This window comes from Lysinibacillus sp. GW823-FHT06C08, from assembly GCF_058795135.1.
Genome location: NZ_JBXAHN010000001.1, coordinates 576,715 through 692,057, shown reverse-complemented (window position 1 = coordinate 692,057; position 115,343 = coordinate 576,715). Strand labels below are relative to the sequence as shown.

The 115,343-nt window shown below is 37.5% G+C and carries 110 protein-coding genes, 1 pseudogene and 1 riboswitch (1 of these 112 running past the window's edge); of the genes and pseudogenes, 36 read left to right on the top strand and 75 right to left on the bottom strand.

What is annotated here, in order from left to right; translation table 11 throughout:
- Positions 1-33 precede the first annotated feature (33 nt).
- The 17 genes from AC1Q6O_RS03150 to AC1Q6O_RS03070 all read right to left on the bottom strand — a co-directional run bounded on the left by AC1Q6O_RS03150 (position 34) and on the right by AC1Q6O_RS03070 (position 16,951).
- Positions 34-759: a DUF881 domain-containing protein gene (locus tag AC1Q6O_RS03150; RefSeq protein WP_008173876.1), complete on the bottom strand. Its 726-nt coding sequence runs from the start codon at positions 757-759 to the stop codon at positions 34-36.
- On the bottom strand, positions 740-1,570 hold the full coding sequence (locus tag AC1Q6O_RS03145; RefSeq protein WP_492400911.1) for a cell division protein FtsQ/DivIB: 831 nt from the start codon (positions 1,568-1,570) through the stop codon (positions 740-742). Before AC1Q6O_RS03145 ends, AC1Q6O_RS03150 begins: the two co-directional genes overlap by 20 nt.
- Before the next feature lie 20 nt (positions 1,571-1,590).
- Positions 1,591-2,670 carry a putative lipid II flippase FtsW gene (gene ftsW, locus AC1Q6O_RS03140; RefSeq protein WP_008173880.1) on the bottom strand — a complete coding sequence of 360 codons (1,080 nt, stop codon included), beginning with the start codon at positions 2,668-2,670 and terminating at the stop codon, positions 1,591-1,593.
- Between the two features lie 40 nt (positions 2,671-2,710).
- Positions 2,711-4,060 (bottom strand): UDP-N-acetylmuramoyl-L-alanine--D-glutamate ligase, encoded by a 1,350-nt coding sequence (murD, locus tag AC1Q6O_RS03135; RefSeq protein WP_008173881.1) that lies wholly within the window; start codon positions 4,058-4,060, stop codon positions 2,711-2,713.
- Positions 4,060-5,031 carry a phospho-N-acetylmuramoyl-pentapeptide-transferase gene (gene mraY / locus AC1Q6O_RS03130; protein ID WP_036123778.1) on the bottom strand — a complete coding sequence of 324 codons (972 nt, stop codon included), beginning with the start codon at positions 5,029-5,031 and terminating at the stop codon, positions 4,060-4,062. The genes murD and mraY overlap by 1 nt, the downstream gene beginning before the upstream one ends.
- Positions 5,032-5,156: 125 nt before the next feature.
- Complete coding sequence (locus tag AC1Q6O_RS03125; protein WP_008173886.1) at positions 5,157-7,073, bottom strand: stage V sporulation protein D; 1,917 nt, start codon at positions 7,071-7,073, stop codon at positions 5,157-5,159.
- Positions 7,074-7,130: 57 nt separating this feature from the next.
- Entirely contained in the window at positions 7,131-9,359 is a 2,229-nt protein-coding gene (locus AC1Q6O_RS03120; protein WP_171365304.1) for a penicillin-binding protein, read from the bottom strand.
- On the bottom strand, positions 9,356-9,727 hold the full coding sequence (ftsL2, locus tag AC1Q6O_RS03115; RefSeq protein WP_008173890.1) for a cell division protein FtsL: 372 nt from the start codon (positions 9,725-9,727) through the stop codon (positions 9,356-9,358). The genes AC1Q6O_RS03120 and ftsL2 overlap by 4 nt, the downstream gene beginning before the upstream one ends.
- The gene (gene rsmH / locus AC1Q6O_RS03110; protein ID WP_036123772.1) at positions 9,728-10,678 is read right to left on the bottom strand and encodes a 16S rRNA (cytosine(1402)-N(4))-methyltransferase RsmH; all 951 of its coding nucleotides are present in this window, start codon (positions 10,676-10,678) and stop codon (positions 9,728-9,730) included.
- A gap of 62 nt (positions 10,679-10,740) precedes the next feature.
- The gene (mraZ, locus tag AC1Q6O_RS03105; protein ID WP_008173894.1) at positions 10,741-11,172 is read right to left on the bottom strand and encodes a division/cell wall cluster transcriptional repressor MraZ; all 432 of its coding nucleotides are present in this window, start codon (positions 11,170-11,172) and stop codon (positions 10,741-10,743) included.
- 254 nt (positions 11,173-11,426) lie between these two features.
- Positions 11,427-13,043 (bottom strand): bacillithiol biosynthesis cysteine-adding enzyme BshC, encoded by a 1,617-nt coding sequence (gene bshC, locus AC1Q6O_RS03100; protein WP_089985273.1) that lies wholly within the window; start codon positions 13,041-13,043, stop codon positions 11,427-11,429.
- A 274-nt stretch (positions 13,044-13,317) separates the two neighbouring features.
- The gene (locus tag AC1Q6O_RS03095; RefSeq protein ID WP_008173897.1) at positions 13,318-13,713 is read right to left on the bottom strand and encodes a DUF3397 domain-containing protein; all 396 of its coding nucleotides are present in this window, start codon (positions 13,711-13,713) and stop codon (positions 13,318-13,320) included.
- Positions 13,710-14,615 (bottom strand): ketopantoate reductase family protein, encoded by a 906-nt coding sequence (locus AC1Q6O_RS03090; protein WP_008173899.1) that lies wholly within the window; start codon positions 14,613-14,615, stop codon positions 13,710-13,712. The genes AC1Q6O_RS03095 and AC1Q6O_RS03090 overlap by 4 nt, the downstream gene beginning before the upstream one ends.
- A 185-nt stretch (positions 14,616-14,800) precedes the next feature.
- The gene (locus AC1Q6O_RS03085; protein WP_008173900.1) at positions 14,801-15,178 is read right to left on the bottom strand and encodes a transcriptional regulator; all 378 of its coding nucleotides are present in this window, start codon (positions 15,176-15,178) and stop codon (positions 14,801-14,803) included.
- Between the two features lie 110 nt (positions 15,179-15,288).
- Positions 15,289-16,056 carry an enoyl-CoA hydratase/isomerase family protein gene (locus AC1Q6O_RS03080; protein WP_089985271.1) on the bottom strand — a complete coding sequence of 256 codons (768 nt, stop codon included), beginning with the start codon at positions 16,054-16,056 and terminating at the stop codon, positions 15,289-15,291.
- A gap of 163 nt (positions 16,057-16,219) precedes the next feature.
- Positions 16,220-16,393, bottom strand: coding sequence for a 50S ribosomal protein L32 (gene rpmF / locus AC1Q6O_RS03075; protein ID WP_004224819.1), 174 nt, complete (start codon positions 16,391-16,393; stop codon positions 16,220-16,222).
- Between the two features lie 24 nt (positions 16,394-16,417).
- The gene (locus AC1Q6O_RS03070; RefSeq protein WP_008173911.1) at positions 16,418-16,951 is read right to left on the bottom strand and encodes a YceD family protein; all 534 of its coding nucleotides are present in this window, start codon (positions 16,949-16,951) and stop codon (positions 16,418-16,420) included.
- A gap of 166 nt (positions 16,952-17,117) precedes the next feature.
- Between AC1Q6O_RS03070 and AC1Q6O_RS03065 the strand changes: the two genes are divergently transcribed.
- Positions 17,118-18,329: a nucleotidyltransferase gene (locus AC1Q6O_RS03065; protein WP_090001948.1), complete on the top strand. Its 1,212-nt coding sequence runs from the start codon at positions 17,118-17,120 to the stop codon at positions 18,327-18,329.
- A 48-nt stretch (positions 18,330-18,377) separates the two neighbouring features.
- On the opposite strand, the gene AC1Q6O_RS03060 is transcribed toward AC1Q6O_RS03065, so the two are convergent.
- The gene (locus AC1Q6O_RS03060; protein ID WP_083796468.1) at positions 18,378-19,424 is read right to left on the bottom strand and encodes a SepM family pheromone-processing serine protease; all 1,047 of its coding nucleotides are present in this window, start codon (positions 19,422-19,424) and stop codon (positions 18,378-18,380) included.
- Positions 19,425-19,542: 118 nt separating this feature from the next.
- Between AC1Q6O_RS03060 and AC1Q6O_RS03055 the strand changes: the two genes are divergently transcribed.
- On the top strand, positions 19,543-20,442 hold the full coding sequence (locus AC1Q6O_RS03055; protein ID WP_237068726.1) for a hypothetical protein: 900 nt from the start codon (positions 19,543-19,545) through the stop codon (positions 20,440-20,442).
- Positions 20,443-20,503: 61 nt separating this feature from the next.
- Here AC1Q6O_RS03055 and coaD read toward each other — a convergent pair whose 3' ends face one another.
- The 3 genes from coaD to AC1Q6O_RS03040 form a co-directional block, all read right to left on the bottom strand.
- Entirely contained in the window at positions 20,504-20,995 is a 492-nt protein-coding gene (coaD, locus tag AC1Q6O_RS03050) for a pantetheine-phosphate adenylyltransferase (RefSeq protein ID WP_008173919.1), read from the bottom strand.
- Between the two features lies 1 nt (position 20,996).
- Positions 20,997-21,563 (bottom strand): 16S rRNA (guanine(966)-N(2))-methyltransferase RsmD, encoded by a 567-nt coding sequence (rsmD, locus tag AC1Q6O_RS03045; RefSeq protein WP_043989719.1) that lies wholly within the window; start codon positions 21,561-21,563, stop codon positions 20,997-20,999.
- A 71-nt stretch (positions 21,564-21,634) separates the two neighbouring features.
- Positions 21,635-23,056 (bottom strand): hypothetical protein, encoded by a 1,422-nt coding sequence (locus AC1Q6O_RS03040; protein ID WP_008173923.1) that lies wholly within the window; start codon positions 23,054-23,056, stop codon positions 21,635-21,637.
- A gap of 56 nt (positions 23,057-23,112) precedes the next feature.
- On the opposite strand from AC1Q6O_RS03040, the gene AC1Q6O_RS03035 reads away from it, so the two are divergent.
- Positions 23,113-23,502 carry a DUF7147 family protein gene (locus tag AC1Q6O_RS03035; RefSeq protein ID WP_008173925.1) on the top strand — a complete coding sequence of 130 codons (390 nt, stop codon included), beginning with the start codon at positions 23,113-23,115 and terminating at the stop codon, positions 23,500-23,502.
- A gap of 2 nt (positions 23,503-23,504) precedes the next feature.
- Here AC1Q6O_RS03035 and AC1Q6O_RS03030 read toward each other — a convergent pair whose 3' ends face one another.
- Positions 23,505-23,777 carry a YlbG family protein gene (locus AC1Q6O_RS03030; RefSeq protein ID WP_008173927.1) on the bottom strand — a complete coding sequence of 91 codons (273 nt, stop codon included), beginning with the start codon at positions 23,775-23,777 and terminating at the stop codon, positions 23,505-23,507.
- A gap of 362 nt (positions 23,778-24,139) precedes the next feature.
- On the opposite strand from AC1Q6O_RS03030, the gene AC1Q6O_RS03025 reads away from it, so the two are divergent.
- Positions 24,140-25,048, top strand: coding sequence for a glycerophosphodiester phosphodiesterase family protein (locus AC1Q6O_RS03025; RefSeq protein ID WP_008173929.1), 909 nt, complete (start codon positions 24,140-24,142; stop codon positions 25,046-25,048).
- Positions 25,049-25,154: 106 nt separating this feature from the next.
- Here AC1Q6O_RS03025 and AC1Q6O_RS03020 read toward each other — a convergent pair.
- The 3 genes and pseudogenes from AC1Q6O_RS03020 to AC1Q6O_RS03010 form a co-directional block, all read right to left on the bottom strand.
- A pseudogene (locus AC1Q6O_RS03020) lies at positions 25,155-25,301 on the bottom strand (IS3 family transposase); the annotation flags it as partial.
- 73 nt (positions 25,302-25,374) lie between these two features.
- Positions 25,375-26,439: a tartrate dehydrogenase gene (locus AC1Q6O_RS03015; RefSeq protein WP_090001950.1), complete on the bottom strand. Its 1,065-nt coding sequence runs from the start codon at positions 26,437-26,439 to the stop codon at positions 25,375-25,377.
- A 107-nt stretch (positions 26,440-26,546) separates the two neighbouring features.
- On the bottom strand, positions 26,547-26,993 hold the full coding sequence (locus AC1Q6O_RS03010) for a YlbF/YmcA family competence regulator (RefSeq protein ID WP_043989672.1): 447 nt from the start codon (positions 26,991-26,993) through the stop codon (positions 26,547-26,549).
- Between the two features lie 91 nt (positions 26,994-27,084).
- On the opposite strand from AC1Q6O_RS03010, the gene AC1Q6O_RS03005 reads away from it, so the two are divergent.
- On the top strand, positions 27,085-27,579 hold the full coding sequence (locus AC1Q6O_RS03005) for a PaaI family thioesterase (protein WP_008173935.1): 495 nt from the start codon (positions 27,085-27,087) through the stop codon (positions 27,577-27,579).
- Here AC1Q6O_RS03005 and AC1Q6O_RS03000 read toward each other — a convergent pair.
- Together AC1Q6O_RS03000 and AC1Q6O_RS02995 are read right to left on the bottom strand one after the other, a co-directional pair.
- Complete coding sequence (locus tag AC1Q6O_RS03000) at positions 27,563-29,032, bottom strand: UDP-N-acetylmuramoyl-L-alanyl-D-glutamate--2,6-diaminopimelate ligase (RefSeq protein WP_090001954.1); 1,470 nt, start codon at positions 29,030-29,032, stop codon at positions 27,563-27,565. The genes AC1Q6O_RS03005 and AC1Q6O_RS03000 overlap by 17 nt on opposite strands.
- A 149-nt stretch (positions 29,033-29,181) precedes the next feature.
- A complete protein-coding gene (locus AC1Q6O_RS02995; protein ID WP_008173938.1) occupies positions 29,182-30,321 on the bottom strand; it encodes a CAP domain-containing protein in 1,140 nt (379 codons plus the stop codon).
- Positions 30,322-30,467: 146 nt separating this feature from the next.
- Here AC1Q6O_RS02995 and AC1Q6O_RS02990 point away from each other — a divergent pair, with 146 nt between their 5' ends.
- Positions 30,468-30,869, top strand: a complete 402-nt coding sequence (locus tag AC1Q6O_RS02990) for a YugN family protein (RefSeq protein WP_042737480.1) — start codon at positions 30,468-30,470, stop codon at positions 30,867-30,869.
- 151 nt (positions 30,870-31,020) lie between these two features.
- Positions 31,021-32,079: a sporulation integral membrane protein YtvI gene (gene ytvI, locus AC1Q6O_RS02985; RefSeq protein WP_225316250.1), complete on the top strand. Its 1,059-nt coding sequence runs from the start codon at positions 31,021-31,023 to the stop codon at positions 32,077-32,079.
- A 15-nt stretch (positions 32,080-32,094) separates the two neighbouring features.
- Here the strand turns inward: ytvI and AC1Q6O_RS02980 are convergent, their stop codons facing one another.
- The 7 genes from AC1Q6O_RS02980 to cyoE form a co-directional block, all read right to left on the bottom strand.
- Positions 32,095-32,556, bottom strand: coding sequence for a DUF420 domain-containing protein (locus tag AC1Q6O_RS02980; RefSeq protein WP_008173945.1), 462 nt, complete (start codon positions 32,554-32,556; stop codon positions 32,095-32,097).
- 40 nt (positions 32,557-32,596) lie between these two features.
- Positions 32,597-33,520: a cytochrome c oxidase assembly factor CtaG gene (gene ctaG, locus AC1Q6O_RS02975; protein WP_008173948.1), complete on the bottom strand. Its 924-nt coding sequence runs from the start codon at positions 33,518-33,520 to the stop codon at positions 32,597-32,599.
- 182 nt (positions 33,521-33,702) lie between these two features.
- Positions 33,703-34,047: a cytochrome C oxidase subunit IV family protein gene (locus tag AC1Q6O_RS02970; RefSeq protein WP_008173949.1), complete on the bottom strand. Its 345-nt coding sequence runs from the start codon at positions 34,045-34,047 to the stop codon at positions 33,703-33,705.
- Positions 34,047-34,673 carry a cytochrome c oxidase subunit 3 gene (locus AC1Q6O_RS02965; RefSeq protein WP_008173951.1) on the bottom strand — a complete coding sequence of 209 codons (627 nt, stop codon included), beginning with the start codon at positions 34,671-34,673 and terminating at the stop codon, positions 34,047-34,049. Before AC1Q6O_RS02965 ends, AC1Q6O_RS02970 begins: the two co-directional genes overlap by 1 nt.
- Entirely contained in the window at positions 34,673-36,556 is a 1,884-nt protein-coding gene (gene ctaD, locus AC1Q6O_RS02960) for a cytochrome c oxidase subunit I (RefSeq protein ID WP_008173953.1), read from the bottom strand. The genes AC1Q6O_RS02965 and ctaD overlap by 1 nt, the downstream gene beginning before the upstream one ends.
- Before the next feature lie 42 nt (positions 36,557-36,598).
- A complete protein-coding gene (gene coxB, locus AC1Q6O_RS02955; protein ID WP_008173955.1) occupies positions 36,599-37,687 on the bottom strand; it encodes a cytochrome c oxidase subunit II in 1,089 nt (362 codons plus the stop codon).
- Between the two features lie 100 nt (positions 37,688-37,787).
- A complete protein-coding gene (gene cyoE / locus AC1Q6O_RS02950; protein ID WP_008173957.1) occupies positions 37,788-38,705 on the bottom strand; it encodes a heme o synthase in 918 nt (305 codons plus the stop codon).
- Between the two features lie 336 nt (positions 38,706-39,041).
- On the opposite strand from cyoE, the gene AC1Q6O_RS02945 reads away from it, so the two are divergent.
- Positions 39,042-39,965, top strand: a complete 924-nt coding sequence (locus tag AC1Q6O_RS02945; protein ID WP_043989675.1) for a COX15/CtaA family protein — start codon at positions 39,042-39,044, stop codon at positions 39,963-39,965.
- 48 nt (positions 39,966-40,013) lie between these two features.
- On the opposite strand, the gene AC1Q6O_RS02940 is transcribed toward AC1Q6O_RS02945, so the two are convergent.
- The 5 genes from AC1Q6O_RS02940 to AC1Q6O_RS02920 all read right to left on the bottom strand — a co-directional run bounded on the left by AC1Q6O_RS02940 (position 40,014) and on the right by AC1Q6O_RS02920 (position 45,919).
- Positions 40,014-40,202 carry a hypothetical protein gene (locus AC1Q6O_RS02940; RefSeq protein ID WP_008173961.1) on the bottom strand — a complete coding sequence of 63 codons (189 nt, stop codon included), beginning with the start codon at positions 40,200-40,202 and terminating at the stop codon, positions 40,014-40,016.
- A complete protein-coding gene (locus tag AC1Q6O_RS02935; protein WP_008173962.1) occupies positions 40,195-40,815 on the bottom strand; it encodes a TetR/AcrR family transcriptional regulator in 621 nt (206 codons plus the stop codon). The genes AC1Q6O_RS02940 and AC1Q6O_RS02935 overlap by 8 nt, the downstream gene beginning before the upstream one ends.
- 132 nt (positions 40,816-40,947) lie before the next feature.
- Positions 40,948-44,382, bottom strand: a complete 3,435-nt coding sequence (gene pyc / locus AC1Q6O_RS02930; protein WP_089985262.1) for a pyruvate carboxylase — start codon at positions 44,380-44,382, stop codon at positions 40,948-40,950.
- Positions 44,383-44,394: 12 nt separating this feature from the next.
- Complete coding sequence (locus AC1Q6O_RS02925) at positions 44,395-45,576, bottom strand: FtsW/RodA/SpoVE family cell cycle protein (protein ID WP_008173966.1); 1,182 nt, start codon at positions 45,574-45,576, stop codon at positions 44,395-44,397.
- 61 nt (positions 45,577-45,637) lie between these two features.
- Positions 45,638-45,919 carry an Fpa/YlaN family protein gene (locus AC1Q6O_RS02920; protein WP_004224778.1) on the bottom strand — a complete coding sequence of 94 codons (282 nt, stop codon included), beginning with the start codon at positions 45,917-45,919 and terminating at the stop codon, positions 45,638-45,640.
- A gap of 182 nt (positions 45,920-46,101) precedes the next feature.
- Here AC1Q6O_RS02920 and AC1Q6O_RS02915 point away from each other — a divergent pair, with 182 nt between their 5' ends.
- A complete protein-coding gene (locus AC1Q6O_RS02915; protein ID WP_008173970.1) occupies positions 46,102-46,602 on the top strand; it encodes a molybdopterin-binding protein in 501 nt (166 codons plus the stop codon).
- A gap of 11 nt (positions 46,603-46,613) precedes the next feature.
- The gene (locus AC1Q6O_RS02910; protein WP_008173973.1) at positions 46,614-46,817 is read left to right on the top strand and encodes a YlaI family protein; all 204 of its coding nucleotides are present in this window, start codon (positions 46,614-46,616) and stop codon (positions 46,815-46,817) included.
- A gap of 53 nt (positions 46,818-46,870) precedes the next feature.
- Here the strand turns inward: AC1Q6O_RS02910 and AC1Q6O_RS02905 are convergent, their stop codons facing one another.
- From AC1Q6O_RS02905 to typA, 5 genes are all read right to left on the bottom strand, one after another.
- Positions 46,871-47,665: an ABC transporter permease gene (locus AC1Q6O_RS02905; protein WP_036123716.1), complete on the bottom strand. Its 795-nt coding sequence runs from the start codon at positions 47,663-47,665 to the stop codon at positions 46,871-46,873.
- On the bottom strand, positions 47,658-48,425 hold the full coding sequence (locus tag AC1Q6O_RS02900; protein ID WP_342532156.1) for an ABC transporter ATP-binding protein: 768 nt from the start codon (positions 48,423-48,425) through the stop codon (positions 47,658-47,660). Before AC1Q6O_RS02900 ends, AC1Q6O_RS02905 begins: the two co-directional genes overlap by 8 nt.
- Position 48,426: 1 nt before the next feature.
- Positions 48,427-49,419, bottom strand: a complete 993-nt coding sequence (locus AC1Q6O_RS02895; RefSeq protein ID WP_043989678.1) for an ABC transporter substrate-binding protein — start codon at positions 49,417-49,419, stop codon at positions 48,427-48,429.
- A 233-nt stretch (positions 49,420-49,652) separates the two neighbouring features.
- The gene (locus AC1Q6O_RS02890; protein WP_492400910.1) at positions 49,653-50,051 is read right to left on the bottom strand and encodes a YlaH-like family protein; all 399 of its coding nucleotides are present in this window, start codon (positions 50,049-50,051) and stop codon (positions 49,653-49,655) included.
- Positions 50,052-50,080: 29 nt separating this feature from the next.
- On the bottom strand, positions 50,081-51,925 hold the full coding sequence (gene typA / locus AC1Q6O_RS02885) for a translational GTPase TypA (protein ID WP_008173982.1): 1,845 nt from the start codon (positions 51,923-51,925) through the stop codon (positions 50,081-50,083).
- Between the two features lie 138 nt (positions 51,926-52,063).
- Between typA and AC1Q6O_RS02880 the strand changes: the two genes are divergently transcribed.
- On the top strand, positions 52,064-52,249 hold the full coding sequence (locus tag AC1Q6O_RS02880) for a DUF5325 family protein (protein WP_008173985.1): 186 nt from the start codon (positions 52,064-52,066) through the stop codon (positions 52,247-52,249).
- A gap of 39 nt (positions 52,250-52,288) precedes the next feature.
- On the opposite strand, the gene AC1Q6O_RS02875 is transcribed toward AC1Q6O_RS02880, so the two are convergent.
- Positions 52,289-53,083, bottom strand: a complete 795-nt coding sequence (locus AC1Q6O_RS02875; protein WP_090001963.1) for an inositol monophosphatase family protein — start codon at positions 53,081-53,083, stop codon at positions 52,289-52,291.
- Positions 53,084-53,310: 227 nt separating this feature from the next.
- A complete protein-coding gene (locus AC1Q6O_RS02870) occupies positions 53,311-53,508 on the bottom strand; it encodes a YkzI domain-containing protein (RefSeq protein WP_008173987.1) in 198 nt (65 codons plus the stop codon).
- Between the two features lie 125 nt (positions 53,509-53,633).
- On the opposite strand from AC1Q6O_RS02870, the gene AC1Q6O_RS02865 reads away from it, so the two are divergent.
- A complete protein-coding gene (locus AC1Q6O_RS02865) occupies positions 53,634-54,269 on the top strand; it encodes a YktB family protein (RefSeq protein WP_090001966.1) in 636 nt (211 codons plus the stop codon).
- Between the two features lie 101 nt (positions 54,270-54,370).
- Here the strand turns inward: AC1Q6O_RS02865 and AC1Q6O_RS02860 are convergent, their stop codons facing one another.
- Positions 54,371-54,658 carry a UPF0223 family protein gene (locus AC1Q6O_RS02860; RefSeq protein ID WP_008173990.1) on the bottom strand — a complete coding sequence of 96 codons (288 nt, stop codon included), beginning with the start codon at positions 54,656-54,658 and terminating at the stop codon, positions 54,371-54,373.
- A 20-nt stretch (positions 54,659-54,678) separates the two neighbouring features.
- A complete protein-coding gene (locus AC1Q6O_RS02855; RefSeq protein ID WP_492400909.1) occupies positions 54,679-55,638 on the bottom strand; it encodes an NAD(P)H-dependent flavin oxidoreductase in 960 nt (319 codons plus the stop codon).
- Positions 55,639-55,782: 144 nt separating this feature from the next.
- Here AC1Q6O_RS02855 and AC1Q6O_RS02850 point away from each other — a divergent pair, with 144 nt between their 5' ends.
- Positions 55,783-57,252, top strand: coding sequence for an aminotransferase class I/II-fold pyridoxal phosphate-dependent enzyme (locus tag AC1Q6O_RS02850; RefSeq protein WP_036123694.1), 1,470 nt, complete (start codon positions 55,783-55,785; stop codon positions 57,250-57,252).
- Positions 57,253-57,689: 437 nt separating this feature from the next.
- Entirely contained in the window at positions 57,690-58,286 is a 597-nt protein-coding gene (locus AC1Q6O_RS02845) for a class I SAM-dependent methyltransferase (RefSeq protein WP_089985257.1), read from the top strand.
- Between the two features lie 46 nt (positions 58,287-58,332).
- Here the strand turns inward: AC1Q6O_RS02845 and AC1Q6O_RS02840 are convergent, their stop codons facing one another.
- Together AC1Q6O_RS02840 and AC1Q6O_RS02835 are read right to left on the bottom strand one after the other, a co-directional pair.
- A complete protein-coding gene (locus tag AC1Q6O_RS02840) occupies positions 58,333-59,010 on the bottom strand; it encodes an LrgB family protein (RefSeq protein WP_008173999.1) in 678 nt (225 codons plus the stop codon).
- Positions 59,003-59,449, bottom strand: coding sequence for a CidA/LrgA family protein (locus AC1Q6O_RS02835; protein ID WP_342550817.1), 447 nt, complete (start codon positions 59,447-59,449; stop codon positions 59,003-59,005). Before AC1Q6O_RS02835 ends, AC1Q6O_RS02840 begins: the two co-directional genes overlap by 8 nt.
- Before the next feature lie 337 nt (positions 59,450-59,786).
- Here AC1Q6O_RS02835 and AC1Q6O_RS02830 point away from each other — a divergent pair, with 337 nt between their 5' ends.
- The 5 genes from AC1Q6O_RS02830 (at position 59,787) to AC1Q6O_RS02810 (ending at position 65,350) form a co-directional block, all read left to right on the top strand.
- Positions 59,787-61,409 carry an ATP-binding protein gene (locus tag AC1Q6O_RS02830; protein ID WP_171366056.1) on the top strand — a complete coding sequence of 541 codons (1,623 nt, stop codon included), beginning with the start codon at positions 59,787-59,789 and terminating at the stop codon, positions 61,407-61,409.
- Positions 61,402-62,091, top strand: coding sequence for a response regulator (locus AC1Q6O_RS02825; protein WP_008174005.1), 690 nt, complete (start codon positions 61,402-61,404; stop codon positions 62,089-62,091). Before AC1Q6O_RS02830 ends, AC1Q6O_RS02825 begins: the two co-directional genes overlap by 8 nt.
- Positions 62,092-62,216: 125 nt before the next feature.
- Entirely contained in the window at positions 62,217-63,236 is a 1,020-nt protein-coding gene (locus tag AC1Q6O_RS02820) for a Bug family tripartite tricarboxylate transporter substrate binding protein (protein WP_089985253.1), read from the top strand.
- Positions 63,237-63,329: 93 nt separating this feature from the next.
- Positions 63,330-63,806 carry a tripartite tricarboxylate transporter TctB family protein gene (locus AC1Q6O_RS02815; RefSeq protein ID WP_089985251.1) on the top strand — a complete coding sequence of 159 codons (477 nt, stop codon included), beginning with the start codon at positions 63,330-63,332 and terminating at the stop codon, positions 63,804-63,806.
- A 17-nt stretch (positions 63,807-63,823) separates the two neighbouring features.
- Positions 63,824-65,350, top strand: a complete 1,527-nt coding sequence (locus AC1Q6O_RS02810) for a tripartite tricarboxylate transporter permease (protein ID WP_492400908.1) — start codon at positions 63,824-63,826, stop codon at positions 65,348-65,350.
- Positions 65,351-65,400: 50 nt separating this feature from the next.
- Here the strand turns inward: AC1Q6O_RS02810 and AC1Q6O_RS02805 are convergent, their stop codons facing one another.
- From AC1Q6O_RS02805 to pdhA, 5 genes are all read right to left on the bottom strand, one after another.
- Entirely contained in the window at positions 65,401-66,183 is a 783-nt protein-coding gene (locus AC1Q6O_RS02805) for an SDR family NAD(P)-dependent oxidoreductase (RefSeq protein WP_008174012.1), read from the bottom strand.
- A gap of 120 nt (positions 66,184-66,303) precedes the next feature.
- The gene (lpdA, locus tag AC1Q6O_RS02800; RefSeq protein ID WP_089985247.1) at positions 66,304-67,719 is read right to left on the bottom strand and encodes a dihydrolipoyl dehydrogenase; all 1,416 of its coding nucleotides are present in this window, start codon (positions 67,717-67,719) and stop codon (positions 66,304-66,306) included.
- Positions 67,720-67,724: 5 nt separating this feature from the next.
- Positions 67,725-69,062, bottom strand: a complete 1,338-nt coding sequence (locus AC1Q6O_RS02795; RefSeq protein WP_171366057.1) for a dihydrolipoamide acetyltransferase family protein — start codon at positions 69,060-69,062, stop codon at positions 67,725-67,727.
- Between the two features lie 47 nt (positions 69,063-69,109).
- Positions 69,110-70,087, bottom strand: a complete 978-nt coding sequence (locus AC1Q6O_RS02790) for an alpha-ketoacid dehydrogenase subunit beta (protein WP_008174017.1) — start codon at positions 70,085-70,087, stop codon at positions 69,110-69,112.
- A 3-nt stretch (positions 70,088-70,090) separates the two neighbouring features.
- Positions 70,091-71,206, bottom strand: a complete 1,116-nt coding sequence (gene pdhA / locus AC1Q6O_RS02785; RefSeq protein WP_008174019.1) for a pyruvate dehydrogenase (acetyl-transferring) E1 component subunit alpha — start codon at positions 71,204-71,206, stop codon at positions 70,091-70,093.
- A 394-nt stretch (positions 71,207-71,600) separates the two neighbouring features.
- Here pdhA and def point away from each other — a divergent pair, with 394 nt between their 5' ends.
- The gene (def, locus tag AC1Q6O_RS02780) at positions 71,601-72,158 is read left to right on the top strand and encodes a peptide deformylase (protein WP_008174021.1); all 558 of its coding nucleotides are present in this window, start codon (positions 71,601-71,603) and stop codon (positions 72,156-72,158) included.
- Positions 72,159-72,223: 65 nt separating this feature from the next.
- Here def and phnX read toward each other — a convergent pair whose 3' ends face one another.
- Genes phnX through AC1Q6O_RS02755 form a run of 5 tightly spaced genes read right to left on the bottom strand, consistent with a single transcriptional unit; the run spans position 72,224 to position 77,490 of the window.
- A complete protein-coding gene (gene phnX / locus AC1Q6O_RS02775; RefSeq protein WP_008174022.1) occupies positions 72,224-73,027 on the bottom strand; it encodes a phosphonoacetaldehyde hydrolase in 804 nt (267 codons plus the stop codon).
- A complete protein-coding gene (phnW, locus tag AC1Q6O_RS02770; protein ID WP_089985244.1) occupies positions 73,017-74,117 on the bottom strand; it encodes a 2-aminoethylphosphonate--pyruvate transaminase in 1,101 nt (366 codons plus the stop codon). Before phnW ends, phnX begins: the two co-directional genes overlap by 11 nt.
- Before the next feature lie 13 nt (positions 74,118-74,130).
- Positions 74,131-75,117 carry an extracellular solute-binding protein gene (locus tag AC1Q6O_RS02765; protein WP_008174027.1) on the bottom strand — a complete coding sequence of 329 codons (987 nt, stop codon included), beginning with the start codon at positions 75,115-75,117 and terminating at the stop codon, positions 74,131-74,133.
- The gene (locus AC1Q6O_RS02760) at positions 75,114-76,745 is read right to left on the bottom strand and encodes an ABC transporter permease subunit (RefSeq protein WP_089985243.1); all 1,632 of its coding nucleotides are present in this window, start codon (positions 76,743-76,745) and stop codon (positions 75,114-75,116) included. The genes AC1Q6O_RS02765 and AC1Q6O_RS02760 overlap by 4 nt, the downstream gene beginning before the upstream one ends.
- Positions 76,738-77,490 (bottom strand): ABC transporter ATP-binding protein, encoded by a 753-nt coding sequence (locus tag AC1Q6O_RS02755; protein ID WP_089985241.1) that lies wholly within the window; start codon positions 77,488-77,490, stop codon positions 76,738-76,740. The genes AC1Q6O_RS02760 and AC1Q6O_RS02755 overlap by 8 nt, the downstream gene beginning before the upstream one ends.
- 151 nt (positions 77,491-77,641) lie before the next feature.
- Between AC1Q6O_RS02755 and AC1Q6O_RS02750 the strand changes: the two genes are divergently transcribed.
- A complete protein-coding gene (locus tag AC1Q6O_RS02750) occupies positions 77,642-78,409 on the top strand; it encodes a DeoR/GlpR family DNA-binding transcription regulator (protein ID WP_090002024.1) in 768 nt (255 codons plus the stop codon).
- 52 nt (positions 78,410-78,461) lie between these two features.
- Here AC1Q6O_RS02750 and AC1Q6O_RS02745 read toward each other — a convergent pair whose 3' ends face one another.
- Positions 78,462-79,232, bottom strand: a complete 771-nt coding sequence (locus AC1Q6O_RS02745; RefSeq protein ID WP_008174033.1) for a Cof-type HAD-IIB family hydrolase — start codon at positions 79,230-79,232, stop codon at positions 78,462-78,464.
- Positions 79,233-79,665: 433 nt separating this feature from the next.
- Here AC1Q6O_RS02745 and AC1Q6O_RS02740 point away from each other — a divergent pair, with 433 nt between their 5' ends.
- The 3 genes from AC1Q6O_RS02740 to AC1Q6O_RS02730 all read left to right on the top strand — a co-directional run bounded on the left by AC1Q6O_RS02740 (position 79,666) and on the right by AC1Q6O_RS02730 (position 82,689).
- The gene (locus AC1Q6O_RS02740; RefSeq protein WP_008174035.1) at positions 79,666-79,875 is read left to right on the top strand and encodes a DNA-dependent RNA polymerase subunit epsilon; all 210 of its coding nucleotides are present in this window, start codon (positions 79,666-79,668) and stop codon (positions 79,873-79,875) included.
- A gap of 5 nt (positions 79,876-79,880) precedes the next feature.
- Complete coding sequence (gene rnjA / locus AC1Q6O_RS02735) at positions 79,881-81,548, top strand: ribonuclease J1 (protein WP_036123644.1); 1,668 nt, start codon at positions 79,881-79,883, stop codon at positions 81,546-81,548.
- Positions 81,549-81,885: 337 nt separating this feature from the next.
- Positions 81,886-82,689, top strand: coding sequence for a serine/threonine protein kinase (locus AC1Q6O_RS02730; RefSeq protein WP_089985238.1), 804 nt, complete (start codon positions 81,886-81,888; stop codon positions 82,687-82,689).
- A gap of 47 nt (positions 82,690-82,736) precedes the next feature.
- Here the strand turns inward: AC1Q6O_RS02730 and AC1Q6O_RS02725 are convergent, their stop codons facing one another.
- Positions 82,737-83,570: a TetR/AcrR family transcriptional regulator gene (locus AC1Q6O_RS02725; RefSeq protein ID WP_239354233.1), complete on the bottom strand. Its 834-nt coding sequence runs from the start codon at positions 83,568-83,570 to the stop codon at positions 82,737-82,739.
- Positions 83,571-83,669: 99 nt separating this feature from the next.
- On the opposite strand from AC1Q6O_RS02725, the gene AC1Q6O_RS02720 reads away from it, so the two are divergent.
- A complete protein-coding gene (locus tag AC1Q6O_RS02720; protein WP_492400907.1) occupies positions 83,670-86,759 on the top strand; it encodes an efflux RND transporter permease subunit in 3,090 nt (1,029 codons plus the stop codon).
- Positions 86,760-86,810: 51 nt separating this feature from the next.
- Here the strand turns inward: AC1Q6O_RS02720 and AC1Q6O_RS02715 are convergent, their stop codons facing one another.
- The gene (locus AC1Q6O_RS02715; protein ID WP_008174048.1) at positions 86,811-88,379 is read right to left on the bottom strand and encodes a glycoside hydrolase family 10-like protein; all 1,569 of its coding nucleotides are present in this window, start codon (positions 88,377-88,379) and stop codon (positions 86,811-86,813) included.
- 554 nt (positions 88,380-88,933) lie between these two features.
- Between AC1Q6O_RS02715 and AC1Q6O_RS02710 the strand changes: the two genes are divergently transcribed.
- Complete coding sequence (locus tag AC1Q6O_RS02710) at positions 88,934-90,187, top strand: MFS transporter (protein WP_008174050.1); 1,254 nt, start codon at positions 88,934-88,936, stop codon at positions 90,185-90,187.
- Between the two features lie 548 nt (positions 90,188-90,735).
- Here AC1Q6O_RS02710 and mprF read toward each other — a convergent pair.
- The 3 genes from mprF to AC1Q6O_RS02695 all read right to left on the bottom strand — a co-directional run bounded on the left by mprF (position 90,736) and on the right by AC1Q6O_RS02695 (position 95,887).
- Entirely contained in the window at positions 90,736-93,261 is a 2,526-nt protein-coding gene (gene mprF, locus AC1Q6O_RS02705) for a bifunctional lysylphosphatidylglycerol flippase/synthetase MprF (RefSeq protein WP_342532123.1), read from the bottom strand.
- 316 nt (positions 93,262-93,577) lie between these two features.
- Positions 93,578-94,285, bottom strand: a complete 708-nt coding sequence (locus AC1Q6O_RS02700; protein ID WP_008174055.1) for a response regulator — start codon at positions 94,283-94,285, stop codon at positions 93,578-93,580.
- A complete protein-coding gene (locus AC1Q6O_RS02695; protein WP_089985231.1) occupies positions 94,286-95,887 on the bottom strand; it encodes an ATP-binding protein in 1,602 nt (533 codons plus the stop codon).
- 400 nt (positions 95,888-96,287) lie between these two features.
- On the opposite strand from AC1Q6O_RS02695, the gene AC1Q6O_RS02690 reads away from it, so the two are divergent.
- The 3 genes from AC1Q6O_RS02690 to AC1Q6O_RS02680 all read left to right on the top strand — a co-directional run bounded on the left by AC1Q6O_RS02690 (position 96,288) and on the right by AC1Q6O_RS02680 (position 98,567).
- Positions 96,288-97,550 carry a dicarboxylate/amino acid:cation symporter gene (locus AC1Q6O_RS02690; RefSeq protein WP_036123616.1) on the top strand — a complete coding sequence of 421 codons (1,263 nt, stop codon included), beginning with the start codon at positions 96,288-96,290 and terminating at the stop codon, positions 97,548-97,550.
- Between the two features lie 134 nt (positions 97,551-97,684).
- Positions 97,685-97,888: a YczO family protein gene (locus AC1Q6O_RS02685; protein WP_012293071.1), complete on the top strand. Its 204-nt coding sequence runs from the start codon at positions 97,685-97,687 to the stop codon at positions 97,886-97,888.
- A 130-nt stretch (positions 97,889-98,018) separates the two neighbouring features.
- Positions 98,019-98,567, top strand: a complete 549-nt coding sequence (locus tag AC1Q6O_RS02680; protein WP_089985228.1) for a GNAT family N-acetyltransferase — start codon at positions 98,019-98,021, stop codon at positions 98,565-98,567.
- A 33-nt stretch (positions 98,568-98,600) separates the two neighbouring features.
- Here the strand turns inward: AC1Q6O_RS02680 and AC1Q6O_RS02675 are convergent, their stop codons facing one another.
- The 7 genes from AC1Q6O_RS02675 to AC1Q6O_RS02645 form a co-directional block, all read right to left on the bottom strand.
- Positions 98,601-99,572, bottom strand: a complete 972-nt coding sequence (locus AC1Q6O_RS02675) for a S66 family peptidase (RefSeq protein ID WP_089985226.1) — start codon at positions 99,570-99,572, stop codon at positions 98,601-98,603.
- A gap of 15 nt (positions 99,573-99,587) precedes the next feature.
- Positions 99,588-100,082, bottom strand: a complete 495-nt coding sequence (locus tag AC1Q6O_RS02670) for a GNAT family N-acetyltransferase (protein WP_107921540.1) — start codon at positions 100,080-100,082, stop codon at positions 99,588-99,590.
- 117 nt (positions 100,083-100,199) lie between these two features.
- Positions 100,200-101,303 (bottom strand): GNAT family N-acetyltransferase, encoded by a 1,104-nt coding sequence (locus AC1Q6O_RS02665; RefSeq protein WP_107921541.1) that lies wholly within the window; start codon positions 101,301-101,303, stop codon positions 100,200-100,202.
- 131 nt (positions 101,304-101,434) lie between these two features.
- Positions 101,435-101,914: a hypothetical protein gene (locus tag AC1Q6O_RS02660; RefSeq protein ID WP_043989686.1), complete on the bottom strand. Its 480-nt coding sequence runs from the start codon at positions 101,912-101,914 to the stop codon at positions 101,435-101,437.
- Between the two features lie 6 nt (positions 101,915-101,920).
- On the bottom strand, positions 101,921-102,583 hold the full coding sequence (locus AC1Q6O_RS02655) for a potassium channel family protein (RefSeq protein WP_004224679.1): 663 nt from the start codon (positions 102,581-102,583) through the stop codon (positions 101,921-101,923).
- 153 nt (positions 102,584-102,736) lie between these two features.
- A complete protein-coding gene (locus AC1Q6O_RS02650) occupies positions 102,737-103,192 on the bottom strand; it encodes a TlpA family protein disulfide reductase (protein WP_025113759.1) in 456 nt (151 codons plus the stop codon).
- 181 nt (positions 103,193-103,373) lie between these two features.
- Positions 103,374-103,916, bottom strand: a complete 543-nt coding sequence (locus tag AC1Q6O_RS02645; protein ID WP_008174083.1) for a peroxiredoxin — start codon at positions 103,914-103,916, stop codon at positions 103,374-103,376.
- A gap of 411 nt (positions 103,917-104,327) precedes the next feature.
- Between AC1Q6O_RS02645 and AC1Q6O_RS02640 the strand changes: the two genes are divergently transcribed.
- The 7 genes from AC1Q6O_RS02640 to thiW all read left to right on the top strand — a co-directional run bounded on the left by AC1Q6O_RS02640 (position 104,328) and on the right by thiW (position 111,101).
- Positions 104,328-104,870: a helix-turn-helix domain-containing protein gene (locus tag AC1Q6O_RS02640; RefSeq protein ID WP_008174085.1), complete on the top strand. Its 543-nt coding sequence runs from the start codon at positions 104,328-104,330 to the stop codon at positions 104,868-104,870.
- Between the two features lie 17 nt (positions 104,871-104,887).
- Positions 104,888-105,994 (top strand): ABC transporter ATP-binding protein, encoded by a 1,107-nt coding sequence (locus tag AC1Q6O_RS02635; protein ID WP_043989687.1) that lies wholly within the window; start codon positions 104,888-104,890, stop codon positions 105,992-105,994.
- Complete coding sequence (locus AC1Q6O_RS02630; protein WP_089985219.1) at positions 105,984-106,793, top strand: ABC transporter permease; 810 nt, start codon at positions 105,984-105,986, stop codon at positions 106,791-106,793. Before AC1Q6O_RS02635 ends, AC1Q6O_RS02630 begins: the two co-directional genes overlap by 11 nt.
- A complete protein-coding gene (locus tag AC1Q6O_RS02625; protein ID WP_008174089.1) occupies positions 106,790-107,587 on the top strand; it encodes an ABC transporter permease in 798 nt (265 codons plus the stop codon). The genes AC1Q6O_RS02630 and AC1Q6O_RS02625 overlap by 4 nt, the downstream gene beginning before the upstream one ends.
- A complete protein-coding gene (locus AC1Q6O_RS02620; protein ID WP_008174091.1) occupies positions 107,584-108,657 on the top strand; it encodes an ABC transporter substrate-binding protein in 1,074 nt (357 codons plus the stop codon). The genes AC1Q6O_RS02625 and AC1Q6O_RS02620 overlap by 4 nt, the downstream gene beginning before the upstream one ends.
- A gap of 490 nt (positions 108,658-109,147) precedes the next feature.
- Positions 109,148-110,344 (top strand): MFS transporter, encoded by a 1,197-nt coding sequence (locus tag AC1Q6O_RS02615; protein WP_043989688.1) that lies wholly within the window; start codon positions 109,148-109,150, stop codon positions 110,342-110,344.
- 51 nt (positions 110,345-110,395) lie between these two features.
- Positions 110,396-110,503: riboswitch (TPP riboswitch) on the top strand.
- A 94-nt stretch (positions 110,504-110,597) separates the two neighbouring features.
- Entirely contained in the window at positions 110,598-111,101 is a 504-nt protein-coding gene (gene thiW / locus AC1Q6O_RS02610; protein WP_043989689.1) for an energy coupling factor transporter S component ThiW, read from the top strand.
- Between the two features lie 90 nt (positions 111,102-111,191).
- Here the strand turns inward: thiW and AC1Q6O_RS02605 are convergent, their stop codons facing one another.
- Both AC1Q6O_RS02605 and AC1Q6O_RS02600 read right to left on the bottom strand, forming a co-directional pair.
- Complete coding sequence (locus AC1Q6O_RS02605; protein WP_342532106.1) at positions 111,192-113,789, bottom strand: VWA domain-containing protein; 2,598 nt, start codon at positions 113,787-113,789, stop codon at positions 111,192-111,194.
- Positions 113,773-115,343: the 3' portion of a vWA domain-containing protein gene (locus AC1Q6O_RS02600; RefSeq protein WP_008174099.1), read on the bottom strand. 175 nt of this gene lie beyond the right edge of the window; the window shows 1,571 of its 1,746 coding nt (coding positions 176-1,746); its start codon lies beyond the right edge, outside the window — the gene reads right to left on this strand; its stop codon occupies positions 113,773-113,775. Before AC1Q6O_RS02600 ends, AC1Q6O_RS02605 begins: the two co-directional genes overlap by 17 nt.

The following is a 115,343-nucleotide window of genomic DNA, read 5'->3' as shown; positions in this document are numbered from 1 at the left end:
AATTAGACTTTAAACATGAACTAGGACTTGTCCTTAACTTTCTACTTTTACTCTTGGCATTGTAAGTTTCTGATGTTCTTCTAAAGACACCACAATATTGTCATTTAATAATTGATCAACGACACCGCCATTTAAATTTAAAGAAGCCATTAAAGTATCGGAATCTCCTACAGCTTCTATTACAAAAGGAGCGGGATGCTGTGTACCATCAATAGTTATTACTGGACCATTACATCTGATATAGGAATTGGCCAAGACACGTTGCCCATTAATAGCAATTGCTTGAGCACCCGAAATTTTCAATTCATTCAACAATTTAAAAACATGGCTTTCATGAACGATATAATCATTCGGATTCAAAGATTTTGGATCATAATCACCATCTTGGAGAGTAATCCGTATTCCTTTTCCATCACTCTTCAACTCACCAAGTAAGAGCCGTAAATCCTCCGCTTGTTCAACAAGCTTCTTATAGTCTTTCTCATCAGAAGCAAATGATTTCTCATACTTCCGAATTTGTTCCTGTAGGCTATTTAACTCTTCCGTTAGCTCTTTATTGCGTTCTTGCTGAGTGATCAATTCCTCACGATAAGAATCTTCTTGCTCATAAAGCTCTGAATTAATTGTACCTGCTTCGCGGTTATCTTTTGCCTGATTATATGAATAGCCGATGATAAACCCTGTTGTCACACAAACAATCAATAGTTCAAATTGTTTTCTAGAAAAAAAACTCCCTTTGCTATTCTTCTTGTTGTTCATCTTCTGTCACTTCCTGGTCAACCATTTCCCCATCTTCATTAGCTTCCATGTCGATGCTTATTTTGTTGTACTCCTCGTTAAAAGGACGATAATAGGAACCGACCTCTAAATCAATTACACCTTTTTCTAAATTTGCAATTTGTGCAACAATGGAGGGGTAATAATTTAACTTATCTGCAAGCGTCTGAATAATAGCTCGTACCTCATAGCCATCATTCATATAAAGCTTTACCGCGTTCGGATTTGTATCATTACTATTCGTGTTAACCTGAGAAATTAAAGCTAATACTTCTGGTTTTAATTGTGCTAACTGTGCAACTAGTTTTTTAATTGTTTTTTCACCAGTAATTCCAATAAAAACAGGGGCATCAATTGGAGTATCATTCCCTTTTTGCTCAAAACGTTCACCATTTTCAAGCAACGGATAATAGGTGCCGTCCCCAGCCAAATACGCAACTTTTTTCCATTCCTTCACATCTATCGTTACGCATCGAAGCCAGTTACGTTTAACATGTGCTTCTTTTACCCATTTATCCTTTAACAGAAGATTCTCCACGTCTTCTATTTTGAACCCCCACATTGATTTACCTAGCGCAAGGGTACTTGTCTCCACATAATGTTCATTATCTACCAGCTTCGCACCATTGACTGTTATTTTATTGATGTTACTGTAAGGAGATTGAAAATAAAGGAGTACCGCTAACACAATAAAGAAAAGTAATATTAGCACGATAAATTTACGATTTGTACGCTTTTTTCGTCGCTTTTTTAGCGTAGGTATACGATCTTCTATATCAATTACTTTCTCCAAAAAGTACTCCTCCTTTATATTTATTTCGCTAATTGATAAATAATACCTATTATTAACCACATTGTGACTAAAGATGTTCCTCCATAGCTAATAAAAGGCAATGTAACACCGGTTACAGGTACTAAACCTATTACTACAGCTATATTAAGAAACGCTTGCACCATCAGCATTGTGACTAGCCCTATAATCGCATAATAGGATGTTCGATTTTTAGCCTGTACAGCAAATCTATAGCCCGCATAAATTGTCAGTACGAATAGTGCTAAAATAAAGAGACCACCAATCAAGCCGACTTCTTCCAAAATAATAGCGTAAATAAAGTCATTTTGTGGCTCAGGCAAATATAGAAACTTTTGTCGACTTTGTCCAAAACCATGACCAAAAATTCCGGCAGGACCAATCGCCATTAGTGATTGCACTGCTTGGAACCCACTTACCAAGGGATCAGCCCATGGATCGAGGAATGCTTCTATTCGCTTTAGTCGATATGGTGCAGTTGCAATTAATCCTACTAGTCCCGCTATACCAACCAACATAATCATGGCATATAGCTTTAACGGGTACCCAGCGACAAAAAACAATAAAAATACAGCCACAACAAGAATAAATACTGAACCGAAGTCAGGCTGCAACATAATCAAAGCAACAGGGATTAATAGGATTAAAGCATGGCGCCAATTAACAACTGGCGTCCCTGTTTTATGCTGCGCTAAAATATGACTCAGGTAAACAATGACAGTTATTTTCGTTAGCTCCGCTGGCTGGATTGTCAATGGACCAACCCCTATCCAGCTTTGCGAACCATTTCGCACTAGCCCAATACCAGGTATTAACACTAGAACAAGTAAAATTAACGAAAATATATAGGCCATTTTCCAAAAGGACTGCTCTCTCAAAATATTTAATCGAATTGTGATTAAAAATACAATTATGGCTACCACAAAGTATACGCTTTGCTTCATATAAAACGGCATTTTTCCACTATAATGAATGGCACTCCAATAAGTCCCCGCAGAATAGACGAAAATAATGCCGATTACTGATAGCATCAAAGTTGTGACGAGCAATAAGTAACTTTCTTTCCCTCTCAGTAATGCCATCCTTCCAAGTCAAGTATATTCTAAAATAGTTACAGGCTCATTACAGCTTCATTACAGCATCAATAAAAACATCTCCGCGTATTTCAAAGCTGTCATATTGATCCCAGCTTGCACATGCTGGAGATAATAAAATAATATCTCCCTCTGCTGACATCGGTGCTGCATAGTGTACAGCGTCCTCCACATTTTGAGCGATAACTGTTTGTTGGACACCACATGATTTTGCAAATTCAACAAAACGTAGTCCAGTTTCTCCGAATGCGACGACGCCTTTCACATGATTCATACTTGATCGAAGCTCCTCAAAAGAGTGTCCTCGATCTAAACCACCTGCTAGCAAAATAACCGGCGCTTGGAATGCGTCTAAAGCACTTTTTGTTGCTAAACAGTTTGTAGCTTTGGAGTCATTATAAATCTTCCGACCATTCCATTCGCGTACGAATTGAGTACGGTGTCTCACTCCGCCAAATGTTGCTAAAACCTCTTCCATCTTCCCTTTGTCACAGCCAACTAAAATACATGCTGCCACTGCTGCTAGGATGTTCTCTAAATTATGCTTACCAGGCAGCGCGATATTCGCCCGGTCCATATAAGGTTCCCCTTGCCAATATATCGTTGTCTCATCTGCACTGATTCCGTTGACAGTACGTCCATTTGAACTGAATGGAATTTTTTGCGCATTTGATTGCGCTGCATATCCAACTACAATTGGTTGATCAGCATTATAAATAAAGTAATCACTTTCATCTTGATTACGCGTCACAGCAAACTTCGCTTCAGCATAATTATCAAATGTTCCATGATAGTCAAGATGGGCATCATAAAGGTTTGTTAGAATAGAAATTTTAGGCTTAAATGTTTTAGTCCCCATCAATTGGAACGATGACAGCTCCGTTACAATAATGTCATCTTCATTAGCTTCTTTAGCGACGCCACAAGCAACTGTACCAATATTTCCTGCAATCAAAGGATTTTTACTTCCGTTGTTCAACATATCGAAGATTAAAGTAGTCGTCGTTGTTTTACCATTCGAGCCTGTAATACCTATAAATGGTGCATCACTTATTAAATAAGCAAGTTCAATCTCCGTCCACACAGGAATATCGCGATGTAGAGCATCCGCTACAATGCGATTACTATAAGGAATGCCTGGGTTTTTAACGACTAATTCAAAACCTTCATCCAGTAAATCCTCAGGATGGCGGCCACAAATCACGGTAATCCCCCTTTGTAATAGCCCCTGAGCATCAGGGCTTTCATCAAATGGTTTGGAATCATTGACTGTGACAAAGGCGCCGAGCTCATGTAAAATTTCTGCAGCTGCCACACCACTTTTTGCTAGGCCTAACACAAGTACTTTTTTATGTTGTAAATCTGTATAGTTTTTCATTAAAACGCCTCCGATAAGACTGCAATCAATGCTACTGCTAGGGCAGTTGACCAGAAGACAAGCACTACTTTCCACTCTGACCAACCTGATAATTCAAAATGGTGATGGATTGGACTCATCTTAAAAATACGCTTTTTACGCAGTTTAAAGCTTCCTACCTGTAAAATAACGGATAATGTTTCGATGACAAATACCAAGCCAACTAGTAATAGTAAAAACTCTTCTTTTACTAATACCGATACCATGGCTAACGCCCCACCTAATGCTAATGAACCCGTATCACCCATAAATACTTTTGCTGGATTCGCATTAAATAATAAAAACCCTAATAATGCTCCTGTAACAGCAAAGGCAAATAAAGCAATATCAGCTTGGCTTTGGAAAAGTGCAATAACACCAAATGCCGCAAAAGCAATCGATGCAGTTCCTGCCACTAGTCCATCTAAACCATCTGTTAAATTCACCGCATTGGAGAAACCTACTAACCAAAAAATTAAAAAGGCAACATAGAAGACACCAAGATCAACTGTCCAATTTGTAAATGGAATAGCAAGTGTTGTATCAAACGATCCAACATGCAGTAGAAAATATGCAAGGATGGCGATAACAATTTGACCAATTAATTTTTGAAGAGAGGTTAACCCTAAATTCCTTTTAAATACAACCTTCAAACCATCATCCAGTAAACCTATTAAGCCAAATCCTGCTAATACTAGTAAAAGTACTACGGTCTGTGTCGTTAATAAATCTAAAAAGCTTCCTACACCAACAGTTGTTAGGACGATAGAAATTAAGAAAATTATACCGCCCATTGTTGGTGTACCAGCTTTTTTCATATGTGATTTTGGTCCCTCTTCACGAATACTTTGCCCAAACTTTAGGCGTCGAAGAAGTGGAATACTAATTGGTGCCAGGATAACTGTTACTATAAAAGCAAGAGCTAAAATGGTAAGTGTTGTTGCGAGTTTCATTGAAAAATCTCCTTTAAATCTTGTTTCACTTTCTTCGTTAGGAAAAAAGCATAAACTTTCATTTATTTATTACTACCCTTCATAATAATAGTGGTTCTTTCCCATTTTTTAAAGGTAAAGTTATTTCAGTTCTCCAAATATAAATGAATGGTACCATCTTGTTTGATAACACTATCCACTTCAGGTAACTGGTTACCAATTTTAGTCCCTTCTCCATGCCATTCTATACGGAATGGATAAAACTGCTTGGCAATATCATCCTTTGTTTGCCCGATAAAATTCGGTACCTTCACAGTAATTGGATCCCCATAACGATAATCCTTTTCGAGCTGTTCCTTCGATTTTTCAATACCTATAAACGGTGCAACATCCTCAATAATTTGCCCAACAATAGGTGCTGCTACAACGCCACCAAACTGCGTCGTCTTTTTAGGGTTGTCGACTGCTACATAGACGACAATTTGCGGATTGTCGGCTGGCGCAAAGCCAATAAATGATACGATATATTCTCCACTTTTGTAACGGCCGTTTTCAACCTTTTGTGCTGTTCCTGTTTTACCGCCAATTCGTAAACCATCTCGGAAGGCTTGTCGACCTGAACCATTCGCTACAACAGACTCCAATGCGCCCCGAACCTTTGCAGAAGTCTCCTCACGAATTACCTGATTTTTGACAACAGGTTTAGTTTCCTGTATGACTTCGCCTGTATTAGGATTAAATACTTTTTTCACAACATAAGGCGTATAAAGCTTGCCTCCATTTATTGCTGCTGCTACCGCTTGAACTTGCTGAATTGGAGTTACCGCTACCCCTTGCCCAAATGAGGTTGTTGCCTGTTCAACAGGTCCGAAGGCTTCCTTAGAAAATAATATTCCTGAAGCTTCACCAGCAATATTGGAACCAGTCTTTTGACCAAAGCCAAAATCTTTAATATATTGCAATAGTCGCTCATTACCTAACCGCTGCCCTAATTCAATAAAGCCTGGGTTACAGGAATTCTCCACAACTTCTAAAAAGGTTTCATGTCCATGCCCTTCACGCTTCCAACAACGAAGTCTTGCTCCAGCAACCATCGTATACCCTGGATCATAAAAAGTATCATGCTCTAAATCCACTAAATTTTCTTCCAATGCAGCGCTAAGGGTAATAATTTTAAAAGTAGAACCTGGCTCATATGTCATCCACACTGGTAAATTTCGATTATAAATCGCAGGCTCGACTAATTGATATTCAGCCGGATTAAAGGTTGGATAGGAGGCTAACGCTAAGATTTCTCCATTATTTGGATTCATAGCAATAGCCAATGCTTGGTCCGCTTCATAGCGCTCCATAGCCTGTGACAATTCACGTTCAACGACCTGTTGGACATCGACATCGATCGTTAGCTCAATAGTTGCCCCATCCTCGCCAGCCTTCCAAGCACTCGCGACATTCGGTAAATTATTGCCCTTTGCATCGGTAAATAGGCGAATTGCAGATGAATTAGCCTGCAAAAACTTATCATATTCATATTCGATACCAGCTAAGCCTTGTGCATCATACCCTGTAAAACCTAAAAATCGAGATAAAAGTGTCCCATATGGATAGTCTCTTGAGTAGTCGACACCACTATATAATCCTTCAATTTGTAAGCCTTGTAATTCCACAGCTTTTTCATAGGGGATATTTTTCCCCTCAGGCGCTAGCTTTACTAAATAGGCTTTTTTCTTCATCTTCTCTAAAAGTTTCTCTTTGTCCACTTCTAGAACTTGTGCAATTTTTTCAGCTGCCCCTTCAATATCTTTACTCTGGGAAGGCATAAAATATAATGTTGGTGCTAGCTTATTGGTTACAATACTCTCACCATCTCGATCAGTAATATGCCCTCGTTCATTAGCAAATGGGATTTCTCGGTCCCAGTTCTCTTCTGCCTTCGTTGTCAGTTCCTTTTGATCCAACACTTGCAAAAAGAAAAGCCTAATCACTATCGCCACCGCCGCACACATAAACAACACATATAAAATACGTAAACGCTTTTTAGAATGGATAGAAATCCACTTCATTCGACATCACACCTTGTTTTTTACAACGTATGAAATAAAGTGGACTTCTATTCAGTATTATTCATCTTCTACTTGTTCAATTTCACCCTCAGAAGCTGCCTCGACATCTTGTACAAAGCTTTCAGCAGGTGTTTTGAGCTTAACAACAATCGGTGAATTATCCGTTATAGTAGTGCCTGGAGACACACTTTGACTCGCTACAAAGCCTTCACCGAAAATCTCCATCTCTACCCCTGTCATAGATTTGAAAACAAGTAAATTTCTCAATGACCAATTCGTAAAATCTGGCAATATGATATCTCCATCTGTCTTCAAAAATACATAACTACCTTTAACTAGTTGTTTTGTATCTTTCGGATATTGATCTATGATTTTACCCCCGCTTCCAACAATAACAGGCTGTAATCCATCATTCCCTAGCTCTACCTCAATCGCCTCAGCACTTTGACCTGTATAATCCTTAATATCTACCTTATCCACATACTGTACATCACCTGGATTAATATTAAGGTGCTTTAAGCTATTTAACATAACAGGATTAAACACTTTAGATACTGGGACTGATCCAAGCTCATTATTTAACTTAGGTTTTTTCACTGAGACATACATGATGAGCTGAGGATCATCGACAGGAGCCATTCCTAAAAATGAATAGAGGAATTGGTTAGCACCCCAAGCATACGTACCATCTGCTCTCGGAATTTGTGCTGTCCCTGTCTTCCCTGCAACCTCATAATCCTCTAGAATAAAATCCTTCGCAGTACCAAATTCTGATGTTAGTGTAGAGGCAAGGATTTCTCGTACTTGTTTGGCTGTATCTGCTTTGATTGGTTGTCCTTTTTCAACAGGTTCATGGTTTTGAATAACCTTCCCTGTTGATGAATCAACAATACGGTCAATCACATAAGGCTGCATCATCTTGCCATCATTCGCAATAGCAGTCATGGCTTGGATCATTTGGATAGGCGTTACGGTTGACCCTTGTCCATATGTTGTTGTCACTCGTTGGATCGGGTATTTAGATAATATTGTACCTGTCGCTTCGTTCGGTAAATCAATTCCTGTTTTGTGGCCGAAACCAAAACGGTCTAAATATTCCACAAAGACATCATCGCCAATCAACTTTAATAAATGGGCCATGGCCGTATTCGAAGATCGTTGGAATCCTTCTAAATAGGTGATAGGGCCCCAACCGACCTGATTATGATCTCGGATAGTACGATCAAGTATAGTATAAGAACCTGATTGGTAGAATGTGTTTGGTTCCCATGTATTTGTATCAATAGCTGAAGCTAGTGTAAATGTTTTCATCGTTGAACCAGGCTCAATTGTTTCTTCAATTACCTCGTTCAGCCACTTCATATTTTGACTATCACGTGTTTCTGGGTTAAATGTAGGACGCTGGGACATCGCTAATATTTTCCCAGTCTTCGGATCTGCTACAACAGCCGTCATGGACTCAGGATTATATTCCTGTTCAACCTTTGTCATTGCTTCTTCTAAAAAGCTTTGGATGGTTTTATCGAGCGTTAAATAAATGTCGTCCCCATCTTTAGCAGGTGTCACCATCTTCTCGCTGTTCGGTAATAAATAACTGAAAGCATCTGTTTCGTATTTCATTTTACCGTTAACACCTGTCAGTTCTTTGTCATACGTATATTCTAGGCCCATTTCGCCTTTTGTAGTAACAGTTCCATCCGCATTATCCTTTTTCAGTGCATAGCCAATTAAATGGGAGGCAAAGACACCATTTGGATAATAACGTTTTAAATCACTAACAAATAGAATTCCTGGTAATTTTTCTTCCTTTATTTTACTCATAACCTCGTGACTAATACCGCGTCCAGAACTCCCAAATTCCACTTGATATAATGGTTCACCATCGCTTCTATAACGGTTATTTAGTTTTTTCAGAACTTCATCTTCTTTTCCTTGCATTGCCGGAATATACTTCGCTAAAACTTGAGCCGTTTTTTCAGCATCTACAACATGCCTAGGTTTTTTTGGATCTGTTGTAGCAGCTTCACTCACGACTGCAACTAGACGATAGCTTAACGTATCTTCTGCAATCACTTGACCGTTTTGGTCATAAATTTTTCCTCGGTTTGCTGTGATAACACTTTCCTTACCATACTTAGCAGCTGCTCTTGCTGCAAGCTCCTGTCCTTCTACTTGCCCTGTCGCCTGAATGTTCACCATTCTTGTGAATAATAGAAAAAAGAGCCCTCCATAAAAAATCATTAATAGAAAGGCTCCCCATTGGAATCGAAATCTCTTTTTTTTCATTCTCCCGGCACTACCTTTACATTTTTCTCATTTTGAGTTAAACCGAGTTCTTTCGCTTTTTTCCATATGTTATCGTATGTAGAAAGTTCACTTACACGAACCGTTAAGTCAACATTCTGTTTTGCAATCTCATCTGCTTCTGATTCGATCTTTTGAATGTCCATGCTTGTCGTTTGAATAGCTGCTTGTTTATTTAATACTAGGACTCCTAATACAGCAATAATGCTAACTAAAACAATTAGCATTGTTTTCTCAAACTTCTGGTTCGTTTTTTTACGACGTATGATAGTGGGTTGTGGACTAGGTGGTGTTATCGGTTGTTGCACTTGTTGATGTTGGTGCTGTTGCCTTACACGTACGGCTGCCATTTACTCACGCCCTTTGTCGTTAATTTTCTCCACCACTCTAAGCTTTGCTGAACGAGCCCGATTATTCACTTCTAATTCTTCATCTGATGGAAGAATTGGCTTTCGTGAAATAAGCTTTAAAGTTGGCTTCATGTCATCTGGAATTACTGGTAAATTTGGTGGTAATTCCGGTAATGATGACGCTTCCTTAAAGATTGTCTTGCATAGGCGGTCCTCCAATGAATGGAACGTAATGACACTAATGCGTCCACCTACGTTTATCATATCAATCGCATCGACTAATGAATCCTCTGCCGCGCCTAACTCGTCATTGACAGCAATTCTTATTGCTTGGAAAATGCGCTTTGCTGGATGCCCACCTTTTCGGCGTGCCGCTGCTGGAATACCCTCTTTAATAAGCTCTACAAGTTGTCCAGTTGTTTCAATTGGTGCTGACTTACGCGCCTCTTCAATTTTACGAGCAACTTGCTTTGAAAACTTTTCTTCTCCATAACGGAAAAAAATACGTACTAAATCTTCATATGCCCATTGATTGACAACTTCAAAAGCTGTAAGTGTTGCCGTTTGATCCATGCGCATATCAAGTGGTGCATCATGGTGATAGCTAAAGCCTCGTTCAGGTGTATCTAACTGAGGTGAAGATACGCCTAAGTCATATAAAATACCATCCACTTGTTCAAAACCATGAGCTAATAATTCTTCTTTTAAATACCGGAAATTCGAATGTATAAACGTGACGCGCTCAATATAAGGCGCTAATCGAATTTTCGCATTTTCGATAGCCGTCATATCTTGATCGAAACAAATTAAACGGCCTTTATCAGATAATTGTTGAACTAAATATTCACTATGGCCTGCACCACCTAACGTACAGTCCACATATACACCATCAGGATCGATGTTCAACCCATCAACAGTTTCTTTTAATAACACGGTTGTATGATCGAACATACCACTCGCTCCTTTCAGGCCTTAACCTCATGTCATCTTTGAATGGACATGCTTATCAAAAGTTAAAAATCAAAGCCAATCATATTTTCTGCAATTTCATTAAAAGATTGTTCGGACTCGCTGAAGTAAGCTTCCCATGCATCTTTAGCCCAAATCTCAATTCGATTTGAAACCCCCAACACTACACATTCCTTTACAAGATGTGCATGTTGCATAAGAGTAGCTGGAATATTAATTCGCCCCTGCTTGTCTATTTCTACCTCTGTTGCGCCAGAAAAGAAAAACCTTGCAAATGCACGTGTATCCTTTTTGGTCATCGGTAAATCTTTTAACTTTTCTTCGAGTTTTCGCCATTCATTCATAGGATAGCCAAATAGACAGTTATCGAGACCTCTTGTGACAACAAACGCTTCGCCTAAAGCTTCACGAAATTTTGCCGGCACGATTAATCGCCCTTTCGCATCAACGGAGTGTTGATATTCTCCCATGAACATACTACTCACCCCACTTTATTAAATAATGTACCACATCCCCCCACTTTCCTCCACTTTTTTTAAAAAAAACTTGACATTTTATCTCTTAATGTGCAATTAGACCTTGATGGAAATTTTTGATATATGCTAAATGACACAAAGAAAGAGCTATCCTTAGGAGGATAGCTCTCTAAATACTATTTTTATAGACAAAATTCATCAAATCAATATTGTATCAAAAAATCATCTAGGTATAAAGAACCTGGCAGATAGGTTTATAAATAAAGTAAATAGTGGTGTTTGCCAATACTATAGTTTTGCTTTAACATTTCAGCAATCAACATAGGTCCAAACTCATTAAAATATTGATATGGATTATAAGTTCTTTCCTGGAAACCTTCGTTTGGATACAACTCATTTTGTAGCGTCGTAAATTTGCGGATAGTAGTTTCATGCTTGTCGAGTACAGTTTGCTCAATTTTTTGCTGCAGGTAGTCAAATTGTTTTGCATGATTTTCTTGATTTTTCACAAGGATTTTATCTAAAGTTAAATGCTGTTCCTCTAAATACGATGCAAGCTCACTGTACTTTTCTGCTAACAACTGCTCCATAGCCTGAATTTGGCGTTTAGCCTCACTATCCTGCACATCATCAATAAAACGCTCTTTCATTTCTAAAGCTTTGCCATTCCAAACATCCGTAACAGTCAATTGATGTTCACACAATAATTGCTCTACATGACGCGTCACAATCGTCATATGAAGGCGCGGGGCAAAAATAGGCATTTGTAGGTCTAGTACAGAAAATGCACTTTTTAATGTTGCCCAATAAGCTAATTCACCAGGGCCACCGACGAATGCCAGTACAGGGAACGTCATTTCCTGCATTAATGGACGGGACACCACGTTATTACTCAAGCGCTCTGGATATTTCTTGGCAATCTCTAGTAGCTCTTCACGAGTAAACTTAAGGTTTGCGGCTAAATTAATAAATAGATCATTTTTTCTTTCCAAAAGATGACGTTCTCCGTCCTCTACATAGAATAGATTAGCTGCATCTCTTGTCGCTAAAATAGGTTTACCGTAGCCCGTTTGCTCTAACAGCTCTTCCTTTTCTGTTACAACTCTAGCAATTTCTTCGCTATGCTGAATGATGTGTGCAAAATTGTCACTTTCATATTGACGGAAATTATAATCCGCTGCATCAATGAACAGTAACCCTTCATCTTTAAATAATTGGTTCATTAACCGCGCAAAGAAATCAGTAAATGTCTCACTTTCGTTTAGCACATCTACTAATTGTTTAATAAGGGCCTCTGTATACTCGGTTTCCCCAATGTCTCTAATAATGGTATTGATAAATTGTGTCATCGACTCTTTATTGAGCATTGTTGCCGATGCCATTGTTTTACGTCTAGAGCGCTCACTGTATGCTCGTTTTTTTAATAACTCTCCATGCACCGTATAAGTATGATTAATTTCTTCCAAATCATGATCTTCTCCAGCTATCCAAAAAACAGGTACGACAGATTTTTGAAGCTTCGCACTTTGTTCTTTTGCTAACACAATGACTGAAATCGCTTTATGAACGGAGTAAAGAGGGCCAGTTAAGATACCTGCTTGTTGGCCACCGATTATGACCATAGCTCCTTGTTCTAGTTGTTGTAAATGTTCATTCGCTTTTTGTGATAACCCTAGTGGCTCCATAAATTGACGGATGATGGCTGTCAGCTCTTTTTGATCTCTGGCATGTTGTGCTAAATGCTTCGCTCTTTCCTCAAAAGCCTGATCATTAAAATCGTATTCAAAAAACTGATGAATGGCAGTATTTGGCGACCAGTAATCGGCTAGCACATTATTTTTTATAGGTACTTGGATAGACTCCAGTTTCATTTAATATAAGCTCCTCTACTCACTCAATCATTATTTTACTTATAACGAGAAATTGATTCCTCACATATTATGCACTTGAGGCTGTAAATGTTTTTAGCCCATATTGCATTTCCCCCACCATGAACATAGCACTGTGCAATATTACTGAACTATTCTTTTAGCACTAGGCTTTATGACATTTAATCAGTTTCCCATCCATAAAGAATGATTTTTTATATCTACTTTATAATGCTATTATTTTAACCCTTATAGCTCCAACATGAAAAGAAAATGCTTAGGCAACCTGTAAATAGTCTACAAGGGACTGAATGACACCGATTATACAGATCACAACATACGCGGTGCTCAGTAATAAAAATAAAAAACGCCAAATTTTCTTTAATAACGGCTTCACTTCTATTTCTTTTTTGGTCCGCCATTCAATATATGTAAAAATCATAGCCATCATTATTGCAAGGATGACTAAAAGTCCCCCTACATTTACTTGCCACAGTACTCCAATGCCTAAGGGGACTGAAAAGAACAAGCAGAAGGTTGTCACATCAGACGCCGCACCAAATGCATGGGTACCACGTATTTTAACTTTCCGGCTAATTAGATAGACTATAATAAAAAGAACAATTGGGCAAAAAATAACGATACTAACAATAATATGTAAAAGGTCTTTCAACTTTGTTCACCGCTCTCCTCTATCGCAAGTACTTGGAGATATAAAGTACGCAAAGTAGGCAAATGATGACCATTTGTTAAAGCCTTATCCAAAATGGCACCAACAATTGTTTCAATCTCACTTTTTCTTCCCTGCATACGATCTGCAAGCATGGAAGATGTATTTTCGGCTGTTTGCCTACATAAGTCTACCACATCTCCAAAAGATATAGTGCGCTCAATATCTTCGAACGCAATCGTTAACTCCTGATAAATATTCTTCAAAAGGGCATACACTCGTGTATTAGTCACTAGTTCCCCGTTCTTTATTTGTAATACATAAGTTAATGGATTGATTAAGCTATTAAATATTGCTTTTTCAAATAGCATCTTCTCTGCATTATCGGCCATTTCAACAGGAAACAATGGATTTTGTAATTGTAATAACTTTAGAAAAACAGGTTGTTTCCCTCGTTCGATAGCTATTTTACAAGGACCAATCCCTCTATGTTGAACAGTTGTTTGATTCCGCAATTGTGCACCAAAAGAAACGGAGCAAAACGCGATATTTTTTTGAGGTAAACTTCGTGCCTCCTCAAAATGAGCCAAGCCATTTTGCATAAAGAGCAAAGGTATTTCATTTGATAGTGACGCTAATTGGTCATAGAGATTTTGTAAATGAACATATTTAACAGCAATCACAATTAAATCTTGAGGTGGTAATGCAGTTAAATTTGTTGTAGAAGCAATTTTTTGTACAGTTTTAGTTCCATCAATATTCATTCGCGTTAATTGATTGGTAGTTAGCTCTTCTACCTGCTTCTGTTTTCTTGTCACTAACGATACTGACATTCCCGACTCTGCTAAAAAGCTTGCTGTTAATTGACCAACCGCTCCAGCACCAATAACTGCTACCTTCATCATTTCATTTTACACCCTTTCCTCTCCACATTATGAAGCTATAAGAATAAGGTGCCTCAGAATAAATTCTAAGGCACCCCTAAGTAGGTTCTTCTATTATACAAGATTGGCTGTTTATTGACGATATACAGAAAGGGTTTTATCTCTAGGAAAGATAAATATTGTATGCTCTTCATAGTTACTGAAGTTTAATCTTTCATTAACGAATAACCTTGCTGCAGCCACTTCACTAATTTCTCATGTTCATTTTGCAACTCACGATGTCTCATTTCAAGGGTTTGATAAGCATCTGTTAATTCGTCAAAACTTGTCAATGCCAATTTCAAGTGACTTCGCATAGATTGTTGGGGTTGATTTCGTACAGCTAATAATGACTGACTATATTGACCACGTAATGTTTTATTCCAACGGAAGCCACACGCCTGCTTTGTACGGCCCAGTTCCATAGCCGCCATTTCAAAAGCCTCCAACTGCGTTTTGCCATTTTGCACATTATGCAAGACAATTTCTGCTAGTCTTTCATCGTCTTCCTTTGTCCATTGATCTTTTCTTTTTTTCAATTCCATAATCTATCACCCTCGCATTTTTTACTACTATATGCAGTAGCGAGCAAAATAGAATCATTGCATGAAAAAAGACAGTGATTATGTTTTTCTTTCATCACTGCCTTTATACATCAATTATTATTCTTCTTTGTTAAGAAATTATTAACAGCCAGATGATGCGCTTCACTTTCCCACAATTTTGCACACGTACGAACTTCCTCCATCACCCGCTCATACATATTTCGTTCTCGCCATTTACGAAGCTCGATTTCCTTATAAGCTTTATGAACAGAAGGATGAATTTTTCGCATATGTTCAATAAAATCATTTAACGCCTCATCCTTTGAGCCTTCAAAAACTCGCATTGCCCATCCAATTTCATATAGCAACTGCGCAGGATACGGCTTCGCATCCACAAGCATTTTTAATGCACGGTCATGACGTAAACCTCGTTCAAAAAGATATGTACCACCACCCCAACCACTCGTAATGGCTAAGGTTCCTTGAATAAAACCACATTTCGCATGGTTTGCCACTAAACGAAAATCACAAGCTGTGGCAATCTCACAACCTCCACCAACTGCGGTACCATTTATAAGCGCTATAGTGGGTACCGGGAGTGTTGCAAGGTCATATAATATTTTCCCCATCTTACTTAACATACCAAATGCCTCATCCTCCGTCTCCAGCGAATGAAACTCAGATAAATCCCCTCCAGAGCAAAATGATTTATCTCCAGCACCTGTCACTACTAAAAAACGCACATCCTCATGTTTTCGAATATACGTAATGACTTCCTGAAGACCATTCATAACCTCATCATTGACAGCATTACGCTTCTCTTCTCGATTAATCGTAAAAGTCATAACACCATCATGATTGTCGATTGTATAACTCACATTATTACCCCCTTTGTCTCCATGAATAAATTGTATCATACAATTATTTCACTATTATATTAAATTTCGCAATCAACGCAATATTCTGTTTTTAAGCCATCAAAAAAAGGCTAGTAAAGAGCCATGGTCTCTCTACTAGCCTTTTAAGTGAGCAAACACTGTATTATTTGCTTACTACTTCTTTACCTTTGTATTGTCCGCAAGCTTTGCAAACACGGTGTGATAATTTAGCCTCACCACAGTTAGGGCAAGTTACCATACCAGGTACAGATAATTTGAAATGCGTACGACGCTTTCTTTTTGCAGTTTTAGAAGTTCTTCTAAATGGTACAGCCATTGATGGCACCTCCTTACAGATCGTCTATTCGTCTGTTTGATCAAAATACTTAGCTAAAGCAGCTAGTCTTGGATCCACTTTTTGTTCGTCAGCTTTTTTGTGTAGCTCTACGTCTTCATCTGTTGCATAAGACCAGCTTTTACCACCTTGCACTTGTCCTTCGGTATTTTCCTTGAACACTTGCATAGGTACCTCGAGCAGCACTAGCTCCTCAAGAACTGGTTTCATGTCGATGACTTCACCGTCAATATAGTGAATGTCTCCGTCATCGTCTCCTCGTTGATCTTCGTCAATCCAGCTGAAAATTTCAACTGTCTCAACATCGATAGGAAACTCAACATCCTCCCACGTGCGAGCACATGGTAGCGTTAACGTCGCTGTCACAGTTAACTGACATGTCATTTGCGATGCACCAAAAGTACATAGCCCTTTTACATGAACGGGCGAAATTGCTCGAATATCCTGGTTTCGCTCCATCACTTCGTCCAGTTGGACAAAGGCATCGATTGGCATCCCGTTTTGGCGGTATTTAGATAATTGATGAATTGACCATTTCATTCGTTTAATCACCTCGAGACAACAATGTTGATTATATAATGTGTAAAAATAGATGTCAAGATAATTTCTTGTCACCTCTTTAAAACCTACCTATAATTATATACTATAAGAAGTATATTTGCTCTAAACAGCTTACCATAAAACATAAATGATCAGGAGGGAAAGCATGAAAGCAGTTGGAATTGTTGTTGAATATAATCCTTTTCACAACGGACATGCCTATCATTTAACACAGGCTAAAAAAGTAGCGAAAGCAGATATTGTCATCGCTGTTATGAGTGGAACATTTTTACAACGTGGTGAACCAGCTATGGTAGATAAATGGACACGTACAAAAATGGCACTCGCAGGTGGTGTAGACATTGTCATTGAGCTACCTTATGTCTATAGTACAGCCCCTGCTACTGATTTCGCCAAGGGTGCGATTTCATTATTAACTGATGTTGGCTGCGACTCGTTTGCTTTTGGTAGTGAAGATGGCTCTATCCAACCATTCTTGAACACGTTTGAGTTGATCGACAATAATCGTACAGAGTATGACGCACTTATTAAAGACAGCCTTAAAACAGGCGCTAGCTATCCTAAAAGCCTATATTACGCCTATGAACAGCTTACTCAGAAGTTCCCTGCTCCATACATCGATCTTGCACAACCCAATAATATTCTTGGCTTTCATTATCTAGAGGCGGCGAGAACGCTGAACAGTAACATCCAGCCACTTACCATCCCTCGTATTGCAGCAGGCTATCATGATGCACTTAAAGAGGACGCATCCATCGCAAGCGCTACGGGAATACGTAAAGCCCTAGCAACTACAAGTTCTTTACAGAGTGTTCAAAAGGTTGTTCCGGAGGCATCTTTTGATTATTTGGCAGACTGGCATAGACACTATAAAAAATTTGCTAGCTGGGAAGCATTTTGGCCACTTTTACAGTTCACGATTATGAGACACACGACTTCTGAGCTCACTCGTTATGCAGAAGTAACTGAGGGGATTGAGAATGCTATTATGAAAGCAGCCAAAAGCAGCTCATCCTTTAATAGCTTTATGGAAAAAATAAAATCGAAACGTTATACCTGGACCCGCCTTCAACGTATGATTACACATATTTATACAGGATTTACAAAGGAACAGCTACACAGCTTTGAAGCCCCATCATTTATCCGTTTACTAGGCATGAGCGAAACTGGCCAAGCTTATATAGGAAAGCGTAAAAAAGATATCGAATTACCTTTAATAAGCCGTGTTGCAGCTGCAAAAGATGCTATGCTGGCCATCGATATTCATGCTGCAGAGCTATACAATTTAAGTATAGAGCAAGGCGTTACAGCGCTAAGTCTTCCAAAAGATTATCAAACACCACCAATCCGTTATTAAAGTCATAAAAGGGATGCTAGATGGGTTCTAGCATCCCTTTATTGTCTTTTATTTTGGTTGTAGCTGCTTTAAATAATTGATGGCATCGTCCACGTTTTTCACAGGTACAATTTTCATCTTTGTCCCAATTTCCTTCGCTGTTTTTACAGCAGTCGTATAATTGGATTCTAACTCTGGATACTTCGCCTTCATTTCTGGAGAAATTTCATCATCAGGGGCAAAAAAGATTTCCATATCATCACGATCAGCTGCTATAATCTTATAGTCAATTCCGCCAATTCGGCCAACAGATCCATCAACTAGCATTTCTCCTGTACCTGCGATGGCATAACCTTTCGTTAAATCCTCATCCAGAAGTTGATCTAATATTTCAAGTGTAAACATCAATCCTGCAGAAGGACCACCAATATCCTCTGTCTTCATTGTCACCTGTGGATCGGTTTCTATCGATTTGCTTTCTGTATAAGAAATCCCTAAACCGGCTCTATGCTCCTGTGCATTTGGTATTTCTTTCAATGTAATTGTTGCCTTCTGCTGTTCTTCATTACGTATAAATTGAATCGATACTTGATCCCCGAGCTGTTTAGGCTGTAAAAGCTCAACAAGCATTTGCTGATTAGTTATTTTTTGTCCATCTACTTCAATTATTTCATCCCCAGCTTTTAAGATGCCATCTGAAGCGCCACCATCCAATACATTTAAGATAAAGACACCATTAAAATGAACTTTTGTCTCTAATCCAGCTCTTTGGAAAGCTACATATTTAGCATTAAATTGGGAATCCGACATTAATTTTAACTGTCGAACATTATATTCCTCATCATCCTCTAATGGATTTCGGACTTGTTCAATATCCATGAGCTTTTGATACTTTTGAGTTTTAGCCCATAAATATGAAAATGGTGTGGCTTGCTGCATGGCGACCGTCATCAAACTCATAGATCCTAAACTATCTGCCTCCTTGCTATCGACCGTAACAAATTTACTGACATCATAGGCACTACCAGGTTTCATAATATACGCGTCTAGTCGGTATAACATCATAGAACAAATCACGACTATTAACACCGCATAAATGCCAATTTTTCTCTTCACTTGAATACACCTCCTAGGACGCTTGCAAAACCATACGTTCATGTTTTTGCCTTTCACACATATATTAATTTTAGCATTTGCCTATGTGAATGACAAAAAGTTGAAACGAGATGATCATATGTTTGCTACAATTCAAATAGCGCTCTGCATAATTCTAATTCTCTTACTCTTGTTATTCCCACAAACCGCTCATAGTGGTACTGATTTAGGCTTATCTCTTTTCATGGAGGCGCTATTTCCGTATTTACTACCGTATTTGGTGTTAACACAATGGCTCCTGCGTTTAACAGCCCCTATGCGTACCAAAACAAAAAGAGCTTCTTTATACGTACAAGCCTACATTATTAGCGCACTTGGAGGCTATCCTACTGGAGCGACCACTATTGTTTATTTAAAAAACAGTGGACAATTACATCCTAAGGAAGCAAATTTTCTACTAGCCGTTTGTCATGCACCAAGTCCATTATTCGTGTTAGGGTTTGTAAGCCTTGATTTACTACACAGTAATACGTTTGGATGGTTGTTTTTATGTTTACTACATATGTTTAATATTTGTTGCTTAGTAACTGGTTACTTTTTATACCGCAAAACGGATTCACCAACCATCACTGTACACAACACTACACTGTACACAGCTCCCTTTTCAGAAAGTATTAAAGAAACTGCCCCAACCATTTTATTAGTGGGTACAACCATTATCTTTTTCACAACCATTCAGACTATCGTGCAACAGGGCTTAGATCAATTAATACCGAAGCTACCTTATACGATTGAACTGTCCTTAGCCGCCATCCTAGAAGTGACAAATGGTCTTAAAATGACCGTCACGGCCTTCCCTGATTTCCCGTATACCTCTTTACTAGTCGTCATTTTGTTAACGATGCAAAGTATAAGTATTCATTTACAAATTTTTGTGATTGCTAAATCCGCCAAACTTTCTGTGAGACCTTATCTAAAATTTCGCCTCCTTAGCATAATCATTGTACCAACTATTTATGCTCTATTTTTTCTGAAATAATTAGTTTTCATCGATAAAAAAGAGGATGTTCAGCGTATAGTACCGACATCCTCTTCAACCACTATTGGATAAAACCATATTTTTCTTTTAAAGCTTGTACAACACAATCTGGAACTAACTCATTGACATCACTTCCATATTTCGCAACCTCTTTTACAATACTGGAACTTAGGAATGAGTATTGATTCTTCGTCATAATGAAGAATGTTTCGATTGTTTCATCTAGGAAACGGTTCATAGAAGTAATTTGCATTTCATATTCAAAATCTGAAACTGCTCGTAAGCCACGTACAATGGCCTTAGCTTTTTTTTCTTTAGCATAGTCTATAAGAAGACCTGAAGAACTTTCTATCCGAACATTAGGTATCGCTTTCGTTACTTCAGCCATTAAAGCCATACGTTCCTCTACAGAAAACAGCGGATTTTTTGCTGAATTGTTTAATACGGCTACATAGACGATATCGAACACATCGGCTGCACGTTTAATAATATCTAAATGGCCAAATGTCACAGGGTCAAAACTTCCAGGAACTACAGCAATTTTCTCTGACAACTTATTCTCCCTCTTCCTCTGTACAGCGATAAACAGAAATAATTGTTCCGCCATATGTTTCTTGTCTTTTTAAAACAAACTCACCAAAACTTTGAGGTAATGTTATTTCTTTTGCATGTTCACATAAAATAATACCATTTTGTTGAATTTTTTCATTATCAACGAGTAATTGCACTAAGTCATAATATTCCTTTTGATGATAAGGCGGATCTAAAAAAACTAATGAAAAGGTAATATCACGTTTTAATAGCGCTTTCACAGCACGCTTTGCATCAATGCGAAACAGCTCAGTATGTTCTTCGTAACGGCATTTTTTAATATTTTCTTGCAGCACCTGAAAGGCTTTTGCATCTTTTTCAATAAAAATAGCACGCTCTGCCCCACGACTTAGTGATTCAATACCTAAACCACCGCTTCCTGCAAACAAATCAAGTGCAGTACCTCCATCAAAAAAAGGACCAATCATATTAAAAATCGATTCCTTCACCTTATCAGTTGTAGGTCTCGTCGTATTCCCAGCTATCGCCTTTAGCGGCATTCCTTTACGCTCTCCTGCTACCACTCTCATATAAGCTATCACCGTACTTTCATCCATATAAAGTATTTTTGCAGCGAAAGGAAAGCCCTCCGCTGCAAAAGTTATTGTTGCTCTTGTGTTAATACTTGAATACGTTCCTCTTTCTTTTGTAATTCAACTAAGAATAAACGCTGTAACCAAGCCTCTTCCACATAATATTGATTAGCAATTTTAATAATTGGCTCTGAAATAGTTGGATATCTTCGCTGATTAAATACATAAAAACCAGGTTCTTTAGGGAATCGGAATGTGCGATGCTCGCTATTTACATAATAGCCGTTCTTCCCTTCTCCAACTGTATACCCAAGATAAGGTAATAACGTATCTGCTGTATATAACGCTTGTCCTTCATATAGAATAACATGAACGTCTTCCTTCAATACATCATTTACATACACATCACGAGAATCCTCAAATAATAATGGGTACGTTCCGTCTTTCTGGGCTGCATTTAACGTAAAGTAAGATGTTTTAGCATCTAACACTTGTGATAAATACTCATCCATTGTTTTTGGTGATAGAGGATCATCTCCAAGTTTTTTCAACTTATCCTGCCAAGCCTGCTGTTGACTATCTGTCATGTAATCATTTAATGTCTTCACAATTTTCTTTGCTTTGTCTCCACCAATTGGATCGTTTACTAAATAGGATGCCATAACTTCAAGCAACCATTCTGGAGAGTCTACAAATGTATATTGCGATTTTATTTGGGACAAAATGACTTCCTGTTCAACAGCTTGTGCTGTAAGTGTTGGTAAAAATAATAATCTTTCATCATGAACTGGAACAGGACTTTTCTCTTGAATAATTGCAATATGTTCATCATTTAAAAACTGTAAATTCTCTAATGATTTTAGGAAATCATTCGGAATAGCCTGTTGTGCATAAATCGATAATACAGGCGTTTGTTCTTGTACTTTGAGTTTTCCTGCTTGCCAATAAAGGTCATGAACAGTGCCGTTGCCTCTAAACATCGTATAGTTAACGAGTGATAGCTGTTGTTGACCTACTAATGGCAAACCTGTAATCCATTGTCCATTAATTTTACTATCTGTAGAAATATGAACAATTGAATAGGACGCTTCACCATTTATTAGTGTAGCAAAAACATCTTGAAGGAGCATCTTATTTTTCAAGCCACCCTCAATCGGGATTATGTATGACACAGATTGTGATTTTGTTTCCCCTTTTGCAAAATAAGAGACCTCATCTGATAAACGATCACAGCTTTTTTCATTCTCAATAAAGCAACTAGGGTTTGTTGCCTTTTCTGGCCATTTAATTTTTACCTTTTGATTGGGTAAATTTTTAAAATGCTGACGAATATCTAAGCTATTTTCACGATAAACAATCTCTATTTCCTGCGAGTAATGAAAATCCCCTATGCCGGTTTCTAAATCAGATGAGTATGCATGATACTGGAAAAATAACGTTCCTGAAATAATAAGTACTAAAATAGAAAAAAAGCTTAATGCAAATTTCATGTGCTTGACCTCCCGCAGCATGATACTATGAGTATTGGAAAGGATGTGCAGTTATTATGCCACAACAATTTATAGAATTAGGAGAAGGCTATGGTGATGTATACGAGCTACTTGAAATTATTAAAACCAATCAGGAACGCTTTCATCAGGCCTTTTTACTAACATCTACAAAAGGAGATAAAAAGGTAATCTCCTTAGCCGTTGCCTTCAAACCAGTTGGCGAAAGTAAATTCATGCCCATATATATTTGTCGCGAAGGCATCCCTTATCATGATGGGGAACCAACTAAGCGACAAAAAATGTTTGAAGCACAAATTGAACAACTAGACCGAAAAGCAGTTGTTGTAGAAATAAAGCACTCATCTATATTTTCGGAATCAAAACTATTTTATCAATACTTAATCGGCATATTAAGACTAAATAACTATATACCTGCATTAGCATAATATTATAGACCTACTTTATAGTCATATTCCTTTGCTTTATCCGGCTTTGCATTTTCATATTCAGTTTTGACAAATGGACGATAAGATTCAACAACGTCTTTCACAAAAGGAAGGCGTTGTAGTTTTATTGTCAACATTTCAATATCCTCACGATTACAATACAGCGCTACGTATTTTTGTCTTCTAGAAATATAAAGAACATGACCATATTTCCGAAGAGACTTCGCATGTTTTAATTGATGGACGTAAACGATTAGCCCTTGTCGTTCGTTCATATTGGATTCCCTCATTTCTTACCTAAAAGAATACCATAGACCAGAAAATGATAGCAACAGAGTTTAGCTGACAGAACACTCGATTTTCCGTTATAATGGAAAAGCATACTACGTTAAACATCGTAGGAATTCGAATCAGTTGTTTTAAATAGCTTACATGATTATTTTTCCACGGAATCAATGTACATTTTGCTGAAGGATGATAATGCCTCATACCTCCATCATAGGAAGCATGAAAGAATCATCAATCACTTAACTAATTACTAGTTTTATAAAGCTCTCGGACGGATGTGGGAGCTAGTCATTACACAATGAATTCACCATTTACTTTAATAGGTAAAAAATTGTTAAGGAGGACGAATATGGGGAAGAAAACTAAAATAGCAATTGCAATCGCAGCTGCAAGTGCGGCAGCTTGGGCAGGTAGTAAAGCTATTTCTAAACCACAGCAACGTGAAGGTAAACAAGCATTACAATTTGATCGCACAATCATTCTTGCACACCGAGGCGGAGCTCATTTAGCACCTGAACATACTATGATCGCCTTTGACAAAGCAGCGCAGTTAGGCGTTGATGGATTTGAAATAGACGTACGTTTAACAAAAGACGAAGAAATTATTGTTTTTCACGATGATACAGTTGAACGAACAACAGACGGCTATGGCCTTATAGCTGATATGACATTGGCAGAAATCAATGCCTTGAATCACGGCTATCATTTTGAAGATTTGGATGGAGCCTTCCCATACCGTGAGGATAAATTACAAGTTGTAACATTACGAGAGCTACTTGAGGCGTATCCACATATGTTGATCAATATTGATATTAAAGATGCCCCTGAAACTTATGAAGGAAGTCTAATGCCTTCTAAGCTTTGGCGTTTAATTGAAGAACTAGGCGCAGAGGATCGTGTCGTTGTAACAAGCTTTTACGGGGAGCAAATAGATCGCTTTAACTTATATGCTCAAAATCAGGTAGCGCTTGGTGCAGGAGAATCAGATGTGAGAAAAGCATTTGCTTCCTTCTCCAGTCAATTCGGACATTTATATCATCCAAAAGTAGATGTGTTCCAAATTCCTCCTAAATCAGGGGTTATCGCTTTAGATTCTCCAAAGTTTATTCAGTTTTTAAATAATCTTAACATTCCTGTTCATTATTGGACAATCAATGACTTAGACACAATGAAAAAATTAATTAATAACGGCGCAAAAGGAATTATCACAGATCGCCCAGATATAGCCGTAGAGCTATTTCAAACGCAAGAGTCTTAATAAATCAGTCCATGGAAGGGTTAATGCTCTAAATAAGTCCTTCCCACCTACTATAGACAAAAGCCAAAGGGATTTGATCTGACCCAAAAAAGTTAGACATATTTAGTTAAGCAACTGCTAAAACCTGAGTTCGGTACTCCACCGGGCTTAGGTCTTTTAATTTCATTCGTTTGTGATTGTAGTAGTGAATATAGTCTTTGAGTTCCTGTTCAAAATGTGCCATGGATTTAAATTCTTGTAGATACAGGAGTTTTAGTGTCTAACTTTTACGGGGCAGTTCATTACTAGTTGGCTTTTGTAATATTCAAACAATACTTGCCCTGTTTTCATTGATAAACAGATTCTAAATATTGTAATACTGCATCAGTTACTTCTCGTAATGTTGCTGTTCCACCTAAATCAGGGGTTTTTATACCTTGCGTTAATGTTGATTCGATAGAGTTCAAAATGTGTGTTCCTGCTTCTTCGTAGCCAAGAAAATCAAGCATCATTTTTCCCGTCCATATTTGCCCTATTGGATTAGCAATCCCTTGCCCTGCTATATCTGGGGCAGAACCATGAACAGGCTCAAACATAGAAGGAAACACGCCTTCTGTATTTATGTTGGCTGCAGGCGCTATTCCAATACTCCCCATAATAGCACCTCCTAAATCTGTTAAAATATCCCCAAATAAATTGGAGGCAACAATGACATCAAAGTTGTCCGGCTTCATGACTAAAAAGGCCGCTAATGCATCAATATGATTGGATGTTTTCCCTACGTCTTCATACTCTTTCCCTATTTCCGAAAATACTTCATCCCAAAATGGCATACTGTAGGTGATACCATTTGATTTTGTGGCACTTGTCACATGTTGTCGACGGGCTTTAGCAAGCTCAAATGCATACCGCATCGCACGTTCTGTACCCTTTCTAGTAAAAATGGCATTTTGGATTGCAATTTCATCTTGCCCACTATGTATTCTCCCACCACTTTCCGCATACTCCCCTTCAGAATTTTCTCTAACAACAATAAAATCAAACCCATTAGGTTGACGTAAAGGTGAGGGTAAACCTTGTAGTAGCTTTGCAGGTCGTACGTTAATAGATTGCTGCATTTCTCGACGTATTTTTATAAGTAGCCCCCATAAGGATATATGGTCTGGCACCAATTCCGGCATGCCCACCGCTCCTAAAAAAATTTGGTCATATTGCTTTAAAATCTCTATCCCATTTTCAGGCATCATACTACCCGTCTCTAAATAATAATCACAGCCCCATGGAAAGGTTGTCCATTCGAATTGAAAACGACCATCCAATAATGCCACTTTATTGAGTACATCTATGGCAGCTGGTACTACCTCTTTTCCTATCCCATCTCCTGGTATGACTGCAATCCGATATGTTTTCATGTATGTTGCCTCCTTTCATAATTGTATAGAAAAAGACTGTAAACAAACTCAGTTTTACCTTTGAGTTGTGTACAGTCTAGTAGAGATGTGTTTGAACACATCTTAATTTACGCTGAGCAAGAGCATGAACCGCCCGAGCCACATCCTCCTCCGCAAGATGAGCCAGATGCAAAGAATGGATTGCTTACAGGGACTTTTACCGCTTCAGAGACTGTTTTCCCTACAAGTAGGCTAATCTCATCAAGCAAGTCCTGAAAATCGTTTTCAGCAATTTTTAAAGCTGAAACCTTTTCATTTAAGTCGAGCGCCCTTTTCTGTTGGCGAATCGACTTCATAATTGTATGGTAGTCCGGATGATATTTTCCGAAACGTTGTACATCTTCGTACTGTTCTTTCATGCGATTAAACGCGTAAATAGCTTCTACAATTTGTGAATCACTATAAACGGCATCATACGCTTGCTGAAGCGCCATCGCTGGTTCTGAGGAAACAATCATCTCACAAAGCGCTTCCGCCTCATCTAAAATGAATACCCAGTCAGAGGTCATCATCATTTTTAATTCCCCCAATCTCTTACCCATCATAACAGATTTTATGGTAATTTTACATTATTGAGATTATTAATGAAAGAGGTTTTTCCAATTGATGACAACACCCAAAGAAAAAATCGATCTATTATTAGGGGCAATTTTACAAGATAGTACGGAGGAAGATGAAGAAGTTCTTTTACATCTTTTAACTGGGCTCCGCGAAAAACAGCAAGGTATTCATCGTCGTTATATTAACGCCGCCTTACATATGGTTGGCAAGTTTGAGCCTGAAGTCAGTGAGGTACGTATTCCAATTACACCAGTTATTCATAACACAATTAAGGTGCCACACGGGGGCATCATTGCGACGATAGCCGATGCGGCAATGGGGGGACTTGCTTCCCGTTCTGTACCAGAAGGATTTAATGTAGTAACTACAAATATGAATGTCACGTATATTGCCACAACAACAAATAAAGAATTAATTGCGCGTGGTCGTTTTGTCCATAAAGGGCGGCAAACACTAGTAATGGAATGTGATATCGAAGATGAGACAGGGCGCAAGCTAGCCATTGCTACAGGATCATTTTTTGTTATTCAGCGTCGGTAAGTAGACCTGTAAAATAGTCCTTAATACACTGTTGATCGGAAAAAGGGAATTTTTGATTTTTAATTTGCTGTGTTTGTTCATGCCCTTTTCCGGCAACAAGGACAATATCCCCTTTTTTCGCCTTCGCTAATGCTTGATGGATTGCAACTTTACGGTCTAAATAGATTTCATAGTATTGTTGCTCTGTAAAACCAGCAATAATACTTTCGTTAATAATGATCGGATCTTCATCTCGAGGATTATCCGTTGTTAAATAGATAACGTCTGCATATTTACTTGCTACAGCGCCCATAGCAAAACGTTTCGCTTTATCCCGATTCCCACCACAACTAAAGACAAGATAAATCGTTTTCGAGCGATCGAATGTTTGTAACACGGCTTGGAGGGCTTCAGCCGTATGGGCATAATCTACATACACATCAATTCCTACTGGGTTATCAATCTTCTCGAGCCTGCCTTCAGGAAGCCTTAGGGACCACATATGTTCAACTATATCATCCATTGGAGTTCCTAAGCGCCATACTGCCATCAATGCTGCAACCGTATTTTGTACATGGTACTTCCCTACAAAAGGAATTTCTATAATATGCTCACTCGCAGATGTTTGTAAGCAGAGCACTGTTTTGCCAACTGTTTCACTGACAATTTGGATATGTAAATCATTGTGATTATCAAAGCCAAATGAGCAGGATTTTTTCTTATCATAAATTCCAACAGAGCGACAAAAGTTATCATCGCCATTTAATACTAGTTTTTTAGATAAATCAGCTAATCTTTTCTTTGCCCGTTTATAGGCTTCTAATCCTCCATGATCTTCTAAATGATCTTCAGATAAGTTTAAAAACACGCCGCAATCAATGTCACAATGATCGAGTCTATGTTGCTGTAACCCCATTGAAGATGCTTCTAACACTACATGTGACACACCTTTGCGTACACATTGTTTTAATATCGGATGCAATTCTTTCGCCTGCAATGTGGTAAGTTCCTCGTAAGAAGTTTGTTGCTTTTCGCCATCAAGATAAAACCCAATTGTTCCTATAACCGCCGCTTTTTTATGTAGAGCGTTTAAAAGCTGACTGACAAAATGACTCACTGTCGTCTTTCCGTTTGTCCCCGTTATGGCAATAACACTTAATGCTTCTGCTGGAAAAGCTGCTAACTTCGCGCTTGCATACGATAGGAATAAGGCTGTATTAGGAACCCATACAAAAGGAATTTCTTTATCAATAATTGGTAAGGAAATACTTTCCTCCGAGACAATTGCTGCTGCTCCACGGGCCAATGCTTCTTTGACAAAACGACTTCCTGAAGTTTTTTTGCCTTTTCGTACAATAAAAATGTCGCCAGGTTGTACAGCCTGTGCATAATCCTCTACGCCTGTAATTTCTGTTCGAATCGATCCTCCCGTTACGCTACATGGCCAGTCTTTCAATAACTCAGCTAATTGCAAGCCTCTTCCCCCTTTCAGTTCTCTATCATATGACGGCCTTTGTAACGGTGTGACGAAAAATGTAGAAGCCACTTAGGGCAACTGGAAGCACAAAAAAAATGAAGACAAGTCCATTCAGCGAATGCTTGTCTTCATGTAAATTTATTATGTTATGGCGATTGATCGGTTTTCTCTTCCTCTACAGGTTCTTCACTTTCAGACTCTTCATTATTTGAATCCTCACTATCCATCTTCAGTGAAGCAGGTTCTATATAAATTTGTGTATAATAATCCACGAAAACGCCTGAACCAACTTGTGAATATTTATCATTTAATAGAACTTTCCGGTGTTCGGTAGAATTTGTCCAGCCATGCATTGCCTCAATCGCATCAAAATAGGCAGTTGCTAGATTTTCATTCGCATCGCTATAGTCAATGCTCTGCGCTTGTAACCTCTTTTTAAGATCTCCATATTTGGGAGATTCATGTGATAAAAAATTTTGCACCTTCATATCTTCGCTATGCATTCTCGCTGTATTTTCCAATGATTCATTCATCTCTACAGGCGGCAACCCATGATGCTCTCGCGTTACATTTAGTAAATCATCGAGCTGTTTGGCATTCGCCCTATCAATTTCCTGCTGTAAAAATGAAGAAGGCGGGGTACGTCTAACAAGCTCTCCTTGATAACTCATTTCATATGGCTGATGAAGGACAAGTGTTTTACTATTGGTATATCGTATCCCCTGTAATTCACTCGTTTCCCGGTCAATATAAAGCTGCGCGTATAGTCCATCAAATTTGATCAGTAATCTTGTTTGCATATCTTCTTCATTCATGGAGAATATGTAAATATTATCACCAACATTAGCGGCTACCTCATAATCAATAATCGTCATGCGGTAAATTTCATCTCGTTTTTGCCCAACTTTAAAAGGAAATGCATTGATATCTTGCCCTGCTATGTAAACTTGCGTGACGACGTTATTTTCAACACCAATCATAAAAAAAGTTGAAACATCTTTATTATAGACCCACCATTCATACCCAAACGAGGAGGGTTCCTTCCTTTCTGGTTCTCCATATTGTTCCAAAACGGTTTGTGTGCCTTTCCCTATTAATGTTGAAATACCCGATTGTGGACGTGTCATTGCTCCTATATCGGGCTGTTTTAGCTCTGTTTGAGGGATAATATTAGAATTGGTATTTGGGCCTTCTAGTGGTTCATTTTCCTTAGGGGTATTAAAAAACATAAAGCCGATTAATGCAATTGCACCACAAATCATTAATATGCGGAATAACGCTTTCATATAGGACTCCTTTCATCACCATTATTGTAAGTTATTATATCAATTGTAATTGGGTTGACACAATGTTGTCATTGCAACAATGTCGAATATGCTCTATTATAAAAATGAGCGTATACTTTGTACGAGAACCTAAAGGAGGATTATACATGTATTTTGAAAATACTAACCTTGAAAATTTAACCGCTGATCAAGAGCTAATTGTCAGCATTATGAAAAAACATGGTTTAGAATGTGATGGCGGTTGGGATTATGAACGTATGACATTCGATAAACGTTTCGATACTCGTGAAGGTCGTTATTACCTACGCGTTTTCGCATATGCCATTTCTGGTGATGTTGGTGCTCATGATGCCATCCTTACATTAATGAAACCAGCACTTGGTAAGTACTATTATCCACATGGTGTTGAATATGGAGAAGATGAAGTTTTCCCAGCACATATTGTGAAAAAATGTGAAGAAATCTTAAAAAAGGTTAAATTAGAATTAGATCAATTCTCAATCGAGCCTACAAATAAAAATAACTTTGAACCTGTTAACGCACGCTAATCTTTATTAATTGAAAAGTGATAGCAAGTATAGCATTAAATAGCTTCATAGTTACGAAAAGACTGGTAGTCCAGTCTTTTTTATTTTGAGTAAAAATTAGATTTCTTCTCATACTACCTATATCTAGAACAAAATGTAGGTGAGAAAATTGTTGTCATTTTTTAATCGTCCTTTTTTTCGTCATCCCATTATCGTTATCGCGATTGGGATTTTTCTCCTCTGGTTTATTTCAATATCATTGCCGATCTTACTTGCCTACTTAACTGCCTTACTTTTAGAACCTATTATAGTTCGGATGAGCAAACGTTTTCGAAAAAAGCGTAAAATAGTGGTTTCCATCTTTTTTTTATTCTTCCTAAGTATCTCTTTATTATTATGTACGCTTATTATTTATGTAAGCTGGAAACAATTTTCATCATTTATTATTGATATTCCAGATTATTTGAATCAACTTTCTGCACTATGGATTCAAATGCAATCTAAACTAAGTAACCACACCTATCATTTACCTGTAGAACTAGTTTCACAAATTCAATCCATGATTGCAAGAGCTTTAGCTTCCACTGAAAAATTTGCACATTCCTTAACAAACATCGATGTCTGGTCTGCCTTATTAACGTATATCCCTACACGATTATTTGATATTTTTGTCTATTGGATTGTCTTGTATATGTTGCTTTTGGAATTGCCGACCATCAATCAAAAAATATTAATGCCCGTCCCTTTCCACTACCATCAGAAAATTGTGTTTATTGGTGAACGAGTTAAATTAGCCTTATTTGGATTTTTGAAAGCACAATTGCTTGTCGGATTAGGTATTTTTGCTTTAGCTATCGCAGCCTTTTATTTTCTCAAAACGCCATTTCCTCTATTATTAGCATTGTTGCTTGTCGTCTTAGACTTTATTCCTTTTCTTGACTCATTTATTTTATTAGTCCCATGGGCAATCTATCAAGTTTTTGCTGGGGATTATATTTACGCCGCTGTGTTAATTGTATTAACAGTAGGTCAATTTTTAGTTCGTCGTATGATTGAGCCAAAAATAATAGGTGATAAAATTGGACTTTCTTCTCTTTCAACCTTTATTGCGATGTTTATCGGATTTAAAATTTTTGGATTTTCAGGTATTTTAATTGGACCATTACTTTTTGTAGTCGTTCTCTCATTAATTCAGCCAACGACAAAAAATCTCCCACCTACTGAAAAATAAGGTGGGAGATTTTTGTTATATGCCTAAAATGGCTTTAATAACCGATGTTGTTTCGCCCGGTTCAAATAAAATATACAATAATAAATAAACAAGGACACCTGTTATAGCGACGAAGAACCAAATAATACTTGTAATCGGTCCAATACGACGGTGTAATTTTAAATTCGTTTTAAGACCCGAAACTATACTAACTATCCCAAATACGGCCCCAGAAGTTGCCAAAATAATATGGAAAATCAAGAAGAACGTATAATAAGGTTTTAAATGTTCTCCACCACCAAAGGCAGTATTTCCAATAAACACTGTACGGGAAGCATAAATAATAAAGAAGATCAGTGCAGCAACACCTGCAGCAAGCATTACTTTTTTATGCCCTTCTACATTTCTTTTTATAATTAAGCCCCATCCTATTGCTACTAGTACAGCACTAATAACGATAAACGATGTACTAATAGTAGGCAAAATTTGTAATTCCATTATCAAAACCCCTTATACAAAGTAAATTTCTATTTTATAATTAATGTTGCTGTTGACTCTCCCATTTTTTTTGATGGGCAGCTAATGCATCAGCAGTAATTTTATCTGGATCTTTTTGTTCAGCACGATACCATTTTGTAAAGATCGCACCTAATAATATACCAAAAATCAGCTCTTGAATAATTTTCATAAGCACGCCGCCTAACTGCTGATCAGCAACCGGTTTCATATCCGTAAATAGCTCAGGTCCTGATAATGATAGTCCCGACAACGTAGAGGCCGGAACACAAAGCTCCATTGCCTTTAACCAAGCATCACCATTCGTATACGTTTCATACATAGCATTAGGTGCAAAAATGATTAATCCACAGGCGGGAGTTATTAAAACGGCATTGGCAATAATATAGCCTAATTTATGCAAGGGCTTCATTTGATCTTTACCTGGCATATTTTGAATTAAAGGCCAGTACATGAAAACAGCTGATAGAAATAAGACAAATGTATAGGTACCATGTAGTGTTTCATTTAATTTAATATAATCTAATACATCCGGTAAGTGATAGAAGGAAAATAGACCAATAAACACAAACACTGCAACTACTGGTAATGTTAGTACTTTAAATATAGTTCTAACAACTGGTGCTTCAATCGCAACCTTCCAAACCCACCAAGGTATTCCTTTAATTAAGAAAATCGGTACAAGCAATAATAAAATAGCCATCTGAACCATATGCATCGTAAACATAATATGAGCCATTAAATCAACTGGAGACCCTTTAATAATATAAATGGTAATCATTGCTAATACAAAATAAATCGCTTGTCCCTTTTTTAAAGGTTCGCTTTCTTTAAAATCCTGACGCCACTTTACTGTGACTAAAAAATAGACGATTGTTATAAAAACAAGAACCCCTATCAAATATGGGCTCCATAACGCTTGGAAACCAAATATACTAAGTGGCATATAGAACGCACTCCTTTAAACTTCAGTACTCCTATTATAAAACGCTTACAGCTATACTGCAATGAACGAAAGGTGAACAAATGTTAAGTTTGCCAGTGTTTGCTTCTTTTTGCAACCCTCACTAAAAATTAAAATACAAAAAGCACGTTCGTACAAAGTGACGAACGTGCTTTTTTTGGTGATTACCACCAAATAATTGTTAAGAATGCTAAGAAGAATGTAAATGCAATTAAGATCCCCATCCACATGAAGAATCCAATAACTCCACCGTAGTGTGTTTTTTTGTCTTCTAAGTGCATGAAAGAATACAGTTGAAGTACAACTTGAACACCCGCTAATAATAAAACGAATGGCATAATTAAGTATTTAGAAAAATCAGCTGCAACTACTGCGAATGCGATAAAAGTAAAGAAAATCATAATTGCAAAGTTGAGTACTTGTTTACGCATATGAACGGCATTATGATGACGATCATACTCATATTGTGCCTGTGATTTAGCAACTATAGGTGTATCGTGTGAAGACATTATCCGATCACTCCCATCAAGTAAACTACTGTAAAGATGAATACCCAAACAACGTCGATAAAGTGCCAATATAAAGCAGCTACGAAGAATTTAGGTGCATTGTACAAGTTTAAACCACGTTTAGCATTACGAATCATTAAAGTTGCGATCCATACAAGTCCTAAAGTTACGTGGAAACCATGTGTACCAACTAAAGAATAGAATGCAGTTGCAAATGCAGATTGGTTAAATGTAAAACCAAGATGCACATAGTGTTGGAACTCATAAATTTCAAGAGCTAAGAAACCAAGACCTAAAGCTAAAGTAATGGCTAACCATGTTTGCATCCCTTTAAAGTTAAAGTTACGCATATGGTAAATTGCATAAACAGATGTTAGTGAAGATGTTAAAAGTAACATCGTCATAGCAAATGCTAATGGTAATTCAAATAACCCTTGAGTTGTGAACTCCATGCCAGCTGGCCCTTTGTTCTTAAGCGCTAAGTAAGTAGCGAATAAACTTGCGAAAAGTACAACTTCACAGGCAAGGAAAATCCAGAAACCAACGACTTTGTTTTTACCTTCCAGCGTTGCTTGTTCAGGATGATCTGGCCAAGTATGAGGAGTAAATTTAGTATTGAAATCCATTATTTATTTCCCCCTTTGCCATAAAGTTGTTCTTCAATTTCAATAATTTCTTCTTTGTGTAAATGGAAGCCGTGATCATCTTTAACAGAACGGACAATCATTGCACCAAATGTAATTGCAAGACCAGCAATTAAAATATAGATTGACCAAGGTTTATCAGCATCAGGATTATAAAGCGCACCGAATGCTGCAATAAACATACCTAATGAAATAACGAATGGTATCGCTGAGTTATTTGGCATATGAATATCGCCTAGTGGCTCAGCAAATGTAACTTCTTTGTTGCCTTCTTGTTTCTCAATCCACCATGGATCTAAACCACGAACAAGAGGTGTTTGACGGAAGTTGTAGAATGGAATTGGTTGTGGAATTGACCATTCTAATGTACGTCCATCGCCCCATGGATCGCGACCTGCTGGTTTGCCTTTGATAGACATTAAGCAGTTGATTACCATTAAGATAACCCCTACACCCATCATTAATGCACCGATTGTAGAGATATAGTTGAATTGATCCCAACCTTGACCTTCCATGTAAGTGAATACACGACGTGGCATACCCATTAAACCAAGGAAGTGTTGAACGAAGAACGTTAAATGGAATCCGATAAAGAATACCCAGAAAGTAATTTTACCAAGCGTTTCGTTTAACATACGGTTGAAGAAAATTGGCCAGTAGAAATGTGCTGAACCAAATAATGCAGTAACGATACCACCAACGATTACATAGTGGAAGTGAGCTACGATAAAGTAAGAATCATGTAATTGGTAGTCAAGAGGTGCAGATGCTTGCATAACCCCTGTAACACCACCCGCAACGAATGACGGGATGAAACCAAGTGCATAAAGCATTGGCGTTGTAACTTTAATTGATCCGCCCCAAATTGTTAGGATCCAGTTAAATACCTTCATACCTGTTGGAACGGCAATTGCCATTGTTGCTACAGCGAAGATAGCGTTTGCTGTTGGCCCAAGACCAACTGTAAACATGTGGTGGGCCCAAACCATGAACCCTAAGAAACCGATTAAAATTGTTGCGAATACCATTGAAGAGTATCCGAATAAACGTTTACGAGAGAACGCAGGGATAATCTCAGAGAATAATCCGAACGCAGGTAATACTAAGATATAAACTTCTGGGTGTCCGAAGATCCAGAATAAGTGTTCCCAAATAACTGTGTTACCACCCATTGTATGGTCAAAGAAGTTACCACCGAACATACGGTCAAATAACATCATTAATAAACCAATTGTTAATGGAGGGAATGCGAATAAAATTAATGCACTTGATACAAGAGCTGTCCATGTGAATAATGGCATACGCATGAATGTCATACCAGGAGCACGCATCGTGATAATCGTAACGATGAAGTTAAGACCCGAAATTAAAGTACCTGCCCCTGAAATTTGTAAACCAAGAACATAGAAGTCAATACCATGTCCTGGAGAATATAAAGATAATGATGCATAAGAAGTCCAGCCCGCATCAGGAGCGCCACCCATAAAGAATGACAGGTGAAGGAATACTGCACCTAGGAAGAATAACCAGAACCCTAATGAGTTAAGGAACGGGAATGCAACGTCACGTGCACCAATTTGTAATGGTACAAGCATGTTCATAAATGCGAATAGTAATGGAGTAGCAGCTAGGAATAACATTGTTGTTCCGTGCATTGTTAATAATTCATTGAAAAAACCAGCTGACACGAAATCGTTATTTGGTTTCATTAACTGAATACGCATTAATAACGCTTCAAAACCAGCGATAGCGAAGAACAATGTACCGGCTAATAAATACATGACTGCTAACTTTTTATGGTCAACAGTAGTAATGTAATCCCAGACAGTTGCTCCAAAGCCCTTTTTCTGTGTGTATGAGCTCACAACTTTTACCTCCCTCAAAAATTTGTTACTATAGAACGGAAATTATTTTTCAACTGATAAGCCCATGATATAAGTTGCAAGAGCTTCAATTTCTTCGTCAGATAAATCGCCGTATATAGGTGCAGTACCTTCAGCATTCATCATTAAGTTACCTGGTTTAAATTCCTCAGGGTTTTTAATCCAAGCTTGTAAGTTTTCTTCATTGTGTTCTAGGAAACCAGCAACACGGTTACGGTCACCAAACGTAGTTAAGTTTGGACCTGGTGTACCGCCTGCTCCTGAACCAGAGATAGCATGACAGCCCAAGCAGCTGTTAGCAAAAGTTGCTTCGCCAAGATCTGTTGAAGCTTTGTCCGCAGTTTGTCCTTCTGTTGCTTTCATCGCATCAACCCAAGCGTCAAATGCATCTGGGCTTAAAGCTTTTACTTTAAAGTCCATTAAAGCATGTGAAGGTCCACATAACTCAGCACATTTACCATAAAATACGCCATCTTTTAGATCTTTCGATTCTTTATCAAATACTAAGTAGAATTTGTTTAAGTTTTCTACGTTTGTATCCATTTTACCGCCTACAGCAGGAATCCAGAATGAGTGCTTAACATCGGCAGCTTTTAAATTAAAGTAAACCTTTTCACCTGTTGGTACTACTAGCTCTTGAGCCGTTATAATACCTTGGTTAGGATATTCGAACTCCCACCAGTACAATTTAGCTGTTACATTGATTGTTAGGGCAGTTTTATTCCCCTCTTCATCTACATCATCCATTGCAGCAACATCTGCAAATTTATAAGTAGTTGTAACAACTGGTACAGCAATAATTAATAATAAAATAATTGGTATAACTGTCCAAATCACTTCTAACGTATGACTACCCTCTACTTGCTTAGGGATAACGTTTTCACCAACGCGTGAACGACGGTATTTCAGGAATGCAATTAAATAAATAACGGATACTATTACCACTACTAGCGTCATAATTACAGTAGTTAACAGTAATAAATTTAATTGTTGTTTACCTACTTCTCCAGATGGTTTTAGTGTAGAAAGATAATCTTCACCACAACCTGAAAGGAAAACCATCATCACTGCTAGAAGTGAAAAAAGACGCCATTTTTTAAGCCCTTTCATCATAGCTTAATTAAACCCCTCTTTCTTTGTTGTATTTTCATGTGTACATAGGACATTAGTTCTGTCTATATGAATTCTTTAGAAAAAGAAAGAATTCCTAAATTTAGCTAAACACCGCAAATATTATGATGGATACAAATAGTATGGTCATATGATTCAATGAATAAATAAACATTCTATTTGCCCATTTCATATCATCTTTTGCTGTAAAGCCTTTCAGAGCTAGTATTAACCAACCCAGGTTCAATGTAGTAGCAAGAGTTAAAAAGCCAATTCCAAGCTCCGGTAAAAGGAAAGGTAACGGTAATAATAAAAGAATCCAGAATAACATTGAGTACTTTGTACGTTTAAATCCCTTTACAACAGGTAGCATTGGTATTTTAGCTGCACGGTATTCCTCTGTACGTTTCATAGCAAGCGCGTAGAAATGTGGTGGTTGCCATGCAAACATAATTAGGAATAAGGCAAGTGCTCCTGGACCTAAAGCAGGCTCGACTGCTGCAAATCCAATAATAGGAGGAATAGCCCCTGAAATGCTTCCTACAACCGTGTTACTAACATGCTTTCTCTTTGACCACATTGAATACAGAACGACATAAGCAAATATTCCTGCTAGTCCCCACATGCCGGCTGCAAACGATGCCGCAAATAACAAAATTTCACCTACAATTAAAAATGAGAGGGCAATGGTCAATACAAAATTCGGCTTGAATCTGCCAGTCACTGTCGGTCTTGCCTTCGTTCTTTTCATGATCGGATCTATATCCTGATCAATAAAGTTATTCATTGCACCTGAGCCACCAATGATTAATGCCGCACCCAGCATGGTGAATAAGATGACATCCAGCTCTTGCAAGAAGTGTCTACTAGTAAATTGAAAAGCCAGCCACATCCCTGTAAACGTTGTGACAAGATTCGAGTTTACAATGCCAATTTTTATTAGTGCTAAGAAATCTTTTACAACTGATGTTGTTTCTGGACCAGTATTTCTAGTAGCCGCCAGTGTACGACCGTTTGACATACTACCTCTCCTTTCATTTTTGTAAGCATATTCCGCTAACAATAACTATAGCGAAATTTGCGATTGATTTCTAGACATTAAGTGAAATTTAGATGAAGTTGTAAAAATTAGTTTTGTCTAGAAATATAATTAAAATCAACATATCTATAGTAAAACATTTTCTAAAATGAATTGTGAAGGTTAAAGCACGAAATTATGAACAATTTGTGAAATGGAATCGACATCTAGTACTCCCTTCCCTTTACAAGTTGTTTTTTAAACGTATTTTCGATATTATCTAGTAGCAGAAACATTACTTTCTTGTAATGTTGATAGATAAAGTAGGTGACTCATTTTATGCAACACAACAGATATTTGAAGTGGTTTGCTGTTGCCGCTACGCTAGGGATGCTCCTTATATTACTCGGTGGAGCTCTCGTTACTAAAACAGATAGTGGCTTAGGCTGTGGTCGAAACTGGCCTGATTGTAATGGATCTCTTATTCCAAAGGAGATTACACCGGAAGTCCTTATTGAATTCTCACATCGTCTTGTTACTGGAGTCGTATCTATTTCAATTCTTGTGTTAACAGTTTGGACATGGCGTAAGCTCGGACATGTTCGTGAAGTAAAGCTTTTAGGTTTCTTAGCAATGTTTTTCTTAATTGCGCAGGCTCTTATTGGAGCTGCTCAAGTACTATGGGGGCAAGGTGACTTCATCTTAGCACTTCATTTTGGTATTTCTCTTATTTCCTTTGCCGCGGTTCTGCTTCTCTCTATGATTGTATTTGAAGTTGATCGGAAATTTGATGCCGATAAAGTATTTATTGGTAAAAAGTTACGTTGGCATACAATTGCTGTCACAATTTATTCTTATTTGGTCGTTTATACTGGCGCGTTAGTTCGACATACAGATTCGAGCTTAATTTGTCCAGACTGGCCATTTTGCTATAACGAAACACCGTTAGCATCCCCAAATAACATGTACGAATGGGTGCAAATGGGACATCGTTTAGCTGTTCTTATTATTTTCATTTGGATTGCATACATAACTTGGCACGCTGTGAAAGAATATAAAAACCAACGTGTGGTTTACTATGGTTGGATTATTGCTTTTACTATAGTATGTTTACAAGTGATCGCTGGTATGTTAGTAGTCCTAACGAAGCTGAACTTAACAGTCGCTTTAATGCATTCATTATTAATTTCTCTATTGTTCGGTCTATTATGTTACATGATCATGCTCGTTGCTCGTAGTAACTACAATGAAAAAGTGAAATAGTTAAATAAAAAAGATTCGTTACCATATTGTAACGAATCTTTTTTATGCTTATCGTTGTTTCTTCATAGATTCAGTTCCTATAATTCCTACTATTAAAATAATCATAGATACTAGGGCGTAGTCTTTAAAGAATGTTGTAAATGGAATGTCAAAATATCGACAAATTGCCGTTACAAGACGGCCGCCTAATAGGATCAAACCAATGACAAACATCCAATTAAATAAAGCTTTAAGCATTGTTAGTTTCCTCTACTTTCATGGCTGACCAGATGATGTTGATGACCTCTGCACTATATTGTTCTACTTCTATAGAAAGTGGTCCCCCAATTAACATATACTCCCCAATTGCTCCTTGAATAACCTTTGCCATTACATGGACCGAAGTGATAGTAAATCTCCCTTGTTCCTTTCCCTTCGTTAATATGTTGCACAAGGCTTTTAACAAAGGATCCTCTCCATCATCTGGCAATTTATAAAAAGGAATGTCATCTGCAGTACGAGCATTAAAAACAATTTCTAGTAGCGCTATATTCTCTTCTGGGTGTGTTGCTTGATAAGCAATACTCGCCTCAATAAAATTAGCTAATTGCGAAGCTGGTTCATCCGCAGCATATGTTTTCGTCAAAATATATGTAGCCGATTGCTCAATCAGTGCTTGCAGACTTTGTTCAATTAAATCTTGTCGATCTGCGAAATGATACGAAATTAAAGCTGTGCTGATGGAAGCACGTTTTGCAATTTGGGCTAAACTCGACTTTACATAGCCAATTTCACTTAAAGTCCTTATAGTCGCATCAATAATTTGCTGTTTCCTTGCTTCCTGAATAAAGGTACTTTTATTAGCTTCCATAAACTCTCCATTTGATTATTCAAATATTTTTTTGATCACTTAATCAAATTTTATGCAATTTTTCTCATTTCCACAATAAAAAAGGTATGTAGATGTTAAAAATGCATCTACATACCCTGTTTTCACTACCAGTTATTCAATTTCAATCAGCAAATCACCAGTTGAAATAGCATCTCCTGCACTAGCATAAACCTCTTTTATAATACCATCCTTTGGTGCTTGAACAGTCGTTTCCATTTTCATTGCCTCTGTGATCAATAGGTGATCACCACGTTTGACAGGGCTTCCTTTGGACACAACGACCTTCAATACAGTACCAGGCATTGTAGCACCAATTTGATTTGGATTACTTGAATCTGCCTTTAATGATAAATTGCCATCTACCTCTACTGTCATATCTTGAATGACCAATTCACGGGATTGACCATTTAGCTCAAAGTACAGGACACGCGTTCCATTGTGTTGTGGTTCGCCGATAGAGACCAGTTTAATAATGAGCGTTTTTCCTTTTTCTATTTCAACTTCAATGATTTCGCCAAGCTTTAAGCCATAAAGGAATGTTGGCGTATCAAGAACTGAAATATTGCCAAAGGATTCTGCCGTTTTCGCATACTCTTCAAAAACTTTTGGATAAAGGGCATATGCCAATACATCCTTTTTCGACACCGGTCGATTTAATTTTTCCTCTAGCACTGCCTCCAATTGTTCAAATTGAATAGGCTCTAATAACTCACCAGGTCGAACCGTAATAGCTTTACGGTCTTTTAGCACTACTTGTTGCAATGCCTCAGGGAACCCACCGTGTGGCTGTCCTAGATAGCCTTGGAATAATTCAATAACAGAGTCTGGGAAATCAATCGTTTTGCCCCTTATTAATACAGTGTTTTCATCTAAATCATTTTGTACCATAAAGAGTGCCATATCCCCTACTACCTTTGAAGAAGGTGTTACTTTAACAATGTCCCCAAATAATAGGTTCACACGGGAATACATACGTTTGACTTCTTCCCAGCGATCGCCAAGACCAACAGCTTTTGCTTGTTGTTGTAGGTTACTATATTGTCCACCAGGCATTTCATGTACATAAATTTCAGAATGCGGGCTGATCATGCCACTTTCGAAATCCTTATAGTATTTACGCACATCTTCCCAATAATAAGATAATCTTTCCAATGCATCGATGTCTGCACGTAGCTCACGCTTACTACCCTTCATGGCATAGTAAAGTGAATTTGCACTTGGTTGAGATGTGAGACCCGCCATGGACCCTAATGCTGTATCAATGATATCAACACCTGCCTCAATGGCTTTAGCATATAAGTAAATACCATTACCACTAGTGTCATGGGTATGCAAATGGATTGGGAGACTTGTCGTCTCTTTTAACTCGGAAATTAAACGATACGCTGCTTCAGGCTTCAATAAACCAGCCATATCTTTAATAGCTAGAATATGGGCACCAGATGACTCCAGTTCTTTGGCCATGTCTTTATAATATTGCACAGAATATTTCGCACGAGTATCATCCAAAATGTCGCCTGTATAACAGATTGCCGCTTCCGCAATTTTTCCTGATTGACGGGCTGCATCTATAGCTACTTCCATTCCCTTAATCCAGTTCAGGCTATCGAAAATACGGAATACATCAATACCTGATGCAGCTGATTCTGCGATAAATTCACGGATTAAATTATCAGGATAGTTCGTGTAACCTACAGCATTAGCACCACGCAACAGCATTTGGAATAACACGTTTGGCACTTGCTCACGTAGCTTTGCTAAACGCTCCCATGGGTCCTCCTTTAAGAAGCGATACGCCACATCAAACGTAGCACCGCCCCACATTTCCAAAGAGAATAATTGATGCATCATACGAGCTGTTGCATCTGCAATTTGATACATATCATGCGAGCGTACTCGAGTAGCAAGAAGTGATTGGTGAGCATCACGGAAAGTAGTATCTGTTAATAGCACATCATCTTGGGCTAAAATCCATTGCACTAAGCCGTCTGCACCCTCGGTATCTAAAATTTGTTTCGTACCAGCTGGTGGCACAATTAAACGGTCTATTTTAGGAATATTTGGTTGAACAAAAATTGGCTTTGATTGCTTTTCCACACCAGGGAATCCGTTTAACGTCACATTACCGATATAGCTTAACAGCTTTGTCCCACGGTCCTGACGTACTGGGAAATGGAACAGCTCTGGTGTAGTGTCAATAAAGCTTGTATCAAAAGCACCAGATAAAAATTTCTCATGTGTCACAACATTATTTAAAAACGGAATATTCGTTTTGACGCCGCGAATACGGAATTCTTTTAAATTTCGGTCCATTTTCGCAGCAGCTTCTTTAAAGTTCATGCCAGATGTAGAGATTTTTACGAGTAAGGAATCGTAGTATGGTGTGACAACTGCGCCTTGGAAACCATTGCCGGCATCTAAACGGACTCCAAAGCCACCACTAGAGCGATAAACCATTAACTTTCCTGTATCCGGCATAAAGTCGTTAGCAGGATCCTCTGTTGTTACACGTGCCTGAATCGCATAGCCAATCATTGGCATATTTTCTTGCTTTGGCATATGAATTTCTTCGCTAAACAGAGCATAACCTGCTGCTACCTTAATTTGGGTATGGACAATATCTACACCTGTAATCATTTCTGTAATCGTATGTTCTACTTGAATGCGAGGGTTTACCTCGATGAAATAAAAATCGTTCCCTGCGACTAAAAATTCCACTGTCCCTGCATTTATGTACGAGACATTCTTCATTATTTTCACAGCAGCAGTACAAATACGATTTCTTAACTCTTCGGAAATCGAATGAGAAGGAGCAATCTCAACTACCTTTTGGTGACGACGTTGGATTGAACAATCACGTTCATATAAATGCACAATATTGCCCTGCTGGTCACCAATAATTTGCACTTCAATATGCTTAGGTTTAATAATGGCCTTTTCTACATACACCTCATCAGAGCCGAAAGCAGCTTTTGCTTCTGATTTTGCACGTTCATAGGCTGATGCAAGCTCCTCAGCTGCATGTACAAGACGCATACCGCGACCACCACCGCCAAGCGCTGCCTTAATCATAACTGGATAGCCAACAGTGCTAGCAAACGCCTCTACCTCTGCTAAATTGGCTACAGGGCCATCTGTACCAGGAATAACAGGAATGTCAGCCGCAATCGCCTGCGAACGTGCTTTAACCTTATCTCCAAACATATCTAAATGCTGAGAAGTTGGTCCAATAAAGATAATACCCTCTTCTTCACAGCGACGTGCAAATTCAACGTTTTCAGATAAAAAACCATACCCTGGGTGAATCGCATCAACATCTGCATCTTTTGCGATGGCAATAATACCTTCAATATCTAAGTAAGCATCAATTGGTTTCTTGCCCGCTCCCACTAAATAAGCTTCATCGGCTTTAAAGCGATGAAAAGCTCCACTATCTTCTCTTGAATAGATAGCAACAGTTTGGATATTCAGCTCCGTACAAGCACGGAAAATACGAATTGCAATTTCTCCTCGATTGGCTACAAGGATTTTGTTGATTGATTCCATAGGTATCCCCCTTTATGATTCTGTTTTTTTCCTCTCTACCTTTTCAAACATAGAAACATTGATTAATATTCCCATCGCTAAAGATAGAATGATTATAGATGTACCGCCATAGCTTATAAAAGGTAACGTTACACCGGTTAACGGGATTAACCCGGTTACACCCCCAAGATTGATAAACGATTGCCAGCCTATCCAGCTCGCAATACCAGCCGCAATCATGCGTGCCATTGGATCCTTTGTTCGCAATGCAATAGAAAAGCCTTTATATACAATAAACCCTAAACCAGTCAGGACAATGATAACTCCCCAAATGCCTAATTCTTCCATAATTATAGCCATAATAAAGTCTGTTTGTGGTTCAGGTAAATATCCTAATTTTTGAATGGATTGACCAAGCCCTCTACCTTCTAAGCCGCCTCCGCCAATTGCATAATAACTGTTGGCCACTTGGTGACCACTACCATTTTCATACTCGAACGGATTTAAATAAGATAAAATCCGCCCTTTTCGGTTCTCCGTTAATAGTTCTCCCTTGAATAACAAAAGTATACCAAGAATTGCTGCACCGAATGCTGCCAACACACCAAAAAATTTCCAAAACGTCTTAAAAGGAATGCCACTGGAAGCAACGACAGATACGGCAATTCCACATAAAATGATTACTGCCCCTAAATCTGTTTCGAATGCAACACCAGCAACTACTAGGATCCATAGAAAAATGGGATAAAAAATTTCTGTCGGTTGAAGTTTTTCAAATGTATATTTTTGTGATTTTCGATAAAATGCAGCCGCAAAATATAAAATTATAAATAGCTTTGCATATTCAGATGGCTGAAAGTTCCCTAAACCAGGCACATGTATCCAACTTTGTGACCCTACATCTTCTGCACCATGCCCTGCTATCTTTAGCCAAGTAAATAGAACAGCTAATACGATGGTTAGCAACATCATAATATTCTTATTCGCATAATGCTTATAAGGGAAAAATGCTGCCACAATAAAACCTAAAAAGGCCACTATTAAATTGGTGATTTGCTTTCGATAAAAATAATCAGGTGCTTCTCCTTCTCGTGCAATAGCGACCATCATACTTGAACTATAAATCATGATTAATCCAAATAAGCTCAATAATAGGACAGTAAAAAATAAAGGGTAATCAAAATTTTGTGCATATCGTTTTAAGTATTGTTTCATCTGAAAAACCTCGTTCTAGTAAAAAAACTCAAAGCGCAAAAAAGCGTTTGAGTTTTTCTTTTTATTTGTCTGTATACGCATCGTGTAGTACAGAAAGCTCTTTCTCGAGTGAATCGAGAATTTCCTTGCCTTTTTCACGTTCAATCAGACCTAGCTTCACAGCAAAGTCAATTTCACGAGACAGGCCGAACATTTGTGTATCTAATACTTCCTCATATAAAGGGCATTGTGGCATTGTTAAATGATCCATTTGTACTCGAATAAGGCGAGCAATCTTATCTGCATCAGCAACTAAAAGCTCCAAAGCCTTTTCTTGAAAAGAAGTTTGTGATTTCGTATCCATGAGGACGCCCCCATTATCTGATATTTCTTCGATTCTATCTTAATAAAGTTTATCTTCTAGTCGTTAAAATTGCAAGTGTCTTCATTGGAAAATACCGAATTCAAATTTTATTTCTTTATTATTTTTAGGCATTAGCGTTATACTATGTCATGGATATACAAGATTTGAGGAGGATTTCTATCATGGAAACAATAATTCCTATCAAGGGCGCTGTAACATATCAATTAACATTAGATCCCACTGTTTGGATTTTCGATGATCGTAAATTAGATTTAAAAACGTATTTCACGACACAAGATGTTAAGGAAGATTCAGACATCAAATATATGCGTGAGGTTGGTGCTCACTGGTCTCGTGAGATTATGGAGGGAGCTACATTCCCGCCTACATTAAAATCAGAGCGTAAGTTTGACCGTAAAGGAATGGAAACAGGGACATTTGGTATCGAATTAGGTCATTTTTTGAAAAATGCTGAAATTAAACCTGAAGCAACAAAAATTATCTTTGAATGTGAAACTGGTCAGGAGTATCCTTTTTCTATTGAAGAAGCATCTACACTTATTTTAAAATATAGCCAAGATGGCAAGCCACTCTTAGAGGACGGTCCCATTCATGTATTAATGAGAGATGGTTCAAATATTGATAATCCTATTAAAAACGTAATAGCCATTCGCGCTGAATAGGGGGGAATGCAATGCGCGTTAAATGCGTAATTTGCGATACGATTCAAAGTATAGACGATAATTTACCTTTAGCTAAAAAATTACGTAATCGTCCAATCCATACTTATATGTGTGAAAATTGCCATGATCGTATTAAAGAAAACACGGTTGCACGATTAGAAACAGGGAATTTCCGTTTTTATAGAACTTCACCACAAATGGATAAAGAATTTTAATATTGAATGAACCCAAAAGAGGTGCCTCCATCGGGAGACACCTCTTTTCTTTATTAGCCGTTATTTTTAATAACCGACTTTTCTATCAACTCAACCACCTGATACATGATTGTTGCAAAAAATGCAATGATGAGCAAGGACATGAGCACGAGGTTAAAATTAAACACTTGGAAGCCATAGATGATTAAATAGCCAAGACCTTTTGAGGCCACTAAAAACTCACCTACAATAACCCCAACCCACGATAATCCTACATTCACCTTTAATGTTGAAATGATAGTCGGAAAAGATGCTGGTAAGATGACTTCACGAAAGATTTGCCACCTAGATGCACCAAATGTTTGTAAGACCTTACTATAATTCGGATCGACACCTTTAAAAGCCGTATATACCACAATGGTTGTAATAATGATAGAAATTAAAGCCCCCATTGCAATAATGGAAAAATAACCTGGCCCTAGCGCAACAATAAGAATAGGCCCTAACGCAACTTTTGGCATCGCATTTAAAATAACTAAATATGGGTCCAGTACCTTCGACAGAAATGGTGACCACCACAAAAGGATAGCGATGAACGTCCCTAGTAAAGTCCCCGCAATAAAGCCAATCACCGTCTCCATTAATGTCACACCAACATGCAAAGTTAAAGTTCCATCAGTTACTTTTTCGATAAATGTATGCCAGACTTGTGTGGGTGAACTAAAAATTAAACGGTCGATCCATTCTAATCTAGAAAGCAACTCCCATCCTCCAAAGAACAGAAGCAGAATAATAAGCTGATACAGCCGTACAAAGCGTTTTTCTTTTTTTAACATTTGCTGATATTGTTTAAATAATGTGTTATCCAAGGCTCTCCAGCTCCTTCCAAATCATTTGGAATACATCTGCATAGGTAGGATGCTGTCTTACATCAAACGGTGATAATTCACGAAGTGCCTCAGGTATTTCAAACACTTTATGCAATGTCCCTGGATTGGCAGAAAATAAAAAGACACGCTCACTCATAGCTATTGCCTCTCCAATATCATGCGTCACAAGAACTGCTGTCTTTTTATAGGTCTTTAATGTTTCTACCACTAGATCCTCAAGCTTTAATTTCGATTGATAATCAAGAGCCGAAAATGGTTCATCTAACAATAAAATTTTAGGATTTACCGCTAAAGTACGAGCAAGTGCCACACGTTGTCTCATACCTCCTGATAATTCTCGTGGATAGATGTTCCCCACATGTGGTAATCCTACTTCTTGCAAAAGAGCATTGGCCGTTACTTTATGTGAATTATTGCTCCGCTCCATAATTTTCAAACCAATCGTGACGTTTTCTTCAATGGTTTTCCATGGAAATAAATAGTCCTGCTGAAGCATATAGCCAATGCTTGATTGATTATGTGCTGCTAGTTCATCACCATCAATATAGACCTTGCCTTCAGTTGATGGAAACAAACCAGCGATTATTGATAATAAGGTCGTTTTCCCACAGCCACTAGGCCCGATAAACGACACGAATTCTCCTTCACGAATGGCTAAACTAATATCACGTAATACTTCCTTTGCCTGTGTGCTTGAAAAATAACTATGGTGAATATTTTCTAGCTGTAAAAATTCCATATTACTCAGCAGCCTTTTTAGCAAAGGTTGTGTTCACAAGTTTTTCATACTCCACGCGTTGAGGAAGTTCACCTGCTTCCTCCATAATTGTTTGCAAGTTATCCCACTCCCCCTCATCGAGGATAGGGTCTGATGCATAGGAGCCTTGTGCTTTATAACGCTCGATTACTGTTTCGATAACCGCAACATCTACATTCTCAAAATAAGGTTGAATAATTTTTGCCACTTCTGCGGCACTTTCATTCTGTACAAAATCTTGTGCCCGTTGTAAGGCATTTGTAAAGGCTTGAACTGTCTTCTCATCATCCTTTAAATAACTACTTTTCGCCATATAGGACGTGTAAGGCAAATTACCAGACTCTGTACCGAAAGATGCTACAATATAGCCTTTCCCCTCTTTTTCAAATACGCTAGCAGTTGGTTCAAATAACTGTACATAATCACCAGTACCTGAAGCAAAAGCAGTGGCTATATTTGCAAAATCAATATTTTGAATAAGGGTTAAATCATGAACAGGGTCAATGCCGTGCTTCTTCAGCACAAATTCACCTGCCATTTGCGGCATCCCACCTTTACGCTGCCCTAAAAATGTAGAACCCTTCAATTGATCCCATGAAAAATTATCCGTTTTTTCCCTTGCAACTAAAAAAGTACCGTCAGTTTGAGTTAACTGAGCAAAATTCTGAATGGGATCATTCGCCCTTTGTAATGTGACGTAGATTGAAGTTTCCGAACCAACTAAAGCAATATCAATACCATCTGACAGCAATGCCGTCATGGTTTTATCGCCACCTGCTATCGTTTGTAGCTCTACAGAAAGACCTTCATCCTCGAAGAATCCTTTTTCAAGCGCTACATATTGAGGCGCATAAAATATCGAACGAGTTACTTCTCCAACTTTGACTTTTTCTAGCTCTGCTTTATTACATGCCGTCAAAGAAAGGAGTAACAAAGCAATGACACCTAATAGAAAACCTTTTGTAAGCCAACGCATTCCCTTTCCTCCTTGATGTGATGAAAATAAGCCTATCGACATTAACTTATTCACATCAGAAGAATTCGGTGCCAACCAATTTATGTTGATTTTACAATTGTGTAGGATCAGCTATGCCAAATAGGATTTTTGAAAAAGTTTTTTAGTTATATAAGAAAACAGCCTTAGCGACTATTGCGCTAAGGCTGTTTGATAAACGATAAAAGTTCTTATTATAAAATACGTACTACCTTTTATTGATTGGCAGCTTGTTGCCCTTCTCTTTTTTCACGCCATAATCTTGTTTTATAAACTATTAAAATTAAGGCGGCTACAATCAAACCTTCAATCATTGGCAAGAATAGAGCAAAGAAGGTTAGCATGATACAACCTACAAAGAGGAACGCATAAATAATAATGTTTTGAGATAGTTTTAATTTCTTGGCAAAGCCTAGCTTATAGACAATGGCAGAAAGTGCAAATACAAGAAGAAATACAACATAGCCTGCAATTTCATAGCTTGGTAAATTTTCATATAAAAATCTCGTTATACCCGCCATTCTTCCAAAAACTCTTGTTGTTTCCTCGGAACTTGTCTGTGCAGCAACTTGAATAACATTTAGTTCACCCAATAAAGCGGACTTAATATCCAAGACTCCTCTTCCTTTCATGTCAGCGAAAATTATTGTTCTGCGTTACGTAATTTTTTCGCTGCTTTCTCACGTTCATTTTTATCTAGAATTTTTTTACGCAGACGAATAGATTCTGGTGTGATTTCTAAATACTCATCATCACCTAGGTATTCAAGTGCTTCTTCTAAAGATAAAATACGTGGTTTTTTAATAACATTCGTTTGGTCTTTATTCGCTGAACGAATGTTTGTTTTTTGTTTCATTTTTGTGATGTTTACAGTGATATCAGCGTCACGAGTATTTTCTCCAACGATCATACCTTCGTAAATATCTGTACCTGGCTCTAAGAACAGTGTACCACGATCTTCAATTTGCATCATACCATAAGTTGTTGATTTACCAGTTTCCATAGAAACTAGTACACCTTGGTGACGTCCACCAATTTTACCTGGTAGTAATGGTTGGTAGCAATCAAACGTATGGTTAATAATACCAAAACCTTTTGTCATCGACATGAATTCAGTCGTATAACCGATCAAACCACGAGCTGGTACTAAGAACGTTAAACGAACTTGACCACTTCCATTATTTACCATATCAAGCATTTCACCTTTACGTGTACCAATTGATTCAATAATTGAACCAACATTTTCTTCCGGTACATCGATTTGAACGCGTTCGAATGGTTCACATTTTACGCCATCGATTTCACGCACGATTACTTGAGGTTTAGATACTTGTAATTCGAAACCTTCACGGCGCATATTTTCAATAAGGATTGATAGGTGAAGCTCACCACGACCTGAAACTGTCCAAGCATCTGGAGAATCAGTATCTTCAACACGTAAAGATACGTCCGTTTGTAATTGAGCACGTAAACGCTCTTCTACTTTACGAGAAGTAACCCATTTCCCTTCACGACCAGCGAATGGAGAGTTGTTTACTAAGAATGTCATTTGTAAAGTTGGCTCATCGATACGTAATGGTGTAAGTGCTTCTTGGTGCTCAACAGGACAAACTGTTTCACCTACGTTGATATCTTCCATACCTGAAACGGCGATTAAATCACCAGCTTTTGCTGTCTCTACTTCCTCACGTTTTAAACCGAAGAAACCAAAGATTTTCGTTACACGGAAGTTTTTCACTGTACCGTCTAACTTCATCAGTGCAACTTGTTGTCCTACAGAAATTGTTCCACGGAATACGCGACCAATTCCGATACGTCCAACGAAGTCATTATAGTCAAGTAAAGCTACTTGGAATTGTAATGGGTCTTCTGAGTTATCAACTGGTGCTGGGATAGATTCAATAACTTTTTCAAATAGACATTTCATATTTTCTTCTTGTTTAGATGGATCAGCGTCTAAAGAAGCTGTACCATTTACACCTGAAGCATAAACAACAGGGAAGTCTAATTGATCGTCATCTGCACCCAACTCGATAAATAATTCAAGTACTTCATCTACTACTTCTAGTGGACGAGCTGAATCTTTGTCTACTTTATTTACGACTACGATTGGTGTTAGACGTTGTTCTAATGCTTTTTTCAATACGAAACGTGTTTGAGGCATACAACCTTCATACGCATCGACAACTAGTAAAACGCCGTCTACCATTTTTAAAATACGTTCTACCTCACCACCGAAGTCAGCGTGTCCAGGCGTATCAAGGATGTTGATACGAGTTCCTTCATAGTTTACTGCTGTATTTTTAGCTAAAATCGTAATACCACGTTCGCGTTCAATATCATTAGAGTCCATTGCACGTTCTTCAACACGTTCGTTTGAACGGAATGTACCTGATTGTTTTAGTAATTGGTCGACTAGGGTAGTTTTACCATGGTCAACGTGGGCGATTATTGCGATATTGCGAAGATCTTGACGTAAGTTTGTCATTATTCCACTCCATATTCTTTTTTCGAATGTTTAACTGTGATATTATAGCACAAGAAGGATAGAAATGTCCTTATTAGAATTTACATCATTCTAAAAAATATATATGAATTATAAATTTTTTATATAGGAGGCTAGGCTATGAATCGTGCAAAATTCGTAATGGCTATTTATGCATTAGCAGCTGTTTTAGCAATGTGCTCAATTGGCTATTCAGTGGCGGCTAGTAGTGTATTTGGTGCAATAGCAGGTATTGTGGCTACTTGTGTCATTTTCATGACAGCCTTTAAAATGAAGCGAAAACTGCGTATGCAAGGGTTACTGTAGTTAAAAAAAGGAGCTGTCTAGTAAATAGACGGCTCCTTTTTATTCATAAGGTACAATATATTTTTCCAATAATTCTTTGTGAATGGAAGGATTGGCGATAATAAAAGTATCTTGATGTAAGAAGTCAAAGCCTTCTCCGTGCAAGTTTGTGGCAATGGCCCCAACCTCTTGAGCAATAATGGTACCACCTGCTATATCCCACGGTGATAGACGCATGGAAACATAAGCATCCAACTTCCCACTAACAACAAATGCGATTTCCATGCAAGCTGAGCCATATGAACGTGTGCCCCGAACTTTGCGGACCATCTCAATGACCTTTTCGTGATGAATATGTCGATTAGGAGCTACCCAATGTGCATTGATACCAATGACTGATTCCTCCATCGTAACAGATTGAAGTTTCCGCAGTGGAGAATCGTTATACCACGCGCCTTGGCCTTCAATCGCATAAAATAAATCCTCGCGCATGACATCAAATATGTACCCTAACTTACCTACCCCATTAATAAAAATACCAACAGAAATCATAAAGTGACGATGCTGTTTAACAAAATTCATCGTGCCGTCTATAGGGTCAATAATCCAAACTACACCATCTAATGACTCTACCTTTTCCCCCATTCCTTCTTCGCCTAAAATTTTGTGGGCAGGATTAAAAGCTTTAATTTGGTCGATAAAAAATAACTCGGTCTCTCGGTCAATATTTGTTACCAGGTCATTGGCACCTGATTTTGTCTCGATCACTAAATTATACGAAAAAGCTTCTCGAATACGTCTTCCAGCTTCAAAGATTATACTTTTCGCAAATTCATCCATTTGTTGTAAATCCAATTAAAACCCACCCTTCGAATATAAGAAAAAGCCTTTACTTTCCTCACACTTTATTCATAAATTTTACCTTGTCCATTGTCTTTAATGCGATATACAACATGAACTTCAAAAAATACTGAAATTCTTTACGCTATGATATAGTATCTATTTTACCCTTTGTTACAATAAAAATCACCTGCTGTCGGAATATTCAGCAAGTGATTTTTTAAATGGGTATAAAATTTTGATTACGCATAGGCGTGGAAGCTTTCAAGTTCCATCTGGATTTCTCCAAGACGTTTTTTACTTTTTTCAATTTCAATATCATTTTTTTCATTCATCGCTGCAAAAAGCGAAGCTAATTCATAATCTAATTCTAATTGTAAAATGTGTTCATATTGCTTTTCAATGTCAACTTTACGTATAATTTTTACGATTGGTTTCATAAAAACACTTCCTTTTTTAAATTTTTTTACAAAAACTTTTCAAATTCGATAAAGTTCTTGTTAAAAGATTTTTTCCCAAAATCAGCGTAAAATAAACCTTATAAAACGAAAGGAGCAAAATAAAATTGCCGAAAATAAAGTGGACAAACAAAGATTTTAATGTTTTTAAAATAGATGGTTTAGAACAAAGAATGGATGCATTAAACGATCATGTACGCCCAAAATTCCATCAGCTTGGTGATGATTTTGCTGCCTATTTCTCAAGCCAGCTAGTTGAAGAATTCTTCCCTCATGTTGCCAAACACGCTAGAAGAACTGTCAACCCTCCAAAAGATAGTTGGGTTGCCTTCGCACCATATAAAAGAGGTTATAAATCATTGCCTCACTTTCAGATTGGTCTATGGCACTCACATTTATTCATCGTCTTAGCTATTATTTATGAAGCTCCTCAAAAAAATGTGATGGCTGAACGTTTACTCGCTCATCAATCCTTATTTGAGCAGCTACCTGGTGACTTTATTGTGTCAGGTGACCATATGTCCCCAGAGGCCATTTCACTTGAAGAAGCGAAAGAAGACAAGCTTGAGGCACTACTTTTACGTCTGCGAGATGTAAAAAAAGGTGAGTTTTTAATTGGTCGTCATATTCCAAAAGAGCAAGCAATAAAATTATCAGCCAGTGAATTCCACCAGTTAACGGAGCAAACATTCAACAGCTTACTACCTTTTTACAACGTCATTGTTGGTAAGGATTTAAAATAAGCTTTAATCTCATGTTATTTGTTGAAGTAGTGTATGCAAAATGTCGTTTTTTAACACAAAAAAATAAAAAGCGGATGTGAGTTGTTCTCACATCCACTTTTTTATCGATTTTTTTTAGGGACTATTTTTATCATTGTACCATCTGCGGCTTCTTTTGTTTGCTTAACAACAGGATAGCTTATATAGCCACTCGCCTCTTCAAATTCACGAAATATTGTTTTTTCCTCCGCTTGTGAAGGAACAATTTCCTTAAAGCGACGATATTTAGCCATCATGACCTCACGCTTGATGCCCTTTTCATGAGCTTGTTCAATCCCTTCAAAAAATTGAACAACGTCCACAATCTCCTCTGTAGACCAATCTGTTGAAAACGGATAAGAATATTCCATTCGACAAAACCACCTTTACATTATTGCCCCCATTTTAACCGGATACTTTCCGCTTCTGCAACCATTCGATTGATTAATTCCTCAACAGTAGGAATATCATGAATCATCCCTGTCACTTGTCCAGCCCAACCAAAGCCTTGTTCTTGTTCACCATCATAAATAAAACGCTTATTCGCTGAACCACTTATATATTCCTTTAACGCTTCGTAGGTTGGCTCTTTTTCTTCAATTTCTAAAATTTTTGCCGTAAACTCATTACGTAAAGCACGAGCTGGTGCACCGATAGTACGTTTTATGATCGTCGTATCAGCCTCTGTGCTTGCTAATAGTGCCTCTTTATAAGCTGCGGAAGCATCAACACATTCCTTTGTTGCAATAAAACGAGTACCCATTTCAATTCCTTCAGCTCCCAGTGCATGGGCAGCCATCCAGCCTCGGCCATCGCCAATTCCACCTGAAGCAATCACTGGGATTTTCACACTATCAACAACCTGTGGGACGAGCACCATCGTACCTACATCATCCCTACCAAGATGTCCGCCACCCTCTTGTCCAACAACCATTACAGCATCTGCTCCAAGCTGTTCAGCTTTTTGCGCTTGTCTACGTGCAGCTACAAGTACCAATTTTTTAATATCTGTTTCTGCTAATAAATCAAAAATGGGTGCAGGATTACCACCAGTCATCGTTACAACAGGTACTTCTTCTTCCACTGCAACGCCAACCATTTCCTCATAGCCTGTACCATGCATACCAATAGCAAAGTTTACGCCAAAAGGCTTATCTGTTAATGTTCGTACTTTATGAATCTCCGCTCGCAATAAGTCAGGGTTTCGTAAACTCATAGCTGTGATTTGACCTAACCCTCCAGCATTCGACACAGCCGCCGCTAAATCAGCATAGGCTAAATACGCTAAACCGCCTTGAATAATTGGGTATTTCACTTGTAAAAGCTCTGTCACCCGTGTATTCCAACTCATAATACCTCCCCCTTCATTCGGTATTAATTTCTCGATATCCTTAAAAAATCCTTTTATTTTTTATGAAAAGTCTATTTTTTCGTGTCGTTAGGTGCTATAATTCATTTGTTTTCTTAGATAATTTAAAGTGAGGTGGTACCTGCGTTGTCACAACTAGAGACTCCATTGTTCGACGTATTACTTAAACATCGGAACAGACATCCTATTCAGTTCCATATTCCAGGCCATAAGAAAGGGCAAGGGATGGACCCTGCTTTCCGAGAATTCGTCGGCGACAACGTTTTATCAATTGATTTAATTAATATTGCTCCACTAGACGATTTACATTCACCAAAGGGTGCTATTAAAGAAGCGCAAAATCTTGCAGCAGAAGCTTTTGGTGCTGATCATACATTCTTTTCCGTTCAAGGTACTAGTGGCGCCATCATGACGATGATTCTGACCGTCGTTGGTCCAGGTGATAAGATTCTAGTGCCGCGGAATGTCCATAAATCTATTATGTCGGCGATAGTTTTCGCTGGTGCAATTCCAATTTTTATTCATCCTGAAGTCGATAGTGAATACGGGATTTCTCATGGCATATCCCCTGAGGCTGTCGAAAAAGCATTAAATGCTTATCCTGATACAAAAGCTGTGCTAGTTATTAATCCAACTTATTATGGCTTCACAGCAGATTTAAAACGCATTGTCGAAATCACTCATAGCCGTGATATTCCAGTAGTAGTAGATGAAGCACATGGTGTACACATTAAATTCCATGATGACCTTCCCTATTCAGCAATGGAGGCAGGTGCCGACATGGCTGCTACAAGTGTTCATAAGCTTGGTGGTTCTATGACACAAACGTCCATTTTAAATGTTCGAGAAGGACTTGTTTCAGCAAAACGCGTACAAGCTGTTTTTTCTATGCTAACAACGACATCAACATCTTATCCATTGCTCGCTTCCCTTGACACAGCTCGACGTCAATTAGCGATTCACGGATATGATTTAATTGACGATGCATTACGTTTAGCAAAGGATGCTCGTAAACGAATCAACCAAATCCCACATTTAAAATGTGCAGGCAAGGAAAAACTACATTCATCCGCTACTTATGATATGGACCCTTTGAAACTTCTTATTAGCGTCAAGGATTTGGGTATTTCTGGGCATAGAGCTGAGGAATGGTTACGTTATAACGCCAATATCGAAGTAGAATTGTCTGACCTTTACAATATTTTATGTTTAGTGACATTAGGAGATACGAAAAAAGAAATTAATCTTTTAGTCAATGCATTATCTCGTATGTCAAAAGCATTTGATTCAGAAGCGGCTATCACAGAAGCTGTCGTGAATGTCCCAGATATTCCAGCGCTAGCTATGTCACCTCGTGATGCATTTTATGCTGATACTGAGGTAGTTCCACTTGCTGAAGCAGATAACTGTATTTGTGCAGAATTTATTATGGTATATCCTCCTGGAATTCCAATTTTTATTCCCGGGGAAATAATTACTCAAGAAAATATTCATTATATTCAAATGAATATTGAGGCGGGTTTACCCGTTCAGGGACCAGAGGATTCAACATTAAAAACGATTCGTGTTATTAAAGAAAGAAAACCTATTATTTAATCTTAAAAGCTAGCTCTTCTTGAAGAGCTAGCTTTTTCATTATTTATAAAAAGCAGAGGTTAGTATCAATATAATCGGAAAAGCTAACTACCAATAATGCCATAAAAAATCTCCAACTGTTTTAACGAAAACCGTAGCTACTTTAGAAAATTTCTCTTTCACATTTAATAAAATTATCTATATCAGGATAACCTTTTCCTAACTGCCATTTAGACACAGCCTGCCTTGAAATATTATAAATACTCTACCACTTCATCCTGAGTATAGTGATGCTGTTCCCTTAATTTCTTTAAACGATTTTCAAAATCATCCGTATTATTTATTACAAAATAGATCGCAATTAAATATGCAACGAGCATTTATTAGTTGATTTTATAAGCTAAAAGTTAGAATAACAAATGCACATTATCTACAATAGAGAAAAGGAGGAATGATTCATGAATACATGGAATCAACGTTTTCTAGAATCTGAATACGTTTATGGCGAACAACCAAATGCCTTTATTAAAGATTATGTATCTTTTTTGAAAGAATCCCCTAATATCGCAGCCTATGCTGAAGGTGAAGGGCGCAATGCTGTTTTTTTAGCCTCTAAGGGCCATACTGTCACTGCCTATGATTATGCACAAAGTGGTCTTGCGAAAACAGAAGAATTAGCCCAGAAACAGCATGTGTCAGTTCAAACTAGGCTAACCGATTTACTACTGGATGAGCTTCCTGTGGAGAAATATGATGCGGCTATTATGGTTTTTGGTCATTTTCCATTGCAACAACAGCAGGCAGTCATCCAAAAGATTATCGATTCAGTGAAGCAAGGCGGACGGATTATGATGGAATTATATTCTATTTATCAGCTCGCCTATGCGTCTGGTGGTCCACAGCAGCTTGATTTTTTATATGACCCAAAAGATATCCTGCAATGGTGTGAGCCACACAAAATTATCCATTTTTTTACAGGTGAGCAAATACGCCATGAAGGAGCGTTACACACTGGACTAGCCCATACCATTCAATTCATTATTGAGAAAAAATAAATGAGTTGTCTCTAAACAGTTGAGACAACTCCTAAAGTGAAAATTTTTATAAAAATAAATACACAAATAATGGACAGAAAAATGCCCCAATAATAGCCGTTAAGCCCATTGATAATGAACCAACTGATAATTCCTGTTCTCCATATTCCCTTAATTTCACAAGTCCTACACCATGCGAGGCACTGCCCACTGCCACCCCTCTACTAACGGCCGAGTCGATTTTGCCATACTTAATAACTAAAGGACCAATAATAGCTCCTACAAACCCTGCTATCATGACAAAAACAGCTGTTAGTGGCGGAATACCCCCTATTGTTTCGCTGACCTGCATTCCAACAGGCGTCGTTAAAGATTTAGGCAAGGCTGTCAGCATCCAACTAGATTTTACACCAATCCATTTTAACAGCACGAAAATAGTCACTAATCCTGTCACCATGCCGATGAAGAGCCCTGATAAAATAGAATATTTATATTTGATAATAATAGCTCGTTGATTATAAAGAGGATAGGCAAGTGCGACTACAGCTGGCCCAAGCATTTTCTGAAGCCATTCTCCACCCACCATATATGTAGAATATGGAATATTAAATATTAGTAAAATCACTGCACTAACAACTGTAGTCGTGACTAAAGGAATCATAATAGGATGCGGAAATCGCTGATAAAGCTTCGTAAATAATATGAACATAATGATGGTGCTCAGGACAACAATTGCTTCAATCAACCGTTAACTCACCCTTTCCTTCTTCAAGAATAGACTCCGTTCCTTCCTTTTTCTTTAATTCTTTCTTCTCAATTAGTTGCGTCAGTAATCCTGTGACATAAATAGAGATTAATGTACTAGCAATAACGGCTAGAATGATAAGCAAGCCAGTGATTGACATGAGTTCTGGGTAATCAATAACGCCCACTGTTGCTGGTATGAAAAACAGCGTTAAAACGCCAATTAAAAAACTTGCACCATCTTGAATATATTCAACCTTAATGATTTTAAAAATGAGTGAAAGTACTAATAACAGTAATCCAATGACACTTCCTGGAAGCGGTATGTGTAAATAAGTAACAATTCCTACTCCCATATAATAAAAAATGGTCAGTATGCCGATTTGAACAATAATCCGAACAACTCTCAACAACATCGCAGCAAAATTTTCGTTCAACATTTCGCTACTTTTCACCCCCTATATCGTTCATTCTACATCTGTAGGAATTTTCTGTCTATTGTAATTTTAGAAAAATAATAATCAGCATCAGAAAGAGCTAAGTTCCATATTCCCAAAAATCACATGTATACATATATAGTGTTTTCATCGATATTTAGGGTAATTTGTCACTCGGACTATTCAAATAGCGTTCTTTCCTTATTATGAATATCCACCACCTATCGCCTTTAAATTTTCATCACTAGCTAGCAAATTTCAGAAATTTTATATATAATCGAAAATTACAAAAGATACTCATTTTTCAAACAATACTATAATTTCCATAATACACAATAAGGTGGGATCTTCTATTATCCTTAAAACATTAAAACTCCAAACTCGCTTTGCTTATTACAGTAGCTTTTTAATTTTTCTTATCGTCACTTTAGCTGGTTTACTTTTTTACGTAACGATTTCTGATGCACTGCAAACACAAATTGGTAATCGAGCACTATACTTGGCGGAAACAACTGCTAGTAGGGGCGACGTTATAGAAGCCTTTCACACTGACAACCCGTCAAAAAGTCTGCAAACAATTAGCGATGATATTATGGACGCTGCAAAAGCCACGTATGTTGTAATCGGTGATAAAAATGGCATTCGCTACACCCACCCTCTCGCCGATCGTATTGGCAAATCGATGGTTGGTGATGATAACGACAAAGCATTGATCAACGGTGAATCTTATATTTCAATTGCCGATGGTTCAATGGGACAATCTATTCGTGGAAAAGCGCCTATCGTTGATAGTAATGGAGCCATTTTAGGAGTTGTGTCCATTGGCTATTTAACGAGTGAATTAGATAACTTATATTTTTTATACTTGGATAATATTTTTTATACGATCATTATTGCACTCACCATTGGAATTATCGGCTCCATTATTTTATCCCGGAATATTAAAAAGCAAATTTTTAATTTGGAGCCAAATGAAATTGCCAATCTATTAACAGAAAAAAATACTTTAATAGAATCCGTGCGGGAAGCTATTATTACGGTCAATGATAAAGGTGAAATTACAACGTTAAACAACGCCGCCGCCAATATCTTAAATTTACCCGATGCTGCTTCTATTATTGGCGATAATATTAAGCAACATATTCCAAATACACATCTACTGAATGTATTGATGAATGGTGAAAAACAGCTTGATAAATTGATGATTGTCAACGGTGATGAAATTATTGTCAACCGCGTTCCTATGAAGGTGAAAGGTAAAATTGTCGGTGCTGTAGCAAGTTTCCGGCTACAATCAGAAATTGAGCAAATGGCGATTGAATTATCACAAGTAAAACAATATACAGAAGCTTTACGTGCACAAACACATGAGTTTAATAATATCCTTTATACCGTTTCTGGCCTTATTCAATTAAATGCATCCGATGAGGCTTTAACAATTATTCATAAAGAGGTACAAGGACATTCCTCTTTAACACAATTTATTACAAATCGTGTTAAAGACCCATTCTTAAATGGTTTAATTATCGGATTTTTTAATCGTGCGCGTGAATTAAAAATTCAGCTGATATTTGATGAGGATAGTTATTTAGATATCTTTCCTGAAAATATAGAAAAAGGCCTTATTATTTCGATTATGGGTAATTTACTAACCAATGCTTTTGAAGAGGTCGAAAAAAATAAAGAGCAACGGCCTATAGTAAGGCTTTTTATATTTGATAATGGAGAAGAAATCATTTTTGAGGTCGAGGATTCTGGCAATGGCATAGCACAAGAAAAACTAGATGTATTGTTTTCAGAAAATATTTCAACAAAAGATAGGAAGCATCGAGGCTATGGGTTAAGGAAAGTAATTTCCAGCATCCAAGATTTAAATGGCACACTCGCTCTTGGGGAAGGCGATTTAGGAGGTGCCCTATTTATCGTATCTATTAGTAAAAGGGGGATTATTAACAATGACTAATATCGAAGTACTAGTAATTGAAGACGATGTACGTGTAGCAGATGTACATCGTCGTTTTTTAGATAAAATTGAAGGATTTACAGTAATTGCGTGTGCAAACACTGGAGAAGAAGCTTTAGATTGGCTACAATCATTTTCACCACAGCTAATATTACTCGATGTATTTTTACCAGATATATTAGGTGTGGATTTAATCGATAAAATCAATACAATTAGTCCAACTAGTAGCATTATTTTGATTACTGCTGCCACAGAGGCTCACATTGTACAAAAAGCGTATCGTAAAAATGTTACAGACTATATTTTAAAGCCATTTACATTTGATCAATTAAAAGAAAGTATAGAAAAATTCCGTTACAAACATCTACTACTCCAAAATAATGAGAAATTTACACAAGAAAAGCTTCAATACCTTTGGCCAAAAGCGACTTCATCCATCTCTGAAGATACACAGCTACTATTACCAAAAGGCATTGATTTAACAACGATGAATCATGTCATCAACTATTTAAGTACAATGAAAGGTGGTAGTACAGCTGAACTGTTAGGGAAAAATATTGGTGTAAGTCGTTCCACTGCTCGCCGTTATTTAGAATTTTTAGTCACACAAAAGCAGGCCTATATTGAGCTAACTTATGGCACAGTTGGTCGTCCTGAACGACGATACTTTATTTTCTCATAAACTTTATGCACAAAATGACGTTAATCCACAATATCACCACAATATTTTAACAATTCTGATATAAGTTATAGTTATGATAGCGCTCGATTGATAGCGCTATCATTTTATTTTTAAGGGGGATTTTTATGTGGAGGAAGATTTCAAAAGTTATGATAGCTGGCTTACTATTTACTAGTTTAGTTGGTTGTTCTTCATCAAATGGAGAAACAGCTGATGGAAAGCAAGCAAGTAATTATCCGAAAAGTAATATTACCATTGTTGCTCCATCAGGTGCGGGCGGTGGTTGGGATTTAACAGCTCGTGCAGTAGCAAAAACAATGAATGATACAGGTTTAATTAATAAATCGATTCAAGTCGAAAACAAGCCTGGTGGTGGTGGCGCTGCCTTTATGGCAACATTTGCTACAAAGGAAGCAAGCAATGATTATATGTTAATGGTTAAATCACCGCCAATTCTTATTAATCATGAAAAAGCTGAAGGAAATAGTAAATTTGGCTACAAGGACACTACGCCTTTAGCACAATTAACGCGTGACTATGGTGCAATTGTTGTTAAAGAGGATTCGCCATTCCAAACGCTTGAAGATGTATTAAATGCCCTAAAAGATTCGCCAAAAGATGTTACGTTAGCAGGTGGCTCTGCACCAGGCTCTATGGATCATCTAGTGGGGATTATCCCCGCCTATAAAGCCGGTATAGACTTAAAAACAATTAAATACGTTTCTTACGATGGTGGTGGTGAAGCTGTAACCGCATTACTAGGCGGCAACGCTGATGTCATAGCAACAGATGCTTCCACAATCGCTACTTATGTTAAATCAGGAGATGTACGCGTATTAGCCGTAAGTTCCTCTGAGCGATTAGAAGGTGAGCTAGCAGAAGTTCCTACATTTAAAGAGGCTGGTATTGATGAAGAATTTACTATATGGCGTGGTATTTTTGGTCCAAAAAATATGAGTGAAGATGCGGTTACCTACTGGTCCGAAAAATTACAAGCAATGTCTGAATCAGAAGAATGGCAAGCTGAGGTGACACGTAATGGCTGGCAAGCAGAATACCGAAATGCAGAGGAATTTACCACATATCTAGACAATCAAAATAAAATCATCGTAGAACTACTGACAGCTCTTGGTATGCAAAAGTAAAGAATAGACTGTGTTGCAAAAGAGCACAAGTATTTCCATCCAATAAGATCTACTTGTGCAACCTACATTTATTATCAACGGAGGTGTAAACGATTGAATTACACATTTGATAAAACATTTAGCATTATCCTATTAGCTGTTAGCATTTTATTTATATTTCAAGCAACGCAAATTTCTGATAGTGCTTATGGATCTACAGTCGGTCCTAAAATATTTCCACTAGGTTTAGGTATTATTTTAGGTTTATTAAGTCTTCAACTATTTTATGAATCATGGAAAAATGCTGTAAGGGAGCGAATCATAGGAGGACCCACTGCACCTTCTAAAACCTCCTCTACTGAGCTCAAGAAATTTTTAATCATTTTTGGTAGTGCGATTGCCTATGTATTCTTCCTAGAAAAAATAGGCTATGTGATCACAACGTTTTTATTTTTATGTATTAGCTTCCAAACGATGGAACGAGCAAAGCTTATTTATTCAATCATTATTGCAGCTGGATTTTCAATTGGTGTCTATTATTTATTTACAAGTTTACTAGGCGGTTCATTGCCTAGCTTCCCAACTTTTTAATGTAAAGGAGTGAACATATGTCGACATTGCAATTTTTAGCTGATGGATTTGCGATTGCTTTTCAATGGCAAAATCTTTTATTCGCTCTTGTCGGTGTCATAATTGGAACAGCGGTTGGTGTCCTTCCTGGCATAGGTCCAATGAGCGGCGTTGCTTTATTAATCCCAGTAACGGCAACCATTACAGCGGGATTACCTACGGAGGCCGCCGCTACGAGCTCAATTATCTTACTTGCAGGGGTTTACTATGGAGCCATGTATGGTGGTTCAACAACTTCGATTCTATTAAATACACCTGGTGAATCCTCATCAGTTGTTACAACATTGGATGGCTACCAAATGGCTAAGCAAGGACGTGCCGGAAGTGCTCTTTCCATTGCAGCCATTGGTTCATTTTGTGCTGGTGTTATAGCATTACTTGGTCTAATACTATTAGCGAATCCATTATCAAAATTAGCACTTAAATTTGGACCAGCAGAATACTTTTCATTAATGCTACTAGGGCTTGCTGCAGTAAGTGGACTTGCAGGCCGCTCTATTACAAAAGCTTTAATTATGACCGCCTTAGGACTGATGCTCGGGACAGTTGGTATTGATGCCGTATCTGGTATCGAACGCTTTACATTTGGTCAGCCCATGCTGTTCTCGGGTATTGAATTTTTAACAATTGCTGTTGGTTTATTCGCGTTAGGGGAAGTATTTAAAACGATTCTTGAAAGAGATGAAGAAGATGGTCAATTAGCAAAAATTAATCGTGTATTACCAACAAAGCAGGATTTAAAGGAAAGCGCTATTCCTATTGCTCGCGGTTCACTACTAGGATTTTTCATTGGCGTTTTACCTGGTGCAGGCGCAACACTTGCCTCATTCTTTTCTTATATTACCGAAAAGAAATTCAGTAAGACACCTGAGAAGTTTGGAAAAGGCCATATTGCCGGTGTTGCTGGACCTGAATCAGCGAACAATGCTGCATCAGGAGGCGCAATGATTCCATTGCTAACATTAGGTATCCCCGGTTCAGGTACAACTGCTATTTTAATGGGTGCACTTATTATGTATAATATTCAGCCAGGTCCATTATTATTTGAAGAGCATCCTCAAGTCGCTTGGGGATTAATTGCCAGTATGTTTATAGGAAACTTAATGTTATTAGCATTAAACATGCCTCTCGTTCGTATCTTTGCAAAAATCATAGAAACACCGAAAAAATATTTATTGCCCATTATTGTTGCAATTTCAATTTTTGGTGTGTATGCCGTACAATTCGCCACTTTTGATTTATTTTTATTATTAGCTTGTGGTGTGCTCGGCTATCTATTTGCCAAAAATGACTATCCAGTGGCACCTTTAGTACTTGCACTTGTACTAGGGCCAATGATTGAAAATAATATGCGTCGTGCATTAACTATATCTAATGGTGACTTTTCTATATTTGTAGCAAAGCCATTATCATTACTATTTTTAGTAGCTGCTATTTCGTGGTTACTTATACCACTGCTCATGAAAATGCGTGGTAAAAATGTTCTGATTAATGAAGAAGGATAATCATAAAATCCACTACACATTCTATCAATGGAAGTATAGTGGATTTTTCTCTATAATGCGTGACCAGAGCCACCATCAATATTCAATGAAGTCCCCGTAACATAACTTGCTGCATCAGATACTAAAAATGTAATAACGTTGGCCGCTTCTTGCGTATCACCTACACGACCAAGTGGAATAGCTTGCCCTACTTTACGAGAATAGTCTTCCCACGATAAACTTGGATCTTCCTTTTTCCATTTCTTTTCGATTTGATCACTTCGAATAAGCCCAATACATACGGAATTGACGCGGATATTATCCTTTCCTAAATCCTTGCTCATCGCTTTAGTCAAAGCAAGTCCCGCAGCACGGCTGACAGTCGTAGGAAGCGAGCTAGCAGGAGGCGTCTTAGCCATCACCGCAGTCACATTAACGATTGCACCCCCACCAGCCTTACGCATATATGGTGCTGCATATTTTGAGCAATGTATAGCGCCAAATACCTTTAAATCTAAATCTGCTTGCCACAGCTCACTACTCACCGTTTCAAAAGGATTTGCTGAAGCTGTCCCAGCATTATTAATGAGAATATCAACGTGTCCAAAATGTTCGACCGTACGCTCAATTAGATTCTTACAATCTTTTTCCTTAGTAATATCTGTTGGAACAATTAAAACATCTACACCTGTTTCATTTTTAATACACCCAGCGGCCACCTGTAGCTGTTTTTCTCCACGTGCACAAAGTACAACCTGAGCACCCTCTTTAACAAGTTGCATGGCCGTATAATAGCCAATACCTTTACTCGATCCTGTTATAATTGCTACTTTCCCCTTTAAGCCTAGTTCCATTATAATCACCCCAAATATTTTCGAATATTCTTAACAATATATTTACTTTAACAAAATTATAGATAATATACAAAACGGCTACAAAGCATTTCGCTTTATAGCCGTTTAAACGGTTTTACATTATTTTTTTGCTACAATGTGAATTGGGTTGCCAAGTAATACTTCAGCAGCTTCCATTGTAATTTCCCCTAATGTTGGGTGAGCATGAATTGTTAATGCGATGTCTTCAGCAGTCATTCCGCCTTCAATTGCTAAGCCCATTTCAGCGATCATATCAGATGCACCAGCACCTACGATTTGAGCACCGATTAATAAGCCATCTTCTTTACGAGCAACAAGCTTCACGAAACCTTCTGATTGGTTTAGTGCAAGAGCACGACCATTTGCTGCAAATGGGAATTTCGCTGCAGTGTACTCGATACCTTCTGCTTTTGCTTGTTCTTCGTTGTAACCAACTGTCGCCATTTCTGGATCTGTGAAACATACAGCAGGTACAGCAAGATAATCAACAACTGATTTTTCACCAGCAATTGCTTCAGCAGCAACTTTACCTTCGTAAGAAGCTTTATGTGCAAGCTGAGGACCAGCAACGATATCACCAATTGCATAGATATTTGAAATATTTGTACGACATTGTTTATCAACATTGATTAGACCGCGTTCACCGAATTCAACACCGATTTCAGCAAGGCCCATTTCATCAGTATTTGGACGACGACCTACAGTAACTAATACATAATCAGCTTCAACTTTTTTCTCTTCTCCGCCAACTTCATAAGTTACAACTACGCCGTTTTCTGTTTCTTCAACGCCTTTTGCAGATGCGTTTACTTCCATTTCAACGCCTTTCTTTTTAAGGCCTTTTTTCACGATTTGAGTCATTTGTTTTTCGAAGCCAGCTAAAATATCTTTTCCGCCTTCAATAATTGTTACTTGTGAGCCAAGGTTTGCATAAGCAGATCCTAACTCTGTACCAATGTAACCTCCACCAATTACTACTAATTTACCAGGTACTTCTTGTAAAGAAAGTGCACCAGTAGAATTTAGTACGCGCTCAGAGAATTTGAATGTAGGAATTTCAACTGGACGAGAACCTGTTGCAATAATGACATTGTTAAATGTGTAAGTTTGAGCAGATTCACCATTGATGATACGCACTGAATGAGCGTCAACGAAATAAGCTTCACCTTGTACAATTTCAACTTTGTTCCCTTTAAGTAAGCCTTCAACACCGCCAGTTAATTTTTTAACAACGCTGTCTTTAAATGCTTGTGCTTTTGAGAAGTCTAATTTCACATCAGAAGCGATGATTCCCATGTCATCTGAATGTTTAGCTTGCTCAAAACGGTGACCTACTGAAATTAATGCTTTTGATGGAATACAACCTACGTTTAAGCACACACCACCAAGTACATTTTTTTCAACGATTGTTACTTTTTGGCCAGTTTGAGCTGCACGAATTGCTGCTACATATCCTCCAGGACCTGAACCAATGACAAGAGTATCTGTTTCGATTGGGAAATCTCCTACTACCATTTTTGTTACGCCTCCATTAATAATAATTCTGGCTCACTTAACAAACGCTTCAAGTGATTTAAAGCATTTTGCGCAGTGGCTCCATCGATCATACGATGATCAAAGCTCAATGATAATGCTAACACAGGTGCGGCTACAATTTCACCATTTTTTATTACAGGTTTTTCTGAAATTCGACCAATACCTAGAATTGCTACTTCAGGATGGTTAATTACTGGTGTAAACCATTGACCTCCTGCAGAACCAATATTCGTAATAGACATAGATGCACCTTTCATTTCATGTGGCGCAAGTTTACTTTCACGGGCTTTAGTCGCTAACTCATTGATTTCATTTGACACTGCAAATACAGACTTGCGATCTGCATGCTTGATAACTGGGACAAGTAAACCTTTTTCAGTATCCGCTGCAATACCAATATTGTAGTAATGCTTTTGGATAATTTCTTGTGTTGCATCATCTAAAGAGCGATTAAATTCTGGGAATTCGCGTAATGTTGAGATAAGTGCTTTTACTACATAAGGTAAGTATGTTAATTTAACACCTTTTTCAGCTGCGATATCTTTGAATTTTTTACGATGCGCTACAAGAGCTGTTACATCGACTTCATCCATTAGTGTAACATGTGGAGCCGTTTGTTTCGAGTGTACCATTGCTTTCGCAATCGCTTTTCGAATACCAGACATTTTCTCACGAGTTTCTGGGAATTCCCCTTCAAGAACAACTGGTGCTGCTGAAGTAGTAGTTTCTTGTTGAACCGCTTCTTCAACTGTCACTCCAGTTGCTGATTCAGTGTCAACAGTACCTCCACCATTTAAGAAGTTTGTAATATCTTCTTTCAAAATACGACCATTTTTGCCTGAACCTTTTACTTCACGGATGTTTACGTCGTTATCGCGTGCAAATTTGCGGACAGAAGGCATCGCAATCACACGTTTTGTTTCATCAACAACTGTTTCAGCTTTTTCAGGTGCTTGCTCTGGTGCTTTCTCCTCTTTTGCAGGAGCTTTTTCTACGTTCTGACCAGATTCAGCTGTTGCTTGAACTTGTGCTTCAGTTTTCTCTTCAGCGTGACTATCACCTTTTAGCTTTAAGTCTTCATAGCCAGGTGCATCCAATCGGATTAAAACATCGCCTACAATGGCAACTGTTCCTTCTCCTACTAAAACTTCCTCTACTGTTCCTTCAACTGGTGAAGGAATTTCTACTACTGCTTTATCATTTTGTACTTCACAAAGAATATCGTCTTCTTTTACTGTATCTCCAGCCTTGACGAACCATTTCACGATTTCGCCTTCGTGAATTCCCTCGCCAATATCCGGTAATCTGAATTCAAATGCCATGTGTACCCATCCTTTCTATTTACCGATGTTCAAGTTTAGAAGCTTCATTAGAATGTTAAAACTTTTTTCGCTGTTTCCATTACATCTTTGTAGTTTGGTAACCAAACACCTTCAGCTTGTGGGAATGGGTACACAGTATCTGGTGCAGCCACACGAAGAACAGGCGCTTCTAAGCTTAAAATTGCGCGTTCAGTAATTTCTGCTACTACATTTGCCGCGATACCTGCTTGTTTTTGTGCTTCTTGTACAACGATTGCACGACCTGTTTTTTCTACAGACGCAATAATTGTTTCGATATCAATTGGTTGAATTGTACGTAAATCAATTACTTCAACAGAGTGGCCTTCTTTTTCAAGTTCTTCCGCAGCCTTTAAGCTTTCATGAACCATTAAACCGTAAGCAACAATTGTTAAATCTTTACCTTCACGTTTTACATCCGCTTTTCCTAGTGGAATTTCGTATGCTTCTTCTGGTACTTCTTCACGGAATGAACGGTAAAGTTTTAAATGTTCTAAGAAAATAACTGGGTTGTCGTTGCGAATAGATGAAATTAGTAAACCTTTTGCATCGTATGGTGTTGATGGTACAACTACCGTTAAACCTGGTTGTGCAGTCATTAAGCTTTCTAAGCTATCTGAGTGCATCTCAGGAGTATGCACACCACCACCGAATGGTGAGCGAATTGTTACTGGTGCGTTGTATACGCCGCCACTACGGTAGCTCATACGTGCTAATTGACCACTGATTGAATCCATTACTTCATAAACGAAGCCGAAGAATTGAATTTCAGGAACTGGACGGAATCCTTGTAGAGAAAGACCGATTGCTAAGCCACCAATACCTGATTCTGCTAACGGCGTATCAAAAACGCGGTCAACTCCGAATTCTTTTTGTAGGCCTTCTGTCGCGCGGAATACCCCACCGTTGACACCTACATCTTCCCCGAATACAAGAACGTTTTCATCATTCTTTAATTCTGTGCGAAGTGCATCTGTAATTGCTTGAATCATCGTCATTTGTGCCATAGGTTATTTCGACTCCTTCTCTTTATAGATTTCATACTGTTCTTTTAAATTAGATGGCATTTCGCCTTTATACATGTTTTCCATCAGCTCTGTTACTTTTTGTTTTGGAGCAGCATCAGCTTTTTTGATGGCTTCTTTAATTTCTTCTTTAGCACGCTCAATGACTGCTTCTTCTTTCTTCTCATCCCATAAGCCTTTTGCTTCTAGGTATTTACGGAAGCGAACAAGTGGGTCTTTTTGAGCCCATTCAGTATCTGTATCAGAAGTACGGTAACGCGTTGGGTCATCCCCAGCCATTGTATGTGGGCCATAACGGTAACACATTGTTTCAATTAACGTTGGACCTTCACCATTAACAGCTCGCTCACGTGCATCACGAGTTGCTACGTAAACTGCAAGCGCATCCATTCCATCTACTAAAATACTTGGTAAACCTGCTGCCACACCTTTTTGAGCGATTGTTTTTGCAGCAGTTTGTAGTTCACGCGGTGTAGAAATTGCATATTGGTTATTTTGTACAATGAAGATCGCTGGAGATTTAAATGCACCAGCAAAGTTAATACCTTCATAGAAGTCCCCTTGTGATGAACCACCATCACCTGTATATGTTACTGCAACAGCTTTTTTCCCACGCTTTTGAATACCTAGTGCAACACCTGCTGCTTGGATAAATTGAGCACCGATAATAATTTGTGGTGCTAGAACATTTACACCCTCAGGTACTTGGTTCCCCATAAAATGTCCACGAGAGAATAAAAACGCTTTATCTAAAGGTAGGCCATGCCACACGATTTGTGGAACATCACGATACCCTGGTAAAATCCAATCCTCTTGTTCTAATGCAAAGTGTGAAGCAAGCTGAGAAGCTTCCTGACCTGCCGTTGGTGCATAGAAACCTAAACGGCCTTGACGGTTCAGTGAGATTGAACGTTGGTCTAAAATACGTGTATAAACCATACGTGTCATTAGTTCAACTAATTCTTCATCCGATAATTTAGGATCTGCCTCATTATTTATAATTTCGCCTTCTTCATTCAAAATTTGAAACATTTCAAACTTATCTTCGATTTCAGTTAGCGTTTGTTTAGCATCAAAAATATTATTGTTTTTCTTGCTCATTTGTCACATCTCCCTTTCAGCTGTATTAAAATAAATCACCTTTTTGACTAGTACAACTTATTCTTGACACTCAGTATACTGAATAAAATACTGTCGGTCAATCATATATTACGGCTATAAACAAAGATTTTTTCTAAAATAACAATTAATCATCTCTGTCCTATACTGTATTACCAATATCAAAAATCTGTATTAGAACACCATTTTTACGCCTTGTAATTCTTAAGTTTTCCAACAGGTTTTCCAATAGTAGAATACCCCATTCTAGAAAATCTAATAGCATTCGAAAAATTTTTTAAGTATATTCAAATAAGGTCTTTTTTCATGTGATTGTTTTTAGACGTGATGTATACTTATAAATAGAGCACTACAAAGATGAAAGGAAGATTACTATATGATTTTAATGGATGATATTATCCGCGAAGGTCATCCGACTTTACGCACGAAAGCAGAGGAAGTTAAATTCCCTTTATCTGATGAAACAAGACAGCTTGCTGAAGATATGCTTCAGTACTTAATTAACAGCCAAGATCCTGAAATGGCAGAAAAATATAATTTACGTAGCGGCATCGGCTTAGCTGCCAATCAAGTAAATAGTCTACAGCGTATGTTTGCACTTCATTTGCAAGATGATGCTGGTGAACAATTAAGCTTCGTAGCCATAAACCCCAAAATTGTCAGCCATTCAGTTGAAAACACATACCTTTCTGCTGGAGAAGGTTGTCTTTCCGTTGATCGTAATGTTCCTGGATACGTCCCACGTCATGCACGCATTACAGTAAAATTTAAAACTATAGATGGGGAAGAAAAGAAAATGCGCCTTAAAGGCTTGTCTGCCATCGCCTTTCAGCATGAATTAGATCATTTGAACGGCATCATGTTTTATGACCGCATTAATGAAAAAAATCCATTTGCTGATATCCCAGAGTCCATCCCATATGAGCGTGACTAAAAGCGAATCAACAAAACAAACCTCAGCATTTACGCAGAGGTTTGTTTTTTCTATGTTCTCAATTTTTATTCGTTCATGTCATTTGCAAGCACTTCATTTATCTTATTAATTAATATAGGTAGGTCTTTCATCGTTTCAATGGTATAGTGTGCACCAGTCTTCTCAAAAATACGTTTTGTTTTTTCAATGGCTTGTTGTTGTTCATCAGCGGTTAAAGCTAAGAACTCTTCTTCAGCCAGTCCCATTTCTGAACTTCCAATAATAACACCAACAGCCCATACACCAGCATTCAAGGCTTCTTTTATATCTGAGGTTGTATCGCCAACCTTTACAACTTGCTTGGTTGATTTCGATCCCAATGCCTCCATATTTCTGAAAATCATATACGGATATGGCCGCCCCTTATCACTCACTTGTGTCGGAGTCACTAAAAAATCTGGTTGATAGCCCTTCATAGCAGCATGTTTTGTTACGACTTCCATCATAAAATCTGTGTAGCCGGTAGTAGAACCAAATCGAATACCGGCTTCTCTTAATTGCTGTACGGTCGCTGTCACATGCTGAATAGGAACTGTGTAGGTTGCCAAAGACTCCATTAATTTCGATTCAAATTGATTGTATAGAACATGTACATCTTCCTCTGAAAAATGCTGATGATGAACTCGTTTCCATTCTTCATTAATCCTTGGCATTTCAAGCATCGTACGAATATGATCAATTTTCAGCATGCCCATAGGTTTACGAGCTTCTTCAAGGGTTACTGTTACACCAGCATCTTCAAAAATCGTTAAAAAGACATTTACAGGGGCAAAGCAACCAAAATCAACTGCTGTACCTGCCCAATCCAAAATTACTGTTTCAATTTTCATTATTTTTCACCACCATATAATTTTCAATGACTTCGCATAAGGCCTGCATATCTTCTTCATATATATCACCAATATTACCAATACGGAATGTATCTACATCTGTCAGCTTACCAGGATAGATGACAAATCCCGCCTTTTTCATCTCCTGATAAAAATGTTCAAAAGAAAACTCTTTATGTGGGAACAAATAAGTTGTGATAATTGGTGATTGTAGCTCTTCAGAAATATATGCATCGAACCCTAGTACTGATAAACGAGAACGCAGTAATTGATTATTATCTGCATAACGTTGGTAACGTGCGTTTACTCCGCCTTCTTCCACTAACTCTTCTAGCGCCTTTGCAAAGGCCGCTACTACATGTGTCGGCGAAGTAAAGCGCCACTTCCCATCCTTTTTCATTACTTCCCATTGACTATATAAATCTAATGCTACACTGCGTGCTTGTCCTTTGCATTTTTCTAACACCCTTGTTTTAGCAATGACGAACCCAAAGCCAGGAACACCTTGAATACATTTATTCGCACTACTAATACAAAAATCAATATGCGAGTCAGATAAATCCATTGGTACCCCACCAAAGCTACTCATAGCATCTACGATAAATGTTTTGTTGAAAGAGCAGACAACTTCTCCGATTTCTTTAATCGGATTTAAAATACCAGTAGTCGTTTCACAGTGTACAACCGCCACATGTGTAATACTTGCATCTTTTTCAAGTAAACCTTGAACTTCTAAGGATGATGGCTGTTCATCATAAGGGACACTATAAACGACATGCGCTAACCTCAACACTTCAGCCATTTCTGCAATTCTTTCACCATAAGCGCCATTCGTTATTATTAGCAATTTATCATCTTCACCAACAGCTGTTGTCAGCACCGACTCTACAACAAAACTACCACTACCTTGCATTAGTACTGCTGTATAATCAGACTCATCGACTTGCGCTAAATTTAGGAGCTGCTTCCGAATCACTTGTGTCACATTTTTATAGTCATCATCCCATGTACAGCGATCTTTTAACATTTCCTGTTTGACTGTCTTAGTAGTTGTTAATGGTCCTGGTGTTAATAATTTATAGTTGCTCATTTTCTTTAGCTCCTTATTTTTGGGCTTCTTTAAAGAAAGCTTGGTGTTTTTCTAATAAATCTACTGTCAATGTTGTATCCCACTTTTTTAGATGCGCCGGCACATGCTCAGCCTGTACCTGCTCTTCTTCATAAAGTGCTACTGGATATTGCTCTAAAAAACCATTTCGAGCCTCTGTTGCAATTACCTTTGCCATTTCTTTGGCTAATGTTTCATCTCCCTCTTTATCTACAACAGCTACTGATTCTGTTAGCGTAAAGTTCCCTTCTGTTGGGTCAATATATTCTATTGGTAATCCTTCTTCCTTAGCATCAATTGCTTGAATACGTAAACCAAATCCAGCTGCTACTTCACCTGTCTTCACTTTTTTTATTGGTCCTGACCCAGAGCTTTCAATATGAGGTCCAGCATTGTTAATTAAATCTGCCAAAACCCTTTGCCCCTCTTGCTCACCATATTCTTTAATAATGGCTTGTACTAATAGCCAACCGGTTGAGGAGTCCATTATATTTGGGAATGAGACTAAATCTTTGAAGGCAGGGTCTGTCAAATCTTTTATCGTTTTTGGGACAGGCAAGCCCTTTTGTTGCAAAACATCCGTATTTATAAAAATGGATCCTACATTTCCTAAAATCGGCAATGCATATGTAACACCGCCATCAAGAGGTTTTAAATCCGAAGAAATATCCGCAAACATGGATTTAGAAGTTTGTGCGCTTTCTATAAAATAAGAAGCCATCGTTACGATATCCGCTTCAATATCTGTACCTTCAGCCATCATTTTTCCACCCAATTCTGAAGTACCGAACGATTGAATTAAATATTTTCCTTTATAACCTTTTTCATCTAATGTAGATTCCATTACTTCAATTGCCTCATCATCTGCATTAGAATAGATAATTACTTCATCCTTCGAACCTGCTTCTACCCCTCCACATGCAGTTAAAACTATCGCTGCCGCACTAACTGTCCCTAACATCATCACCGTTGATTTTTTCATTTTGAAATCTCCTCCACTTTTTCTTTATGTGCTGTTATATAATCACAACCTAATTTCACAATAAGGTTTGTACATAAAATGAATATCGAAAGTACGAAAATATCGGTATATTTTGCGAAATGCTGAAGCTCTTTTATTCTTGTCGATACAAGCATAGTTTTTGTGCTAACAAGGAAAATAACGCCACTGACCGTGACCATTGCATTTAAAAAATAGTAGCTTAACATTTGATAAATGGTCGGTCTAATATTCGGCAAAATGATACGTATGACTGTTTTTAACCAAGAATCCTTTAATAGCTCCGCCGTCACTTCCCAGGTTGGGTCCATCTTTTGCAATGAATTTTTAGCCATTAAATAAGGAGTTGTAAAGAAATGCACAATATTACAAGCGATAATGATGAGAAATGTACCCTTTAATGAACTTCCATTAAAGAAAAACAAATACGATAGACCAAGCACCATCCCCGGAACTGTGTTAGTGATCATTGAGGCAAGATCTAAGCTTTTTCTTCCTTTCAATGGCGTCCTCGCATTAAGAAGGGCAGACATAAATGTAATGCTTACACCTAAAACAGCTGTTAAAACCGCTACGATAAGGGAATTCACATAAACCTTTGTTAAATCTTTCTCCGCTAACACATTTCGAACATGTTCAAATGTAAAGCTGAAATCATAGGGATAACCCTTCGTAAATGGAACGATAAACATGGTTGAAAAAATGATAAATACGACTGCAACAGAGGCAATTGAATAGAGCGTAAACAGCGTGTCACGAAGACGATGTTTAACAAGTTCACTTCTCCCCGTCTGTTTATAATGAAAATTAAAGCGTTCTAATATCGTTAACATGACGACGCCCAGTATAGCTGGGACAAGCATTAACACTGAAATAACTGCCCCACGCTCAAAATGCACGATAGAACCTAGCATAGCTTGATAAAGTTCAGTGGCAATCACCCTATAATTTCCGCCTACTGATGCAGGAATTCCGAAATCTGTAAAGCTTAAAATAAATGTTAAAATAAACGCACCACCAATTGTCCCTAACATCGGACGGAATACCGTATGATAAAAACGACGGAGCGGACGATCATGCATTAATATAGACACTAGCAAAAATCGTTTATCGATATATTGCATAGAGTTTTGCATGAGAATAAAAGCGACTGGCAATGTGTATAAGATGTAGCCTATCACCAGTCCGTTATATCCATAAATCGTGAAAAGTGGTTGTCCAGCTAATCTTGTTAGGATTCCTTGATTACCAAATGTATAAATCAATACGAAGCCATAGGTGATAGTTGGCAATAGCATAGGCAACGTAATACCTATCTGTACTAGCTTTTTTGTATGGCGATGCATCGTTGTAAAATGAACAGCGTAGGCCAAGAAAAAAGCTAAGATAGTCGTAATGACCGATGCCACAAAAGAAACTTTAAAGCTATTGAAGAAAGCATCACGAATTTCTACATTTTTTAAAGCATCTATATAATGTTGAATGGAAATCTCATTTCCTACTTTCAAGGACTGCCAAAACATATAAATCAATGGCACAACTAAAAAGAATAGGAGAAATAATAGAATTGGTAGAAAGATTAATTTCATCATTTTATTCGTTTTAAGCATATGTTTCTCCAAACAATTGATAGATGTTGTGGCGCTTAATATGAAGCTGTCTTAAAATAAAGTCCTCAATAAATGAATTTTTCGGTGCCTCTACGATTTCATGTGGTGTACCGAATTGAGCAACCGTTCCTTCATTTATGATTAAAACTTTATCCGATAAGGTTAGCGCTTCTTCTGGATCATGCGTCACAATAATCGTCGTCAAATTAAATTCACGAGCAATTGATTTAATACGTTCCTTGATAGATTCCTTAATGACTCCATCAAGTGCACTTAACGGCTCATCTAGCAAAAGTATTTTGGGTTGCATAACAAGCGTTCTAGCAATAGATACACGTTGCTTTTGGCCGCCTGATAATTCGTGAATCCTTTTATGCAGATGCGGAGTCAGTTCTAAAAAATCGATATATTCCTGTACATCTTCTTTGGACATTTGACTATTTTTATTTTTCAACCCATATACAATGTTGTCGTAGGCATTTAAATGAGGGAATAACGCAAAATCCTGAAAAACAATATTGAATCCTCTTTCTTGCATGGATTGCTTCGATATATCTTGCCCATTGTAGATCAGCTGACCACCCGTTTGCTCTGCAAGCCCTAAGATGATATTAAGCAAAGTAGTTTTACCGCAACCACTCGGCCCTAATAAAGATATAATTTCACCTGATTCGATGGTTACATTGATATCTACTAAAACTTGCTTATTTTTATAGCTTTTTGAGATATTTTTTAGTTCTAACAAATTGGTCACCTCTCTCAGTTCTTAGCTTTAGTATAGTGACCATTTGTAAAGGAAAATGCGTTTTCGTGTAAATGTTGAGTAAATTCTGACCAACTGTTGACAAAGTTATGCATACTTTGAGTAAATATCTAATAGAGGTGATGAAATGTATATGATAGAAAGACAACAGCAAATATTACATTTTGTAAGACAGCATAAGGTTGTAAAATTAGTAACACTAACAAAAGAATTCAATGTCTCCATGGAAACAATTCGTCGCGATATTCAACAGCTAATGCAAGACAAGAAAATTGAGAAGTTTTATGGGGGAATTAAATATATTGAACCTGTAGAGGGACTAATTGATCAACGACTACATGAACAGCTAACAGAAAAAATCGCCATCGCTAAAGCAAGTGCTTCTCTTGTTCAAGATGGAGAATGTATTTTTATCGATAGTGGAACAACTACATATCAAATGACACCATTTTTATTGGACAAGGAAAAATTAACAGTCGTGACAAACTCATTGCCGGTAGCTTTCGATCTAATCGGTTCTAATATTGAAGTTATCCTGCTCGGTGGAAAAGTGCGTCACTCCGAAAAATCGGTGACATCGAATGAATTTCTCTTCCACTTTGAACACCTAAATATTAATAAGGCTTTTATTTGCGCTAGTGGGGTATCTCTTGAAAAGGGGATTTCTGATTTTAATCTAGAAGAAGCTATTACTAGAAAAAAAATTATATCCATCTCTCAAACGGTCTATGTCGCTACTGATTCCTCAAAATTTAACAAGGTTGTAGCCATACAAGTATGCCCCCTTGAAGAAGTAGATGTCATTATTACAGACAACGCACTGTCTAAAAAAACGATTCAACATTTTTCAGATAAAGGTATTGAAATAAAACTAGTGAATACTTCTGAAGAACACCAGTAATTTAGCAAAAAAAACAACTAGTTGCTATAATTGACAACTAGTTGTTTCTTTATTATATGATGGCAAGCTTGCGCATTATTTTAGCGAGACCATCTTCGTCTACATGATCGGCAATATGATGTGCAATAGCCTTCACTCGTTCATGACCATTTCCCATTGCAACACCTGTCCCAACCGCTTGCAGCATTTCTATATCATTAATGCCATCTCCAAAAGCAATTGCATCCTTTAGTGTGATCCCCATTTTATCCAATACTTTTTCAATTCCTACCGCCTTCGAGCCGCCCTTTGGCAAAATATCGCAAGAATACGGATGCCAACGGACAAATTGGACATTCGGAAACATTTCACAATATAAAGGTTCATCTTTTTCTTCCATAAATATAAGTGTTTGATATACGTCGTTCTGCATATAATAGGATGAATCCAATTCTGGATAAGGATATCTAAGTGTATCCAAGCTTTCTGCTACCATCATATGATCACTAACAGATGCAATCATCCGTTTGTCATCTAAAAATACTACTGGTTCATTACGTGCGTCACCAAAAGCAATAATTTTAGCTAATTCTTCTTTTTCAATACCATTCGTATAGACAACCTCACCCTTGTAAACAACATATTGCCCATTGAAAGTCACATACGTATTAATATCAAGTTCTTCTAGTAATGATTCAATCATAAAAGGTGCACGACCTGTAGCAATCGCCAATTCATAGCCATTATGGCGTGCTTCCAAAAGAGCATTTTTTGCAGATTCAGGTAATTTTTTTTCGCTGTTATAGAGAGTGCCGTCAACATCAAAAAACAAAATTTTATTCATTTTATAATCCCTTTCTATAAATATTACCCATCAAGGTGAATGACTTTACATAGACAATAATTTTTATTATAATGATCCTAAGGAGTGATGTGCCATGCTGAAGAAACTAAAACGAAAATTGTTGAAGCAACTTCGTGGCGTACTCGGAAAAAAATCAATTGCCTAACATTTGCCCTTCATTATTTGAAGGGCTTTTCTTTATTTTAGAGGAACTGCGTGATAATATAAAGGAAATGCATTTATTTGGCTATACGCAACCACTGTCTCACTACTTCCTATTCATTTTATAACATAGTGCACAACCGACGTATTGAGATACAAGGACTACAAACGTACATTTCTTCTTATAAGAAATTCGTTGTTTTCTTGTAGCACGTGTGTGGTAGTAGTCAAAGGTGCAATAAAATTGTACGCAATTAAAGGAGAGCAAACTATGATTTACAAAGTTTATTATCAAGAAAAAGCAAATGAGATTCCAGTTCGCGAAAACACTAAAAGTCTATACCTTGAAGCTGCTTCAGAACGAGAAGTACGTCAAAAGTTAAAAGACCGTAACTACAATATCGAGTTCGTTCAGCTGCTTGAAGGTAACTATTTAGAGTACGAGCAAGCAAGCCCGAACTTCATCTTGGAGGAAATTTAACAAACATGAAGTTTGTTAAAAATGACCAAGCAGCTGTTTTCGCGCTCGGCGGACTGGGCGAAATCGGCAAAAATACTTATGGCGTTCAATTTCAAGATGAAATTATTTTAATTGACGCTGGCATTAAATTTCCAGAAGATGACTTACTCGGCATTGACTATGTTATTCCTGACTATACGTATTTAGTACGTAACGTCGATAAAATCAAGGGACTATTTATTACACATGGACATGAGGATCATATTGGCGGTATTCCTTACCTTTTACGTCAAGTGAATGTCCCAGTCTATGGTGGTAAGCTCGCACTTGGCTTATTACGTAATAAATTAGAAGAACATGGCTTGCTACGTACAACTAAACTCATCGAAATTAAAGAAGATGATGTCATTAAATTTAGAAAAACATCTGTTAGCTTCTTTAGAACAACTCATAGTATTCCTGATGCTTATGGAATTGTTGTTAAAACACCACCTGGTAATATCGTTCACACAGGTGACTTTAAATTCGACTTTACACCTGTTGGCGAACCGGCCAACCTAACAAAGATGGCCGAAATTGGACGAGATGGCGTACTTTGCTTACTATCAGATAGTACAAACGCTGAAAAGCCTAATTTTACAATGTCAGAGCGTACAGTCGGCAAAAGTATCGATGAAATTTTCCGTAAAGTGGATAGCCGAATTATTTTTGCTACATTTGCGTCAAATATTCACCGTTTACAACAAGCAACAGACGCAGCTATAAAATATGGAAGAAAAATTGCTGTCTTCGGTCGCTCAATGGATAATGCGATTACAATTGGGCGTGAGCTTGGTTATATTAATGCTCCTAAAGATACATTTATTGATGCTCAAAGCATTAATCGACTTCCAGCAAATGAAGTAATGATTTTATGTACAGGCTCACAGGGTGAACCAATGGCTGCATTATCACGTATTGCCAATGGTACTCATCGTCAAATCCAAATACAACCTGGTGATACAGTTATTTTCTCTTCTTCACCGGTTCCAGGTAATACTGTGAGTGTCAATAAAATCATCAATTTATTGTTCCGTGCAGGTGCAGAAGTTATTCATGGTGCATTAAACAATATCCATACTTCTGGTCACGGCTCACAAGAAGAACAAAAATTGATGCTACGTTTAATGAAACCTAAATTCTTTATGCCTATCCATGGCGAATACCGTATGTTAAAAATGCATACACACTTAGCGGAAGATTGCGATGTACCACTTGAAAATACATTTGTTATGGAAAATGGCGATGTATTAGCATTAAGTGCCAATGAGGCACATGTGGCTGGTCGTATCCCTTCTGGTGATGTTTATATCGATGGTAATGGTATTGGAGATATCGGCAATATTGTGTTACGTGATCGTCGCATTCTTTCTGAAGAAGGCTTAGTTATCGTAGTCGTAAGTGTCGATATGGAAAATCAAAAAATTGTTTCAGGTCCTGATATCATTTCTCGTGGCTTTGTCTACATGCGCGAGTCAGGTACGATGATCAATGAAGCTCAAAAAATGCTTAATCGTCATCTGAATGAAACCATTCAAAGCAAAACTCCTCAATGGACAGAGCTTAAAAACGAAATTACAGACGTTTTAGGTCCTTACCTATTTGAAAAAACAAAACGTCGTCCAATGATTCTACCGATTATTATGGAGGTTTAGCCTCATGGAAAGAAGCTATGTACTATGTACATAGCTTCTTTCTTTTTGTTGGACAACAAAAGGTGAATTTTAAATTTACTTATTTTTTATCTTTTTTTGAAACCTCTTTTTTTATTTTTGCGTATATAGTAATAACAACATCAAAAAGGAGCGTTTTTATGCTAGATAAAATTCTTCATTCCCTACTCAATGGTAAATCCAAACGTCACTATTCTTCATCAAGCAGTCGTCGCAAATATTCTAAACGCCATAATTATTATGGGCATAAGCATTATAAACGTAGTTCTCGTAAAAGCTCACGTAGTTTTTTTAGCTCTTTAAGTTTTTTCAGTAGCTAATGTGGTGGAAACGACTTTCAGAAAAAAACTTTGATCATGCCGTAGAGCTTTTCATAGCCGAGCATCCAGATTTCATGTTTAAAAAATTTCTTGGCTTTGGCTCTTATGGTCGTGCGTACCTAATTGAAAATTGCTCATCAAAAGGTCCGTTCGTCTTAAAATGCCTGCGTCCTAAGCATCGTCATCACCAAAAAACGATACATAAATTCAGGCAGGAAATTCAAATTCTACAACAATTATCATTGCCGAATTTACCTAAAGTCCATTCGACTGGAACTATTCAAGATGTGCCTTATTTTATAATGGACTATATAGACGGCCAAACCTTTGAACAGCTTATTTTCCAAGAAGGTATTAAATTTACCGTCGCTCAGTCACTTGAAATAACAAAACAGCTTTTAGAACAAATTATCCTGCTACACAATCATGGTATTGTCCATCGGGATTTGCGTATACCTAATATCTTATTAGTTGATCAACAATTACACATTATTGATTTTGGTCTCGCAACGACATTACAAAAGGCAGTTGATCTTTCTTCCATACAAAACCCGAAGCGAGCTGAAAATCATATTAGTGATCTATATTTCGTTGGCCATTTTCTATTGTTCTTACTTTATTCAGATTTTAAACCAAGTAAAAAGAAAGAGGATGCTTGGCAACAAGAATTGAATTTACCGATTGAAGTGAAGGATTTTCTCGAACGATTATTATGGATTCAAGACCCTTTTAGTAGTGCTTTAGAGGCGTGGCGATCAATGCCCCATTTAATAACACCTTCCATGCATTCGAAAGAAAAATAAAAAATAGAATTGTTCACCCTCTAAAGTGAACAATTCTATCCTACCATTTAAATATTTAAGTATTTTGCACATACATAAGCAATCCAATGATACGCCGGATTAAGTCGTAAATTTTCTATTAGCCCCTTTACGATGGCTTTACTGTATGTTGGCTTTTCTATTTCGAGTTTTAACAGCTCCAATGATTCTTTTTCTATAGAATCCTCTATATTATCAATATTTTGTTCAATTAATTGCAGTAATATTTCCTTTGAAATGTCTTGTTCGCAAGGCTTCGCAATAAAAGTAACAAGTTCCTCTGTAATAAATGGTATCGTCGTATGACGTGCAATAATATCTGTTTTCTCTGCTAAAGATTTCGCAAGTTCTTCTAAATCAAGAGGCATATCTGAAAAGATAAACAGTTCCGCATAGCTTTTCATAAAACCTTTTATACAATACATGACATCGTATTTTGTTTTTTGTAATTTATCCTGATACAGTTGCTCCAGCATATAAATGATAGATTTAGACATCTCTGCTTCATATGCTGTTATTTTATAAAAAAGCTCTTTTTTTGTTAGAAAAACCTTTTCGTTAAAAAATACCCTAGCAGACGCAGAGTGTTCTTTGAAAGCCTTGAAGATACTTTTATAAAATTCAACCAACATCGTTTCTTTGTTATACGTCCTTCTGACTACGCGGTCAACATCTGTAATGAAGTGTTGTAAATGGTAGTCAACCATAGAGATAACAAGCTCATCTTTTGTTTTGAAGGATAAGTAAAACGCACCCTTAGAAATCCCACAACGTTCTGTTATTTGCTGTACAGATGTAGCCTCAAAACCTTGTTCAGAAAACAACTCTAATGCTTTCTCCATAATTAATTGCTTTTTTAACATATTTTTGACTCTCTCCTAATGCATTTCGTTGACAAATGACCGATTAGTCATTAGTATAAATAATTGAATTTAGTTAGTCAATAAAGGGTAGGTGTGAAGGTGAAAGGTTTAGTTAATTTCGTATTGAAAAACAAATTGGCAGTGTGGTTATTAACAATTATCATCACTGTCTCTGGTATTTATTCCGGTACAAGAATGAAAATGGAATCTATACCTGATATCTCAATCCCATACTTAATTGTCATGGGCGTATATCCTGGTGCAACGCCTGAACAAGTCATGAATGATCTTTCCATCCCATTCGAGAAATCTATAGAAAGTTTAGAAGATGTGAAGGCAGTTTACTCAACATCCTCTTCCAACGTAGCACAAGTGCAAGTTGAATACGACTATGGCATTGATATGGATGAAAAAAAGCGTCAGTTAGAAGCAGCTTTAGATAATTTAAAATTACCTGAAGGTGCCCAGGAGCCAACTATTATGGCCATCAGCATGAATATGATGCCAGTAGTAGCTCTATCCGTAAGTAGTTCTAAGGAAGATATTGTCGATCTTACGTCTACAGTAGAAGATGTTTTACTTCCTAAAATTGAAAAAATTGATGGTGTTGCCTCTGCAACCATTACAGGTCAGCATATTGAACAAGTATCATTTAAATATGATGAAGAAAAAATGGCCGCATTAGGTTTAACAGAGGAATCAGTCAAGCAAATGATTCAAGCAAGCGATATGTCATTGTCACTTGGATTATATCAATTTACTGTTGGCGAACAAGCAGTTTCCGTAGACGGTAAAGTACAATCCGTAGATGAACTAAAAGATTTATTAATTCCAGTCACACCTTCAGCAACAAATCCTTCACCATTTGTTCGTCTAGGTGATATTGCAAAGATTGAAGTAGAAGGTAAAGTACAATCTGTGTCCCGCACAAACGGTCAAGATGCTATTGCAATTCAAATCGTTAAGGGTCAAGATGCTAACACTGTAACTGTTGTTAATGCCGTTAAAGACCTTATGAAAGATGAAGAAAAACGTTTAGATGGCCTAAACGTCGATATCTCTCTTGACCAAGGTGCCCCAATTGAAGATTCTGTCTTTACTATGATTGAAAAGGCAGTATTTGGTGGTGCAATTGCTGTATTAATTATCTTGTTATTCTTACGAGATTTCAAATCAACAATTATTTCGATTGTTTCAATCCCAGTTTCAGTTTTCATGGCACTACTACTGCTAAACTGGATGGATATTACATTAAATATTATGACCCTTGGTGCGATTACCGTTGCCATCGGACGTGTTATCGATGACTCGATTGTAGTTGTTGAAAATATTTATCGACGTATCCATTTAAAACAAGAAAAATTAACAGGTCGAGCATTAATTCGTGAAGCAACAATTGAAATGTTTAAACCGATTCTTTCGTCAACATTAGTGACAGTGGCTGTATTTGCTCCACTTATTTTTGTAGGTGGTATGGTTGGTGAATTATTCATGCCATTTGCACTGACAATGACGTTTGCATTAGGTGCATCATTATTAGTAGCAATTACTATTGTACCTGCATTATCTCATTTCTTATTCCGTAAAAAATTATACGGTGAGAAAAAAGAAAGCCAGCATAAAGAAGTTGGTAAACTAGCAACATGGTACAAAGGTGTTTTAGAAAAAGCTTTAAATCATAAAATTATCACGTCTCTAATTGCCATTTTCTTACTTGTAGGTTCACTAGCGTTAACTCCTTTAATTGGATTTAGCTTTATGGGATCACAGGAAGAAAAAGTTATGTACCTAACTTATACCCCTTCAACTGGTGAGCTTGCAGATGAAACTGCGGCTAATGTTGAAAAAGTAGAAAAAGAATTAATGAAAAGTAAAGACATTGATATTTTACAAGTTTCCATTACAGATGCGAACAATGTCGATCCATCAGCCATGATGATGGGCGGAGGCGCTGGTGGTGCTTTAATGTACCTAATCTTTGATCCAGATATGAAAGACTTCCCTAAAGCACGTGAAGAAGTGGAAGACTATGTATTTAATATCGGTCAATCAGGAGAATGGAAATCTCAGAATTTCTCTTCAATGTCTATGTCTTCAAACGAAGTAAGCTACACACTATACAGTGATGACTTAGATAAACTACGAGATGCTGTCAATCAAGTTGAAGGTGCTTTAAAAGATGTGGATGGCCTAGAAGATATTAAATCTGATAATGAAGATCCATATGTAGAAAATGTACTAAAAGTAGAACAGAAAAATGTCCTTCAATATGGTTTAACAACGGCTCAAATTGTGATGGCTTTAAATGCCAATACATCACAAGAAGTTTTAACAAAGGTGAAAAATGATGGAAAAGATATTGATGTCATTGTTCAGCGTGATGCTAAAGCAGCCGCGACTTCGCTTGATGATGTTTTAGCAACTGAAATTAAAACAGCATTAGGCACAACGATGACTATTGGTGAGCTAGTAGATGTTGAAGAAGGTACAACTCTTAACTCACTATCTCGTTCAAAAGGTGAATACTTCGCAACTGTATCCGGTACGATTATCGGCGATGATATTTCAAAAGCAACTTCTGCTGCCGATAAGAAAATTGATAAATTAGATTTACCAAAAGGTGTAACAACAGGTGTTGCTGGTGTTGCAGCAGATATGCAAGAAACATTCACGAAGCTGGGTGTTGCTATGCTAGCGGCAATAGCGATTGTATACTTCATTTTAGTTGTTACATTCGGTGAAGGTTTAGCTCCTTTCGCTATTCTCTTCTCACTTCCATTCGCCGTAATCGGTGCATTTGTTGGTTTATTCGTAACCGGTCAAACGATTTCTGTTTCTGTTATGATGGGTCTACTGATGTTAATCGGTATCGTCGTGACCAACGCCATCGTATTAGTTGACCGTATTATTCATATGGAACATGATGGTCTAGCCATGCGTGAAGCTATTCTAGAAGCCGGTGCTACTCGTTTACGCCCGATTCTTATGACAGCCATTGCAACAATCGGTGCGATGGTTCCTATGGCACTGGGTTCTGGTGGTAGTGGATTAATATCAAAAGACTTAGCCATTACTGTAATTGGCGGTTTATTATCTTCCACTCTATTAACATTAGTTGTTGTACCAATTGTGTATGAAATGCTTTCAAAAATGTTAAAGAAAAATCGTAAAGATACGGAAGAAAATTAATAAAAAACAGCTACTCATGCGGTTTAATCACTTGAGTAGCTGTTTTATTATTTATTGAACTTCTTTCACTACAAAAGCTTCCTTGCTTTCTATACCTGTAGCAGATACAGCCGTAATGCCGTATGTATAGCTTTGCTTAGCAAGAGCTGACTTGTCCACAAATTGAGTGATGCCATCCTTATTATAAACAACATCCATTATATTTTGAGGGTCATGGTAAGAACCTTCTTTATTCCCTTTAAAACGATAAATAACATACTTACGTGGCTGTGTTTCATTATCGTCAATAATTTCAACCTTACGACCTGCTGCTTCCTTTGTCACTTCTACATAAGTCGGCTTGTTCGGCACTGTGTCATCATTCCAAGTTGTTTCTGGAGTCAATGCCGTATAATTATATAATTGTTGACTAACAATTGTTGCATAGCCTAATTTATTATTTTGAAAGCTTCTTAACGAGAAATGCATTTGCCCATCGGCTGCTACCTTTTCTGAACGATTTTCTAGTATTTGACTTGGCAATTCCATTTTATTTTTCCATGCAGCATCACTGTCATTACCAACTTTATAATCAGCCAGTCCAATGTATAGATGAACAGGGTGCGTTTTTGCATATGTTTGTACTTCGTGGCTCCACCAATTCAGCAATGTCCCATATTTCGCAACAGACAATGTTCTGGACCAATAAATTTGTGGGGTAATATAATCAATCGTGCCATTTTGAATCCACGTTCTGACGTCTGCATATAAATCATCGTAATTATTGACACCAGCTCGTGTGTCACTTCCTGTGTTATCCAATGATTTATTACGCCATACTCCAAATGGTGAAATACCAAATTGTACATATGGCTTTGTTTCTTTAATGGCTGTATAAAGATTTTCTACAAGCTTGTTCACATTATCTCTTCGCCAATCCTCCACTTTTTTAAAGGAAGCACCATATTTTTTATAAGCTGCTTGATCCGGGAAAACCTCATTAGCGATTTTGTATGGATAAAAGTAATCATCCATATGAACGGCATCAACATCATAATTGGCTACTAGCTCACTTACTATTTCAACTAAATAGTCTTGCACCTCAGGTAAGCCAGGATTTAAGTAATATTGTTTGCCATATTTAACAACCCAGTTTGGATGTGTTCTAGCTACGTTGTCGGCAGCAAGGTCAGTTAGCTTTTGTCCAGACATTGTTACACGATAAGGATTCATCCAAGCATGCAATTCCATCCCTCGTTTATGTGACTCCTCTACTATTATCTCAAGAGGATCGTAACCGGGATTTGTACCTTGCTTTTTCCCTGTTATGTAGGACGACCATGGGGCTAGCTCAGACGCATACATTGCATCATTTGTTGGCCTTACTTGATAAATAACAGTATTGAATTTATTGGCTTTTAATTGATCCAATGTTTGGCGTGCCCAAGCCGTGTACTGTTCCTTCGTCATACCTGCTTTCATATCAAGATTAAGAACCGTTGAAATCCAGACAGCCCGCATTTCTCTTTTCGGCTGTGTCGTGCTTGCCTTCACTGTATTAGCTGGGATTGCGGATAGGCAAAACACCAAAATCATAGCGACTAAAGCAATAAGTTTCCATTTACTATTTTTCTTTCTCATATTTCCTCCATTTGCTATTTTTCTATTTTAGTATATGATAAGTTCTCGCTGTATGCACGTCCCCGAAGCAACTTCTTCACTTGGTGGTTCAAGTCATGTAATCTTAATTACTCCCATTAATTTATAAGAAGCATGAAACAAATTAATTCTTTTCCAAAATCTCGACTAGATACCCCCAAAATATGTATAATTATAATCCCCTCAAAAAATAGATGACCTATATATACATGATTATTCCAAGTTTATATAATCATTGTTACAATTTCCTTATTTTAAAATTCAAGCTAATTTTTGTTTGATTCTTTCTTTACCCAGTCATGAACTGTATGCTACAATCAACACAGCTTATATAGAACGGAGGGTATTCCAAATGACAGCTTCAATTAGACTACGATTTCACATTACTAATTAAATATGCGTACACTTTGCCTGCTGTGCAAGGAAAATGGAATTAGGTCTAGTCTGTTTTAGGAATACTGGAAAAGAGGGGGCTTCTACTCCCCTCTTTTTTGTTGTCTTTTTACTTTCCACACAGGCACTACTGTTAGAAAGGGATGACGAATTTGGAACATTGGAAACGTAACACAATACTTTTTTTAAGTAGTCAAACGATTTCACTTTTTGGCTCTGCTCTTGTACAATATGCCATTACATGGTATATCACGCTTACAACGCAATCAGGTAGCATGATGACCATTTCGATTATTTGTGGCTTTTTACCAACCTTCTTCTTAGCACCTATTGCTGGTGTCTGGGCAGATCGCTATAACCGAAAATGGCTTATTATCTTGGCAGATGGCCTGATCGCCTTATCCACGCTCATTTTAGCTATTTTATTTTTAATCGGCTATGATGAGCTCTGGCTACTATTTGTTATATCAGCGGTACGTGCAGTTGGTGCAGGTATTCAAACACCAGCGGTTGGCGCTATTTTACCGCAATTTGTACCTGAAGAGCATTTAATGAAAGTTAATGGTGCAAATAGTAGTATTCAAGCTTTTATTATGATTCTTGCACCTATGGCAAGTGGAGCATTATTAACGATGGCTTCAATCGAGTCTATTTTCTTTATTGATGTTACGACGGCTGCTATTGCCATCGCTATCTTCTTAATATTTCTGCACATTCCTGCGCATGCAAAAGCTAATCAGCCACAAACAACAGGTTATTTTAGTGATATGAAACAAGGCTTCATCTACATTAAAGAGCATGCTTTCTTAAAACATCTATTCTTGTTCTTTGCCTTTTTCATGCTGCTTGCTGCACCTGCTGCCTTTTTAACACCTTTACAAGTTACCCGTAGCTTTGGTAATGATGTCTGGCGTTTGACTGCCATCGAGATGGCCTTTGCCATTGGGATGTTAATGGGTGGTATTGCAATCGCAACATGGGGTGGCTTTAAAAATAAAGTGCATACGATGACATTATCTGCCTTATTATTTGGTCTTTGTACATTGGCTCTAGGAGTCATACCGTTTTTTTGGCTGTATCTTATGATCATGACCGTTACTGGAATAGCTATGCCAATCTTTAACACACCCGCAACGGTGTTATTACAAGAAAAAGTGGATAGTGATTATATGGGAAGAGTATTTGGCATTCTCAGTATGATATCTACCTCTATGATGCCTTTAGGTATGCTAATCTTCGGTCCAATTGCAGATATTATTGCTATCGAGTGGCTACTTATCGGTACAGGAATCCTCTTATTTATCCAAGGATTTTTCCTTTTGGGCAGTAAAGTCTTATTAAAAGCTGGCAGACCTACTGCTGAGCATATGGATGTTGAAACACTAGAAAAAAAGTGAAGACTTCGTATAAGAGATCATTGCTGTTGATAAAAAAATAATTAAAACTTAGCTTTTATATTTTAGACGCTAAAAAGCCTGCTTTATGCAGGGCTCAGACTGTTGACAAAAGTCATCGAGAAGTTCAGTCTAGACGGCTTTTGTCATTTTTCCTTCTTTTTTATTTTTCAATATTTGGTAAATAACTGCCATTTTCAATATATTCTTCGAGCATAGTTGCTATTTCATGGCAGCAAATGTAAGCATCGCCTGCATGGACAATTTTTCAGGACCTCTTAAGGTTGTCCATCGCATACAATGCTTTTCCTGAATACGGAGTTTTTATGTAGAAGTTGATTGGAACGGAGGGCGGCGACTCCTGCGGGAAAAGCGGAAAGCGTCCGCCCGTAGTGGAAATCAAATGCGTTACTTTATTTTATTGTAAAAGAAAAAAGACTGTAGGAAAACTCAAAAATCATTGAGTTTTCCTACAGTTGAAAGCCCTGCTTTCTTGCTTCAATACCTGAATGATATCTATTCACGCAAAAAAATTATTAAGTCTACATGACTTACTTTTTCCTCTTTTGCCCGATTAACAATGTGATTTGTGCCATCGTGAATGGTAATGAAGATTTTTTCCGATAGGCTACATATTTGGGTACCCAAAAATCTGCATATTTTAACTTGAAGTTTTTTAATCCTTTAAAATGATAAAAATGCTGTCCGTGTAGAAAGATTTGCGCAGCTATTTTTTCACTTAAAAAGGAATATCTAGACTGTCCGACATTGGATAAAGGCGACATCCCCATATTAAAGTCACGATAGCCCTCCGATTTTGCCCATTCAAATAATGATAGGAAAATGAAATCCATTGTTCCAGATGGTGATCCTGGCTTAAAACGCATCAGATCTACTGACACCCTTTCGCCTTGATCATACATAGGCATAATACTAGCAAAGCCGAACGTTCCTTGCGCGCCACGTAAAACAGCAATCTTGGAAGTGCTTAAATAGTGTTCATCAAAAAAACCAAGTGAAAAACCTTTCTCTGCCCTTCCCTGCAACCATTTTGTTGAAACCTCTTTCAATTCCTTCATGACTTCCTGAGAATAAGGAGGACTCATTATTTCTACTATATAATTTTCCCGTTCAAACTTATTTCTTATCGCTCGACTGCCCTTCATTTCTTTACCCGTGAACGTAAATTTCTCTAAATCTACAAAGGCTTCCTCGCCAAGCTTAAAGAAACTATATCCATACTCGTGTAATGCAGAGAAAATTTTATTGTTAATTTCATAAAAGACAGGTGTATAGCCATGACGATCAGCCAATTCCAAAAATTCCTGGATAGCAGATAAAAAATCAGATTCATTACCAACCGGATCTCCAAGAACGATAATCTTATCTGCATAAATTTGATAAGAGAATAAAACAGTTCCTTTTTCATTCCAATGTACAAATTTATCATGCAAAAAAATCAAATGTGAATACTCCGTTCCTCCATAGGACTTCAAATGATCTTTAATAGCTTCCTCCTGCTCTTTAGATAAAAGCTTTACCATTTTTTTAGGTGTCCGTATAAAATAACCTATATAAAAAATAACAATGGCGATCAGAATGCCGATGATCGCACTATTAAAGAGGTCCTGATAATCGGTTATCATATAGTCTTGTAGGGCACTAGGAAAATGAATTTTAGCCGAGGGTAAATTGACATAGCCAATTACCACATACATCGCTGTGATAACAGTTACTACAGCAAGGTCAATTATGACAATCCCCCACGTCAAAACATAACTTTCTCGATAAAACTGCTTTTTGGACACCATTAATAACACTGCGACAATGACTAAAAAAATCGCTTCCTCATAATCAAAACCCTTAAAAATTGAAAATAGCGCCGAACTACTTAGCACCACAATCGCGAGCTGGTATGCCCTTTTTACTTTGTATTTGATTCCCCTACATAATCCTAACAGTATAAAGCCAGCTGCCACGGTCAATTGATGGGATACATTCATAATGGGCGAGGATAAAAACTCCTGAGCAATTTTTAGACGACTTAGTACCCCAGGCAAAGCTGCAGATAGCAATAAAATAATGCCAGCTATAAACACCAATATGGTTAATAGCGTATGGCTGAGTTTCTGAAAAATAATAGTAGGTAAGTCATCCCAAGATTCATTCCAACGCATCCAATATTCTTTAATAAATAAGAGTACGGAAACTAAAAATGGTAGAACAAAATAGCCGACACGGTACAAAATTAATAGAAACAGCACCTTTTCATCAGCAATTCCTATACTTTGTGTTCCCCATAAAAAAACGAGATCAAAGGAGCCAACTCCGCCAGGTATCATACTGACTATTCCTGCACTAGAAGCAATTAAAAATATGGGAATTAATGCTGATAAACCAATTGGAATCTTCACGATAAGTGTTAAAGCCCAGATCACGAAAAATACAGCTAGCCACTCTGCTACTGAAGTGATCATTAATTGAAGAGATAGTTTTGGTTTTAAAGAACTTTCCTTTTTATAGCGAATCAGATACGTCGCCCAAAAAGCTAGTACATATAGGCTGACCAGTATAACAGCAATCGATAACCATCGCTCTTCTTTGAGCAACGGAAAATCCCAAAAGAATATATACATAACCCACGTTAACAAAGAAATTCCAGTTAAATAAAACAGTGTTACCGAAGCAATACTTTTTATCATGCCTTCTTTATCTTCTTTATATTTTGAATAAAAGTAATCACGTAAGAATATACCTACTAACCCGCCAAAGCCAATAAGATTTGAAAAAGTATTGACAATAAATGAATGATTAAGCAAATTACGTTTATTGATTTTAATACCTAATATATTTACTAAAATAACATCGTAAAATATCATTGGCGTAATCGCGACAAAGGTGATCAGAAAAATTAATAAAAGCTCCCATAGCTGCAGCTCATTCACTTCTTTTTGTAGTAAATGAACATCTATCCCACTCACTGTTTGTTGAATTTCATAAATAGCAATCGCCAAAAGTATTACTGGGAATAATATTTTCAAAAATTTCAACAGTGCCTCTTTTCGAACGTTAAACATATGCCTAACCTACTTCCCATAAGCTAACTTAAAAATTTTCTTTTACCTAAACCATTTTACTTTTTAAGGTAACGGACCATTTCCATATTGTAACGTATTCTTTGCTATATGTATTGTCAAAGTAAGGTACTACTATTCATACTAGTAAATAAACTATTGCTCAATGTTACGCTCCTAAATTGCCAACAACAAAAAAGGCCATTTTCATCCCTCTATATATTAGAGAAATAAAAATGACTATATGGGCTCTATTTTTTAGAGTCACATACATGTAAAGGGGATTACTTTTCCACCTATAAATCTAGAAAACTAATGATTAAATATAATAACGATGAATAGGACGTCCTACACTTCCATATTGGATATCTACTTTTAATAGATTTTGCTTTTCTAAAAAATCAAGATAGCGTCTAGCTGTAACACGTGCTGTACCTATATAAGTAGATACCTCCTCGGCAGATACTGCCCCTCCACTTGTTTGAATATAGGCAAGTACCTTATCTAAAGTAGCTCGATTAAACCCTTTTGGTAGCTCCGCTATAATCATTGCTTCCGCTCCTGTCGTTGTAACGACAACTTGCTCCGGAAGACGTTGCTGCATAAGATGGTCTACATCATGTTGGGTTAAATCCTGCATACCGCTTATTTTTTTCCTGTAGCTTTGATAATTTTTTAAAGTTTGCTCAATCCGCTCAAATGTAAAAGGCTTCATAATATAATCATATACACCTAAGTGTAAAATACGTTGCACAGTGGGCATATCATTCGCGGCAGTTACCGCGATCACATCGACAGGAAGATGCTCCTCTCTGATTTTCCCTAACGTAATAATGCCATCTTGCTCTGGCATAAAAATGTCCATAAAGACAAGCTCAGGGGTTAATTGTTTAATTTTTTGAATTCCCTCAATACCATTACTAGCATAGCCAACTAATGAAAAACCTTGGATTTGCTCAATAAATTGCCTGTTCACTTCACGTACCATTGGATCATCTTCAATTAATAAGACATTTATTACATCCATCTATACTTCTCCTAACTCAAATAAAATTAAGAAACTTGTTCCTTTCATAAATTCACTCACTACTTCAATATCTCCATTGCCTTTTCTTACAATTTCATAGACTAAATGCAAGCCAATGCCCCGATTTTCATTAGCCTTTGACGAAAATCCATTTTCAAACATACGATCCTGTACCTCTTTGGACATGCCAATTCCATTATCGGAAACTGCTATCGCTAAGACGCCATCATGCTCATCTACAGAGATGGCTACATACTTATCTTCCTTCGAAAGGACATTTAAAGCCTCAAAAGCATTTTCGATTAAATTGCCCAGTAACACAACAAAATCATGGTGATCTAATAGAGGAGGAAAGCGTTTAAAATGGCTTTTTCGATCAATCTCAACCTCGATACCAAGCTCTTTTCCATAGCTTACTTTACTTAATAGCAAACCTGAAATATTTTCATTATGAAAGCGTTCGTTTAAAAATTTCGTCAAGGATGCTTCAATTTCAGTAGTGACTGTAACATATTCAAGCGCTTGCTTTGTATGTCCCAATTGTAATAGCCCAGCAATTGTATGAATCTTATTTTTATGCTCATGGGTTTGCACACGTAATGCTTGAACAAAGGCCTTTACACCTGTTACTTCCTCCGCAAGCTTTTTCACAGTTGTTAAATCCTTAAACATAGCAACTGCACCGACTAACTCGCCATTCACAATAATGGGTACACGATTACTTAAGATACTATGATGATTAATGTACAGCTCTTGATTATAAACAGGTGTTGCTGTTTCAACAATTTCAGGCAAACGGGTATCGGGCAAAACATCATAAATTTTTTGTCCAATACAGTCCTCTATTTTCCTAGTAACGCCTAAAATAACAGCCGCTTTCTCATTAAAAATCGTTATATTCATTTCCTTATCAACGGCTATTATTCCTTCATGCATAGCATTAAACGTTTCTGTTCTTTCCACATACATTTTTGCAATTTCATGAGGTTCAAGTCCAAACATTTGTTTTTTTATATGCCTTCCAAGTGTATATGCACCAAAAATACTGAAAATCAGCGAGATAACAATGGTAATCATAATTTCTCGCTCATAGCTTTGTAGCATTTCTAGCAAAGTTGGTAATGAATAGCCTACTACTACAATCCCCACTTGTTCCCTTTTGTCATTTATAATGGGCACAAAAGCGCGTATCATAACACCCGATTCTCCACGTGCCTTTGATACATAATAATGCTCACTAAATGCTGCATTTAAATCCTGCGACTCACTACGCTCTCCTAATTCCTTACTTACTGGATGTGATAATTTAATACGTTCCATATTCATCACAACAATATACTCTGCTTTATTAATCACCCTAATGCCATCTACTATTTTATTAATATTTTTCGCGGATTCTTTTATATTGTCATTGTTCAAATGAACACTTAACTCTGGTACATTCGATACGGTTCGTGCTACAAGCATTGCTCGCTGACCATAATCTTTTTCCTGTTCAGATAATAGGTTACCGAGTACAAAAATACCACCTAGTAAAAAAGAGAGTGCAATGATTAAAAATGTCACTAACAGTATTTTGCCGTTCACAGGCATTTTCATCATTCAATAGTTCCTTCCTTTCAAATTCGCATTCTCATTAGTAGTGACACACTTTTTATGATATGGTTTTAAGATTATCTGCAAAAAATTCTTTTGACAACACTTTAGTCTATATAAGTAGCAGAAAATATTGAATTTAATGAACAATATTATTATTTGATTATTTATAATGAACTTTATTATTACTTTATGCTTTTGTATTATAACAATAATATATTAACTATAGCGTACCATAACAGAGATAGTTATTGATTTTACTATATTTATATGTGGATATAAGGAAATGTACTTAATGAACGTTATGTTTCTTATTTTCTAAATCTCTTTTTTTATGAAGTATTCGCTATGATGATTCTAGTGAAAGCGATATCAAAGAGAAAATTTAGAAAAGAGGTAGCAAAAAATGAAGTTACTGAAAAATTTGACTGTTCAGGTTATAGTAGCTATCATCCTTGGGATTATTGTCGGAGCCATTTTCCCCGAGTTTGGTGCTAGTTTAAAAATCTTAGCAGATCTATTCATTAAATTAATTAAAATGTTAATTGCTCCAATTATCTTCCTAACAGTCGTTATTGGAATTGGCAGTATGGGAGATATGAAAAAGGTCGGGAAAATCGGAGGTAAAGCATTACTTTACTTCGAAATCGTTTCTACAATTGCCTTAGCAATCGGCATTGCTGTTGCTTTAATTGTAAGTCCTGGTACAGGTTTAGATACATCAGGTGCATCTGATGCTGATATTTCGAAATATACAACTGCTGCAGCTGAATCTGAGCAGGGCTTAGGTGCATTTATCTCTAGTATTATTCCCGAAAATGTAGTTGGCGCATTAGCAACTGGTCAACTATTGCCTGTTCTATTTTCTGCTATTTTATTTGGCTTAGCAGCTGCCTCAATCGGTGCACCTGCAAAACCAGTCATCACATTCTTTGAGCAAGTAGCAGAAATTTTCTTCAAGATTGTCAGTATGGTTATGAAAATATCACCAATCGGAGCTTTTGGTGCAATGGCCTATACAATTGGGAATTTTGGATTAAAATCTTTAGGTAATCTAGGTCTATTAATGGCTGCCGTATATATTACAATGTTTTTATTTGTTGTCTTTATTTTAGGCGGCATTGCAAAGTTCTTTGGATTTAATATCTTTAAATTTATTGCTTACATTAAAGATGAGATTTTCTTAGTAATTGGGACTTCCTCTTCTGAATCTGCTCTACCATCTATGATGCGAAAGCTTGAGAATTATGGCTGCTCGAAGCAGGTTGTAGGTTTAGTCGTTCCTACTGGGTACTCCTTCAATCTAGATGGGACTTCCATTTATCTATCAATGGCTGCCTTATTTATTGCACAAGCATATGGGATGGACCTAACTTGGATTCAAATCATTACACTACTTGGAATTTTAATGATTACTTCTAAAGGTGCAGCGGGTGTAACTGGGTCAGGATTTATTACATTAGCAGCAACTTTAGCTGCCTTCCCAATGATACCAGTGGAGGGAATAGCACTTTTAATTGGTGTCGATCGTTTTATGTCTGAGGCTCGTGCTGTTACAAATTTAATTGGTAATGGCGTAGCATGTGTTGTAGTATCAAAATCCGAAAAAGAATTTGATGTAACAATGGAAGAACGTGCCCTTCAAGGGAAGGCCACTATAGTATCCTAAGAAAAAGGGCAGTGAAACAGTCATGGCTGTTTCACTGCCCTTCTTATGTTTTTTATCCAAGGGTAGACTATGAATAACACTTATGTTTAAACTCTAGTAAAATGGTGAAAGTGTATAGTAAGAGGTGATCATAAATGACTAATAAAAAACAATCAAAAACTCGCTATACAAACAATCCCGATGTGTTGGATACAGGGAAGGAAAGTATTTTTGATAAACATGAGGATATGAAAACTGTTGATCCTATACCTGTCGAAGAACTAAATGAAAAAGTCAAAGATGAACAGCATAAAACGAAAACAAAGGACTCCTCTGCAACCGATAAGCGCTATCCGTAAAGAGAAATTTTGCCTAGAAGATGTGTCCACAGATGATAAATATCCCCTCATCTGCCTGTTAGAAAAAGTTGACCCCATTCATTCTGAGGTCAGCTTTTTTGTATACTCTAATGTTAAGGGAGGAAAACATATGCAATATACTATACCCATTTTGAAAACGGAAAGGCTACTTTTAAGACCTATTACCCAGCAGGATGTAGAGGCTATGTTCGTTTATACTTCTCGAGAAAACGTAGCCCGTTATGTTACATGGCATGCCCATACAAGTATAGAGGACACTAAAGCTTTTATGATGCTCATATTAAGTGGGTACGAACAAGAAAATCATTTACTTTGGGGTATTGAATATTCTGGGACTCTAATCGGAACCATCGACTTTGTAACGATTAATCACACACATAAATTGGGGGAAATCGGTTATGTTCTTTCGGAAGATTATTGGAATAAAGGATTAACAACGGAGGCCACAAAAAAGCTGATTGACTTTGGATTTAAAGAATTGAAACTCGTACGTATTCAAGCGAGATGCTTGGAAGAAAACATTGGTTCTCAAAAAGTGATGGAGAAATCCGGAATGCAGTTTGAAGGGCTGCTACGCAAAAGTATGTTCATTAAAGGACAATATAAAAATGTCAAAATGTACGCTATAACTGATGATGATGTAAGGAATCCATCATAAATAAAGCCTTGCCAAATTAGCAAGGCTTTGTACTTATAACCATTGTTCGATACAGTATATCTTTTTAGCTGTAGCATCTAGCCTCACTCGTTTACCGATTGCTATCGGATGCATAGGCTGTGTGTGACAAATATCCACTTCCGCCAAAATAGGTATGTTTATACCGTCCAATTGTTCTAGTAAAATATCAGATGGTTGGCGTCCGGTTCCTAGATCATCGTAACATTCATGCTTACCCAAAATAATTCCACTTATTTTGTCAAAAATTCCGTGCAATTTGAGCATCGCAAAATTCTTTTCCACGATCGCTGCATTTTTCATACAATCTTCCATTAATAAAATGTCACCTTCAGCAATGACAGGGAAATAAGGTGTCCCAATAAAACCATACATGGCATTTACATTCCCCCCCATTAGTCTTCCCTCTACAACTCCCTCTCGAACGGTTTTCCATTCATTCTTGATTACCTTTTTCTCTACTGTTTTCTCTAGCCAATTGACTGGCTCATCTGACCAATAAGGAGGCTTCTGTATTTCATAAGGGAGTGTTTGAGGCTGCAAGAAATACTCCTCAAAAAATTTGTATGTATCGTTGACTAATGGTTCAAACTCACCAAAGGATGGCACGAGCGCTGGACCATAAAATGTTGAAATACCAGTCTTCGCATAAAGTGCCAGTAGAATGGCTGTTGCATCAGAGTAACCTATAATCATTTTTGGGTTTCGTTGGAAAGCCTCATAATCAATATAAGGAAGCATACTATTGGAATTGGTACCTCCAATCGTAGACATAATAATATCCACACTAGGATTGCGGAGTAATTCATTTAATTCCTCTGCTCGTTTTTTTGGTGAGCCTGAGCGATAATAATCAGATTTGCCAGTAAGAGAACCTTCTACAATATGAAAATTTTTCTCTTCTAGAAATGCTTTTGCACGCTCAAAACGTTTCGACGCAGAAACCGTCGCTGGAGAGGAAGGTGAAAAAATACCGATAGTCGTCATCTTTTACTCCATTTCTTAGATAAGTTTTGACATGTAATATTCATTGATATATTGTCCATCCACATACAAGGAATCCCGTTTCGTTCCCTCTATCTCAAAGCCCATTTTCTTATATAAAGCAACTCCAGCCTCATTATTTTCCATAACCGTTAACTCGAGACGATGGATACCATTCTCTTTAGCCCATTGTTCTACATGATTAAATAAGGCTGATCCAATTTTTCTGCCCCTATAATGACTATGGATGCCAATGACAAGATAAGCACGATGAGCAATTCTTGTTGCTTCATTCCCTTGTGCAATTAAATAAGCCACCACCTTGTCATCTATTTCTGCTACGAATAATGCTGAATGACGGCTATGATAAAGCTTTTCTAAATAATTTGCAAATGTCTCGGGCTCCATTTTTCGCTCGCCAGGACCAAATAACATCAGATTGGATGCCTCCGCATTTGTCATAACTGCTATAATTTGAATACTATCATTTCTTGTTGCTTCTCGTATTCGCATGTAAAGTACCTCACTTCCTATTTGTTGTCTTTATCCATTAGAAAAGATTATCTAAAACCCCCAATCTCTGCTTTTAAAGCTTTAGCATGTTTGACCTGACCATAATCTTCTTCCCTTTTAATAGCATTGGATTTTAGCAACTAGTTTTTCATTGTTAAAATGAAGCGTCTCTGCATCATTCAGCGTATATGCCTGCAATGTTGCATTATTTTTTTGCCAGCTATTAAATAGCCTGCTTCGTTCAGGATCATCATAATGTGGACAAAAAGTTCCTGATAATATCCCTAGTCCGTTGTATTCCTCATAATGATTGTGTTGATTTTCACTAAAGCATTTGTCAAACCAACACATTGCCCCAGCACTCATGCCAGCTAAAATAACGCCGCTTTTATAAGCTTCCTTCAATAGCTCCCCGAATTGATAGGCATGCCATTTATCTAAAAGATGCTTGGTATTTCCTCCGCCTACATAAATAATATCCTGTGCCAATATTTTTTCTCGAATTTGTATGTCATTCATGTCCTCTTGCAAAATATGAGTAGCATCACAATGTGTAAAAGCTGAATAAAATTTATCGATATACCCCTGTGCATCATTACTTGCTGTTGGAATAAAACAAATTTTGATGCGTTCAGCTGTCTTAATTAGACTCAAAATATAATGGTCAACAAATGAAGGGATTTGCTGAGAGAATCCTCCGCCTGATATGGCAACAATTTGTCTAGTGACAGCACTCGTTTTTTTTAATTTATAGACCGCTTGCTCTCGACCAAATCTTTCAAGTACCTGTACTTTTTTCATCCCTAGCTTTTCGAGTAGTCGACAAGATGCACGATTAGCAGTTTGTGTCTCTGCCACGATAGAGGAGATATTTAAATACGTCAAACCTTCCTCAATCACTTGCGTTAGAACTTCAAATGCTAACCCCCGCCCCCAATACTCGGGTAAAAATTGATAGGAAAGTTCATACATCTCATGCTCATGATACTCATCGATGGATACAAGGCCTATAAATTCCCCTGTTTTCTTTAATGAGATATAAAAATATGTATTAGGAAATGGTGCCTCTAGCATGCCTCTAAAGGAAGCTTCGATATAGTTTTTTTGTGGAATTCCTCCAAGATACTCTCTGACGCTTTCATTTGTGTAGAGCCCTTGAATATCCATGAAATGTTTTGATTGTATACGTTCGATCACACATCGATTAGACATAAACCTCATGTATTTTACCCCCTTCTTTATGTCACAGTTTAATCGAACTGCCATACTGAAATCAAACATTTTTTCCAAATATTACTTTTCTATAAACTAAAAAATAGTGACCAGCCATACGTGCTGTGTCACTACCTTCATTAATGTTGATATTGCTCAAGTAAACGTTGAGTATTGGTTGATTGTTCTAAAACTTTTTTCTCTTGAGCCCAATAAATCATATATTGATCGTCACCGATTGGAAAAACCATTTGTTGCAATTCTTCGCTTAGCTCAGAGCTAATCGCTACCTTTAAAATGTCCACTTCATAAAGCGGTTTGTCCTTTATTTTATAAACAATATGATAGGCGGGCTCTTCTTCAAAAATTGCTCGTTCTTTTTTAGAAAGCTTCTTTACATGACTTAAAGGGTATTTTTCAATAAAGTTCTTCGCCTCGCCGTCAGACCCTCGAAATACCGTTTGTTCCCCTTGGAATAATTCGATTGAATCAATTTTTGTAGCTTCATTTAAAATAAGAGAAATCGCTTCCTGCTCATTTTTTTCACGAGATTGCATAACAAAAATTCCGATCAGTAAAATAGCCGCAAATATAATTAGTCTCCATCTTCGTTTTGTCATTGCCAATTACCCATTCAATGCCTTTTTTACAAAACGATTTATATCAACATCAGCACCAATTACAAGCATAATATCTCCCAATAAAATCTTATCACTTGCTTGAGGTGATACGATAATATCAGCACCACGCTTAATCCCTACGATGTTAATCCCATATTTAGCTCGAATATCTAAATCCATAATCGAATATCCGGCAATAGCATCATTCGCCTTTAATTCCATAATAGAGTGTTCATCTGAAAGCTCTAAATAATCTAGTACTGTATTCGATAGCATATTATTGGCAATACGAATACCCATATCTCTTTCAGGATGGACTACAAAGTCGGCACCAATTTTCCGCAATACCTTCTCATGGTAATCATTTTGAGCCTTTACTGTAATTTGCTCAACACCAATTTCTTTTAAAATAATGGTTGTTAAAATACTTGCTTGAATATCTTCACCAATTGCTACAATCACATGTTCAAAATTACGAATACCTAATGAATTTAGAACCGATTCATCTGTTGAATCTGCAATGACGGCTTGTGTAGCAATAGAAGCAAATTCGTCTACACGCTCTGAAGAATGGTCGATTGCCATCACTTGAGCACCCTGACTCATTAATTCACGAACTATACTCCCCCCAAAACGTCCAAGCCCAATGACCGCAAACTCTTTTTTCATCATAAAAAATCCCTCCGAAAACTACTATACCATCATTGTAGCGTATTCTTTGCGATATGTATTGTCAAAACAAGACGCGGTTCGTCATTGTTGGACAACGCTTCAAACATAAAAAAAGACGAGGACCTAAATCCCCGTCATCACTAACTATGATTATTCAGCGTTACGCATTTCGTCTAGTACGCGATTTACACGTTTTTCTAACATTTTCATACCGCTACCACCAGCTTGCATATGGCGCAGCTGACCATCTTTATCGAACACAAAATAAGCAGGTACATATTGATTTTCAAAAGCATCTGTTAACTTCATTTCGCTATCCACAAAGATTGGTTGCGCAATGTCATGCTCAGCCGCTACTGCCTTAATCGTCTCTAAATCAGTATCTGCTTCAGAACGTGGCATATGTACTGCTACAACATTTAGCTCATCTTTATATTGATCACGGAAATTATTAACATCTGGCATAGCTTCTTTACATAAATGACAGCTCACTGACCAGAAATGGATTAATGTTGGTTTTTTGCCTACTAGTTCTGCTTTTGTTACTTCACCATTTAACCAAGTTGTTGCGCCAACTAGCTCTGGCATTTGTTCACGAAGTTTCATGAAAAATCCTCCTCTATTAAATCGTTGTTCTTTAGATACATTAAATGTTGGGTAAAACTCCTCCCAAAAAATATTGCCATCTAAGATAAAGTAAATTAGCACTCGCCACTTCACTTAAAAGTCCCCACAAGCATGTCGTGGGGACTCTTTATTTGTTACATCATGACGCAACTCTATTTTATTATAGAGTTGCTTGACCTGGACGCCAGTTTGCTGGGCAAAGACCGCCAGTTTGTAATGCTTGAAGTACACGTAACGTTTCATCAACATCACGGCCGATGTTATTATCGAATACTGTTTGGTATTTTAATTCACCTTCTGGATTAATGATGAATAAGCCACGTAGCGCGATACCTTCTTCTTCAATTAACACACCGTAATCTTTAGAAACTTGGTGGTTTGTATCCGCAGCTAATGGATATTTTAATTCACCAAGACCATTTTGAGTGCGGTCTGTATTAATCCACGCTAAGTGAGTGTGGATTGTATCAGTAGAAACACCGATTACTTCAGCATCTAAGTCTTCGAACTCGTCATAACGATCGCTCATTGCAGTGATTTCTGTTGGACATACAAATGTGAAGTCCATTGGATAGAAGAAAAGTACTGTCCATTTATCTTGTGCTTTAATATCTTCTAATGATACTTTACCAAATGATTTGTCTGAAAGTACTGCTTCCATTGTAAAGTCAGGTGCTTGTTTACCTACCATGCGTTCTGCCATAATAAATCCCTCCGAATAAATATGTAGTTTATATATTCTATTCCATTCGCACAAGCGAACTCGTCTTCTACGATAGCAGAGTAAACGTAGTTTTTCAAACAAGTAAGCTCCGCCCCATTACCCGATTGTAGTGAGTCGACAAAAAATCGTCAAATCCAAAATTGGGATTTCTGCTACATCCTATTTATTAGCTATTTTTGACAACTATATTCTCCTTTATACAATTTTTTTCTCCACTACATTTATGACTCCTTTTTTAACATTTTACAGCGATTTTTTTCATAAAAAACGATTGCAAATTTTTATTTATTATGTATAATTGTAATGGTTTTAGTAAACTAAAAGTTTCGTTAAAGTAAACTTCATATTTCAAAAGTTTATCATTGCTAAACTTCTTCTAGGAGGGAAAAGATGCAAATAGGAGCAAAAATTAAAGCGCTTCGTTTAAAAAAAGGTCTTACCCAAGAGGAACTTGGAGAACGTACAGATTTAAGTAAGGGCTATATTTCCCAATTAGAACGTGATTTGAATTCACCTTCTATTGAAACACTTTTTTCTATATTAGAAGTGTTAGGGTCGACACCTAAGGAATTTTTTGATGATGGAACACCTGAACAAAAGGTTGTTTATACAGAAGAAGATCAGTCCATCTTTACGGATGAAGAAAAAAAATACGAAATTCAATGGCTCATCCCTACATCCAACGAAAAAGAAATGGAGCCTATTTTCTTAACATTTGAAGCCAATGGCGAATTCAAGCAATTTGAGCCATCACTCTCGGAAACATTTATTTATGTAGTGAAAGGGCGTATTCGTCTCGTTTTAGGGAATGAACAATATATCGCTAGTGAAGGCAATGCTCTTTATTTTGACGCGACAGACCATCATCAAATTTTTAATGCACATGCTGCTGAAACGAAAATTTTACTCGTTGCAACGGATTCATATTTATAGCTTAAGGAGGCGCATCAATGACAATGAATTCCATTATCCGTTTTGAAAATGTATCCAAGTCTTATAGTGACGGAACAGTTGTCTTAAAGAATATTAACTTGGAGCTTGAAAAGGGCAAATTTTATACTCTCCTTGGCCCATCTGGTTGTGGGAAAACAACCATTTTACGAATTATTGCTGGTTTCACAGAGCCTACAACAGGGGATGTGTTTTTCCATGATAAAAAAATAAATTCTGTTCCTGCCAATGAACGTCAGGTGAATACTGTTTTTCAAGATTATGCGCTGTTCCCTCATTTAAATGTATTTGAAAACGTCGCATTCGGACTACGTATTAAGAAGTTACCTGAAAAGGAAATTAAAGAACGTGTTGCGGAGGCTTTAAAATTTGTCAATTTAGCAGGCTATGGCAATCGTGAAATCTCCGAAATGTCTGGTGGTCAGCGTCAGCGTGTAGCGATTGCACGTGCTATCGTTAACGACCCTGAAGTAATTTTACTGGATGAACCACTTTCAGCATTAGACTTGAAATTACGTACAGAAATGCAATACGAATTACGTGAATTACAGCAACGTCTTGGCAAAACCTTTGTTTTCGTTACGCATGATCAGGAAGAAGCACTCGCTATGAGTGATGAAATTTTTGTTTTAAGTGAAGGACAAATTCAACAATCTGGTACACCAGTAGATATTTATGATGAACCTATTAATCGCTTCGTAGCAGATTTCATCGGTGAATCCAATATAGTGCCTGGTGTCATGATAGAAGATTTCAAGGTTGAATTTGCGGGTAAGATTTTCGAATGTGTTGACCAAGGTATGAAACCAAATGAGAAAATTGATATCGTTATACGCCCTGAGGATTTAGAAATGACGACTATTGATAAGGGGAAACTTGTTGTTAAAGTAGATACACAATTATTCCGTGGCGTCCATTATGAGCTATCTACGTATGATAAAGATGGCAATGAATGGCTAGTCCATTCGTTGAAAAAAGCTGAAGTAGGGACAGAAATTGGCTTAGACTTTGATCCAGAGGCGATTCATGTAATGCGCTTAAATGAAACAGAGGAAGAGTTCGATAAACGATTAGAATCGTACGGAGACGACGAAGATGCAAGCTAAGACAGCAAAATCAGCGTTATTTCCATATGTTTTATGGATTGCCCTTTTTGTTATCGCGCCGATTGCACTCGTTGTTTATTATTCCCTACTCGATTTACATGGCAATTTCACGCTCGATAATTATAAAGCGTTCTTCACTTCTGTTTACTTAAAAATGACATTAAGCTCGTTCTGGTATGCATTTTTAATTACATTCTTTACATTATTAATTTCATATCCAACTGCTTACTTTTTAACAAAAACGAAACACAAGCAGCTTTGGTTATTGCTTATTATTATTCCTTCATGGATTAATTTATTGTTAAAAACATATGCCTTTATCGGTATCTTTGGTTTATACGGGCCGATCAATGCATTTATCGAAGTGTTTGGCTTTGATCCAAAGCAAATGCTCTTTACAGATATTAGCTTTGTTTTTGTATCCGTGTATATTTTTATTCCGTTTATGATTTTACCGATCTTTAACTCTTTAGATCGTTTAAATCCAACACTTATTTATGCGTCTCGTGATTTAGGCGCATCTGCTTTTACAACATTCCGTCGCGTTGTTTTGCCATTGACAATGGATGGCGTTAAATCAGGTATTCAGGTTGTCTTTATCCCTGCTCTATCACTTTTCATGATTACTCGCTTAATTGCAGGAAATCGTGTTATCACCCTTGGTACAGCGATTGAGCAGCAATTCCTTGTGACACAAAATTGGGGAATGGGTTCAACTATTGCCGTGTTCTTAATTTTATTTATGGTAATCATTATGCTTATTACGGGACAAAAAGATAAAGGAGGTCGCGTACGATGAACAAACTTTCTGCATCAGCCAAAGTCTATTTAACGATTGTTTTTATCGTTCTGTATGCACCCATTCTCTATTTAATCTTTTACTCGTTCAATAGTGGTGGCTCCATGAATAACTTTGAGTCCTTTACTTTAGAGCATTATCAGGCTGTTTTTGAAGATTCAAGGCTACTTGTTATTTTAATTAATACCGTTATCGTAGCATTACTTTCAGCTCTAATTTCTACTATTATTGGAACGTTAGGAGCAATCGGTATTGTAACAGTCAAGGATTCAAAAATGCGTAATACATTATTGTCCTTAAACAATGTTTTAATTGTCAGTCCAGATGTCATCATTGGTGCAAGCTTTTTAATCTTATTTACAATGGTGGGCATTAAATTAGGCTTTGCTTCAGTATTATTAGCACACGTAGCGTTTAGTGTACCCATTGTAGTGTTAATGGTTTTACCTAAATTGTTAGAAATGAATAAATCACTAATTGATGCAGCATTAGATTTAGGAGCAACCAAAAAGGATATTATGATGCGTGTCATTTTACCTTATATTCAGCCAGGTATTTTTGCAGGTTTCTTCCTAGCTCTAACGTATTCATTAGATGATTTTGCAGTGACATTTTTCGTAACCGGCAATGGCTTCAGTACATTATCGGTAGAAATCTACTCGATGGCTCGCGCGGGAATATCTCTAACAGTTAACGCTATTTCCGGTTTAGTATTCTTTGTAACAGTTATCGTTGTGGTTGGCTATTACTTCATTACAAGTCGCACAAGCAAAAGAACGGAGGGACAACAATGAAGTCATTAATTCAAGCGACCATCGCTATACTTGTTGTTTCTGCCCTTTTATTTTATGCTGCTGACGCCTTAAGTGCGGGTGGAGGAAAAAGTGGAAAAGACACTTTAACCATCTTTAACTGGGGAGAGTATATTGATCCTGATCTATTGAAAGAGTTTGAAAAAGAAACAGGTATTCATGTCATTTATGAAACATTTGATTCCAATGAAGCTATGATGACTAAAATACAGCAAGGTGGTACAGCGTATGATATTGCTGTCCCTTCTGAGTATATGATTGAAAAAATGAAGGAAGATAATTTATTGATTCCTTTAGACAAAGCAAAAATCCCGAATTTTAAAAATATCGATCCGTACTTTTTAGATTTACCATTCGATGATAACAATCAATTTTCAGTTCCTTACTTCTGGGGAACAGTAGGAATTGTATATAATCCAAAGCTAGTTGGGAACTTAGATTTCTCCTCCTGGGACGATTTATGGGATCCTTCATTAAAAAGAAAAGTATTTTTAGTAGACGGTGCCCGCGAAGTGATTGGGATGGGTTTAAATAGTCTTGGACACTCCTTGAATTCATTGGATAACGATGAATTGCGTGAAGCAACTGACAAGCTGATTACACTTGCGCCAAACGTAAAAGCGATCATTGGGGATGAAATTACACCATTAATGATCAATAATGAAGCATCAGTGGCCCTCACTTGGTCTGGTCAGGCAGCGGACATGATGTCTGAAAATGAAGAGTTGGACTTTGCTGTTCCTGAAGAGGGCTCCAATTTATGGTTCGATAATATGGTTATACCAAAAACCTCAAAAAATATTGATGGTGCACATGCCTTTATCAATTTTATGCTAAGTGCTGAATCTGGTGCTCAAAATGCCGATTATGTTGGCTATTCGACGCCTAATATCGCTGCGATGGACTTAATGGACCCTGAAGTAGTTGCTGATGAACGCTATTACCCTTCTGAAGAGCAACGTGATACATTAGAGGTCTATAAAAACTTAGGCCCAGATTACTTAGGTAAATATAATGAGCTGTTTTTAGAATTTAAAATGAGTATTCGATAATTTATAAGAGCGAATTGGTCTAGAAACCAATTCGCCCTTTTTATGTAAGCATTCAGTTGTATTACTATATTTAGAAAGCAATTCTACTAGTAGCCTGTAGTAGTTCATCTTCGCAGCCCCCTCTCCTATAATCCCTTTGGTCTATGTTTAAGCTAACAATCATTTTCACCTCTAGATCAAAGAAAAGACCATAGATACTACGTGCCAATACATATGCCCATCATAGCTTCATCTTAAACAATATTATTCACTTTTATCACGCTATTTCATTTCAACAAAATTACTTCTAGCAAAAAGTTCATACGCTCTCCTAACTATTCATGTTTATTAATCAATTAGATACTATTACATTGTGAAGTTTTCTGAGAAAAAAACTTTTCTGGAAAACCATTCTAACGATTGGATCAGTTACAGCAATCTCAACTATTAGCCAGCCATAATTCTTTATGATAGACTGTACTATATTTGATTACATAAAGGGGGTTTTTCGATGACCCAGCAGAAGTCCAATAAGGCGGCTTTGTATATATTAATGTTTAATATGTTTATCGCAATGGGGAGTATTGGAATTATTATTCCTGTAATGCCGGAATATTTAAGAATATTTGGAGCAGCAGGACAAGTTCTAGGCATGCTTATTGCAACGTTCGCCTTGGCACAATTTGTATTTTCTCCAATTGCTGGGAATCTTTCTGACCTGTATGGGCGGAAAAATTTAATTATTTTCGGTCTTATACTAACAGGACTTGCACAAATCGGTTTTGGCCTTTCTACAGATGTTTGGATGCTCTTTTTGGCACGCTTTTTAGGTGGCCTTGGCTCTGCATTTGTTGCACCTCCTATTATGGCTTTTGTAGCAGACGTGACAACTTATGAAGAACGCGGAAAAGGAATGAGTATGTTAGGAGCTGCAATGTCGTTCGGCTTTATGATTGGCCCTGGAATTGGTGGTTTCCTCGCAAAGGTTAGCTTACATTTTCCATTTTTCATGGCGGGAGCTGCCGCCATTTTAGCGTCTATTTTATCGTACTTTTTATTACCATCTACAAAGCCAAATACTGCGCAAAATAGACAAAAGCAAGATAATCTGGTGAAACAGATGGCTCGCTCTGTACATATGCCTTATTTTGTTATGTTAATTATTATGATGGTATTCTCATTTGGGATTGCTAACTTCCAAACAACCTTATCACTATTTGTGACAGAAAAATTTAATTACTCACCTGGCGATATTGCTACCATTCTAGTGGTTGGTGGAGCATTTGGGGTAATTGTACAGATGTTTATCATAACGCCACTCTTTAAACGCTTTGGTGAAATGAAAGTAGTTTTGGTCAATTTATTTATTGCCTCCATTGCTATTTTCTTAATATTATTTGTTTCAGGTTTTGCACTAATATTAGTTGTAGCAACCATCTTCTCTACGGCAACAACATTAATTCGTCCAGCTGTTAATACACTCATCTCAAAACTTGCTGAAACAGAGCAAGGGTTTGCAGCCGGCTTGAACAATGCCTATATGAGTCTTGGAAATATGATTGGACCCGCTTTAGCTGGTTTCTTATTTGACTGGAATATGAATAGTCCTTATATTTTTGGTGCCATTATCTTATTAGCCTGCTTCTTCCTTGCCCTGATTTGGACATTGAAAAAGGCACCACAGCTTATGCATCCAGATTCACACTAATCATCAAAGCTTATTGACTATTGATTGAAGTATGTTACACTTCTAAAAAATACTTACCACTAGGGGAGTCTTTTAAAGGCTGAGACGTATATGGTTATATACGGACCCTTCGAACCTGATCTAGTTCATGCTAGCGGAGGGAAGTGGCGCTTCTTGCTATTTTCAGTGTATAAGCAAGGCCGCTTCCTGTCGTTTGAAGGAAGCGGCTTTTTTCATTTTCCTAGTGGCTAAAACGAAAAGGAGCGCACCTATCATGTCTATTCGAAAATTAACAATTATGGCTTTATTAGTAGCGATTGCCGTTGCAGGCTCTACGTTCATCTCCATTCCAACTGGGATTGCTCGTGCCTACCCTGTGCAGCACGCTATTAACGTAATAGGAGCCATTATACTTGGACCCGTACCTACAGTTGTAGTTGCCTTTGTTACGGCTATCATTCGTATCCTTACAGGAACAGGCTCACTGTTAGCCATTCCTGGTAGTATTATTGGAGCATTATGCGCAGGTCTTGCCTATAAATATAGCAGTAAAATGTGGCTAGCTGGTATGGGTGAAGTGATCGGCACTGGTCTTCTCGCATCGCTTGTAGCAGTGCCCTATGCAAAGTTACTTATGGGGACATCCGTAGCGGCCTTATTTTTCATGCCTGCCTTTTTAATATCAAGTTCAATTGGAGCAATCTTAGGTATTGTAGTAGCTAGCAGTTTGCGTAAAACCGTGCTAGTAAAATATTTTAATTCCCGCTCTTTTTATTAAATAACGTTGTTGATATAACTTAGAGGATTTGTCTCCATGCATATACAAAAAGCAGTGCGAAATAATTCGCACTGCTTTCATCTAACTAAATTATTGGCGTTTTTTCATACCCTTTAATAATTGTGCCACGTTCGTGTTTTCTGCCTGTACGGGGTGATTCTCTACAATTTGCTCCTTTTTCTTCGGCTTCGTTAGGAAATTCCAGCCAAAGCGTCTTATTGTAATATCAATAAAGAATAAGAGCATACCTGCAAGGAGAAGCCATGTCGCAATGTTTTGACGATCCGCCCCTTGCTTTGTAAAGTCACGGAACACTTCTTGTGGTTCTTTTAAAATAGCACCACCAGTTTGTTCGGTTAATTCTTCTATTAATTTATCATTAGCAGGAAGAAGTTCATACTCAGCACTATAGGGAACACTTAATCCAGCCTGATAAATCGTTTCCTTTTCATCAGCGATACGGAAGAAGATTAATCCCGGGTCAGCTTGTACTACAGCACGCACCTGAGAGGCTGATATAGTTTCAAGCTGTGTGTCTAACTCTTCACCAGCTTCATTAACCGCAACAATATCTAAAAAGGCTGCTTCATTTGTAGGATCTGTAATCATAAAGGACCCATCTGATTCTATTCTTACATCATAGGCAACATCATTATAACTTGGGAGCATTTGTGAAATAAGCGTTTGCCAAAATGTGCCCCAGTTTTGCCATCTTGCCCAGTCGCCCGACCACTTTCCTGTTGAATCAGAAGTGAATGCGAATGTTTTGCCAAGACCGTATTGCCATTGTGCTAACACCGGATCTTCTTTTTCGCTTTCAGCCACGACGGTAGCACCCTGCTTTGCGGTTGTTCCGATATAAGCATTCATTTGTGGAACGCCATTGGCAAATAGCGTATTCCATCCCCCTGCATGATAGAGTATTGGATAAAATGGGTTATCCTCAATGTACGTACGGGAAATCATAGCTGTTTCACGAGATAAAATGGAAGGAATAGTTTGCTCATCGATAACATTGTAGAAACGTCCGCTTCCCATCTCACTCAGAGCTTCCAATAAGTTAGCATCCGCATCTTGACCAATAGCCACTGTTGATAAAGTTATTCCAGTATCTTTTCCTTGTTCAATTAAATCTTCATAATTTCCTGGCTGTGATTGTCCATCCGTTAAAAGAATAATATGCTTACGTTGCAGTTTTATATCTGCTAGGTTTTCATATGCTTTTGCAAGTGAACCATAGATTTCTGTCCCGCCTCCTGGTGTAACAGATAAAATGGTATCCACTGCCTCTTCTTTATTGTTCAGAGGACCAGTCTCTATAATTTCCCATGGTCGATCATCAAATGCTATAAATCCTAATGTATCTTCATCACGTAGCATTTCAACTGAACGTGCTGCTGCTTCCTTTGCAAGCTCTAGCTTGGATCCTGACATACTACCAGAGCGATCTAGTACAATGACAAGTCCTAATGAAGGTAATTGTTCTTTCCCCTTAATTTCCATTTCAACAGGTAATAATGTTTCAATTGGCGTTTTAAAATAACCACCTAAACCAAAGCTATTTTCTCCACCAACCATTGCAAAACCAACACCAAAGTTTTTGACTGCTTGCTCTATCACACTCATTTTCGCCTCACCGACTAAATGTCCTGGTACATTATCGAAAATAATGGCATTATATTGCAAATAACTAGAGAGTTCATTTGGTAAGCTTTCAGGTGATTTTATATCATAGGCTATTGATTGCTGACCAAGTGCCGCCGCTATTGGTGAAGCTGTTTCATAGCCATTCACAATGAGTAAATGTGGTTCGCTTTGTACCATTGTGACACTTGTTAATTTATTGTTTTCAAATATTGCGTCTTGTCCTACTTGAACAACGGCTTCATATTTCACCAGCCCTTCACCAGTCGCTGCATGTTTATAGGTAAACATATTCGTTCCTTCGGCTAGCTCGACTGCCTCACGATGAATCAGTTCATCATTTTCATATAATAATAGCTCGCCTTGTCCAGCTGTTGTTGCATGCACTTCTGTTACCAGTTGTTGTTGCTCACCCACATAGGCAACTTGTGGGGACACAAAGCTTATTAATGAAACATCATTCACAACAGGCTGACTAAAGGGCACAACATCCACACTAATATTGGAGCCTTTAAACTTCGTGGCGAAATCTAAAGCATTGCCCTTTGTCTCATTGCCGTCCGTTAAGAGCACAAAGCGTGTTGCTTTTTTCGGATCTATAATACCTGTGGCAAGTTGCAGGCTTTGTTCTATATTCGTTTGATCAGTAGCCTTTATTTCCGTAAACTTTGGTACTTCCTTTAATGTTTTAGTCATAATGGCTTCTGTTTGTAATGTTGATGAGAATGAATACAGCCCTGCAAGCTGTTCGTCTTTTTTCGATTGTAAACTATCCTGTATAAACTGTACCATCTCATCTTCAGTCCCATTCATGGAAGCTGAGCGGTCAATTAGATACACGATTTGTTCTTCTTTTATAGGTAATAAAAGATACGGCCCTGCCAATGCGAAAACTAAACAGCCTACCGCTAGCATGCGAATCATAAGTACGATAGCATGACTCTTTTTTAGTCGCTGTCGTTCTCGCCAATAGGTCCAACCAAAATAGATGAGTAATGGAAGTAATAGCAACAATATTAATGGCATATCAATTCGTAAATCCACGACGTCGTTGCACCTCCCACTCTGAAACAAGTAAAACTAAAATAATAAGAATTAGCCAAGGGACAAAAGAAGCCTTCGAAATCTCAGCCTTTCCGTTATCAGAAATATCCCCTAATGTATAGCTTGTTCCTTGTTCAATAACACGTTCTTGCGCCTGCAATTGTACAATAAAATGTTTTTCTTCATTATTAGAACGCACAAAATAGATGCCAGGTTTTGTTGGCGCAGTTAGCATACCATCCGTAACCAATGATAGAAATTCATCTTCTTGTGAATATACACTCCAGTCTTCCTGCGCTAAAGCTACTACTCTTTGTTCATTTGGTGTGAAAATACCGAGTGAACCAATGGATTCTGATAACTGCTGTTCAGTACTCCATAAGAATAACGGGAATGATGGGTGTAGTGGCCAATCCGTATCTGCAATATCTGCTAAGACGACGATATCCCCTTTAGGAGAGCGCTGTATAAACGGCTGTTCTCCAACAGTAGCGATAGTTTCATAATTTACAAATCCAGGATACAAGGCGCTAACATAAACATCCTTGAGCTCGCTAAAAGCAAATAAAGCATCACTTTTAGTACTTACTATGCCACTTACCTCTACCTTTTCGGCATCATCACGGCCAAATAACACAAGAGGTTTGTCCATCTTTTCCAGCAATTCAGCTTGATTAGTGATCACCGTGGCATCCTGATTGTCTACTACTTGTAAAGGCGGAACGATTTTCACACCCGTACTTACGGATTGAAACCCTTTTTGAATCAATTGATGCATGCCCTGATCAACCACAATTTTTGAAGTAGCTGTTTGTAGTAAAACGGTTTGTTGATTATCTACTGCATAATCATCTTGCACATCAATGATTGCTGTCATTGATTTTTCTAAAGGTAACTCCTTAAAGGTTTTTGTTATCGCTTCCATTGGAGGAACAGCGATATTCTCAGCTACTAACTCTTTACCCTCTTCATTTAGTAATGCTAGTGTGACCTTTTGCTCGATGTCTGTATCATTATGAAGCTGCACAAGCGCCATTGTAGCCTGTCCATCTGTTGTTGCAGCAAATCGAGTAATAGCAATATTTGTTAAGTCCTTCGCAGCACCTCTTACTAGCCATTTAACAGAGTCCTTGTTCATAGGTAGTTGTTTTTTATCGAGTGCATCTGTAAATACATAAATTGAAGTCGGTGTATCTCCAACAAATGCTTGTGCCACATCTAGCGCCTTATCCATTTCTGCCGTTTCATAGGTTACTTGTAAGTCTTTAATACCTTTTTCGATATCTTTAACATTTGTCTCTTGCTGCAAAATCGCTTTTGGTGCTGAACCAGTCGTAATTAACGTGACTGGTCTCCCATTTAATTCATCTATAAGCGTCAGCATTTCCTGTTTATGTGTGTCAAAGGTAGATTGCCCCTTACCAGCTAACATTGTTGCAGAAGTATCAACAATAAATATAGTTTGCTCACCAACAATCGTTGATTTTTTCACATAGGGATTCATGAGTGCCAACACAAGGAGTAGCAATGCTAGTAACTGTAAATAAAGTAGGG

Excerpts from the sequence above, each read along its gene's own strand:
- AC1Q6O_RS03120 (WP_171365304.1), bottom strand. The coding sequence starts at position 9,359 with ATGAAAAAAAAGAGATTTCGATTCCAATGGGGAGCCTTTCTATTAATG.
- AC1Q6O_RS02880 (WP_008173985.1), top strand. The coding sequence starts at position 52,064 with ATGAATCGTGCAAAATTCGTAATGGCTATTTATGCATTAGCAGCTGTT.
- AC1Q6O_RS02945 (WP_043989675.1), top strand. The coding sequence starts at position 39,042 with ATGCAACACAACAGATATTTGAAGTGGTTTGCTGTTGCCGCTACGCTA.
- AC1Q6O_RS03010 (WP_043989672.1), bottom strand. The coding sequence starts at position 26,993 with ATGATGATGACCTCTGACTGGGTATTCATTTTAGATGAGGCGGAAGCG.
- thiW (WP_043989689.1), top strand. The coding sequence starts at position 110,598 with ATGTCTATTCGAAAATTAACAATTATGGCTTTATTAGTAGCGATTGCC.
- murD (WP_008173881.1), bottom strand. The coding sequence starts at position 4,060 with ATGAAAAACTATACAGATTTACAACATAAAAAAGTACTTGTGTTAGGC.
- AC1Q6O_RS03125 (WP_008173886.1), bottom strand. The coding sequence starts at position 7,073 with ATGAAGTGGATTTCTATCCATTCTAAAAAGCGTTTACGTATTTTATAT.
- AC1Q6O_RS02625 (WP_008174089.1), top strand. The coding sequence starts at position 106,790 with ATGAACAAACTTTCTGCATCAGCCAAAGTCTATTTAACGATTGTTTTT.
- bshC (WP_089985273.1), bottom strand. The coding sequence starts at position 13,043 with ATGAAACTGGAGTCTATCCAAGTACCTATAAAAAATAATGTGCTAGCC.
- AC1Q6O_RS02855 (WP_492400909.1), bottom strand. The coding sequence starts at position 55,638 with ATGAGTTGGAATACACGGGTGACAGAGCTTTTACAAGTGAAATACCCA.
- AC1Q6O_RS02645 (WP_008174083.1), bottom strand. The coding sequence starts at position 103,916 with ATGGCAGAACGCATGGTAGGTAAACAAGCACCTGACTTTACAATGGAA.
- typA (WP_008173982.1), bottom strand. The coding sequence starts at position 51,925 with ATGACAAACTTACGTCAAGATCTTCGCAATATCGCAATAATCGCCCAC.
- AC1Q6O_RS02835 (WP_342550817.1), bottom strand. The coding sequence starts at position 59,449 with ATGTTGAACGAAAATTTTGCTGCGATGTTGTTGAGAGTTGTTCGGATT.
- AC1Q6O_RS02925 (WP_008173966.1), bottom strand. The coding sequence starts at position 45,576 with ATGAAACAATACTTAAAACGATATGCACAAAATTTTGATTACCCTTTA.
- rnjA (WP_036123644.1), top strand. The coding sequence starts at position 79,881 with ATGAAGTTTGTTAAAAATGACCAAGCAGCTGTTTTCGCGCTCGGCGGA.
- AC1Q6O_RS02910 (WP_008173973.1), top strand. The coding sequence starts at position 46,614 with ATGCGCGTTAAATGCGTAATTTGCGATACGATTCAAAGTATAGACGAT.
- pdhA (WP_008174019.1), bottom strand. The coding sequence starts at position 71,206 with ATGAGCAAGAAAAACAATAATATTTTTGATGCTAAACAAACGCTAACT.
- AC1Q6O_RS03040 (WP_008173923.1), bottom strand. The coding sequence starts at position 23,056 with ATGAAATTTGCATTAAGCTTTTTTTCTATTTTAGTACTTATTATTTCA.
- AC1Q6O_RS03025 (WP_008173929.1), top strand. The coding sequence starts at position 24,140 with ATGGGGAAGAAAACTAAAATAGCAATTGCAATCGCAGCTGCAAGTGCG.
- AC1Q6O_RS02620 (WP_008174091.1), top strand. The coding sequence starts at position 107,584 with ATGAAGTCATTAATTCAAGCGACCATCGCTATACTTGTTGTTTCTGCC.
- AC1Q6O_RS02935 (WP_008173962.1), bottom strand. The coding sequence starts at position 40,815 with ATGGAAGCTAATAAAAGTACCTTTATTCAGGAAGCAAGGAAACAGCAA.
- AC1Q6O_RS03055 (WP_237068726.1), top strand. The coding sequence starts at position 19,543 with ATGTTTGCTACAATTCAAATAGCGCTCTGCATAATTCTAATTCTCTTA.
- AC1Q6O_RS03070 (WP_008173911.1), bottom strand. The coding sequence starts at position 16,951 with ATGAAATGGTCAATTCATCAATTATCTAAATACCGCCAAAACGGGATG.
- AC1Q6O_RS02710 (WP_008174050.1), top strand. The coding sequence starts at position 88,934 with ATGACGAATTTGGAACATTGGAAACGTAACACAATACTTTTTTTAAGT.
- AC1Q6O_RS03065 (WP_090001948.1), top strand. The coding sequence starts at position 17,118 with ATGAAAGCAGTTGGAATTGTTGTTGAATATAATCCTTTTCACAACGGA.
- lpdA (WP_089985247.1), bottom strand. The coding sequence starts at position 67,719 with ATGGTAGTAGGAGATTTCCCAATCGAAACAGATACTCTTGTCATTGGT.
- AC1Q6O_RS02900 (WP_342532156.1), bottom strand. The coding sequence starts at position 48,425 with ATGGAATTTTTACAGCTAGAAAATATTCACCATAGTTATTTTTCAAGC.
- AC1Q6O_RS03090 (WP_008173899.1), bottom strand. The coding sequence starts at position 14,615 with ATGATGAAGGTAGCAGTTATTGGTGCTGGAGCGGTTGGTCAATTAACA.
- AC1Q6O_RS02650 (WP_025113759.1), bottom strand. The coding sequence starts at position 103,192 with ATGAAACTTCGTGAACAAATGCCAGAGCTAGTTGGCGCAACAACTTGG.
- AC1Q6O_RS02745 (WP_008174033.1), bottom strand. The coding sequence starts at position 79,232 with ATGAATAAAATTTTGTTTTTTGATGTTGACGGCACTCTCTATAACAGC.
- AC1Q6O_RS02995 (WP_008173938.1), bottom strand. The coding sequence starts at position 30,321 with ATGAAAGCGTTATTCCGCATATTAATGATTTGTGGTGCAATTGCATTA.
- AC1Q6O_RS02980 (WP_008173945.1), bottom strand. The coding sequence starts at position 32,556 with ATGGAATTACAAATTTTGCCTACTATTAGTACATCGTTTATCGTTATT.
- def (WP_008174021.1), top strand. The coding sequence starts at position 71,601 with ATGATTTTAATGGATGATATTATCCGCGAAGGTCATCCGACTTTACGC.
- AC1Q6O_RS02700 (WP_008174055.1), bottom strand. The coding sequence starts at position 94,285 with ATGGATGTAATAAATGTCTTATTAATTGAAGATGATCCAATGGTACGT.
- mprF (WP_342532123.1), bottom strand. The coding sequence starts at position 93,261 with ATGTTTAACGTTCGAAAAGAGGCACTGTTGAAATTTTTGAAAATATTA.
- rsmD (WP_043989719.1), bottom strand. The coding sequence starts at position 21,563 with ATGAGAGTGGTAGCAGGAGAGCGTAAAGGAATGCCGCTAAAGGCGATA.
- cyoE (WP_008173957.1), bottom strand. The coding sequence starts at position 38,705 with ATGTCAAACGGTCGTACACTGGCGGCTACTAGAAATACTGGTCCAGAA.
- phnW (WP_089985244.1), bottom strand. The coding sequence starts at position 74,117 with ATGAGCAACTATAAATTATTAACACCAGGACCATTAACAACTACTAAG.
- mraY (WP_036123778.1), bottom strand. The coding sequence starts at position 5,031 with ATGAAACTCGCAACAACACTTACCATTTTAGCTCTTGCTTTTATAGTA.
- AC1Q6O_RS02820 (WP_089985253.1), top strand. The coding sequence starts at position 62,217 with ATGTGGAGGAAGATTTCAAAAGTTATGATAGCTGGCTTACTATTTACT.
- AC1Q6O_RS02940 (WP_008173961.1), bottom strand. The coding sequence starts at position 40,202 with ATGCTTAAAGCTTTATTTAATTGGATGTTTGTCATTGGTTTGATCCTA.
- AC1Q6O_RS02670 (WP_107921540.1), bottom strand. The coding sequence starts at position 100,082 with ATGCGAATACGAGAAGCAACAAGAAATGATAGTATTCAAATTATAGCA.
- AC1Q6O_RS02810 (WP_492400908.1), top strand. The coding sequence starts at position 63,824 with ATGTCGACATTGCAATTTTTAGCTGATGGATTTGCGATTGCTTTTCAA.
- AC1Q6O_RS02680 (WP_089985228.1), top strand. The coding sequence starts at position 98,019 with ATGCAATATACTATACCCATTTTGAAAACGGAAAGGCTACTTTTAAGA.
- coxB (WP_008173955.1), bottom strand. The coding sequence starts at position 37,687 with ATGATGAAAGGGCTTAAAAAATGGCGTCTTTTTTCACTTCTAGCAGTG.
- rsmH (WP_036123772.1), bottom strand. The coding sequence starts at position 10,678 with ATGTTCGATCATACAACCGTGTTATTAAAAGAAACTGTTGATGGGTTG.
- AC1Q6O_RS02640 (WP_008174085.1), top strand. The coding sequence starts at position 104,328 with ATGCAAATAGGAGCAAAAATTAAAGCGCTTCGTTTAAAAAAAGGTCTT.
- AC1Q6O_RS03015 (WP_090001950.1), bottom strand. The coding sequence starts at position 26,439 with ATGAAAACATATCGGATTGCAGTCATACCAGGAGATGGGATAGGAAAA.
- AC1Q6O_RS02805 (WP_008174012.1), bottom strand. The coding sequence starts at position 66,183 with ATGGAACTAGGCTTAAAGGGGAAAGTAGCAATTATAACAGGATCGAGT.
- AC1Q6O_RS02725 (WP_239354233.1), bottom strand. The coding sequence starts at position 83,570 with ATGTTAAAAAAGCAATTAATTATGGAGAAAGCATTAGAGTTGTTTTCT.
- AC1Q6O_RS02845 (WP_089985257.1), top strand. The coding sequence starts at position 57,690 with ATGAATACATGGAATCAACGTTTTCTAGAATCTGAATACGTTTATGGC.
- pyc (WP_089985262.1), bottom strand. The coding sequence starts at position 44,382 with ATGGAATCAATCAACAAAATCCTTGTAGCCAATCGAGGAGAAATTGCA.
- AC1Q6O_RS02920 (WP_004224778.1), bottom strand. The coding sequence starts at position 45,919 with ATGGATACGAAATCACAAACTTCTTTTCAAGAAAAGGCTTTGGAGCTT.
- AC1Q6O_RS02740 (WP_008174035.1), top strand. The coding sequence starts at position 79,666 with ATGATTTACAAAGTTTATTATCAAGAAAAAGCAAATGAGATTCCAGTT.
- AC1Q6O_RS02795 (WP_171366057.1), bottom strand. The coding sequence starts at position 69,062 with ATGGCATTTGAATTCAGATTACCGGATATTGGCGAGGGAATTCACGAA.
- ftsL2 (WP_008173890.1), bottom strand. The coding sequence starts at position 9,727 with ATGGCAGCCGTACGTGTAAGGCAACAGCACCAACATCAACAAGTGCAA.
- AC1Q6O_RS02730 (WP_089985238.1), top strand. The coding sequence starts at position 81,886 with ATGTGGTGGAAACGACTTTCAGAAAAAAACTTTGATCATGCCGTAGAG.
- AC1Q6O_RS02690 (WP_036123616.1), top strand. The coding sequence starts at position 96,288 with ATGAAGTTACTGAAAAATTTGACTGTTCAGGTTATAGTAGCTATCATC.
- AC1Q6O_RS02970 (WP_008173949.1), bottom strand. The coding sequence starts at position 34,047 with ATGTCTTCACACGATACACCTATAGTTGCTAAATCACAGGCACAATAT.
- AC1Q6O_RS02915 (WP_008173970.1), top strand. The coding sequence starts at position 46,102 with ATGGAAACAATAATTCCTATCAAGGGCGCTGTAACATATCAATTAACA.
- AC1Q6O_RS02895 (WP_043989678.1), bottom strand. The coding sequence starts at position 49,419 with ATGCGTTGGCTTACAAAAGGTTTTCTATTAGGTGTCATTGCTTTGTTA.
- AC1Q6O_RS02630 (WP_089985219.1), top strand. The coding sequence starts at position 105,984 with ATGCAAGCTAAGACAGCAAAATCAGCGTTATTTCCATATGTTTTATGG.
- AC1Q6O_RS03005 (WP_008173935.1), top strand. The coding sequence starts at position 27,085 with ATGACAACACCCAAAGAAAAAATCGATCTATTATTAGGGGCAATTTTA.
- AC1Q6O_RS02760 (WP_089985243.1), bottom strand. The coding sequence starts at position 76,745 with ATGCTTAAAACGAATAAAATGATGAAATTAATCTTTCTACCAATTCTA.
- AC1Q6O_RS02685 (WP_012293071.1), top strand. The coding sequence starts at position 97,685 with ATGACTAATAAAAAACAATCAAAAACTCGCTATACAAACAATCCCGAT.
- rpmF (WP_004224819.1), bottom strand. The coding sequence starts at position 16,393 with ATGGCTGTACCATTTAGAAGAACTTCTAAAACTGCAAAAAGAAAGCGT.
- AC1Q6O_RS02750 (WP_090002024.1), top strand. The coding sequence starts at position 77,642 with ATGATAGAAAGACAACAGCAAATATTACATTTTGTAAGACAGCATAAG.
- AC1Q6O_RS03085 (WP_008173900.1), bottom strand. The coding sequence starts at position 15,178 with ATGGAATTGAAAAAAAGAAAAGATCAATGGACAAAGGAAGACGATGAA.
- AC1Q6O_RS02990 (WP_042737480.1), top strand. The coding sequence starts at position 30,468 with ATGTATTTTGAAAATACTAACCTTGAAAATTTAACCGCTGATCAAGAG.
- AC1Q6O_RS02965 (WP_008173951.1), bottom strand. The coding sequence starts at position 34,673 with ATGGATTTCAATACTAAATTTACTCCTCATACTTGGCCAGATCATCCT.
- AC1Q6O_RS02695 (WP_089985231.1), bottom strand. The coding sequence starts at position 95,887 with ATGATGAAAATGCCTGTGAACGGCAAAATACTGTTAGTGACATTTTTA.
- AC1Q6O_RS02715 (WP_008174048.1), bottom strand. The coding sequence starts at position 88,379 with ATGAGAAAGAAAAATAGTAAATGGAAACTTATTGCTTTAGTCGCTATG.
- AC1Q6O_RS02635 (WP_043989687.1), top strand. The coding sequence starts at position 104,888 with ATGACAATGAATTCCATTATCCGTTTTGAAAATGTATCCAAGTCTTAT.
- phnX (WP_008174022.1), bottom strand. The coding sequence starts at position 73,027 with ATGAAAATTGAAACAGTAATTTTGGATTGGGCAGGTACAGCAGTTGAT.
- AC1Q6O_RS02660 (WP_043989686.1), bottom strand. The coding sequence starts at position 101,914 with ATGACAAAACGAAGATGGAGACTAATTATATTTGCGGCTATTTTACTG.
- ftsW (WP_008173880.1), bottom strand. The coding sequence starts at position 2,670 with ATGGCATTACTGAGAGGGAAAGAAAGTTACTTATTGCTCGTCACAACT.
- AC1Q6O_RS03150 (WP_008173876.1), bottom strand. The coding sequence starts at position 759 with ATGAACAACAAGAAGAATAGCAAAGGGAGTTTTTTTTCTAGAAAACAA.
- AC1Q6O_RS02665 (WP_107921541.1), bottom strand. The coding sequence starts at position 101,303 with ATGAGGTTTATGTCTAATCGATGTGTGATCGAACGTATACAATCAAAA.
- AC1Q6O_RS02825 (WP_008174005.1), top strand. The coding sequence starts at position 61,402 with ATGACTAATATCGAAGTACTAGTAATTGAAGACGATGTACGTGTAGCA.
- AC1Q6O_RS02615 (WP_043989688.1), top strand. The coding sequence starts at position 109,148 with ATGACCCAGCAGAAGTCCAATAAGGCGGCTTTGTATATATTAATGTTT.
- AC1Q6O_RS02675 (WP_089985226.1), bottom strand. The coding sequence starts at position 99,572 with ATGACGACTATCGGTATTTTTTCACCTTCCTCTCCAGCGACGGTTTCT.
- mraZ (WP_008173894.1), bottom strand. The coding sequence starts at position 11,172 with ATGTTCATGGGAGAATATCAACACTCCGTTGATGCGAAAGGGCGATTA.
- AC1Q6O_RS02765 (WP_008174027.1), bottom strand. The coding sequence starts at position 75,117 with ATGAAAAAATCAACGGTGATGATGTTAGGGACAGTTAGTGCGGCAGCG.
- AC1Q6O_RS02870 (WP_008173987.1), bottom strand. The coding sequence starts at position 53,508 with ATGAAACCAATCGTAAAAATTATACGTAAAGTTGACATTGAAAAGCAA.
- AC1Q6O_RS03035 (WP_008173925.1), top strand. The coding sequence starts at position 23,113 with ATGCCACAACAATTTATAGAATTAGGAGAAGGCTATGGTGATGTATAC.
- ctaG (WP_008173948.1), bottom strand. The coding sequence starts at position 33,520 with ATGCCACTTAGTATATTTGGTTTCCAAGCGTTATGGAGCCCATATTTG.
- AC1Q6O_RS02860 (WP_008173990.1), bottom strand. The coding sequence starts at position 54,658 with ATGGAATATTCTTATCCGTTTTCAACAGATTGGTCTACAGAGGAGATT.
- AC1Q6O_RS02790 (WP_008174017.1), bottom strand. The coding sequence starts at position 70,087 with ATGGCACAAATGACGATGATTCAAGCAATTACAGATGCACTTCGCACA.
- AC1Q6O_RS02655 (WP_004224679.1), bottom strand. The coding sequence starts at position 102,583 with ATGAAAAAAGAGTTTGCGGTCATTGGGCTTGGACGTTTTGGGGGGAGT.
- AC1Q6O_RS03030 (WP_008173927.1), bottom strand. The coding sequence starts at position 23,777 with ATGAACGAACGACAAGGGCTAATCGTTTACGTCCATCAATTAAAACAT.